The organism is Streptomyces sp. NPDC001594 (assembly GCF_042893675.1).
Taxonomy (GTDB): domain Bacteria; phylum Actinomycetota; class Actinomycetes; order Streptomycetales; family Streptomycetaceae; genus Streptomyces.
Genome location: NZ_JBIAVB010000012.1, coordinates 1 through 115,343 on the forward strand (window position 1 = coordinate 1; position 115,343 = coordinate 115,343).

A 115,343-nucleotide genomic window follows, 5' to 3' on the forward strand; every position below is an offset into this window, starting at 1 on the left:
CCCCTCCGCCTCCAAGGCCCCAACCCCGGCAGCGAGCCGGGCCAGCCGGTGAACGTCAGCCTGCCCGGCCAGGTCTCCTTCGACGACGGCGCCCGTGTCACCTACTGGATCCCAGCCTCCGGCCTCGCCCTGCGCTTCATCATGTCCTCCTGACCGGGGGGTCGTTCAGCCCCGGGACCGGACGTCGTCGAGGACGGCGCCGGGGGCCGCGAGCACCCGGGTGTCCGTCCAGCCGGTGCCGCGTGCGGTGGTCAGTGCCCAGTCCCGGTGTCCGCTCCAGGCAAAGCCCCAGGTCGGCAACCTGGGGCTTGGGTGTGTTCCTGGCCGGCCGGCGGTCAGGCGTGCTTGTCCGCGGGGTGGCGGGTGGGCTGGACCGACCAGGCCGGGGGTTCGTCATTGCCCGAGTCCTCGTCGCGTTCCGCGTCGGCGAACGTTGCGTGGATCTTGTTCGGGGCGTGGTGGACCGGGGCGTAGACGGCGTAGAGCTGCATTGGCTCATCGCCGATGTTGGTGACGTTGTGCCACGTGCCGGCGGGCACGAAGACCGCCCAGCCGTCCTCGACCTCCTGGTCGAAGTCGAGGCGGTCCTTCGCGCTGCCCATCTGCACGCGGCCGCGGCCCGCGTCGAGCCGGAGGAACTGGTCGGTCTCCGGGTGTGCCTCCAGGCCGATGTCCTCGCCCACCGGGATCGACATGAGGGTCAGCTGGAGGTACTTCCCGGACCAGGCCACCGAGCGGTAGTCGGTGTTCTCCAGCGTCGCCCGCTCGAGGTCGAAGCTCTGAGGGTCGGGCCCGATGTCCTTGATGGTCATGCTGCTCTCCTGGTCGACGGAGGTGGTACGCGTTCGGGCGCACGTGTTGCGCCGGGCCAACCCTTCCAGACTCAGCGGGGTGTTGTGGCCCGACGCCAGTGACATTCGAGCGCGTCCCGCCGCGGCAGCCGCGCCGTGTCCTTGAGGCTTCCCATCCACGCGAACAGGTCATCCGCATGACCCGTACGGGCGGGTGGCCGAGCTGTCGGGCCGCCGCGGCGGAACGCCGACCTGGGGCGTCCCGGTTTTCCGGCAGTTCCCGGCGTCTTCCTGACGCCGGTCGGGAACCGGCCATCCGGCGGCGCCTCATTGTGGGGCGGCGAAATCCGTCCGTAGCCTGATGTCGCATCGCGAGCCCCTTCAGTCATGCCCTGCACGACCCGAATGCGTCGGCGCCAAGGCTCAACGTTCAAGGGGATTACCACATGAGCATGTCCAGCGTACGTGCGCTGCTGTCGCTCTACCGGATCATCTACGCATCAGGCATCATCGGCGGTTTCCTCATCTCCCTTGCGGGACTGTGGTTCGGTATCACCACCGGGTATTGGGTGGTGCTGGTCGCCGCGGGAATCGCCCTCAGCGCCCTGTTCGTTTCCCTGCGGCGGCGCGTGAGGGAATTGCGCGCATGCCGGCACCTTCCGGGCCCGAAGCCCTCGTTCCTCCTCGGGAACATGGGCGACCTGCTGGCCCACGGGCACGGCGGGCGGCACCGAGCGCTGCACGAGCTCCACCAGACGTACGGTCCGGTGGTCCGGCTCCATCTGGCGTGGGGCACCCGGCCTCTGGTGTCGCTGTCGTACGTCTCGCCCCACCTGCACCGCAAGGAGCTGGACTCGCTCCGCAAGGCCGACGGGACCGTGCTGTCGCGGAGCCTCATGGGGGTGCCGGGCGGGGACCTGCACCGGAGCCACCGGCAGGTGCTGTCACCGGCCCTGACCAGCCGCGCGGTCGCGGACCGTTCGCGGGTGCTGCAAGAGGTCTCCGGCCGGTACGTGGACCGGTGGCGGCGGGGCGACGGGTCCCACGAGGCCCTGCAGTCCGACCTGCGCGACTGGAGCGTGCACTGTCTCAGCGCGTTCCTGTTCGGCGACGACTGGGAGGAGCCTGCCGACTGGCACGGCTACCACCGTGCGCTCGCCGCCATCGAGGAGGAAGTGAGTTTCCGGGCTTTCCACCCGTTCTTCGTCCGGTGGATCTTCCCCAGGCGGCTGCTGCGCGTCAGGGCGGCGTACCAGGAAGTCGCCGCGGTCCTCGGCGGGGTGCTGCGACGGCGCGAACGGCGTGCCGCCGCCGGCTGCCCGGTGCACCGCGAGCCGGTCGACCTGCTCGACCGGGTGGCACGGGCGCCGTGGTCGAGGAAGGACCGCGTCGAGGAGCTGATGTCCCTCGTCCTCGGCGGCGCCGACCCGATGTCCTACGTGGTTTCCCAGGCTCTCGTCATGTTGTCCCTGGACCAGGAGGTGCAGGAACGGGCGCGGAAGGCGGCCGAGGAGACCGAGGAGACCGGCGGCCACGGTGCCGACACCGGTATCGCCCAGAGTCCCGATCCGTACATCAGGGACATCGTGCACGAGACGCTCCGGCTTTTCCCTCCCGTCCCGTTCAGCGCCAAACTCACAGAACACCAAGCCGTCGAGGAGGGCGGGATGGCCATCCCGCCCCGCACGGTCATCATGTGGATGAAGAACGAGGTCGGCAGGAATCCGGAAATCTTCCGGGAGGCGGACCGCTTCAACCCGGACAGGTTCTCCGCGCACGGCAAGGAGAACGAGACCGTGTCGAATTTTCTGCCCTTCGGCGCCGGTCCGCGCCATTGCGTGGGAAACCGCCTCGCCGAGCAGCAGTGCGCCACCCTGCTCGCCCAAATCCTGAAGAATTTCCACATTGTTCCCCGCACTGACGTCGAAGTGGAGTTCCATTCGACGATCTCCGTGGTTCCGTCGGCGGTGCCGGTCAGGCTGGTCGCCCGATGAACCACCACGCGCACACAGGAGGAGACATGTCCGGGCCCGGTGCACGTCCCGTGCCGATCGCGCTGCGCAGCGGCGAAGGTGAGGCGCTGTGGTTCCTCGACTTCCTGGCATCCCTCAAGGGATCGGCCGCGGAGCTGAACGGGGCGTCGACGGTCGTGGAGTTCCTCGGCCGGCGCGGCTCCGGCTCCCCGCTGCACGTGCACCGGAAGGAGGACGAGTGGTGGTACGTCCTCGACGGTGAGATGACCTTCTGGGTGGCCGGCCGGGCGTACCCCGCGGCTCCGGGCTCCTTCGTCTACGGTCCGCGCGACCAGCCCCACACCTTCCAGGTCACCTCTCCCGAAGCGCGCTTCCTGCACGTCACCGAGCCGGGCGGCTTCGACGGCTTCCTGCGCTCGCTCGCCCGCCCGGCGCCCGCCCTGGAACTGCCGCCGCACGACGTGGCCCTCCCCGACCTGGACCACGTGCGCGCCATCGCGGCCGAGTTCGGCATCGAGGTGCTCGGGCCGCCCGGCATCCCGGCCGCCGGCCCCGGCACCAGCCCTGCCCGTCCGAAGGAGACCCCGTGAGCGCCCCCACCGCGGCCTCGCCGCTCGCAGACCCCGCCATCGTGCCCGACCCCTACCCCGTCTACGCCGACCTGGCGCTCCGCGAGCCGGTCCACTGGTGCGAGGGCCTGAGCGCCTGGGCGGTGCTGAAACACGCGGACTGCGCCGCCGCGCTCAAGGACCCCCGGCTGAAGGCCGAGCGGATGGAGGAGGTGCTGGAGGCCAAGTTCCCGGGGCAGCCACTGCCGCCCGAGAGCATCTACCACCGCTTCACGAAGAACACCATGATGTACACGGACGCCGCACGCCACGACGCCCTGCGCAGGTCCACCCAGGCGGGTTTCACCGGGGCCGCGCACGAGCACTACAGCCGGGTCATCGAGCGCGTCGCCGCCGACCTCGTCGCCTCGATCCCCCGGCGGGCGAAGGAGTTGGACGCCGCCGCGCTCGCCGGCGAGCTCCCGGTCCGTTCCTCCGTACATGCCTTCGGCGTGCCGGAGGAGGACCTGGACTTCGTCATTCCGTGTGTGGACACGCTCATGACGTACTGGTCCGGCCCCCAGGACCAGCCGGTGGAACTCGACCGCCTCCTGGCACTCCTGACGGACCTGCACACCTACGCGCTGGAACTGCTGGAGGGGAAGCGGGGCAAAGTCCTCCCGGGCACCGTCATCGCCCGCCTCGCGGCCGCGCAGGACGGCCTCACCGAGACCACCCCGGAACAGACGGTGCACCAGCTCGTGCTGCTGTTCATCGCGCTGTTCGCGCCCACCACGCCCGGTTCCGTCAGCAGCGGCATGCTCGCCTTCGCACGCCACCCGCACCAGATCGAGCGCTTCCTGGCGGATCCGGCCTGCGTCGACAACACCGCCAACGAGGTGGTCCGCTTCAACGCGTCGAACCAGTTCACCTGGCGCGTCGCGACGACGGACCTCGAGATCGCCGACACGAGGATCCGGCAAGGGCAGGGCGTCGCGCTGTTCCTGGGTGCGGCCAATCGCGACCCGGACGTCTTCGAGCGTCCCGACGTCTTCGACCTCGATCGGCCCAACAGCGGCAAGCACCTCTCCTACGGTCTCGGCATGCACTCGTGCCTGGGGCGGCAGATCGCCCATCTGCAGATCAAGTGGTTCTTCACGGCCCTGCTGACCCGTTTCCCGGGCATCCGGCCGGCGGGCGAGCCCGTCTGGAACCCGAACCTTGAATTCCGTTCCCTGCGGTCGCTTCCGCTCCGGCTGCACTGACGCCCTCACCAGCCGGCGCACCCACGCGACCGGCCCTCACCCGGCCCGGCACCCACGCCCACCTGCGAGGAAACCGTGACCTCCCCCGCCGTCCCGTCCCCGACGCCTTCCCCCCGCACCGCCGCCCCCGGAGCGTACGACGGCGCGGTCGCCGACCGTGACGAGGCAGCGGAGTTCCTCCGCCAGTACCACGCGGAACACCCGGACCAGCCCGTCCCGCTGGTCCGGCGGCTCGACCAGGTCCGGGCCGCCATCGACGACGCGGGCACCTACCGCCTCACCCGGGACGAACTCGTCTTCGGTGCCCGCGTCGCATGGCGCAACTCCCGGCGCTGCATCGGCCGCCTGTACTGGAACAGCCTGCACGTACTGGACCGCCGGGAGGCGACCTCTCCGGAGGAGATCCACCGACAGCTGTGCGCGCACCTGCACCAGGCGACCAATGGCGGCCGCCTCCGCCCCGTGATCTCCGTCTTCGCGCCTGACATACCCGGCCGGCCCGGCCCCCGGCTCTGGAACGAGCAGCTCATCCGGTACGCGGGCCACCGTCGCGCCGACGGCACCGTGCTGGGCGACCCCCGCAACGCCGACCTCACCGAGGCCGTACGCCACCTCGGCTGGCAGGGCACCGGTGGACCCGACGGGCCGTTCGACGTCCTGCCCCTCGTCATCGAGACCGCCGACGACAAACCCCAGCTCTTCGAGCTGCCACGCGACCTGGTCCTGGAAGTCCCCCTCACCCACCCGGAGTTCCCCGCGATCGCCGAGCTGGGGCTGCGCTGGCACGCCGTCCCGGCGATCTCCACCATGCGCCTGCGGATCGGGGGCATCGACCACCCCCTCGCGCCCTTCAACGGCTGGTACATGGGAACGGAGATCGGCGCCCGCAACCTCGTCGACGAGGCCCGCTACGACCTCCTGCCCACCGTCGCCGCGTGCCTCGGCCTGGACACCGGCAGCGAACGCACGCTGTGGCGCGACCGCGCGCTGGTCGAGCTGAACATTGCCGTCCTGCACTCGTTCCACGCCGCCGGCGTCCGGATCAGCGACCACCACACCGAGTCCCGCCGCTTCCTCGCACACATCGCCCGGGAGGAACGCCAAGGGCGCAGCGTCCCCGCCGACTGGAGCTGGATCGTCCCCCCGGTGTCCGGCGGCGTCACCCCCGTCTTCCACCGCTACTACGACGACGCCGACCAGCGACCCAATTTCTACGCCGCCGACTAGGCACGGGCTCCCCACGTCCTGATGGCTGGGGCCGGGATAGACTTCATGGACAGGTGTCCAGTTATTCTGGACACCTGTCCATGAAGAGGAAAGAGGTGGGTTGCGCCGATGGAGACGACCGCGACCGTGCTGGTGGGCCTCGTGGCCGCGCTGCACGCGTACATCCTGGTGCTGGAGATGTTCCTGTGGGAGCGCCCGCCCGGCCGGAAGCTGTCCGGCTTCGACGCGGAGCTCGCCCGCGCGACCGCCCCCCTCGCGGCGAACCAGGGCCTCTACAACGGCTTCCTGGCGGCCGGTCTGGTCTGGAGCCTGCTCGCCGGGGACCCCACCGCTTTCCAGGCACGGGTCTTCTTCCTCGGCTGCGTGGTGGTCGCCGGGATCTACGGCGGGCTCACCGCCAACCGGCGCATCCTGATCGCGCAGGCCCTGCCCGGAGCGCTGGCGCTCGGCGCCGTCCTGCTGGCCGGGTGACGGGCGTGCCGGAGGATCCCCGCACCGAGCGGACCCGCAACAGCCTGCGGCAGGCCCTGCTGGAGGAGTGCGCGGACCGCCCGCTGGAGAAGGTCGCCGTCTCGGCTCTGGTCCGCCGGGCCGGGGTCGGGCGGGCCACGTTCTACCTCCACTACGCCGACCTGGAGGCGCTCGCGGTCGACACCTGCGCCGAGATCGTCCGCGAGGCGGTGGACGCCCTGCACGCCTGGCGCGGCGTCCCCGACCCCGCGCACCCGCCGTCCGCCCTGCTCGACTTCTTCGAACGCCTCCCCCGGCACGCCGGGCTCTACCGGGAGCTGCTCCGCCCGGGCGGCGGCGGACCGCTCGGCCACGCCCTCCACCGGGACCTGCGCGAGCGGAGCCGGGCCGAACGGGCCCTGGCCGGCGCGCCTGAACCCGATCTGGTCGCTTCGGCCGTGGCCTCCGCCTTCGCCGGCGTGCTGGCCGACTGGCTGCACGGCCTGATCGAGGCCACCCCCGCCGAGGTCGCGGGCCGCGTCTGGCGCCTGCTCATCGGCCTGCACCGCACCCCGATGTCCTGAGCCGCCCCGGTCACCGCCGGCGTCGTCGGCTCCACGCCCGACTTGCAGGTTGTCCGTACAACATGGATCCCCGTTCATGTCCACCCTGGCGTCCGCGCCGCCGCTCTGGCTGCGCGACAACTGTCCCTGTACCGGTTGCCGGGACCCGCGCGGCGGCCGGAAGCTGTTCCAGATCACCGACCTGCCCGCCGGGCTCACCGTGGACGCGGTCCTCGACGCCCTGACAGCGGACGGCGCGCCCGCGCGGGAGGCCGTATCCCGAGGCCTGGCTCGACCACCACCTCCCCGGCGCCCGGCCGCCGGCCGGGATGGTGCGCAGCCAGTCGCGGTGCGCGGCGACCACCCGCCGGACGGGGTGCGCCGGTTCGGGGTACTCGGCGGCGGCTTCGGCCGCCCGGCGGCCCGGCGCACCACCGCGTCGCGGGCCTCGGCGTACGCCACAACGAGGGCAAGGTGGCGCGGGTGACGCCCACCGCGAGGCCCAGCTCGTCACCGGACGCTTCACCCGCCCCGAGGAGGTCGCGGACCTCGTCGTGTTCCTCGCCTCCGACCGGGCCGGCAACACCACGGGATCCGACCACGTCATCGACGGCGGCCTCATCACGCCCCTCTGAAACGGCCCCCCTCCAACGTCGAACCCCGGCACGGTATCGCCCTCGTTCACCTTGGTCCCGATACTCCGAGGCGGCGGCAGCCACGTGAGGCCGGGTTCACGGTGAAGACCGCTGAACACCGCACCGACGATGTCGCCGGAGCGGCCCTGCACGCCGACGGCTACGACTACGACACCTTCGCCTCCGACCCCGACCAGGTCCTGACCGCCCACGACCTGCGCGACGCCGTCCTGGTCGGCTCCTCGATGGGCACGGCGAAGTCACGCCGAGTGGCTCACCCGGACCGCCGCCGCCACCTACGCCCCTTCGCCCTGATGCCCGAAGACATGCGCAGCGAAGAAGTCCTGCCCGTCGGCCGCAGCGGCCCGGCCCACCACGCCCTCGAAGGCGACCTCGCCGTACAACTGCGCAACGTCGAACGACAGTCCCCGTCATCTCCGGGACACGGACCGGCCCGTCACCGGCCGGGGCCCCTCGGGCCCGGCGGTGCGGACGAGGTTGCCCGTCTTCCCCCGGTGCTCGTGTACGACGCGGATCGCCATAGCACCCCTCACCGGCCGCCGAGGCCGCGCCTTCTCGATCTCGTCGAACAGTACGACCGAGTACGGCTTGCGGCGCACGGCCTCGGTGAGCCGGCCGCCCTCCTCGTAGCCGACGGTGTGCCGCTCCTGGTATTCGCTCATGTCGAGGCGGACCATGTTCTCCTCGGAGTCGAACAGGGCCGGGGCGAGGGTCTTGGCCAGCTCGGTCCTGCCGACGCCGGTGGGACCGAGGAAGACGAACGAGCCCATGGGACGGCGGGGGTCGCGGATGCCGGAGGGGGCGCGGATGATGGCGTCGGCCACCAACTTGACGGCTTCGTCCTGGCCTATGACGCGCTCGCGCAGGATCTCGTCGAGGCGCAGCAGCTTCTCCCGTTCGCCCTCCTGGAGCCGGGTGACGGGGATGGTTTACCGTCGAAGCGCCGCCCGACTGAGCCGAACAGATGCGTCCCGCGACCGAGCCTCATCAGCCCCGTGACCACGCGCAGCGGAGGGACGGGCAGCCCGTCACACCTCGACGGCACCGACCCGGCCACCCTCGACGCGGGGGGCCTGCTCGCGCTGGTCGGCCTCGCGGACCACGCCGAACAGCGCCCCAGCGAACTCTCCGGCGGCCGGCAGCAGCGCGGCGCGGTGGCCCGCGCCCTGGCCAACGGACCCGACCTGATCCAGATCGCCGTCCGCGTGGTGGAACTGCGCGACCGCCGGCCGACGGGACCGCGCCGGACGCTACGCGGGCGGCTGTGAGGGGGCGGTGGCTTCCGTGAGGGCCTCGGCGAAGGCGGAGGCCTGGGCCGAGGGCCTCAGGCGGTGGCGGATCAGGCCCAGTTCGGAGTCGGGCAGGCCCTCCACGGGGATGAAGGTGAGGGAGTCGCGGCGGCCGTGGTACTCGGCCGTCGAGCGGCACAGCAGCATGGCGCCGCGGTTGGCCGCGGTCAGGCTCAGCCCTTCCTGGAGGGTGTTGACGCCCGGCCCGGCCGGCACGGTCAGGCCGCCCGGGGTCATGCCCGGCGCCTGGGCGCTGCGCCAGTAGTCCGGGGCGCCCCCGCCGATGCCGATGAGCCGGCAGTCGGCGAGTTCCTCGGCGGACAGCGACTCCCGGGCGGCGAACGGGTGCCGCACCGACACGGCGAGGGTCTGCGGCTGCCGCGAGAAGACCGGCCCGAGGACCAGGTCGTCCTCGGCCACCGGCAGCAGGACCACCGCGCAGTCCACCTCCTGGCGGCGCAGCGGCCCGAAGGGGTCGGAGAGCGGGATCTCCACGATGTCGATGGCGCATTCGGGGTAGAGGTCGCCGAAGCGGGCGATGGCCCGGCTGAGGTAGTCGTCGACCGTTCCCTGGAAGCCGATGCGCAGGACCCCGCCCATCCCGCGGGCGGCGGCCCGCGCGTCGTCGACGGTGGCGCGCAGGGCGTCGTACGCGGGGCGCAGGCCGGCGAGGAAGCTCTCGCCGAGCGGGGTCAGTGCCACCCGGCGGCTGGTGCGTTCGACGAGCGGGGCGCCGATGCGGTGTTCCAGCGACCTGAGCAACTGGCTCACCCGGCTCTGCGAGACGTACAGCCGTTCCCCGGCCCGGCCGAAGTGCAACTCCTGGGCCAGGACCAGGAAGGCCTCCAGTTCCCGTATCTCCACACCGCTCATGCTGTTCCCTCCATGATGTCCCTTTCTACACGGCTTGTGCACGGCCGGACCCGGCCCTGCCGTGGTTCATCAAGTAGCCCAGCTCATCGAAGGATGAGGGATCGGCCGTTGTTCCCGCAGGTCGGGGCGGGTTGGCTGAGGGCATGGCACAGACTGAGGAAATTGCGGAGACCACAGGGGGGCCCGAACGGTCCGCGGCACGCGGCTGGATGGGCGTCGCGGCGGTCGCGAGCGCGACGTTCACCGTGGTGACGTCGGAGATGCTGCCGGTGGGCCTGCTGACGCCCATCGGCGACGCGCTGGAGGTGACCGAGGGCACCGCCGGCCTGACCCTGACCATCACCGGGCTGGTGGGTGCGGTGTCGGCACCGCTGCTGACACCGCTGCTGGGACGGTTCGACCGGCGGACCGTGCTGTGCGCGCTGATGGCGGTGCTGACCGCGGGGAACCTGCTCGCCGCCTGGTCACCGCACTTCGCGGTGATGGTGGCCGCCCGCGTGCTCGTCGGCGTCGGCATGGGCGGGGTCTGGGCGATCGCGGCGGGGCTGGCGGTGCGGCTCGTGCCGCCGAAGTCGGTCGGGCCGGCGACCTCGCTCGTCTTCAGCGGGATCGCCGTGGCCTCGGTGCTCGGGGTGCCCGCGGGCACGTACATCGGTGAACTGGCCGACTGGCGGGCGGCGTTCGTCACCGTGGGCGTGCTGGCGCTGGTGGTGCTGGTCGCGCTGGCGGCCCTGCTGCCGAGACTCCCCGCCGAACAGGACATGCGTCTCGGCGGTGTGCTGCGGCTGTTCGGCAGCCCCCGGGTGCGCACGGGACTGGCCGTGGTGGCCCTGCTGGTCACCGGCCACTTCGCCGCCTACACGTACGTGCGGCCCGTCCTGGAGGAGGTCTCCGGGGCGAGTGCCGGGATGATCGGCACCCTGCTGCTGGTGTACGGACTCGCCGGCGTCGCGGGCAACTTCGCCTCCGGTGCGGGCGCCGGGCGTTCGCCGCGCGGCACCCTGCTGGTGATCAGCGCCGTGCTGGCGGCGACGGTCGCGCTGATGCCGCTGATCGGCGGCTCCGTGCTGAGCGCCGGAGTGCTGCTCGCGGTGTGGGGGCTGTCGTACGGCGGGGTGTCGGTCAGCACCCAGACCTGGCTGCTGGCCTCGGCGCCGCAGGCGCGGGAGGGCGTGTCCGCCCTGTTCGTCGGCGTCTTCAACGGGGCCATCGCCCTGGGCGCCCTGCTGGGCGGGCTGACCGCCGACGGGATCGACGTCACCGCCGTGATGTGGCTGGGCGGCGGCCTGGCGGCGGCCGCCCTCCTGGTGACCGCGCTCGGCAAGTCCCCCGACTCCGGCCGGCTTTGAGACCGGGCCCGGCGTCTTCCCCCGGGTCGCGCCGCCCCGTACCGGGGCCGGCGCGGCCGGACGCCGGGCTCACACCACCGGCCGGCCCCGCCCGGGGCCGGCCGGTCAGCCCCCGACGGAGGACAGGAACCCGTCGATCAGCGCGGCCCACTCGGCCGGGAGCTCCGCCGCGATGGCGTGACCGCAGTCGACGGTCGCGAGCCTGGCCCCCGGGATCCCCTCCGCGAGTTCGCGGGAGTGAATGGGAGTGATGAGGAGGTCGCCCGACGGGGAGACGACCAGGACGGGCACGTCGATCCGGGCCAGATCGGCCCGGACGTCGATCTCGTCGAAGAGCGCCAGCTGTGCGTCGGTACCCGGCGGCATGCCGGCGGCGAACAGCTCCAGCTGCTCCCCGACCTCTCCTTCGGAGCGGGCGTCGAGCCAGCGGGTGCCGCCGACGAGCAGCGAGAGGTAGGAGGCCAGGACCCGGCCGTCGCCGCCCGGCGCGCCGAGCGCCCGCCAGGTGTCGACCGCCAGCTTCAGACGTGCGTTGCGCCGGGCGAACCCGGCCGAGAGAACCAGCGCGGTAACGCGTTCGGGATGGCGTACGGCGGCCCGTACGGCCACCGTCGTCCCCATCGAGAATCCGGATATTGCAAAGGAATGCACGCCGGATTGCACAGCGCTTTCCACAATGTGGTCGGCCAGCATGTCGAGCGTCAGGGGAACGTCCGGTAGCGGGTTATCGCCGGAGCCAGGATAATCGGGCCCGACGACGGTCCGGCGGGCCGCGAGATTTTCTATGACGGGGCCGAAACTGTCCTCGATGTCACTGCCCGCACCGTGCGCGAGCAGCAGTCCAGGGCCGCTTCCCCGCACGAGGACGGATTTCCGGGAAGGAGGTGTGGAGGTCATGAGGGAGATGTTAGCGACCATCTACGGAAATCCTTGAACCAATATCGCGCGGATCACATATTCCCCGGCCGGGCTACTTGAACGGGTAGTCCGCGTCTACTCATACGAGTAGTGGTGGACCGGATTGCGGGAAACGTAGGCTCCTGAGCATCGGACGGCGAAAAACATCCGGCTGTCCGAATTAGCGAAGGAAGGCCGATGCCCGCTATACGCCAGCTCCCCCTGTCCGCCTATCAGCAGGACATCTGGGTCGCCGAGTCCACCGCGCCGGGTGACCCCCAGTTCAACGTGGTCCTGCACGAGCGGTTGGCCGGCGAGGCCGACGCGGACCGCTTGCGGGAGGCCCTCGAAGGGGCCCTGCGCTCCCACGACGCGTTCTCGCTGCGCTTCGACGAACACGAGGGCACCCCCTGCCAGTGGGTCGCCGCGGCCGACGGTGAGGAGGCGGCCGACCCCTGGGTCACGTACGTCGACCTGTCCGGCGAGGCCGATCCCGCGGCGGCCTGCGCCGCCTGGCGGGAGGACTCCCTCACCCGGCCCTTCACCCTGCGGCGTTCGCGACTGTTCACGGCCGCCATCCTGCGCGAGAGCGCCTCGGTCGCCCATGTGCACCTCAACGCCCACCACCTGATCGCCGACGCCTGGGCGCTCAACCGGGTCAGCCTCGACCTGTGGGAGCGCTACTCCGCCCTGACCGGCCGCGCGGCTCCCGTGGCGGCTCCCGTGGCGGCTGCCACGGCGGGCCGCCCGGTCGCCTCCCTCGTGGAGGCCGACGCCGCCTACCGGGGGTCCGCCGCCTTCGAGGAGGACCGGGCCTTCTTCCGCGAGACGCTGGCGGGCGTCCAGCCCGCCCTGTTCACCCGCGCCACCGTGGCACCCGTCGGCGGGCAGCGCCGGGCCCGGCACACCTTCACCGTCGACGCCGGTCTGGTCCGGCGCGTCCGGGACGCCGGCGGTTCCCCGTTCGCGTACCTGGCGGCCACCTTCGCCGCCTACTTCAGCCGCGTGCACCGCACGGAGGAGCTCGTCCTCGGCGTCCCGTTCCGCAACCGCCACACGGACGCCGAGCTCGACACGGTCGGCCAGCTCGCCAACAACCTGCCGCTGCGCGTGCCGGTCGGCCCGGAGACCACCCTGCCCGGGCTGGCGGCGGCCGTCCGGCGCGGTACGGACGCGCTGCGCGGCCACGAGCGGCTGTCCCTCGGGGACGTGCTGCGCGACCTCCCGGCCGCCGGTGCCGGCTCCCGCCGGCTGTTCGACATCACCCTGTCCTACCTGCGCCACCCCCGCCCCGCCCCGCTGCCGGGCACGGCGCTGGACTCCGTCGTCCTGGCACCCGTGCACCACCAGGACGCCCTGGCGGTGATGGTCCACGCCTTCGAGGACGACGCGGAGCTGCGGGTCGACCTCGACTACGCCGTGGACGTGTTCGACGAGGACCACCCCGTCACCGCCGTCGCGGGACACCTGCTGCGGCTGCTCGCCGCCGGGCTGGCCGAACCGGACCGGCCCGCGGTGACCCTGCCGGTCCTCGACGAGGCCGAGCACAAGGAGCTGACCCGGCTGTGGCAGGGGCCCGACACCCCCTACGCCCACGACCGGACCGTCCACTCCCTGATCGCCGAGCAGGCCGCCCGGACGCCCGGCCGCACCGCCGTCACCGCCGCCGACGGCACCCCGTCGCTGACGTACGCGGAGCTCGACGCCCGCTCCAACCAGGTGGCGCACGCCCTGCGCCGGCGGGGCGTGGGCGCCGGGGACCGGGTGGCCGTCCTCATGGACCGCTCCCCGCTGTTGATCGTCGCCCTGCTCGGCGTGCTCAAGTCCGGCGGCGCCTACGTCCCCGTCGACCCCGGCTACCCGGCCGAGCGGATCGCCTTCCTGCTCCAGGACAGCCGGGCCAAGGCCGTCCTCGCCGACGACGCCGGCCGGGCCGGGGACCTGTCGGTGCCGGTCCTCGCCACCTCGGAACTGCTGACCGGGCCGGACGGGCCGGTGGCGGAGCAGGCGGGCCCGCGCGACCTCGCCTACGTGATCTACACCTCGGGCTCCACCGGCCGCCCCAAGGGCGTGATGGTCGAGCACCACTCGGTGGTCAACCGGCTGGCCTGGATGCAGAACGCCTACCCGGTCGGCGAGCACGACGTCCTGCTCCAGAAGACCCCCATCTCCTTCGACGTCTCCGTCTGGGAGCTGTTCTGGTGGGCGATCGAGGGCGCCGGCCTGGCCCTGCTGCCCGTGGGCGGCCAGCGCGACCCGCGGGGCATCCTGCGCACCATCGCCGAACAGCGCGTCACCACCCTGCACTTCGTCCCCTCGATGCTCGGCCCGTTCCTGGACCTGCTGGAGGACGACCCTGGGCTGCGCGCCGAAGCCGGCTCCCTGCGCCGGGTGTTCTGCAGCGGCGAGGCCCTGCCCGCGGCGCGCGTGGAGCAGTTCAACCGGGTCTTCTCCGGCCGCGGCGCGGACGCGCCCCGCCTGGTCAACCTGTACGGCCCGACCGAGGCCACCGTCGACGTCTCCTTCTACGACTGCCCCGCCGGCGAGGGCCCGGTCCGCCGCGTCCCCATCGGCCGGCCCATCGACAACACCCGGCTGTACGTGCTCGACGCGCACGGCGGCCTCCAGCCCGCCGGGGTCCCCGGGGAGCTGTGCATCGGCGGCGTCGGCGTGGCCCGCGGCTATCTGGAGCGGCCCGAGCTGACGGCGGAGAAGTTCACCGAGGACCCCTTCGTCCCCGGCGGACGGCTCTACCGCACCGGCGACCTGGCCCGATGGCTGGCCGACGGCACGCTGGAGTACCTCGGCCGCATCGACGGCCAGGTCAAGATCCGCGGCAACCGGGTGGAGCTGGGCGAGGTCCAGAACCGGCTCGCCTCCGTGCCCGGCGTGCGCGACGCCGTGGTGGTCGACCACCAGTCGGGCGACCGCGGCCTCGTCCTGGTCGGCTACTACGTCGCCGACACCGAGCTCGGCGCAGCCCAGCTCCGCCAGGAACTGGCCGCCGTACTGCCCGAGTTCATGGTCCCGGCTCACTTCATCCGGATCGACGCCGTCCCCCTCACCCCGAACGGCAAGGCCGACCGCCGCGCCCTGCCCGCCCCCTCGGTGACCTCCGGCCGGGGGTACACGGCTCCGCGCGACGCCACCGAGGAGACCCTCGCCGCGATCTGGGCCGAGGTGCTCGGGGCCGACCGGGTCGGCGTCCACGACGACTACTTCGCGCTCGGCGGGGATTCCATCACCATGCTGCGCATCCGCTCCCGGGCGGAGCGGGCCGGCATCGTGTTCTCCCTCACGGACCTGGTGCAGCAGCCGACCGTCGCCCAGCTGGCGGCCCTCGCCACCGGGGACGCCGCCCCCGCTCCCGAGGCCGTGCTCCCCCCGTTCGCGCTGGTCTCCGGCGTGGACCGGGCCCGCCTGGAGGGCCGGGCCGACGCGTACCCGCTGACCCGCCTCCAGCTCGGGCTGCTCTACCACAGCCGGGCCGAGGGGGACTCGGCCGTCTACCGCGACGTCTTCCAGTACAGCGTGACGGCCGCGTGGGACGAGGAGGGCTTCCGGCGGGCGTTCGAGCGGCTGGTCGAGCGCCACCCCGTGCTGCGCTCCTCCTTCGACCTGGGCTCGTTCTCCGAACCGCTGCAGATCGTGGACCACCGCGTGACCGGCGGGTTCGACGTCGTCGACCTGCGCGCCCGGGAGGAGGCCGAGGCACTGGCCGGGATCGGCGCGCACATCGAGGAACGGCGCCACCACCGCTACGTGTTCGAGCGGGCGCCGCTGTACCACCTGCGCGCCCACGTCCGCCCGGACACCCTCGAACTGGTGCTGAGTTTCCACCACGCCATCCTCGACGGCGGCAGCGTCGCCACCCTGGTCGCCGAGCTGCTCCAGGACTACCTGCACGGCCTGGGCCACCCCGTCGAACCCGTAGCGGAAACGGTCCTGCCGTCCGCCGCGCACCATGTGCGGGCCGAGCGCGAGGCCCTGGAGTCGGAACGGGCCCGGGCCTTCTGGCGGGAGCGGCTGCGCGACGCGCCGCTGCTGCGGCTGGAGCCGTTCCGCGGCCACGAGGCGCCCGGCCCGGACACGCAGATCACCCGGATCGTGGACCTGCCGGCCGGCCTCACCTCGCAGGTGAACCTGTTCGCCCGGGAGCGTGCCCTGCCCGTGAAGTCGGTGCTGTTCGCGGCGCACTGCCTGACCCTGGGGCTGTTCTCCGGCTCCGACGACATCACCACCGGCCTGGTCACCCACGGGCGGCCCGAGCTGGAGGGCGGCGACCGGATCGCCGGCCTCTTCCTCAACACGATGCCCGTACGGCTGGGCATCGCCGCCGACAGCTGGGCGGACGTGGTCCGCGCCGCGTTCCGGCAGGAGCAGCAGAGCCACGCCCACCGCCGGTACCCGCTGAGCGCGATCCAGGAGGACCGGGGCGCCACCGTCCTGGAGACCGCCTTCAACTACATCCACTTCCGCCAGCTGGCCACGGTGTTCGAACTGCCCGGGGTCCGGCTGCTGGACTTCCGCACCTGGGAGGAGACCAACTTCCAGCTGCTCGTCAACGCCATGACGGACCCGGTGGACGGCTCCGTGCGGCTGCGGCTGGACCACCACGGGCTGACGTTCACCCCGGCCCAGGCCGACCTGTACGCCGAGCGGTTCACCGCGATCCTGGACCGCCTCGTCCACCACCCCGACGAGACACCGGACTTCGGCTTCCTGGCCCCCGCGGCGGAACCCGCCCCGGAAGGGCGGACGGGGACCGCCGCCGCGCCGCCGGACGTCGTACGGGCCGTGGCCGCGCAGGCCGCACGGACCCCCGGGGCCACGGCGCTGGTCTTCGGCGACCGCCGCTGGAGCTATGCCGAACTGGACCGGGCCGCCGACCGGGTGGCCCGCGAACTGCTCGCGCTGGGCTCCCGGACCGGTGACCGGATCGCCATCGCCATGGACCGCTCCCCGGAGACCGTCGCCGTGATCCTCGGGGTGATGAAGGCCGGCGCCGCGACCGTGCCGCTGGACGTGAGCTATCCGGTGGACCGGCTGACCTCGATGATCAAGCAGGCCCGGCCGTTCCGGGTCGTCACCGGCGCCGCGCACCGCTCGGTCGTGGACGTCCCTGGGCTGGTCCTGCCCGCCGAGGACCTGTTCGGCGACGAGGAAGGGCGGCCCCACCTGCCGCGCATCCCCGCGGAGGTGACCGAGGACATCACACCCGACTCGATCGCCTACGTCCTGTTCACGTCCGGTTCCACCGGAGCGCCCAAGGGCGTGGCGATGCCGCACCGTTCGCTGGCCCAGCTGGTCGCCTGGCAGAACTCCGTCCCCAGCGGTGTGGCCGGCGGGGTCACCGCGCAGTACGCGCCGCTGAGCTTCGACGTGTCGTTCCAGGAGATCTTCTCCACCCTCGCGGGCGGCGGGACCCTGCTGCTGCTCTCCGAGGAGGAGCGCCGCGACATGCCCGCCCTGCTGCGGCTGCTCGACCGGGCGGGGGTCGAGCGCCTGTACCTGCCGTACGTCGCGCTCCAGCAGCTCGCCGAAGCCTCCGACGCGCTCGGCCTGGTCCCGCGCTCCCTGCGGGCCCTGCTCTCCTCCGGCGAACAGCTGCGCGTCACCGACGAGATCCGGCGGCTGTGCGCGGCCCTGCCGGGGGTGCTGCTGGAGAACCAGTACGGGCCGACCGAGTCGCACGTGGTGACCACGTACACGATGACGGGCGATCCGGCCGCGTTCCCGGCGCTGCCGCCGATCGGGCGGGCCATCACGGGTTCGCGGGTGCACGTCCTGGACTCCCGGATGCGTCCGGTCCCGGCCGGGGTGCGCGGCGAGCTGTACCTGGCGGGCGCCTGCCTGGCGGAGGGGTACGTCGGCCGCCAGGACCTGACCGACGAGCGGTTCGTCCCGCACCCCTCCCCCGCGGCCGCGGCGGCGGGGGAGCTCCTGTACCGCACCGGCGACCTCGGCTTCGTCCTGCCGGACGGGAACGTGGTGTGCCTGGGCCGCGCGGACGCGCAGGTCAAGGTGCGCGGCTACCGGGTGGAGCCGGCCGAGGTGGAGCTGGCCATCACCCGCTTCGCCGCGGGCCACCCGGGGATCTCGGAGGCCGCCGTCGTGGCCCGCCGCCGGGAGGGCAACGACTCCTTCCTCGCGGCCTTCCTGACCGGCGACCCGGACGGGGCGGACCTCGCGCTGCTGCGCAAGCAGCTGCGGACGGTGCTGCCCGAGTACATGATGCCCTCGCACTTCGAGTGGGTGGCGGCCCTGCCGCTGACCCCGAGCGGCAAGCGGGACGACGCCGCCCTGCGGGCGGCCCCGCTGTCCGCCGCGGGCGGTGGGGACACGGCGGCCGCGCCGCGCGACGCGTACGAGCAGACCCTGGTGGAGCTCGTGGGCGACCTGCTCCAGCTGACCGGGCTGGGGGTGCACGACAACATCTTCGACCTCGGGGCGACCTCGCTCACCGCGATGCGCCTGGTGGTCCAGATCGAGCAGCGCTACGGGATCAGCGTCCCGCTGTCCGAGTTCGTCTCGGCGCCCACCGTGGCCGAGCTGGCGGGGCGGCTGCGTGCGGGCGGGGCGACGACGGCCTTCGATCCGCTGGTGCCGATCCGCCCGGCCGGGTCCAAGCGCCCGGTGTTCTTCGTCCACCCCATGGGCGGCAACGTGCTCTGCTACCTCCGCTTCGCCAAGTACCTGGAGGAGGACCGGCCGTTCTACGCCCTCCAGGCCGCGGGCGGCGATCCGGGCACCGAGCCGCTGCGCAGCGTGGAGGAGATCGCGGCGAGCTACATCGAGGCCATGCGCCGGGTGCAGCCGAGCGGTCCCTACGTCATCGGCGGCTGGTCCTTCGGCGGGTTCGTGGCCTTCGAGATGGCCCGGCAGCTGCGGGCCGCCGGGGAGGAGATCGCCCGGCTCGTCCTGCTGGACACCACCGCCCTCAACCCCGGCCGGCGGCTGACCACGGGCGACGAGGCCCTGCTGGGCTGGTTCTTCTGGGAGCTGCTGTGGCTGCGCCGCGGCGGGGACTCGCCACTGGAGCTGATCCCGGCCGAACTGACCACACTGGACGAGAAGTTCGACTTCATCGCCCGGCTGGCCATCGACGAGGGCGTCCTGCCCGCGGGAAGCGGCGGGGCCGTCGTGCGGCGCCTGTTCCACGTGTACGAGGCCAACTGGAAGGCGGCGTTCGCCTACCGGCCAGAGGTCGTCGACCAGGACATGGTCCTCATCCACGCGTCCGAGCCGCTGCCGGACGTACTCAACTCCATGCACACGGCGATCGAGAGCATGCACGCCGACCCCAGCAACGGCTGGCGGGAGCGCACCAGCGGCAGGCTCGACGTCGTGGACGTACCCGGCGACCACCTCACGATCATGGAGGAGCCGCACGTGGCCCACATGGTCCGGGTCGTCACCGAACTGATCGGACAGTGAGATGACGAAGCAGACAGACCGCAGGAAGGCCCTGGTCCTCGGGGCGGGCATCGGAGGCCTCACCGCCGCGATCGCCCTGCGCGAGGCGGGCCTGGACGTGGAGGTCCACGAGCGGGCGGGCGAGCTGCGGGCCGCGGGCTCGGGGCTGTCCGTCATGAGCAACGCCGTGGGGGCGCTGAACTCGCTGGGCGTCGGCATCGACTTGGAGAAGCGCGGGGAGGCCCTGCGCTCCTACCAGGTGAAGACGGCCACGGGCCGGCTGATCCGGGAGTTCCCGTTCCCGGAGATCATCGGCCGACTGGGCGTGCCGAGCGTCCTCATCACCCGGGCCGACCTCCAGCAGTCGCTGCTGGAGGCCGCCGAGGGCATCCCGATCCGGCTGGGTGCGGCCGCGACCGGCTTCGAGACCGACGGAGTGCCGGGCGGCGGGGTGCGGCTGTCCTTCGACGACGGCAGCACCGCCGAGGGGGACGTGCTGATCGGCGCCGACGGCTTCCACTCGGTCGTGCGCAGGCAGCTGGTGGGCCCGGAGGACTCGCAGGACAGCGGCTACGTCTGCTGGCTCGCGGTCGTACCGTTCTCGCACCCCCGGTTCACGCCGGGCTCGGTCACCCACTTCTGGGGCAGCGGCAAGCGCTTCGGCCTCGTGGACATGGGCGGCGGGCGGCTGTACTGGTGGGGGACGAAGAACATGCCCGCCGAGCTCTCGCGGGACTGGAAGGGCGGCAAGGCGGAGATCCTGCACTGCTACGAGGGCTGGGCCGACGAGGTGCGCCAGGCCGTCATCGCCACCCCCGAGGAGTCGATCATCGCGGTGCCCTCGCGGGACCGCGCCTTCCTGGAGCGGTGGGGCCGGGGCCCGGTGACCCTGCTGGGCGACGCCGCGCACCCGATGCTGACCAGCCTCGGCCAGGGCTCGGGCATGGCCATCGAGGACGCCGTGGTCCTCGGCCGGGCGCTGCGCGGTGCGAGCGACCTGCCGCGGGCCCTGCGCCGGTACGAGGACGAGCGGCGCGAGCGGACCCGCGGCATGGTCGCCGCCTCGCGCGGCATCAGCACCTTCGAGCAGTCCGAGGACCCCATCCGGCGGCCGGTGCGGGACGCCTACTTCCGGTTCATGCCGGAACGCCGGCTCACCCGCACGCTGGAGGGCGCCCTCACCTTCCCGGCGGTGGCCGGATGACCGCCCCCGGTTCTCCGGGCTCCCCCGGCTCCGCCGGCTCCCCGAGGAGGAAGTTCGTGCCGTCCGTCCCGCAGCGCCCCGCCCTGTCCCCGCGCGGCCGGTCCGTCCTGGTCACCGGGGCCTCCTCCGGGCTGGGCCGGGTCTGCGCGCTCCAGCTCGCCGACGCGGGCTTCCGGGTCTTCGCCGGGGTCCGCAGGGAGGCCGACGGGGCCGCCCTCGCCGAGGCCGCCGGCGGCTCGGGCCGGATCGTGCCGGTGGCGGTGGACGTGACCGACGAGAAGTCGGTGGCCGTGGCGGCCGAACGGGTCACGGCCGAGGTCGGCGAGGCGGGTCTGTGGGGGCTCGTGAACAACGCCGGGATCTGCGTGTCGGCGCCGCTGGAGTGCGTCTCGCCGGACCGGCTGCGCGCGCAGCTGGACACCAACGTGGTGGGGCAGCTGGCCGTCACCCAGGCGTTCCTGCCGCTGCTGCGGCGCACCCGCGGCCGGGTGGTCAACGTGACCTCGGGCCTGGGCAGTGTGGCGATCCCCTTCCTCGGGGCGTACGCGGCGGCCCAGTTCGCCAAGGAGGCCCTGACCGACGTCCTGCGCCGCGAGCTGGCCCCGCAGGGGGTGGACGTCGCCCTGGTGCAGCCGGGGGCCATCATGACGCCGATCTGGGGCAAGGTCTCCGACGTGGCGCGGGCCTCGATGGACGGAGTTCCGGAAGCGGTGGCCGAGTTGTACCGGGTCCCCTTCGGCCGTTTCCTGCACCAGAACGAGAAGCAGGCGCGGGAGAGCACCACCCGGCCGGAGGACTTCGCGCGGACGGTGCGGGTGGCCCTCACGGCCCGGCGTCCCCGGACCCGCTACCGGGTCGGGCCGGACGCCCGCAGGGTGAGCGTGCTCGCCCGGGTGCTGCCCGACGCGGCGCTCGACCGGTACCTGCGGCCGATCACCGAGTAGAACCCGCCAGTCGGTACGCCCGCCGGGGAGGGCCGAGCGACGCTATCGAGCCATCGCACGGCCGATAGCAGTGAGTTGTAGCGCAATATGGCCATCATCACGTTTTGTTCTCCCCTCCTCGGCGGGCGGCCCAAAGGGCCTCGTCCGGCCGGTGGTTCAGGTTCCGCCAGAGCCCCGACCCCACACCGGACGCGTCAATTCCGCCCCTGGGCCGTGTGAACGGCCCGTCAAATCCCACCGTGACCAGACTCCGACGTGGGTCCGAAAGTGCCGATTTACCGTGATCGTCAGGAGTTTCCACCCACGGTTCGTCCTAGGACCGCCCCCCCACCCGTTCGACAAGGATGTGGACCATGGCGCACACCCTGCCGCCGCCCGTTCCCGGAACCCACGCCGAACCGGCCCGTCCCGCCCCCCGCCACGCCGACACCCTGGAGCGGGCCCGCCAGACCCTCCGCACCCGCGCGCACTGGTCCCCGTACTCCGAGGACCCGGAGGACCCGCGCTCCTACGGCCCGGGCGCGCGGGAGGCCGGCGAGGCCGCGTTCCGCGCCCTCCTCGGCCGGGAGTTCGCCCTCGGCCAGCCCGGCCGCGACGGTACCGTCGGCCCCGCCCCGGAGACGGGCGGCGAACGCTCCCCGTACGGGGGCCCGCTGGAAGTCTCCTACCCCCACTGCGACCCCGACGTCCTGCTGCCCGCCATGCAGGCCGCCCTGCCGGCCTGGCGCGACGCCGGCCCCCGGACCCGGGCGGAGGTGTGCGCCGAGATCCTGCACCGCATCAACGCCCGCAGCTCCGAGTTCGCCCACGCGGCCGTGCACACCAGCGGCCACAACTTCCTGATGGCGTTCCACGCCGGGGCGGTGCACGCCCAGGACCGCGGTCTGGAGGCGGTGGCCCGCGCCCTGGAGGAGCAGACCCGGATGCCCGCCTCCGCGCTCTGGCGCAAGCCGATGGGCGACGGCCGGACCCTGAGCATCGCCAAGACCTTCAAGGCGGTGCCCCGCGGCATCTCGCTGGTCGTCGCCAACAGCGTCTTCCCCGCCTGGAACGGCTACCCGGCGCTCTTCGCCTCCCTGGCCACCGGCAACCCCGTCCTGGTCAAACCGCACCCGGCGGCCGTCCTGCCGCTGGCACTCACCGTCCGCATCGCCCGCGAGGTGCTCACCGAGGCCGGTTTCCCGGCCGACCTGGTCTGCCTGGCCGCCGAACACCCCGGCGAGGGACTGGCCCGGCGGCTGGCCGTCCGGCCGGAGGTGCGCCTCGTCGACTACGCGGGCACCACCGCCTTCGGGACCTGGCTGGAGGACAACGCGCGGCAGGCACGCGTGTTCACCTCCGTGTCCGCGGTCAACAGCGTGCTCGTCGAGTCGACGGGCGACTACCGCGACATGCTCGCCAACCTCGCCTTCTCCGTCTCCCTCTACAGCGGGCAGCTGTGCACCAGCCCGCAGAACCTGCTGATCCCCCGGGAGGGGATCGGCACCGACGAGGGGCACCGCTCCTTCGCCGAGGTCGTCGCCGACCTGGGCGGCGCCCTCGCCGAACTGCTGGACGACGATGCGCGGGCGTGCGGGATCCTGGGCGCGCTGCTCGGGCCCGCGGTCCGGGACCGGGTCGAGCGGGTCGCCGCCGGAGCGGCCGGGCCCGTGGCCGTGCCCTCCCGCGCGGTGCGCGACCCCCGCCACCCGGAGGCGGTCGTCCGGACCCCGGCCGTGGTGACCCTCGACGCGGGCCGGGAGGCCGACCGGGCCGTCCTGCTGTCCGAGTGGCTGGGCCCGGTGGTCTTCGCGGTGGCGGTGGACTCCGCCGCGGCCGGGGTGGAGCTCGTCGCCCGCACCACCCGCGAGTGCGGCGCGCTCTCCGTCGGCCTCTACTCCACCTCGCCGCAGGTGGAGGCGGCGATGGAACGGGCCTGCGCCGAGGCCGGGGTGATGCTCTCGGCCAACCTGATGGGCGACTGGTACATCTCCCAGTCGGCCGTCTACTCCGATCTGCACGGCACGGGGATGAACCCGTCGGGGAACGCGGTGTACTGCGACCCCGAGTTCGTGACCGCGCGCTTCCACACCGTCGGTGTGCGCCGCTACGGCGGTTCGATATGAACGGCACCCTCACCGGCCTGCCGCTGCGCGGCCGCGAGCGGGAGATGCGGACCGTCCGCGAGCTCCTGGAGTACGGCCGCCGCGCCGGGCGCGCCCTGCTGACGGTCGAGGGGATGCCGGGCATCGGCAAGACCCGGCTGCTGCGGGAGGCCGCCGCCCTCGCCGAGGGGCTGGGCTACGTCCGCCACCACCCCGACCCGTGGACGGACCGCCCGCCGGGGCGCCGCGGCGGCGCCGCGGCCGGGCACGCCCGGGGCCGGCCGGGCCGCTGCCCCGTCGCGACGAGGCCCGTCCTCGTCCTCGTCGACGACGCCCGGCCCGCCCCCGACACCCCGCCGCGCGGGCCCCACGCCCCCCGCGAGCACGGCGGCGACGAGCGGCCCGTCGTCTGGCTGGTCTCCCACCGGCCCGGCACGGGCCCCGTCCTGCCGCCCGGGCCCACGGGGCGCAGCGAGCGGCTGTCCCTCGGCCCGCTCAGCCCGTCCCACGCCCTGGACCTGGCCCGCGACCTGCTGGGCGTCGAACCGTCGCCCGACCTGGTCCGGCTGCTGGACCAGGCCCGCGGACACCCGCGGCTGCTGCTCGAACTGCTCGCCGGGCTCCGGGAGGAGGGCTCCCTCGCCACCGTGGACGGGGAGGCCCGGCTGCTGACCACCCGGCTGCCCGCCCGGCTGTCCCTGCGGGCGAGGGCCACCATGGAGCGGTTCTCCCCCGAGTGCCGCCAGCTGCTGCGCGTCGCGGCCGTCCTGGGGTGCGAGGTCGTCTACGAGGACGTGGCCCTGCTGCTGCGCACCTCGGTCTCGGCCCTGCTCCCGGCCCTGGAGGAGGTCGCGGCCACCGGTGTCGTGCGCCACGAGGGGGACCGGGCCGTCTTCGCCGGGCCGCTGCTGCGCCGGCTCGTCGCCGAGTCCGTGCCCGAGTCGCTGCGGCTGTCCCTGCAGCGGGAGGCCGCGGCCCTACGGACCACGACGGGGCTCCCGCCGGCGCCGCCCGCCGGACCCGAACTGAGCCGGCAGCAGCGGGAGCTGGTGGGGCTGGTGCGCGAGGGCCTCACCAACCAGCAGATCGCCCGGCGCCTGGCGCTGTCCCCGCACACCGTCAACTACCACCTGCGCAAGCTGTTCAAGGCGTACGGGGTGAGCTCGCGGATCGACCTGCTGACGGCGGCGGAGCACCTGGACCCCACCGGCAGGGCGGCCCGCGCCCGCCAGAACTGACCCCGCGCGCATCACCCCCCGCACACCCGTACACCCGTACCGACCGTGGAGAGCCGTACCCGTGACCGATCCCGACCTCCTCCTCACCGGCACCTGGCCCCGCCCCGGTACCCCGCCGCCGGCCCGGCGCACCGCCTGGCTCCGCGACGCCCTGGCCGCCGAACCCGACGACGGCCGCGCACCGCAGCTGCTGGAGGAGGTGCGCTGCGACGTGCTCGTCGTGGGCGGCGGCTTCACCGGCCTGTGGACCGCCCTGGAGATCCTGCGGCGGGCCCCCGGCACGGACGTCGTGCTGATCGAGGCCGACGTGTGCGGAGCGGGCGCCAGCGGCGCCAACGCCGGCTATCTGATGCCGATGTGGGCACGGTTCAGCAGCCTGGTCGCCATCGGCGGCCACGAGGAGGCACGCCGCATCGGCGAGGCCTCCGCGCGGGCCGTCGACGAGATCCTCGACTTCGCCGGCACCCACGGCATCGACATCGAGCACCGGCGCGGCCCCTGGATGTGGGCCGCCTCCTCCCCCGCCCAGCGGGGGGCCTGGCGGCAGACCCTGGAGGACCTGCGGCGGGCCGGCGTCGAGCCGCTGCACGAGGTCTCCGCGGCGGAGTCGCGCCGCACCGTCGGCACCCGCAGCCACTTCGGCGGCGTCATCGACCCGGGCTGCGCCACCCTGCAGCCCGCCAAGCTGACCCGTGGGATGCGCCGCGTCGCACTGGACGAGGGCGTCCGCATCCACGAACGCACCCCGCTGACCGCCCTGCGCAACGCGCCCGGCGGCGCCACCACCGCGCACACGCCGTACGGCCGGGTGTACGCGGACCGGGTCGTCCTGGCCGTCAACGCCTGGGCCGCACGGCTGGAGGACCTCGGCCGCCGCATGGTGACCGTGGCCAGCGACACCGTCCTGACCCGGCCCGTCCCGGAGCGGCTCGCGGCGCTCGGCTGGGACGGCGGGACCTCGGTCTGCGACGCGCGGCGGCGGCTGAACTACTACCGCACGACCCCGGACGGCAGGCTGGTCTTCGGCAAGGGCGGCTCCGGCGTGGCCTACGGCCACGCGGGACCCGACACCCTGTGGGGCGACGCCCTGCGACCCGCCGAGCTCCACGCGCAGCTGGGCCGGCTCTTCCCGGAACTCGCCGACGCCCCGGTGGACATGGCCTGGACCGCGCCGGTCGAGTACTCGACCACCTCGCTGCCGTTCGCCGGCTGGCTGAAGACCGTCCCCGGCGTCTGCTACGCCACCGGCTACTCCGGGGACGGTGTGGGCCCGTCCCGGCTGATGGCCAAGGTGCTGGCCTCGCTCGTCCTGGGCACGAAGGACGAATGGTCCGGCTCCGCCTTCACCCGCCCGCCGGGCGGCTGGCTCCCCCCGGAACCGGTCCGCTACCCGGGAGCCCGGCTGGTCATCCCCGCCCTGCGGGCGGTGGAACACCGCGAGGACCACGGCCGTCCCGTCCCGTCCCTGGTCAGGCGCCTCGCCTCGCTGGACCCCTCCAGCTTCCGCCGCTGACCGCGCCTTGCGCGCCTGCCTGCCCAGGTGTGTTGTCCCGGGACGTCGGTGACACGCGTGCTGGGTTCTTGAAATGGGCGAGGGCCTCCGGGTTCGGTGTGGATTGCGACATCTGCACCTAGCCGAGGAGGCCCTCGTCCCCCACCGTAACGCCCCGCTGACCGAGACCGGGCGACTTCGCCTGGCCCGCTGTGTCGTCGACGACGGCCGGCCCCTTCGCCGGGCAGCGGAACGCTTCCAGGTCAGCCACACCACCGCCGCCCGCTGGGCCACCCGCTACCGGCGGCTCGGCATCGCCGGAATGAGTGACCGCTCCAGCCCAGCCCCACCACCAGCCCCGGCGAACGCCTGCCGAGGTCGAGACGGAAGTGCTCCGCCTCCGGCGCGAACGATTCCGGCGCGCGCCTCGCGGGTGCGGTGCTCAGTCGTGATGGGCGAGTTTGGCCGCCGCCGACTTGGACGCGGACTACGCGGCGGACCGCCGGGGCAGCGCGGTGATGGCGTTGATCCTCCTGGAGACGGCAGCCCTGTCCGAGGTACCGCTGCACGTCGCCCTCCCCCACGAGCAGCCGTTCGCCCGGCTGTGCCGTGACTACCTCGCCGACCCCGACCTGGCGGTGACCAACACCGACTGGGCCCGCGCCGCCGCCATGAGCGAGCGCATGTTCACACGGCGGTTCCGGGGCCTGACGGGGACCAGTCCTGCGGCCTGGCGCTCCCGGGCCCGGCTGCTCGCTTCGATCCCACTGCTGCGCCACCGGACCGTGACCGAGGTCGCGACGGTGCTCGGCTACGCCTCCCCGGCAGCCTTCTCGTACGCGTTCACCCGCGCCTTCGACGTGCCGCCCTCCTCCATGAGGCGCCGCTGACCGGCAGCCACGGCCCGCGCGGAGGCCCTGCGGGAGCGGCCGCCCGCTGACATCCGGCCCCGCCCCGCAAACGTCAGCGCTGCTCCCAGCGAGCCGGCAGGTGCTCCTCCCGTACGAGCCCGAGCCGCAGCGCGAGCCCCACGATCTCCTCCCGCTTGCCGTTCCGGCGCTCGCTCCTGCCGGGTTCGCGCAGGCCCGGGGCACCGATGCGCAGCTTCTCCTCGGCGAGGTAGTCGATGTGCGAGCTGATCGCACGCGCGGTCAGCGTGCCGCAAGTGGGGTGCCCCCTGAGCCGCTCGACGGTCTGGGGAGTCGTGGGGACCGCCACACGGGACTGGTCGCGCAGGCGCGGGGCGACGCGGATCTCCCCGGCGAGCCGGGAGATCGCATGCCGAGCGGAACGGAGTAGCAGACGGTGCGGCCGGCACAGGGGCATCGGAGTGGTATCCGTCCCTCCGGCCGCGGCCGCCGATGGCCTGCCACGGCCCCGCCAGGGTGGGGGAGGGCGCGTGTCCGGCGGTCACGCCGCCGCCTGCCCGTCCTTTCCCCCTTTCACTTGGCGAAATCCACACTCCACGATCCGCCCTGCGCACTCAGAGAGCGGGACTGCCCGATACGACGGGGACGACCGCTCGGTCGCCGAAGGCCGTCCACGGCTGCCATCCGCCACTCGGCCGGTCCTGGACGCGGGTGCGGATCCGGCCCTCGGCAGTGACGGCGAAGACGTGCGTCCGCCCGGTGGTATCGAGCGCGGCGGCCGGGGTGGCGGCAAGCCTGGTGCCGGGCTCGCCGAACTCCCCACCGGAATACCAGCTTCCGCCGGAGGTGGTCTGCCAGCGGTGGCCGAGCCGGGCGCCACCGGGCGTCAAGGAGAAGGCCTCCAGGCGGCCGTCGGCGTTGACGGCGAACGCCGGGGCGGCGGCGCTCCAACCGAACAGGGGCAGCCAGTCGTCCCAGCCGCCGTTCGCCGCGAACTGCCGCCGGGCGAAGGTTCCCACGCCCGACGGTCCGATCGCGGCGACGGTGAGCCGGCCGCTGCCGTCCCGGGCCACCCGCGGTGCGGCGCCCGCCGCGGTGCCGAAGCGGTGCCATGCGGCGGTCCAGGCACCGCCCGGGGTCTCCTGCCACCGGTGGAAGATCCCGGCGCCGCCGGGCGAGAGGGCGAACACCTCCAGGCGGCCGTCCGCGTTGGCCGCGACCACCGGGGGCGCGCCCGCCGCCCCGCCGAAGCCGGGCTCCCACGGGTCCCAGGCCGGGGATCCGGGTGACCGCTGCCGTCGCCGGGCGACGGAGGCGCCGCCGGGGCTCAGGGCGAACACCTCCAGCCTGCCGTCGGCGTTACGGGCGACGGCAGGGGCGGCGCCGGCCGGGCCTGCGAACTCCTCCCAGTCGTACCAGCCTCCGTCCGGCCGCTGCACCCGGTGGTGCAGGCCGGCTCCGCCCGGGGCGAGCGAGAACACCTCGAGCCTGCCGCCGGCGCCCTGGCCGAGGGTGGGAACGGCCCCGGCCGGCCCTCCGAAGGGCTCCCACTCCGACCAGGCGTCGGTGTCCGGGGCGAGCTGGACGCGCCGCAGCATCGAGCGGTCGGAGGCGTCGAGCGCGAACACCGTGAGGCGGCCGCCGACGTCGAGGCCGGCCACCGGATTGTCCGCGCTCTGCCACGGCGGCGGCGTGTCCCGCCACTCCAGGGGCGCCACATGCAGCCCGTTCCGGAACCAGCCCGCAGCGCTGGCGTACCAGGTGTCCCCGTCCGCGAAGACCTCGACGGCGTGGCCGGACACATGGCCCGCGTAGCCGTCGAGGCCGAAGCGGTAGGGGTCCCGGGACGCCAGCACGTCCGTGCCCTCGTAGCCGCCCCTCGGTCCCGTGAACAGGTAGTACCAGCCGTCCCGTTCGACTACGTACGGCGACTCGGTGACCGAGACGGTCGTGTCCGTGGTCGCGTCGGTGAACGCGACGCCCGGCTCGCTCCAGTGCAGCAGATCGGCGGACCGCCGGAAGGCGACGACGTGGTGGCCGCCCGCGCCGGAGAGCTCCGTGTAGTACATGACCCATTCGTCGCCGACCCGCAGCACCATGGGGTCGCGCGCCGCGAGTCCGCGGAAGAGCGGGCCGGACGGCTCGCGCGTCCAGTTGAACAGGTCGGGCGAGGTGGCAAGGTTGATCGCGGCGCCGCCCGTGCCGCCCGCTCCGCCCGCGGCGTAGAACATCCAGAACCTGCCACCCGCGGCGACGACGTGGGGCGCCCACAGGTGTTCCTCGCCGAAGTAGGAGGGGTCGACGGTGAGCGCGTCGGCGTGGGTGGTCCACGGACCGTTCGGGCTCGGCGCGGAGGCGTGGACGAAGGAGGTCTCCCCCGTGCTGTCCGGGGATTCGCCGCGCGGAGCGCTGTTCCCGACGATGCTGAACAGGTGCCAGCGGCCCTGGGCCTTGATCAGGGTGTGGTCGTTGAGGTAGCGCGGGCCCGCGGGGGTGGACGGGTCGTAGACGTACGCGAAGGGGCCGGTGCCGACCCACCGGGCGGGCGGTACGACATCGGCGGCGCGGTAGGCGCCGGCCGGGGCCGCGGCCGCGGTCCGGCCGGTGTCCAGGAACGGGAGTGCGCCCGCCCCGGCGGCGCCCCGCAGGAGGGTGCGTCTGCTGATCGCGGGCATGAGTCCCTCCGGGGAGGCCGCGCGGCCGGCCGTGCCCGAACGGGGGGACGGCCGACCATGGGGCGCGCGTGTGGCGGTCGGAGACCGGTCAGCCCTGGGTGGGGCCGGCGGTGGTGTTGAGCCAGGTCCATTCGGACCAGGTGGAGAAGCCGGTCTGCCATTTGTGGAAGGTGCCGGTGTGGTTGGTGCCGAAGACTTCCATCCGGCCGTCGGCGTTGGTGACCGCCGTGACCTCGGTGCCGCCGCCGCCGAAGGCGTTCCAGTCGCCGTACGCCCCGTTGACGGCGCGCTGCCAGGTGTGCATGGCCGTACTGCCGTTCATGGCGAAGACCTCGACCCGGCCGTCCGGTGTGCGTTCGCTGCTGAGTTGCGCGTCGGCGGGACCGCCGGTGCCTTCCCAGCCCGACCAACTGGCCTCGTTGGTCTGGTACTTGTGGAACACCCCGTTCGGCCCGGAGGCGAACACCTCCAGGCGGCCGTCGGCATTGTGGTCGACGGTGAGGTCGTGGCCGCCGCCTCCGAAGGTCTCCCACGGGGACCAGCCGCCGCTGGGGGCCGTCTGGTAGGCGTGCTGGAAGGTGTCGGCGCCCAGGGCGAACACCTCCAGGCGGCCGTCGGGCGACTTCTCCATCTCCACCCGGCTGTCGGCGGGGCCGCCGCCGGTGGCCTCCCACTCCGACCATCCGCCGTTGGGAGCGAGTTGGTACCGGTGGAAGAGGCCGACGGGTCCGGAGGCGTAGACCTCGATGCGGCCGTCGGCGTTGACCCCGGCCGCCGTGTCGCGGCCGCCACCGCCGAAGGTCTCCCAGTTGGACCAGCCACCGGAGGGGGACAGCTGCCAGCGGTGCTGGAAGGTGCTGCCCGACAGGGCGAACACCTCCAGACGGCCGTCCGCGTTGGGCGCGATCGCCAGTTCGGCGTTGCCCGGCCCGTCGAGCGGTTCCCAGGCCGACCAGTTGCCGTTCACTTCCTGCTGCCAGGCGTGGTGCACCCCGTCGGCGCCGGCGACGAACACCTCGAGCCGTCCGTCCGCCGACCGCGCCGACACCACGCGTCCCGACTCCGCCGGATACACCGGCGGCTTGGGCCGCGGCCCGCTGCCCGGGGTGCAGGGCAGGACGACACCGCGCTCCGCCAGGTAGACCTCGGGGTCGATGCCATAGGAGGTGGACCGGTCCCCCCAGATCCGCAGGTGGAGGTGGGAGCCGTCGACGTTGGTGCCCTCCGCGCCCATCAGGGCGATCTGCTGGCCTGCCACGACGTGGTCGCCCACGGAGACGTCGCGGCGGGACATGTGCCCGTACTCGGAGATCCGCCCGTCGGGGTGCAGCACGCGGATCCACTGGCCGTAGTCGCCGGTGTATCCGGAGATGGTCACTTCGCCGTCGCCGACGGCGTAGATCGGTGTCCCGACGTCGTTGGCGATGTCGACGCCGTTGTGGCCGCCGTGGAAGTGCTGGGACACCCAGCCGGTGGTCGGGCAGGCCGCGGTGAGCTCGGCGGGCCGGGCCTCGGCCGAACCCGTGGCGGCCGGCACCGACAGCGCCGAAAGGAGTACGGCAGTCGCCGCCAGGACGCGGATCAAGGGGCCACTCACGCCTTGCGCAGCCGGTCGATGATGCCGTTGATGTCGTCCTGCAGCAGATCCCGGCGGACATAGTGACCGCCGCCCACCTCGTGCTGCTCGTAGGGGATGCCCGCGCGGTCGAGGTTCCACTTGAACTCCCGCTGGGTGGCCAGCACCAGGGTTTCGTTGGCGTAACCCTGGATGTCCTCGGGGCTGGTGCCGGCGACCAGGAAGACCCGCTTGTTCCGGTAGCTCTCGATGCGCTCGCACGGGTTGTCCGCGCTGACCCGGGCCTGGTCCCAGAAGGGCACGCCGTAGATGCTGCCGCCGTTCAGTTCCACCGCGGCGGAGGAGGCGTTGGCCCAGTGGGTCACCAGGTCACCGTTGCCCCCGCGCAGGTTGGCCGGGCCGGAGTGGGCGCTGACCGAGGCGAAGTGGCCGTAGTACTTGGCCGCGTACTTCAGGGCGCCGAAGCCGCCCATGGAGAACCCGGAGACGGCGCGGCCGTCGTATTCGGCGTAGGTGCGGAAGTTCGCGTCGATCCAGGGGATCAGCTGACCGATGTGGAAGTACTCCCAGTTCCGGGCACCGATGTTGGAGCTCACCGGGTTGGAGTACCAGCCGGCTCGCCCGCCGTCGGGCATCACGACGATGAGGTCCTTCCAGGCGGTCAGACCCCGGATGTCGTGGAACCGGTCGAAGGTGATGAAGTCCTCCAGGCCACCGTGGAGCAGGTAGAGGACGGGGTAGCGGCGCCCGCTGGTGTGGTAGCCGTCGGGGAGCAGCACGTTGACGGCCGGGGTCCAGCCGCCGATGGCGGCCGTCTGGAACCGGTAGTACCACATCCGGGGATCCTGCTCGCCGCGTTCCGTGATGTGCAGGCCGGGAATGTCACCGACGGCGGAAGCGGTCGGCGCGGCGGCGAGGACTCCCGCGCCTCCCAGGGCCATCGCGGCCGTGAGGCCACCGGCGGTCTTCAGGATGTTCCTGCGGCTGGGGTGCTGCGCGCTCAATGGGTCCTCCTGGTCGGGATCCTGACGATGCGTGTGGAAGGTAGCAACGGCGCCCGGGCCGGGAGACCCCGGAAGCTTCCGGACTGACAGGGGCGGGCGCGTCGGCTAGGGAGTGTCGGGAACTGTCGGAGCCGGCGTCATCGGGATTTCATCGCTCCTCCCTAGCGTGGCCGCGGTCAGACGAAGACCCGGACCACAGGGGAAGGACGGCTCGATGGTGCGGAGGAGAGTCAGAGCGAGGCTGCCGGTGGTGGCCACGGCCGCGGTGGCGGCGGTGATGAGCACGCTGGCGGCCACCGGGGCGCCGGCTCCGGGACAGGCGCCCGACAAGCCGACCATCCGTTACACCGAGTACGGGATCCCGCACATCATCGCTTCCGACTGGGCGGGACTGGGCACGGGCTACGGATACGCCGCGGCCAAGGACAACATCTGCACCTTGGCCGACACCTATCTGATGGTCAACGCCCAGCGGTCCCGCTATCTGGGGCCGGACGGCAGGGCGAGCCCCGGCGAGCACCAGAACACCACGACGAACCTCAACAGCGACATCCACTTCCAACGGATGAACGACAACCGGGTGGTGGAGCGGCTGATCGACCTGCCCGCGCCCAACGGGCCGGAGCCGGAGGTCAAGGAGGCCATTCGCGGCTACGTCCAGGGGTACAACCGGTACCTGGCCGAGACGGGCGTGGACCACATCACCGATCCGGCATGCCGCGGCAAGGCGTGGGTGCGGCCGATCACGGAGCTGGACGTCTACCGGCACGCGCACGCCGAGATCATCATGGGCACCGCCGACGTGCTGCTCGACGGCCAGGTGAACGCGGCTCCCCCGGGTGCTTCGGCCGCCGATCCGGGGGCCGCCCCGCCGGCCTCCTCGGCCGCGGAGACGGCGTCGAAGATCCGTGACGCGATGGCGGTCAGCCGTCAGCAGAGCATGGGCAGCAACGCGCTGGCGGTCGGCTCTCAGGGCGTGTCCGGGGGCACGAGCATGCTGCTCGCGAATCCGCACTTCCCCTGGCAGGGCAAGAACCGGATGTGGCAGAGCCAGCTGACGATCCCGGGCAGGATCAACGTCTCCGGGGCCAGCCTGCTCGGCTTCCCCGCGGTGAACATCGGGCACAACGACGATGTCGCCTGGAGCCACACCGTCGCCACGGTGGCCCCCTTCGGACTGTTCGACGTACAGGTCGATCCGCTGCGCCCGACCAACTACCTGGTCGACGGCGCCTGGGAGACGATGACCTCACAGCAGGTCGGTGTCGACGTGCTGAACGCGGACGGTTCCATCGGCAGGGTCAACAGGACCTTGTGGGCGACCCGTTACGGCCCGATCACCACACAGGTGCTGACCGTGCCGTTGCCCTGGGTGGTCAGCGCGCACGCGGTGCGCGACGTGAACATGGACAACTTGCGGGCGCTGAACACCTGGTTCCGCCTCGACCAGGCCAAGGACGTCGACGAGGTGGTGAACACCCTGGAGACCACGCAGGGCGTCCCCTTCTTCAACACCGTCGCCTCCGACCGCAAGGGCAACGCCCTGTACGCGGACATCCAGGCCACCCCGAACATCACCGACGAGCACGCCCAGTCCTGCCTGACCCTGACCGGCCAGGCGCTGTTCAACCAGGTGCTGCGGCTGCCGAACGTGCCGCCGGTCTCCATCTTCGACGGCAAACGCAGCGCGTGCGACTGGCCCGCCGATCCGAACGCGGTCGCACCGGGGCTGCTGGACCCGCACCGGCAGCCGCGGCTGATCCGCAAGGACTTCGTCGGCAACGCCAACGACAGCGCCTGGCTGGCCAACCCCGAGCAACCGCTGTCCTTCCCCCGCGTGATGGGCGACACGGCGGCGCCCCGGTCGCTGCGCACCCAGGAGTTGATCCTGACCGCGCAGAAGCGGATCAACGGAACCGACGGCCTGCCCGGCCGGGGGTTCACACCGGAGAACATGCGGCAGCTGCTGTTCGCCGACAACAGCCGGGCCGCGGATCTGGCCCTCGACGCCACCGTGGCGATGTGCCGGGCCCAGCCCTTCGGGCTCATCCTGGTGGACGGCCAGCTGGTCAACGTGAGCGAGGCCTGCCCGATCCTGGCCGGGTGGAAGAGCCATGACTTCACGGCGGACAGCCGGGGCTCCTGGCTGTTCGAGAACTACTGGTACGCCCTGCTCGGCGGCCAGTCGGTGGAGAAGCTGCCGTGGCGGACCCCCTTCGACCCCGACGACCCGGTGCACACCCCCAACTCGCTGGACTCCGGCAGCTCCGCCGTCCGCGACGCGTTCGGCCGGACGGTCATCGCCTTCCGCAGCGCGGGGATTCCGCTGAACGCGGCGTTGTCGGACGTACAGAAGGTCACGCGCAACGGCGAGCAGATCCCGATCCACGGGGCGGTCCACGAGCTGGGCGTGCTGAACGTCGTCACCCCCGGCTCGGTCGACGGCAAGATGGACATCACCTTCGGTTCCAGCTTCGTCCAGCAGGTGCGGTTCACCGCCGACGGACCGCCGCAGGCCTCTTCCGTGCTGGCCTACTCCCAGTCGGCCAACCCGAATTCACCGCACTACGCCGATCAGACCAAGTTGTTCTCGGCCGGCCAGTGGGTGACCGAGCGGTTCACCGAGGAGCAGATCGCTGCCTCGCCGGCCTTGGAGGTCAAGGTCCTGAACTGAGACCGGTCTCCCGATCGGTCTCGCACCCGTACGACGACGGAACTCACGAGGGAGCACGCTGTGACGAGGACATCGAGTCGGTGGCGAATGGTGGTGGCCCTGATGGCCGCCGTGGTGGGAATGACGCTGCCGGCGGGTACGGCACAGGCCGCCGAAGGCACCGAGCCACCGAGGATGACGGACGGGTTCGGCCTGACCCAGGTCGACACGACGGTGGGCGGTCCCACCACCTTCTACATCACCGTGACCACACCTGAGGTCTCGGGCAAGCACCACATCAAGATCATCCTGCCGAGCGGTTACTACGACGACCCGGCCAGGCGCTACCCGGTGCTGTACTTCCTGCACGGTTCGCCCGACGACCCGATCCAGCAGAACTACCCGGCGCTGACCACCTCGAACGAGATGATCACCGTCATCCCGGACGGGGGTGCCCGGGGCTGGTACGCCAACTGGCTCGACCAGAGGACCGCGGCCGGTGCCCAGAACTGGGAGAACTTCCACCTCAAGCAGGTGATCCCGTTCATCGACGCGAACCTGCGGACCATTGCCGCCAAGAAGGCCAGGGCCGTCGCCGGTGTCTCCATGGGCGGGTTCGGGGCCCTGCACTACGCCCAGGTCCGCCCCGACCTGTTCGGCCAGACCGCGTCCCTGTCGGGTGACATCGACCTGTCGGTCCGGTCCATGGACCTGCGGATGGCCGTCGTCGCCTCCCTCGTCGGCTACTCCCCCGGCGTGGACAGTGACGCCGCGTTCGGCTCGCCCTACCCGGTGTTCAACGCCGACTGGAGGTTCAACGAGGTGGACCCGGCGGCCCACATGGACAAGCTCGCGGGAGTCGGGGTCTCCATCTACGTCGGCAACGGACGCGGAGACGTCACCGACCTGGAGTTCTGGGTGGAGAGCGCGTCCAAGCACGTCAAGGACAGCATGGACGCCCTGCGCATGCCCTACTACTACGTCGACTACGGCGACGGCGGCGGCTGGGGCACCAACTGCAACGGCGGCCACAACGCCTGGTGCTGGGAAGCGGACCTCCAGGACCTGGTTCCCCGGCTGGAACGGTCCTTCTCCTCCTGACGGGATGACCGGGCCGCCCCGCTCCGGCGGCGGCCCGCTCCGGCTGCGGCCCGGTCATCCCAGCGGCGTGGTGATGCCGAGGCCCGCTTCGTCCCCGCGCAGGACCGACCGACGCGTCCGCTGCAGCAGCCGGCCCGGCGGAACGCCGAGTTCCTCGGCCAGCCGGCGGCGGGCCCGGTCGAACACGGTCAGCGCGTCGGCCCGTCGGCCGCTGCGGTACAGCGCCCGCATCAGCATCGCGGCCACCGGCTCGTGCAGGGGGTGCGCCGCGGACAGGGCGAACAGTTCGGCGACCGCTTCGGAGTGCTGCCCCAGCCGTAGCTGCCACTCCAGCTTCCGCTGCGCGATGGCGATCCGGCGCTCGTTGAGCCGCCACCGCTCCAGCTCGGCGAGCGGCCCGGGCAGGCCGGCCAGGGGCTCCCCGCGGAACAGGTCCAGCGCCTGCGAACACAGGCGGACCGCCTCCGCCGGTTCTCCGGCCCGGTCGGCCGTCGCGATGTCGGTGACCAGCTTCTCCATACGGGACACGTCCACGTCGACCAGGCCGGGGACCAGTCGGTAGCCGCACCGGTCGTGCTCGATCACCGCGTCGGGGCGGCCGTCCCCGGTGCGCAGGGTCTTGCGCAGCCGGTAGATGTACACCGGCACCACGTTCGTGCCCGGCGAGTCGGTCCCCCACACTCCGTCGAGCAGTTCCTGCCGACCGACCGTGCGGCCCGCGCACAGCGCGAGCGCCGCCAGTACGGCTTGCTGGCGCAGGTGCCCGAGTTTCAACGGCCGCCCGTCCTGCCATGCCTGCAGCGGTCCGAGCAGGGAGATCTGCATCGCCGGTCCGGCATCCCGGCGGGCGGGGGCCCGCGACGCCGGGTTCGCCGCCTGCGTACGGGGGCCGCTGCCGGGGACGACCAGGCCGCTGTCGAAGGCGTGGACGATGGCGGCGGCCCGGTCGCGCAGCCCGAGTTTCACGAGGACCCGCGCGAGGTGTCCGGCGACGGCGTCCTCGGAAAGGGCGAGAACGGCAGCTATCTCGTCGTCCCGCAGGCCGCAGCCGACCGCGTGGAGCACCTTGCGCTCCTGGTGCCCGAGCGCAGTGGTGATCGGTCGGCAGGTGGTGGCGGTCGTCGGCATCGCTGCTCCCCCGGGCTCCGGGCTGATCGGTTCGGTCGGTCGGTTCCGCAGGTCTGGCGGAAGCCGTCGACAAAGTAGGGGGAGAGCGCCTGACAAGGCATCCGCAACGATCCGGAGTGACAGACGCGAAGCCCCGGGATCCCTGGACACGGCGCCGCCCGGCGGCCTAGGACGGTTGGCCCATCTTTCCTGCCAGCCAAGGGAGTTGCCGATTCCATTGGCATTTCATCGGTGCGCCCTACTGTCGGCCGCCGACGACGGGAGAGTTCCGGTGACGACTTCAAGATCATGGTGCGGCAGAGTGCTCCTGCTGCTGATAGCAGGCGCGGCCGCCATCGCCGCGACCGCGCCCACTGCCGCGATGGCGGCCGTCTCGTCCGACCGCGGCGGCCCGATCACCCGTAGCGAGGTGATCTGGCGGGCCCAGCACTGGATGGACCAGCATCCCCCGTACAACCAGAAGGGGTCCGCAACCGATGCCGGCGGCGATTTCCGCTACCGCACCGACTGTTCCGGTTACGTCTCCATGGCGTGGCATCTGAACGCGAACCCGAATACCCAAGGGCTGGACGGCCATTCGCACGAGATCGCGCGCGACGAGTTGCGCGCAGGGGACATTCTCAATTCCTTCTACGACCACACCCTGATCTTCCACAAGTGGGAGGACGATCACGGCGGCTTCTCCTCCTACAGCTTCGGCGGGGGTTCCAGCGACGTAGAGCCTCCGGGGCCCAGGGTCGCCTCGGGGCGGTCCGCGGACGGTCGGCTGGAGGCCTTCGCCGCCGGAGCCGACGGCGTGTACCACTCCTGGCAGACCGCGGTGAACGGCGCCTGGTCGCAATGGCGGTTCGAAGGCGGCCCCCGCAACGCACAACTCTCCGTAGCGGCCAACGCCGACGGAGTCTTCCACCGCTGGCAGACCAGCCTTTCCGCCTGGTCGGGCTGGGAGGGGATGAGCGGTCCGGTCAACTTCGAGCTGGCGTCGGACCGTTCGGTGGACGGACGGGTCGAGGTGTTCGCGGTCAACGGCAGTACCGCCGGCCACAACGCCGACGGGCGCATCGAAGTCTTCGCGACCAGCAGCGCCGGTGTCCACCACAAGTGGCAGACCGGTTTCTCCGCCTGGTCCGAATGGGGGTGGGTGGGCACTTCCGCAGGGCCGGGCATCGCGTGAACTCCGCACATCTCACTTCACGGCAGAAGGGCAGACAATGCCGATAACTGATTTACGCCGCGTGTGCACCAGACTGGCCTTCGTGGCCGGCACCTGGGCGTTGGCCGTCGGGATGACCGCCTCGGTCGCCGTAGCCGCACAGTCGCCCGTTCCGGTTCCGGTTCCGGTTCCGGGCAAGGATCACACCGGGGTCTCCCGGTATTTCAGCGGCCCGCAGGGCTTCGCCATTCCGACCGTGCCGTGTGATCCGGCCGGTCCGTCGGCCGCCGACGGCAACATGGCCGACCAGCTCAACCCGCAGTTGCACGCGAAGATGGCCGGGTACATGGACGCCTACAAGGTGTCCTGCGCGCGGATGGTCACGCAGGCGGTCAAGGACCGGGGCCTCAACCAGAGGGCCGCGGCCATCGCGATCGCCACGATCATCGTGGAGTCCAGCGTCAACAACTATGCCCAGGCCGTCGACTACACCAGCCTCGGACTGTTCCAGCAGCAGGACTGGTGGGGCACCCGTGAGGAGCGACTGAACCCGGCCCACGCCACCAACGCCTTCTTCGACGAGGTGGAACGGATGTATCCGGGCGGCTCGTGGAACAACGAGGCGATCGGCGAGGTGTGCTGGCACGTCCAGCGACCGCGCGAGGACCTGCGCGGCCTCTACGCCATCGAGGCGGACGACGCGGTGATCATCGCCAATGCGCTGTGGTCCGGTACGAGCAGCACCGGCCCCAAGCACCCCTACGGCGCCGGCCGTGTGGTGTCCGGGCGGTCCGCAGACGGTCGGCTGGAGGCCTTCGCCGCCGGAGCCGACGGCGTGTACCACTCCTGGCAGACCGCGGTGAACGGCGCCTGGTCGCAGTGGCGGCTCGAAGGCGGACCCCGCAACGCACAGCTATCCGTAGCGGCCAATGCCGACGGACGGCTCGAGGTCTTCGCCCTCTCCGACACCACCTTCGACCACATGTGGCAGACCGGGGTGAACGGCTCGTGGTCCACCTGGGCCAACTTCGGCGGCGGCGGATACCGACTCGCCACCGGCAACAACGCCGACGGCCGCATCGAAGTCTTCGCCTCCAACACCGACGGTGTCTTCCACCGCTGGCAGACCGCACCCAGCGGCAACTGGGCCAACTGGGAAGGCACCGGCGGCGGTCCGGCCACCTCACGCCTCGCCCTCGAGACCGCACCCGACGGCCGACTCGAAGTCTTCGCCCTCTCCGACACCACCTTCCAGCACCTCTACCAGACCGGAGTCAACGGCGGCTGGTCCGCCTGGGAGAACTTCGGCGGCGGCGGACACGACCTCACGGCCGGCTACAACCAGGACGGAAGGCTGGAGGTGTTCGCCTCCAACTCCACCGGTGTGTTCCACCGTTGGCAGACCAGCCCGACCTCGTGGTCGGAATGGGCGGGCATGGGAGGGATCTCCAACGCCGAGCTGACCCACTCGCGGTCGGCCGACGGCCGCATCGAGGTGTTCGCGATCAACGCCACCGCCGCGAGCCACGCCTGGCAGACCCGCCCGAACGCGCCGTACTCGGAGTGGGAGACCTTCGGCGGCGGCGGCACCGAGATCGCCGCGGGCAACGACGCCGACGGGCGCATCGAGGTGTTCGCGACCAGCAGCGCCGGTGTCTACCACAAGTGGCAGACGGGCTTCGCCACTTGGTCGGACTGGGCCTGGCTGAACAACTCCGGACCGGCGATCAACTAGGGCTTGTCCGGCCGATCATGTTCGGAGCCGGATGGTGAGGGCTGAGGCCGTTGGCCGTCCGCCGCGTGAGCCATTGCGTAAGCGGGCGGCCTGGCTGTCGGTGGGGAGGACGAGCTCCTCGGCGGTGCCGAATCCCACGACGCGCCGCACCGCCGCTGCCAGGCCTGGCCCTGCGTCCCTCAGGTGGCCGCGGACGGTGAAGTAGACGGCCTCGCACGGGGGGTCGTGGGCGTCGTGGACCTGGTGAGCGGCCAGGGTCGTGGGTTCCTCCGGGTGCAGGAGGGAACTGCGCTTGGCCGAGGCCCACCACTGGACCGGTCGACGCCGATGGTGCGGCCTCCGTGGTCAAGGTAGACACGGACACGCTCCCCGTCTGGCCTGACTGGCCGGGAGGGATACACCGATGAACCGGCGCAGCACCAGAAGGACTTCGGTGAAGTGGTCGTCCATGTGCGTGCTCTCCCCGTCCTCGTCAAACCGCCGGTGCTGGTGGTCACAGTTCGTTGACCCAGTCGGGGCAGAGGGTCTGGCCCACGCAGTACGCAAGTCTCACCGCCCGGTGACACTCTGCGTCGCAGCGGCAGGCTGCGGACCCGATGCGCGAAGAACGGCTGGTACCTGACCAAGCACACCCTGCCGGCAACTCCGCGTCCGGGGAGCACGTCGGCGGCCGACCCCCTGCCGGGACGAGTGGATCGCCTGCGGGCCGCTGGTGCCCGACGACGGCGCGACCCGGCCGGGCACGGCGGCGCTGATCCGGGCGCCCGATCCGCGGACCGGGCGCCGCCCTGACCCCGGACGGGCCCGCCGATGTCAAGGTGCGTCCCTGGCAGTTCGGGGGGCGTGCGTCATGAGTCGGAGGGGGCGGCGGGCGGGGTGGGGGCACGGCCCGCATCCTGAGACCCAGACCCAGACCCAGACCCAGACCCCGACCTCCCCGACGGCACTCCGCGCAGGAGGGGAAGGCAGGCCAGCAGCAGCAGGCCTGCCAGGGCCCAGGGGGCGCCGAGCGTGGTGTGCTGGGCCAGTGCTCCGCCCGCCGACGCGCCGATCGGCATGGCCCCCCAGGCGGCCAGGCGGTAGCCGCTGGTGACGCGGCCCAGCATGTGCGGTGGCGCGAGGCGTTGGCGGAGCGAGACGGTGCACACGTTCCACAGCACCACTCCGGCGCTGTTGAGGGCCAGCATCAGGGCGACCAGCGGCCACCACGGCAGCAGGGCGACCACCAGGTAGCTGAGCGCCGACACGGAGACCGAGACCTTCAGGCTCCGCCCGGACCCCAGCCACCGCACGGCCCTCGCCGCCCCGCTCGCTCCGGCGAGGCTGCCGACGGCGGCCGCGACGAGCATCAGGCTATAGCCGTAGGCCGGCAGCCCGAGTTCCCGTTCCACGTACACGACGAGCACCGCGTAGACCGCCTGCTGCCCCACCCCCAGAACCGCCACCACCACCATGAGCCGGCGCAGGACCTGGTCCCGCCCCAGGAACCGCAGTCCGGCCCAGGTGCCGCGCAGCAGACTCCGCAGGCCCCGCTCGTCGCCCCCCGCCCCCTCGTGCGCGGCCCGCGACGGCAGGCCCATGAGTAGCAACGCCGACGCCAGGAATGTCACGCCGTCCAGGAGGAACGGCAAGGGGTGCCACACCGCCCACAGCGCGGCCCCGACCGGCGGGCCCAGGAACCCCGTTCCGGTGATCTGCGCGGCGATGACCCGGGCGTTCGTCCGCTCCAGTTCGTGGTCCGCGGCCAGCATGGGAACGACGGCCTGCGCGGCGCAGTCGAAGAACACCTCGGCCACCCCCGAGGCGAACGCCAGCAGCACCAGCGCCGTCACCGACGTCCGCCCCGCCGCCACGACGGAGAACAACACGAGCAGCATCACGCAGCGCGCCAGATCCGCGCCGACCATGGGCCGACGTCCCGGCATGCGGTCCACCAGGGTACCGATGACGGGTGCGAGCAACCAGGCCGCCCGGCCCGCGGCAGCGACCAAGGACACCCAGAACACATCGCCGGTGGTCCAGGCCGCCAGCAGGGGAAGCGCGGCGAACCGCGCGCCGTCACCCACCGCACTGAGCGCGTTGGCGGTGACGAGCCGGCGCAAGGCCGGAGTTCGGGACCCGTCGGCCCGAGGAGAGGGTGGACCGGCGAATGTCATGGGCAGCGGATTCCTTCGTCGGCGGGAGGTCGCGGCGCGCACACGAATACACCCGAAGGAACGGACGTGCCACAACCTGAAGCAGGCACACTTCCATCTCCGCCTGCCCCGTCCCTGGCGAACCATTCATGCCGCCCGGCAGAGTTTCTGAACTACTTTTGTGTGCCGCCGGATTGTTCCGAGTCGACACCTGGGGCGGTTGACGCGCCTCCCCCTCCCGTGGCAGGGTCGATGAGTCGATGGAACGTCAGTTGCGATTGAGACGTCCACGACTTTGCCGACAGTCTCGTTGACCCGTGCCGTCCGCCGCGCCCCTCGAATGACGCAATGAGTTCGCATTGCGCAATGAGCGCCGGACGTTCTTCGACAGGGACCGCTGTATGCAAGAGCCTGCACTCGCGATTCTCGCCCGCCATCCCGTCTTCGCCGAATCGGCGGGAATCCTCAGCCGATTATACGAAACCTACGATTTCCTTCTCGACTGCATCGCGCCCCATGAGTGGCCGACCGGCCCGGGCCAACGCCGGATCCTTCCGGAAACCGCACTGGAACCCACCGTTCGGCACAGACTCGACCAGGCGTTGCGCAGTATCCGCAACCCACCCGCCTGCAAAGCGGAGTTGACCGCGCTCGCGGACAGAAGACATGTCGACTCGACGCTCGCCGCCGAGGAGGAACGCGTCGGCCTCCGGCAGGCCGTCGAACTGCCCGGCCACCGGGTGCACCTCCTGATGGACCCCGCCCTGCCAGCCCCCGGTCACCAAGAGGTCCAGGCGCTCTTCCGCCGGCACCTCAGCGCGGGCGAGACCGCCGACACCCTGGCCGGCTGCACCGCGGAGCAGGCCGGGACCGTCCGAGCGGCCGTGGAGCTGATGCTCGCCACCGCCCCGGACCTGTGCACCGGTTTGCTGCGACACGGCCGCTACATCGTCGCGGTCGACGGCCCCGACGCCTTCGACAGCGCGTCCACCCGGGAGATCCCCGGAGCGGCGTTCGTCGCCGTCCGCTGCATGCGCACCCCCGAACGACTGGCCGAGGCACTGGTCCACGAGTTGGTGCACCTGCGCCTCTACGACCTGCAGGCCACCAGGTCGGTCTTCGCACCGGCCTACGACACGGCCACGGCACCCACCGTGGCGCCCGAGTGGCACAGGGACTCCCCGGTCCCGCGATGGCCCGTGGACCGCGCCCTCGCCGCCGCCCATGTCTACGTCCACCTCCGCGCCTGGTTCGAGCAGCGCGCCCTCGACTCCGGCGGGCCGGACCTGTGGCAGTCCGCCGAGACGGCCGCGTTCCGGGCCACCAGCCTCCTCGACAAGGTCGCCCGGCACGCCGAGGACTGCCTCGGCCCGGCAGGAAGGGGCTTCCTCCGGTGGCTGACGGAGGTCCACCAGAGCCGGACCGGCCCGCGCCCCCGCGAACGGGCGGCGCCATGACCGTCAGGACGCCCCGCCGCGGGCGAGCCGCTTCCACGCCCACCCCTGAGGACGGAGACCCATGGAACTCGTACTCAACGAGCCCCTCAAGAGCTGGCTCCAGGTCACGCAGTCGTGCAACCTGAAATGCCGCCAGTGCTACGGCGACTGCGAAGACCGGCCCCGCGACACGGAGATGCGCCGGTCGGAGTACGCCGCGCTCATCCGGGAAATGGCCGAGTCCGGGGTCATCGAGGTCTTCGTGGAGGGGGGCGAACCCCTCAACCGCCCGGACGCCCTCGACCTCCTCGCCGAGCTGACCCCGCACGTGATGACCCGCCTGCGTACCAACGCGACCCTGCTGACCCCCGACACGGCGACCCGGCTGAAGGAGATCAGGATCGGCGAGGTCTACGTGGACGTCCTCGGAGCCACCGCGGCCACCCACGACTGGCACGTCCGGGTCCCCGGCAGCTTCGACCGGACCGTCCAGGGGCTGAAGAGCGCCCAAGCGGCCGGACTCCCCGTCTCGCTGTTGATCATCATGACGCGGCGCAACGTGCACGAACTCCAGGCCGTACTGGAGCTCGCCGCCGAGCTCGACGTGCCCCGCGTCGGGGTGCTGCGCCTCTACCCCCTGGGCCGGGCCCGCACCCAGTGGAAGGACCTGGCGCTGCGGCTGCCCGAACAGATGGCCGCCCTCGATGCGCTGCGCGTGCCCGACAACGTCCACCTGATGACCTCCTGGCACCCCAAGGACGGCAACTGCTGCTGGCAGAACGCCGGAGTGGACGCCACCGGCCGCTCCGTCGGCTGCGCCTACCTGAGGGACTACACCGACTACGGCAACGTCCGCGAAGTCAGCTGGCTGGACACCTGGAACGACCCCACCTACGTGCGCAACCGCGCCGGCCACGTCGACGGAGGCTGTGACTCCTGCGAGGAAACACAGGGTTCGTCCGGCGGATGCAGGTCGACAGCCTTCGCCTTCACCGGCCGCTGGGACGCACCCGACCCGTTCTGCACCACGACCAACGGAGGCATCGATGTCTCTCAGCTCCCCGGCGACCTCGACGAACGGCGCGTCCGCCCCGCCGTACCGGCAACGAGCCGACTGCTATGAGCAGAGTCCTTCCGCGAGGTTCCGCCCCATCCCGGAGTGGAACTGCATGCTCGCCTACACCCCGCACAAGCCCGCCATCCACTACCTGAACCCCGTGGCATGGGTGGTCGCCGAGCTGTGCGACGGATCCTCCGGTCCGCAGATCTACGCCTCGTTCAAGGAACTCAACAAGGGCCGGATCGGTGAACCGGAACTCCAGGAGGCGTTCGAGTCGGCGATGGGCCAACTCCTCGAAGGGGAGCTGGTCTCCACCGCGTAGCCGACCCGTCGCTCCTCGGGAAGGGAGGTGAAGTGATGACGAAGAAGAAGACGGACCTCGAACAGCTCATGGCGGCGGCCGGCGCGACCGGCGAGGGCCCCGCGGTCGAGGTGGTGCAGCCGGAAGTGCGTACCGGTTCGCAGTACGCCCTGCTGCCGTCGATGAAGGCCAAGCGCCCGGACGTGTCCGACGCGACGCCGGAGACGGAGGCGGACGAACAGCACTGACCCGGGAAGGACCCGTGTCGGTTCGACCGGCACCCGGACGGCGGTCCGGGTGCCGGTCCCATCCGGAGGAGCGAGGGGGAAGAAGATGGGCACCAAGACCGTACTGGTCAATCCGCCCCTGTGGAACGCCTACGCCCCGCACCTGGCGGTGCCGCTGCTCCTGGGCGATCTACGGGCCCGCGGGTACGAGGCCACCGGCTACGACCTGAGCATCGAGTGCATCGACTGGATGCTCTCCGCCCCGGCGCTGGAGGAACTGGCGCAGAAGGCGGCCGCGCGCACGGCGGTCGGCCTGGAGGACGAGTGGGCGCGCCTGAGGGCCCTCCTGGCCGCCCCGGCCGCGATCCGCGGCATCCAGGAAGCCAAGGAACGTCTGAGGTCCCTGGACACACTGCACGACCCGGCCGCCTTTCCATGGGCCCGCCGCACCCTGCGTGACGCGCTGTGGCTGATCTCCGGGGCCTTTCCCGGCTGCACCTTCGACCTGGTCTCGAACACCTCCACGTACTCGGCCGAGTCGACGGTCCAGGTACTCGCGGCCGGCGGCGACCCCGACGGCAACCCGTACCGCTGGGCGTTCGACCGCATGCTCGACCGGGACCTCTTCCTCGACCCCTCCCTCGGGGTCGTCGGCGTGAGCATGTCCGCGGACACCCAGCTGATCGCCGGGGTGACCTTCCTCGGCATGCTCCGGGAGATGCGCCCCGACGTCCATGTGGTCCTCGGCGGCAACTACGCCACCCGGCTGGTAGACCGCTGGCAGCAGCGCCATCCCCTGTTCGACTACGTCGACACGGTGGTGACCGGGGAGGGCGAAGGGGCACTGGCCGCCGTGATCGACGGACTCGACGCGGGCGAGCGCGCCGGAACCGACTTCCGCGAGAAGATCCCGGGGGCCGTATGGGACGACAACGGCATCCTGCTGCGCACCCCCCGGCAGAGCGTCGACATCTCTGCGGCGACGAAGCCCGCCTACGACGCCCTCCCCCTGGAGAAGTACCTCGCCCCCGGCCCGATCCTGCCGGTCTTCGCTTCGCGCAGCTGCCCCTGGGAGTGCGCCTTCTGCTCGATCCCGTTTGCGAGCAACTCCTTCCGCCAGCGCTCCGCCGCCGCCGTGGCGGAGGAAGTGCGCCAACTGCGGGCGGACCACGGATCGGCGTACTTCATGTTCGTGGACGAGATCATGAGCCTGCGGACGCTGCGCAGCGTCGGCGAGGCGCTGTCGGCGACGTCCGCCGACGTGTACTGGTACGGCGAGACCCGGTTCGCCGGGGGCCTGGACGGCGAACTCGCCGGCCTGCTCCACGCCTCCGGCTGCCGCCGGATGAACTTCGGCCTGGAGTCGGCGAACCAGCGGGTCCTGGACCTGATGCGCAAGGGCACGCGGATCGAGGACGCGTGCGAGAACATCATGGCGATGCTGGAAGCCGGAGTGCCGATCCACCTGTTCGTGATCCACGGCTTCCCCGGCGAGACCCAGGAGGAGGCCGCGCGCACGGTCGCGTTCGCGGAGGCCGTACGGCGCCTGTCCGTGGACCGGTACGGCGTCGCCCACACCACCTGGGGCGGATCCCCCTTCGTCCTGGACGTGCACTCGCCCGTCGGCACGCAGCCCGAAGCCTTCGGCGTGCACATCGAACCCCCGGCGCCGCTGGACGACCTGAGCCTGAGCCGGAACTACCGCACCGACGCCGGGCTGTCCCAGCAGGACAGTCTGCGGGTCGCCGAGGACGCCGCGGGGTCGGCCGGTGACACCACCGTCTGGTTCCGCGCGGCCGGCGACCCCATGGCGCGGGAGATCGAGGAGTTCACCTTCCTGCGCGCCTGCGTCGGGGCACCGCAACCCAGGGCGGCTGCCGTCCCGCTGTTCGACTGGCCGCCGCCCGAGCCGGACGCCCGGCTCGCCCTCGCCTCCGGGGTGACGTTCACCCGGGTTCCCTGGCCGCCGACGGAGGCGGACGCCGAACCGGCGATGGCGCTGTACCACCCGGCCGAGGACAGGTTCCTCCAGCTCAACTGGACGGGGCACACGGACCTGCGGCAGCTGGACGGTCTGTCCTGGCGCGATCTGGAAGCGTGGCTGACCGACCGGGAGTGCCACTACCTCGGCTCCGGTCCCGGCGCCACGGCCGCCCTGCTGCTCAGGCACGGCTTCCTGGTGCCCTCGCGGCGGCAGGCCCGCCCGCCGGCCGCACGGCTGCGCGCCGAGATCGGCACCGGGACGGAGAATCGCGACGGAACCCGGTACGTGTCCAACCCCGTCACGGGCGTGACGATCCGCCTCCGGGGCGCGGCCGTGGAGACGTGGCAGGGTTGGCAGAACGGCGTGGCACCCGCATCGACGGACGACCCCGTCACCAGTGCGCTCGTCCGCTACGGATTCCTGTACCGCGAACCGGTCGGCTCCGGGCGGGCGCGGCCGAGGTACCTCACCCAAGGACAGGCGGTGTAAGGCAGTGAAACAGTTCCCGACATCCGGCGTGGCCGCGCCGATCGTGCGCCCCATGCGGCCGGAGGACGAACCCGACGTGGCCCGCGTGCTGGCAGCCTGCGACGACTATCTCCTCGCGGCCACCGGCTCTCCCGCCCTGCCCGCGGACGTACAGAGCCTGTACTACTCCCTGCCGGACGGCGCCGACTTCGAACAGAAACACCTGTTGGTGGTGTGCGACGGAGCGACGGTGGTGGGTGTGGTCGATGCCGTCGCCCGTCACCCCGACCGGCTCGGCTGCTCGGTGGGCCTGTTCCTCCTCGAGCCGAAGGCGCGCCGCACGGGAATCGGCACGCGGGTGGCCCGGCACCTGCTGCGGGAGGCCGCGACGCGTGGCATGCGGTACGTGACCGCCACCTGCCCGCAGAGCTGGGCGCCCGGCCGGGCCTTCCTGGTGAAGATGGGCTTCGAGGTGAGCGCACCGGCACAGGACGCGGGACCGACGGTCGGCAACCGGCTCCGGTTCCCCGCGGAGGAAGGCCTGTGCACCGCCGTACGGAAACTGGACGGGGCGTCCGCGGACGACGGGCACACGGACGACGGGCACACGGACCGGGGCGCACCGTGACCGCGGTGGCAGGCCTCCTCGACGCGAGCCCCCAGGGCGTCGAACAGGACATCAAGGAGGCGTACGCGCTGGTCCGCGCCTACGACGACGCCACCACGCTCGCGCAGGGCGGTGATCCGCACGCCGAGTTCGCGGCGCTGCGCCGACAGGGTGCCGTGCACCGGTCGACGCTCGAACGGGTGCTGACCGGAACCGACGGCGCCGAGGGGACGACGACCCCGGCCTGGCACGTCGTGTCGTTCACCGCGGCCGAGCAGGTGATCCGCGACGAGGACACCTACTCGTCGGCGGCCTACGACGACAGCATGGGCCGCGTGATCGGCAGGTCCTTCCTCCAGATGGACCATCAGGAACACAGGACCTGGAGGAACGTCCTGCAGGGCGGCTTCAACCGGCAGACGGTCCTCGCTCACCGCCAGGACGTCCGCTTGGCCGTGGCGTCCAGGCTCTCCTCCGTCACTGCCCGGGGCGGCGGTGACCTGGTCGCGAAGGTGGCCTTCCCGGTGGCCCTGACGACCATCGCGCGTTTGGCGGGCCTGCCGCGCGGAACACGCATCGGCACTCTGTACACCTGGGCGGTGGGGCTGCGCGAGGATCCGGACGGGCAGGTCACCTCCGCGGTACGGGAGTTGCTCGGCACGCCCTCGGCCTGGACACCGGGCAGCCTCGTCGACCTCCTCCTGCGCGCGAAGAACCCGGTCATCGGAACGGGGCCACAACTCCTGCCCGCGCTGCGGTTGCTGCTGTCCACCGGCACCGAGCCACCGTTCCGTTCCCTCGCCACGCTGATGTACGCGGCTCTCACGGCCCCCTCCGTGCCGGCCCTGCTGCGCACCGACCTGTCCCTGGCTCCCGCCGTCTTCCAGGAGTGCTGGCGTTGGGAGCCCCCGCTGACCTGGGTGTTTCGCCGCTGCACCACCGGGACGGAGCTGGCCGGGCAGAGGATCAGCCGTGGCGAACTGGTCTGTGTCAACCTCGCGTCGGCCAATCGGGACGACACCCGGTGGCGCCACGCGCACCTCTTCGACGTCCGCCGCGAGCAGCTGCCGAGCCTGGCCATGGGGACGGGCCCCCACACCTGCCTCGGGCGGCACCTCGCCGCCGTGGAAGCGCAGGAACTGCTGTCGGAACTGCACGACGTGGTAGGTTCCGCCTGGCCGACGGGGTGGACCCTGCACACCGACGGCCCGGCCGGACGCGGCTTCCGCTCACCCGGCCGACTCGGCGTCCGGCTCCGCGACACCTGACGGCGGCGCCCCGCTCGGCCCGGGCCGCGTCAGCCCCCGCGGACCGGCGGAGCGGCGGCCTGGTCGACCAGGGAAGCTGAGGGCCGCTCCAGGCCGGGGCCGGCCAGGCGCCCGGCCGTTGGGTGCTCGTCTGCTCGCTGGGCAGGCCCGAACAGGTGGCGTCGTTCGGGAGCCGAGCCCACATCGGCCGGCCCGGCTGGACCGCGGCGGTCGTCGCGACCGTGGCCGAAGGGGTCGGGACGGCGGTGGCCCCGCTGCTCGCCGGCGAGCCGGCCGAGCGCGACGTGGCCGCCGACCAGGTCAAGGCCTTGGCCGCCGCCCTGGCCGAGCTGCCCTCCGATGAGGCCTTCGGCTAGCGAAGGTGGATTCGGGGCCGGTCAACGCCCCGCAGGCGCGCTCGGTGGGTGGCATGGCTGGGATGCACACCTGTCGGGCGGGAAGTGTGGGGACGGGCACCATGGGACGTTGACCTGGGCGTTCCTATGGTGTGGCGACACGGAAACGTCCCCGCCCCCGTCCGGAAGTGGTACTCATGGCCGCCTCTGCCACACCGTCAGCCCGCCCCGGGAACATCAGAAGAGTCGTCGCCGCCAGTCTCGTCGGGACCACCGTCGAGTGGTACGACTTCTTCCTCTACGGATCCGCCGCCGCCCTCGTGTTCAACACCCTGTTCTTCCCGGCCAGCGACCCCCTCGTCGGGACGCTGCTGGCGTTCCTCACCTATGCCGTCGGGTTCGCCGCGCGGCCGCTCGGCGGGGTGGTGTTCGGGCACTTCGGGGACCGGATCGGGCGGAAGCGGCTGTTGGTGGTGAGTCTGCTGATGATGGGCGGGGCCACCTTCGCCATCGGGCTGCTGCCCACGCACGCGAGCGTCGGCGCCGCCGCGCCCGTGCTGCTGACCCTGCTGCGGCTGGTGCAGGGGTTCGCGCTGGGCGGGGAGTGGGGCGGGGCCGTGCTGCTGGTCGCCGAGCACGGGGGCGACCGGCACCGGGGGTTCTGGGCCTCGTGGCCGCAGGCCGGGGCGCCCGGCGGGAACCTGCTCGCCACCGGGGTGCTGGCGCTGCTGGCGGCCGTGCAGTCGGACGAGGCGTTCCTCGCCTGGGGATGGCGGGTTCCGTTCCTGCTGTCCGGGGTGCTGGTGGTCGTCGGGCTGTGGATCCGGATCTCGGTGTCGGAGTCGCCGGCGTTCCTGGAGGCGCGGGCGCGGGCGGAGGCCGAGGAGGCGGCGGGGCTCCGGCAGCGGCCGCCGGTGCTGGAGGTGTTCCGGGTGCACTGGCGGGAGGTCGTGACGGCGATCGGGGTGCGGCTCGGGGAGAACGTCTCGTACTACGTGCTCACCGCCTTCCTGCTCGTGTACGTCACGGTGCACCTGCACCTGCCCAAGTCGGACGCCCTCAACGCCGTGCTGATCGGCTCGGCCGTGCACTTCGTGACGATCCCGCTGTGGGGCGCGCTGTCGGACCGGATCGGGCGGCGGGCGGTGACGCTGGTGGGGTCGGCCGGAATGGCCGTGTGGGCGTTCGCGTTCTTCGCGCTGCTCGACTCGCGGTCGTTCGCGGTGATCGCCGTCGCCGTCACGGCGGGGCTGCTGCTGCACGGGGCGATGTACGGGCCGCAGGCGGCGTTCATCTCGGAGATGTTCGACACCCGGGTGCGGTACTCGGGCGCGTCGATGGGCTCCCAGCTGGCCTCCCTGATCGGTGGGGCGCTCGCGCCGATCGTCGCCGTCGAGCTGCTCAAGGACTACGGCTCGTCCGTGCCGGTGTCCGTGTACCTGTGCGCGACGGCGCTGGTCACCACGGTGGCCGCGGTCGCCGCCCGGGAGACCCGGGGCCGCAGTCTCACGGGGGCGGCGAAGGCCGCGCCGGTGGCCACGGCCGCCACCCCGAGCGGGCGTTGAGCGGGCGGCCCGTATGCTCGGCGGCGTGATCGACGCGGGGCTGCGGGAACTGCTCGGGCTGCTGGCCCAGGGCGCGCCGGCCGAGGAGTTCTCCCGGCCGGCCGCGTCCGCGCGCGCGGCGGGGGCCGCCGCGGCCGAGGTGGCCGCCCTGGAGGAGGCCGCCGGGGTGGCCCTGGAGGTCCACCGCACGCTGGCCCAGCACCGCACGCGCGAGGCGGAGCTGACCGCGCTGTTCGACACGGCGGGCGACCTCGCGGCGCTGCGGGACCTGGACTCGGTGCTGCGGGCCATCACCCACCGGGCCAAGCAGCTGCTGCACACCGACGTCACGTACCTGTCGCTGAACGACGAGGCCGCCGGGGACACGTTCATGCGGGTCACCGACGGTTCGGTGTCGGCGGCGTTCCAGCAGCTGCGGCTCGGCATGGGCGAGGGACTGGGCGGGCTGGTCGCGCAGACCGCCCGCCCGTACGCCACCGGGGACTACCAGCGCGACCCCCGCTTCCGGCACACCGGGCCCATCGACAGCGCGGTCGGCGAGGAGGACCTGCACGCCATCCTGGGGGTGCCGCTGCGGCTGGGCGCCCGGGTGATCGGGGTGCTGTTCGCCGCCGACCGCAGCCCGCGCGAGTTCGGCCCGCGCGAGGTGGCGCTGCTGTCCTCGCTGGCCGACCACGCGGCCATCGCGATCGACGGGGCCCGGCTGCTGGAGGAGACCCGGCGGGCGCTGGCCGAACTGGGCGTGGCCTCCCGCACCATCCAGGAGAACAGCGACGCGATGCGCCGGGCGGAGGAGGCGCACGACCGGCTGACGGGCCTGGTGCTGCGCGGCGGGGACCTGGGCGAGGTGGCGGCGGCCATCGGCGCGCTGCTGGACGGGGGGACGCTCGTGCACGACGCCGAGGGCGTGGAGCTGGCCCGTTCGCGGACCCGTGCCGGGGCGCCGCCCGCCCGGGCCGTGACGGCGTCCCGGAGCAGCGGGCGGGCCGTCGCGGCGGAGGGAAGCTGGGTGTGCGCGGTCCTGGCCGGCCCCGAGCTGCTGGGCAGCGTCACCCTGACCGGGCGGCCCGGTCTGGACGAGGCCGGGCGGCGGCTGTTCGAGCGGGCGGCCATGGTCACGGCCCTGCTGCTGCTCCTGCGGCGGTCGGTCGCGCAGACCGAGGACCGGATCCGCGGGGAGCTGCTCGGTGATCTGCTGGGCCCGTCCGGGGATCCGGCGGGGCTGGCCGAGCGGGCCCGGCGGCTGGGCGTCGATCTGGCCCGCCCGCACGCCCTGTTCGTGCTGCACAGCGACACCGCCCCGCGCCCGCGCCTGCTCGCGGCCGCCGCGCACCAGGCCCGGGAACGGCGGGGGCTGGCGGGGGTCCACCACGACCACGCGGTGCTGCTGGCGCCCTCGGGGGACACGGGTGCGGACGCCGCCGGGCTGGCGGCGGCGCTGGGGCGGTCCGTGGGCGCCCCGGTGACGGTCGGCGCGGCGCGGGCCGAGGGCGGTCCGGCGGCCCTGCCCGGCGCGCACGCGGAGGCCCTGCGCTGTCTGACGACCCTGTGCGCCCTGGGCCGGGCCGGGGACGGCAGTACCCTCGCCGAACTCGGGTTCCTCGGCGTCCTGTTGGGCGACCGGCCGGACCTGTCCGGGTACGTCCGGGCGGCGCTGGGGCCCGTGCTGGACTACGACGCCCGGCGCGGCAGCGACCTACTGCACACGCTGCGGGTCTACTTCGCGTCGGGCATGAGCCAGGCCCGCGCGAAGGAGGCGCTGCACGTGCACGTGAACACCGTGGTGCAGCGCCTGGAGCGGATAGGCAGCCTCCTGGGTCCGGACTGGCAGTCCCCCGACCGGGCCCTGGAGCTCCAGCTCGCCCTGCGGCTGCACCAGGTGTCCGTACCGCGGAGTCCCCCCGCGAGCCCTTGAAGGCCTTTGCTTCATCGCGGGATCGCCCTCGCGGTGTCGGCCAGGGCCGTGGTGACCACCAGCGGGGGCCGTTCCCGTTCGGCGGTCCAGGGGCGGCTGCGGACCAGCTCCGGGTCGGCTTCGGCCCGCGCCTCGTCGAACGTCGGCCGTTCCTGGAGGACGTCGCGGAACCCGGCCCGCTCCAGCAGCACGGGGATCCGGGCGACGGGCCAGGCGTGGTTGCGCACCTCCTGCCAGGTGCCGTCCGTGCGCCGCAGCCCCACGCTCAGCTCCTGGCCCGGCGCGCGGGCCGGGCCGGGGCCGCCGATGCGCAGGGAGGCGTACTCCGTCCCGCCGCAGTCCGGGTCGGTGGACAGCAGGACGAACGGGCCTCCGGGGCGCAGCAGTCGGCGGACCTCCAGGAAGACCGACACGACGGTCTCCTCGTCGGGCAGCGAGGCGAGCACGTGGCTGCACATCACCGCGTCCGCGCAGCCGTCGGCGAGGCCGGCCGTCCGGCCGCCCTCGACCAGGTGGAACTCCGCGACGGCGGTGCCCGGGGCGCGGGCCAGCGCCAGCATCTCGGGTGAGGTGTCCACCCCGATCACCCGTGCCCCCAGCAGCCGGGCAGCCCGGTCGGCCACCTTGCCGGGCCCGCAGCCGTAGTCGACGATGACGGCGCCGGCGCCGATGCCGCGGCGGGCCAGGGCCCGGAAGACGAAGGGGTAGCCGAGCAGCCAGTCCGTGGCCGCCTCCACGGCGGCGAAGGCCCGGGCGCCCTCGGTCCCGGACCAGGTGGTCCCCTCCGCGGGCTCGGCCGCCGCTTGCGAGTCCCGCTTCCCGTCATCGCTCACGTCTCCACTATCGGCCCGCCACGGGCGTACGGCTACGGAACCACCGGCCGCCGGGGTGCCGTGGCCGGGGCGCCGGGCGCCGGGGCCGGGCGGAGGGCGGGGGCGGCCAGGGCGGCGAAGGCGCAGCAGGCCACGGGCAGCAGCAGGGCCGGGCCGAGCGGGACGAGGCGGGTGAGCGGGCCGATGACGGCGGGGCCGGCCAGCATGCCGAGGTAGCCGAGGCCCGCGACGCGGGAGACGTTGGCTCCGGCGGCGCCGGGGTCGGCGTGCCCGGCGGCGCTGAACAGCTGCGGGACGCAGCCGGACAGGCCCGCCCCGAACAGGGTCCAGCCCGCCAGGGCCACCGGCACGGCGGGCGCGGCGACGGCCAGGGCGAGCCCGGCCCCCGCGAGCGCGGCTCCGCGACGCAGGACGGCGACGGGGCCGGTCCGGGCGGCGAGGCGGTCGGTGAGGAGCCGGCCGGCGGTCATGGCGGTGGCGAAGGCCCCGTAGGCGAGCGCGGCGGTGGCGGCCGGGGCGCCGAAGGAGTCCCTCAGGTGGAGCGCGCTCCAGTCGTTGGCGACGCCCTCGCAGAGCATCAGCAGGAAGGCCAGGGCGGCGAGCATGCGGATGCGCGGCGCGCTCCGGCGGCCGGTCCGGCCGGCCTGGGGCGGGGCCGCCGCGGCCGCGGGTTCCTTCGGCAGGAGGGCGGGCGTGAGGAGGAGGGCGAGGAGGGTCCCGCCGAGGGCGGTGGCGCCCAGGGTGGCGGCTGGGGTCCGGCCTGCGCCGAGCGCGAGGGCGCCGGCCAGGGCGGCGAGCACTCCGCCGAGGGAGAACACGGCGTGGAAGGCGGACATGACGGGGCGGCCGTAGCGGCGTTCGACCTGGACGGCGTGGGTGTTCATGGCGACGTCCAGGCAGCCGTTGCCGAAGCCGAGCAGCACCAGGGCACCGCCCAGGGCCCAGGCGTCGGCGGCCAGCCCGGGCAGCACCACGGCGGCGCTGCACAGCCCCGCACCGGCGGGGACGGCACGGCGGGCGCCGAAGCGGTCGGTGAGCGGCCCGGCGATCCGCATCCCGGCGAAGGCGCCGGCTCCCAGGAGCAGCAGGAGCCAGCCGAGCAGGGCGTGCCCGACGCCGGTGCGCTGCTCCACCGCCGGGATGTGCACGATCCACATGCCCATGACGAATCCGTTGAGGGCGAAGCAGGCGGTGGTGGCCGCCCGCGCCCTCCTGAGTGCGGTCGTGGCTGTGGTGGTGGGTGCGGCCGCCGGTGCGGCCTTCTCCGTCTCCATACGATCGAACATAACAAACAGTTTCGATGTTCGAAACTTGCATTCCGAACACGTGGAATGTTCAATCGGGGTATGAGTGCTGACCGCCTGAGGCAGATCACCGACGCCGTGCGCGCCAGTGGCAGCCGTAGCGTCGCCGAGCTCGCGGAGCTCACCGGCGCCTCCGATATGACGATCCGCCGCGACCTGGAGGCCCTGTCCGAGCAGGGGGTGCTGGAGCGCTACCGGGGCGGGGCACGCAGTCTGCTGCTGCGCGGCGAGGAGACCCCGTTCCCGCTGCGGGCCCGGGACGGGCTGGAGGTCAAGCGGCGCCTGGCCGCCGAGGTCGCGGCGCTGCTGGCGGACGGGGAGTCGGTGGTGCTGGACAGCGGGACCACCTGCCTGGAGGTGGCCCGGGCCCTGCACCACCGGCGGCTGACGGTCATGCCCCTGTCGCTGCACGCCGCCAACGCCCTGGCGGACGCGCCCCGCCTGACGCTGCTGCTGCCCGGCGGGGCGCCGCGCCGCGGGGAACTCGCGCTGACCGGGCCGCTGACCGAGGCTTCGCTCGCCGCCCTGCGCTTCGACACCGCGGTCATCGGCTGCTGCGGCCTGACGGCGGCCGACGGGCTGACCGCCTACGACCTGGCCGACGCCGCCGTCAAGCGCGCGGCGATCGCCTCGGCCCGCCGGGTCGTGGCCGTCACCGAGTCGGCGAAACTCTCGCGCACCGCCCTCGCGCACGTCCTGCCCGCCTCGGCGCTGCACGCCGTGGTCACCGACGCGCAGGCCCCGCAGGACGCCACCGACGCGCTGGCCGCGGCCGGCGTCACCGTACGGAAGGTATGACCGCATGACCGGGACCGAGACCACCGAGACCGCCGAGAGCGAGACCGCCGCGACCGAGGCCGGGACCCCCCAGACCCTGCTCTTCGACATGTTCGGGGTCATCGCCCGGGTGCAGTCCCCGGAGGGCCGGGCCCGGCTCGTCGCGGCGGCCGGGGCCGGGGTGTCCGAGGCGGAGTTCTGGGAGGCGTACTGGTCGCTGCGGCCGCCCTACGACAGCGGCCGGGTGAACGGGCCCGGCTACTGGCGGTCGGTCGCCGATGCCCTGGGCACCCGCTTCGACGCGCAGCGCACGGTCGCGCTCGTCGCGGCCGACGTCGCGAGCTGGAGCGCGGTGGACGAGGAGATGGTGGCCCTGATCGGGGAACTCGCGGCGTCCGGGCGGACGGTCGCCCTGCTGTCGAACATCCCGGAGGAGCTGGCCGCCCACTACGAGCACCACCACCCCTGGCTGGCGCACTTCCGGGTGCGCGGCCTGTCCTGCCGCATCGGGCACGCCAAGCCCGAGGCGGCGGCGTACGAGTGGTGCCTGCGGAGGCTCGGTGTACCAGGCGACGGCGTGCTGTTCGTCGACGACCGCGAGGAGAACGTCCGCGCGGCCCGCGCCCTCGGCATGCGCGGCCACGTCTTCACCTCGGCGCGGGCCCTGCGCACGGCGCTCGGCCTGTCCTGAGGCGCCGGGCACCGCGCACGGTGCGTGCGTCAGGCGGGGTCCGGGGCGGCGGCGAGGAGTTCGGGGCCGTTGTTGCGGACGCTGTTGACCGCGGTGGTGACCGGGCGGGCCTCCAGCCGGCCGGCGGCCGGGGTGGTGAGGAGGGCGCGCAGGGCGGACGGGTCCTCGTGGGCGGGGTCCAGCCATGCGTCGTAGTCGGCCGGGGCGAGCGCCAGGGGCATGCGGGGGTGGACACGGCCGGCGGCGTCGGTGGCCTCGGTGGTGATGACGGTGCAGGTGGACCACCAGGCGGCCGGGTCGTCGGGGTCCGCGACGCCGGGGTCGCGCCAGAACTCGTACAGGCCCGCCATCGCCATCAGCGAGCCGTCCTGCGGGCTGATGAAGTACGGCTGCTTGTAGGCCTTGGCGGTGGCGGTCGCCGGGACGGCCTCCCACTCGTAGAAGCCGTCGGCGGGCAGCAGGCAGCGGCGTTTGGCGAAGGCGCGGCGGTAGGCGGGCTTCTGGTCGACGGTCTCGACCCGGGCGTTGATCATCCGGGCGCCGCCGTCCGGGCTCTTGGACCAGGACGGCACCAGCCCCCAGCGCAGGGCCCGCAACTGCCGCTCCAGGAGCCCGGTCTCCCGGTCCGCACGCTCCAGCACGGCCCACACCGGGTCGGTGGGGGCCACGTTCCAGCTGGGCGGCAGGACCAGGTCGGGGGCGGGCGGGGCGGTGCCGAAGAGGCCCGTCAGGTCCTCGGGGCTTCGGGTGGAGACGTAACGGCCGCACATGCCCCCAGCCTCCCACGCGTGCCCGGCCCGGGCGCGGTGCCGGTCTCAGGCCGGGCCGTCCTTGAGGGGGCGGCCGAACTGTTCGTCCAGGACGGACAGGCGGCGCCAGTACTCGTCCTCGTCGATCTCGCCGGAGGCGAAGCGCCGGCCCAGGACGGCGATCGGCGAATGTCCGGCGGGCACGCTCTCGCGGGGCGCCTGCCACGGTGAGCGGCGGCCGCCGCGCCAGGCGGTGCGGCGCAGCACGGTGACGACGGTGACCACGACGGCCGCCCAGAGCAGGGGGGCCAGCAGGATCCACGGGCCGGGCCCGTCGTAGGCGAGGGTGGTGAGGGGGGTGAGGGTGTTCATGGCGTTCGGCTCCTCGGGGCTCGTGGTGGCTCGTCTTCCTCCGAGACTGGCCCCGGGAGCACGTCCGGGGCGTCCTACGGCCGGCTGCACCGCGCGTACTTCCCGCGCGGTAGCGGTCAGCCGAGCCAGCCCGGGCGGACCAGGCCCGACTCGTAGGCCAGGACCACCAGCTGGGCCCGGTCACGGGCGCCGAGCTTGACCATCGTGCGGCTGACGTGCGTCTTCGCGGTGAGCGGGCTGACCACCAGGCGGCGGGCGATCTCCTCGTTGGACAGGCCCATGCCGACCAGGGCCATCACCTCCCGCTCACGGGCGGTGAGCCGCTCCAGCCCCTCGGCGGAGGCCGGTTCGCGGGACCGGGCGGCGAACTCGGAGATCAGGCGGCGGGTGACGCCCGGGGAGAGCAGTGCGTCACCGGCGACCACCGCCCGCACCGCGCGCAGGAGCTCCGCCGGCTCGGTGTCCTTGACCAGGAAGCCGGAGGCGCCGGCGCGGATCGCCTCGAACACGTACTCGTCGAGCTCGAAGGTGGTCAGCATGACCACCCGGACGTCCGCGAGCGTGCCGTCGGCGGTGATGGCGCGGGTGGCGGCGAGCCCGTCGAGGTCCGGCATGCGGATGTCCATCAGGACGACGTCGGGGCGCAGTTCCCGGGCCAGCCGGACGGCCTCCCGGCCGTCGGCCGCCTCGCCGGTCACCGCGATGTCGGGCTGGGCGTCGAGCAGGGCCCGGAACCCGGCCCGTACGAGCAGCTGGTCGTCGGCGAGCAGGACGCGGATCACGGGGCCTCCCGGTCGGGGTCCGGGCCGAGGTCGGGGGCGGCCTCCAGCGGGAGGGTCGCCCGTATGCGGAAGCCGCCGTCGGCCCGCGGGCCGGCCTCGACGGTCCCGCCGAGGGAGGCGGCCCGCTCCCGCATCCCGGCGAGGCCGTTGCCGCTGCCGCCGGCGGGGCTGCCGGTGGCCGGGCCGTCGTCGTCCACCCGCAGTTCGAGGGCGTCGGGCCGCCAGGCGAGGCGGATGCGGGCGGTGCGGGATCCGGAGTGGCGCACGACGTTGGTCAGTGCCTCCTGGAGGATGCGGAAGGCCGCCAGGTCCGCTCCGGGCGGCAGGGGCCGGGCCCTGCCCACCGTCTCGGTGGCGACGGTGAGCCCCGTGGCGGCGGCCTGCCCGACGAGCTCCGGGAGGCGGTCGAGGCCCGGGGCCGGGGCGCGGGGGGCGGCGCCGGGGGCGCGGAGGGCGTCGAGGACCTGGCGTACCTCGCCGAGCGCCTCCTTGCCGGCGGCCTTGATGGTGGTCAGCGCGGTACGGGCCTGCTCGGGGTCGGTGTCGAGCAGGGCCAGTCCGACTCCGGCCTGGACGTTGATCACCGAGATGCTGTGGGCGAGCACGTCATGCAGCTCGCGGGCGATCCGCAGCCGTTCCTCGTCGGCCCGGCGGCCCGCGGCGGCCGCCCGCTCGGCCCGCTCCCGCGCCCACTGCTCGCGGCGCAGCCGGACCAGCTCGAAGACGGCGAACATCGCCAGCACCCAGGCCGTGACGCCCAGCTCCTGTCCCCAGGGGCCCGGCCCGTCCCCCGCGGGCGGGAGCCAGGGGTAGAGCCAGTGCGCGATGAGGAGGTGTCCGGCCCAGAGCAGGCCCGCGGCGCCCCAGGCGGCCCGGCGGTGTCCGGCGACGACGGCCGCGAAGCAGGCCACGGCCACGGCGGCGAAGACCGGGCCGTAGGGGAAACCGGCGGCGAGGTACACCAGGGTGACGGCGCTGACCCCGTAGGCGACGGCGACCGGGTACCGGTGCCGTACCACCAGCAGGGCGGGGCCGGCCAGGAGCAGGATCCGGGCGAAGGCGTCCAGCGGTACCCGGCCGGTGTGCGCCTGGGCCGCCCACCCCGAGCCGGCCTGGGCGAGGACCGCGACGAGCAGCGCGGACCGCCAGGCCGGGCCCCGCCCGGTCCGCCGCACCCACTGCCGCCACGGGGGTCCCGGGCGTACGCTCCGCGTTTCCATACGATCACGCTAGACCGGCCCCGCCTTCACCCGCGTCACCCGGGCGTAGCGTTCCCGGCGTACTCCCCAGGTAGTACGCCGGTGTACGCCGCCCCGTCCGTCCCGCTGTCCGGATCCCCTCCGGATGCGCCCCGCCCGGGCCGGATCCACGGTGGAGGGATGGAGCACGCGCCGATCGTCGTACACCGCGTCTCGCCGTCGGGCGGCCGCCGGGTGAGCCTGCGCACCGGGGGGCGCGAATCGGTCCTGGGCGTCGCGCACTCGGACGCCGACGTCATCGAGTTCCTGCGCCGCGCCGAGGTGCCCGACCCCGACGAGGTGGTCCTCGGCGGCGGGGTCCCGCTGATCGAATGGCAGGGCGACGCACCGCACGTGTACGAGGCCGAAACGGCCCCCGCCGACCTCCCCTGACCCCGGCCGCCCGACGCCGCGCGTCCCTCCCCCGACCCGCCGGCGACCGTCACCTTCCGGCCATACTTGACACGCGCATGACATCAGTCGCGACTTCTCAAGACCCCTGTGGCACGCTCCCTGCGCACTCGGTACCGCCCTCGCACCACACCCCCACAAGGACGTGTCACGGAGGAGCGACATGATGCACCGCGCGAAACTCGCCATAGCGGCCCTGGCCCTCGCGGCCACCGCGGCCAGTGTCACCAGCGCCGCAGCCCTCGGCCCCACCGCCGACCAGAAGGCCGACGGCGTGATCGTGGTCTCGGGCAACACCTGCACCTGGACCAACGCCCGCACCAGCGCCAATCCCCCCACCGCCCTCACCGTCGACCGCACCAGCATCAACAAGCCCGGCGGCAACCTCGCCTGCGACGGCGGGATCACCGCCTCCCTCAACAACAACCCGGCCTTCACGTTCGACGACGCGACCGCCACCGCCCGCACGGACCTGATCGACATCACCGGGAGCCAGAGCTTCATCTCCTGCCGCTACAAGGCCACGAACATCGTGTGGGACCGCGACGGGACCACCCGCAAGTACGTCAACCGCGCCTTCACCGCCACCAAGGCCTCGGGCAGCTTCCTGTGCCCGGGCTCCGTCACGACGGCGGCCGGCGGCGCCTCCATGCTCTTCCACTGACCACCCGGCCGGGGGCCTCGGCCCGTGCGGCGGCGCCCCCGGCCGTCACCCACAGCCCTCACACACGGCCCCACCGGCCCCGATGGCCCCCGCCGGGTCGCCGGGCCCGAGGCGGGGCCTCAGCATGGAAGGAGCTCCGTCCGGGTGAGGAGGCCGGTGATGGCCGATGCGCAGCCCGCTCCGCCGGCCGATGGCCCCGGGGACGAGCCCCCCGCGCTCGCACCCGGGCCCGGCCCCGGACCCGTCGCACCCCCGCCGACCCCGGCTCCGGCTCCGACTCCGGCTCCGCAGCCGGGATCCCCGCCGGCCGGGTCCCCCTCGGCGGGCGGGCTCCTCGACGTCCTCGGGGTGGCCGCCGTGGTACTGGACGACGAGGGCCGGATCCGGCTGTGGAGCCCGCAGGCCGCCGCCCTGTTCGGCTACCCCGCCGAAGAGGCCCTGGGCCGGTACGCGGCGAGCCTGCTGGTGGCGGAGGACAACCGCGAGGAGGTCCTCGGCCTGTTCGCCCAGGTGATGGCGGGCCAGGGCGCCTGGGCGGGGTCGTTCCCCGTGCGCCACCGCGACGGCCACACCGTCCTCGTCGAGTTCCGCAACATGCGGCTCCAGGCCGACCACGGCGGGATGTTCGCCCTCGGCCTCGCCTCGGAACAGGCCACCCTGCGCCGGGTCGAACGCGATCTCGCCCTCTCCCTCCGGATGGTCGACCAGTCCCCCATCGGCCTGGCCGTCCTCGACACCGACCTGCGGTACGTCCTGGTCAACCCGGCCCTGGAGCGCATCAACGGGGTCCCCTCCGAGCGGCACCTCGGGCAGCGGATCGCCGACATACTCCCCTTCCTGGACGCTCCGGCCGTCGAGGCCAGGATGCGCGAGGTCATGGAGACCGGCGTGCCGGTGCTCGACAGCTTCACCACCGGCACGATCTCCGACGACGAGGGCGAACGCGCCTGGCTGGTGTCCATCTACCGGCTGGAGGACCAGTCCGCCCGGGTGATCGGCGTCGCCGTGTCGGTGGTGGACGTGACCGAACAGCACCGGGTCTCGGTCTCCGCGGCCCACGCACGGCGCCGCCTGTCGCTGATCGCCGACGCCTCGGTGCGCATCGGCACCACCCTCGACCTGGACATCACCGCCCGGGAACTCGCCGACGTCGCCGTGCCGGAGATCGCCGACATCGCCGCCGTCGACGTCCTCGACACCGTCCTCACGGGCGGCCGTCCCGGCGACGGCCCCGACGAGCGGGCCGTGCGGTTCCGGGCGCTCGCGGTCAAGGCCGGCTACCGCACCCCCGCCGAGGACGCCGCCGACCCCGTCGGGGACGTCGCCCTGTACCGCACCGACCGGCTGGTGGCGCGCTGCGCCCGCACCGCCCGGCCCGTCCTCGTCCCGCACGTCACCCCGGAAGACCTGCCGCGCATCGCCCGCGACGAGGAGGCAGCCCGGCTGCTGGACGAGGCGGGGGTGCACTCGTACCTCGCCGTCCCGCTGATCGCCCGCAGCCAGGTCCTGGGCACCCTCGACCTCAAGCGCGCCCGCAACCCCGTCCCCTTCGGCCAGGACGACGTGCTCCTCGCCGCCGAGCTGGCCGCCCACGCCGCCGTGTCCATCGACAACGCCCGCTGGTACCAGCGCCAGCGCCACGCCGCCCTCGCCCTCCAGCGCCACCTGCTGCCGCAGCACCCGCCGGACGCCCCCGGCCTGGACATCGCCTACCGGTACCAGCCGGCCGGGGCCGCCGACGAGATCGGCGGCGACTGGTTCGACGTCATCCCGCTCACCGGCGACCGGACGGCGCTGGTCGTCGGCGACGTGATGGGCAGCGGCATCAACGCCGCCGCGACGATGGGGCAGCTGCGCGCCACCGCCCGGGCGCTGGGCCGCCTGGGCCTCGACCCCGCGACGGTCCTCACCCACCTCGACGCGGCCACCGCCGACCTCGGCGAGGCCATGGCCACCTGCGTCTACGCCGTCTACGACCCGCACACGCGGCTCTGCCACATCGCCACGGCCGGCCACCTGCCGCCGGTGCACCTGCGCCACGGGCGCCAGCCGAGGCTGGTCCAGCTGACCACCGCCGTGCCGCTGGGGGTCGGCGGCGTCCCCTTCCACACCACCGCGTTCACCCTGGACGAGGGCGACGAGCTGGTCCTGTACACCGACGGGCTGGTCGAGACCCGCGACCAGGACATCGACACCCGGCTGCTGATCCTGACCGACCTGCTGGCGGGCCCCCACCGGCCGATCGAGGAGACCTGCGACCTGCTGCTGTCGGCCCTGCGCCGCCCCGACACGCACGACGACGTCGCCCTCCTCATCGCCCGCGCCCACGCCTGAGGCCCGGGCCCGTGTCACGGGTGCGCGGGCCGGGAGCGGATCCTGGCGGTGAGCACGGCGACGTCGTCCTCGGCGTGGCGCGCGTCGAGGCCCGCCACCAGCGCGTCCACGGCCTCCGCCGCGCTCGCGCCGGCCGGCAGCCGCAGGGCCGTCAGCCGGGCCAGGGAGTCCTCGATGTCCTCGCCGCGCCGCTCCACGAGCCCGTCGGTGTAGAGGACCAGGGTGTCCTCGCCGGTGAAGGGGTGGGCCGCGGACTCGTACCCGCCCAGGCCCGTGCCGAGCGGCGGCCCGACCGGCACGTCCAGCAGCCGGCCGGTGCCGTCGGCGGCGAACACCGCGGGCGGCAGGTGGCCGGCGCAGGCGAAGAGGGCGGTGCCGCGCGCCGGGTCGACGCGGGCGAGCAGACAGGTGGCGGGACGGCGGGCCGCGTCCCCCGCGACCAGGGCGTCGAGCTGGCGCAGCACGCGGTGCGGGGCGAGTTCGGTGGAGGCCACCTCGCGCAGGGTGGAGCGGTAGGCGTTCATGTCCACGGCGGCGTCCAGGCCGTGGCCCATCACGTCGCCGACGACCAGCAGGGTCCGGCCGAAGTGCAGCCGGACCGCCTCGAACCAGTCGCCCCCGACCAGGGCGCTCGGTCCGACGGGCAGGTAGCGGCCGGCGATCAGCAGGTTGGGGTGGGGGCGGCCGGGGCCGGCGACGAGGGCCCGCTGGAGGTCGAGCGCGACGCGTTCGGTGGCGGCGAGGCGGCGGGCGTGGCGGACCTGCACGGCCGCGACCCGCGCCGCGAAGTGCAGGGCGGCGGCCTCGCGGTCGGTGAAGGCGGAGCCGGTGCGCACCGCGAGGAGGGTCCCGTACGAGGTCCCGTGCCGGGTCAGCGCCACGGACAGGCCGTGCACCGGGGAGGCCCCGGGGCGCAGGGTCCAGCTGCGCAGCGGGTGGCCCTCGTCGACCGCGCGGACGGCGGCCCGGCCGACGGGCACCGGAGCGGGGGCGCGGAGCAGGCCGACGGCTCCGGCCGCGGCGACCCGCTCGGTGCGGCCCTCGACGGCCAGGTCGACGGCGGCCGCGTCGGCCAGGGTGCGGAGGACGAACGCGGCGAGTTCCCGGCAGGTGGTGGTCTCGTCGTCGCCGGTGCCGATGGCCTCCAGGGTCTCGGCCGGCGACGGCGCCCGGTGCGGGTCCCCGTGGGGGGTCCGGCCGCTGGGGTGCCCGTCGCGATCCGACACGTGTCCTCCGTTCCCGCGCCCGGCCGGCGGCCCGGTGCGGGCCGTCGGCCGGTCCATTCCACCAGGCCCGGCGCGGTCGGCGGGGCAGCGCGCCGGTCGGTCACCTCGGCGGGGTCAGGTGCTCCCGGAGGAAGGTGTGCACGAGGGCCTCGTTGAAGGCGGTCTGCTGGTGGTCGGTGGCTCCGGCGTGGCCGCCGCCGAGGTGCTCGTGGAAGAGGACGGGGTGTCCGAGTTCCCGCAGCCGGGCGGCCATCTTGCGGGCGTGTCCGGGGTGGACCCGGTCGTCGCGGGTGGAGGTGAGCAGCAGCAGGGGCGGGTACGGGGGGCCTTCGGCGCTGATCCGGTGGTAGGGGGAGATGGCTTCGAGGTGGGGCCGGTCCGCCGGGTCGTCGGGGTCGCCGTATTCGGCGGTCCAGCTGGCTCCGGCGAGGAGCTTGTGGAAGCGGAGCATGTCGAGGAGCGGGACGTGGGCGACGACGGCGCCGAACAGGCCGGGTTCGCGGGTGAGCATGGCGCCCATCAGGAGGCCGCCGTTGCTGCCGCCCTCGATGCCGAGCTGGGCGGGGGTGGTGATGCCGCGGGCGGTGAGGTCGCGGGCGACGGCGGCGAAGTCCTCGTAGGCGCGGACCCGGTTGGCGCCGAGGGCGGCCTGGTGCCAGGCGGGCCCGTACTCGCGGCCGCCGCGGATGCCGGCGACGACGTACGTGCCGCCGCGGGCGAGCCAGGCCCGGCCGGTGACGGCGCTGTAGGAGGGGACCATGGAGATCTCGAAGCCGCCGTACCCGTAGAGCAGGGCGGGTCCGGGGCCGGGGCGGTCCTCGGGGCCGATGACGAAGTAGGGCACGCGGGTGCCGTCGGGCGAGGCGGCGAAGTACTGGCTGACGGTGAGCCCGGCCGTGTCGAAGAGGGCGGGGGCCTGCTTGAGGATCTCCAGGCCGGCGGTCCCGGCCACGCCCCGGTAGAGGGTGGAGGGCTGGAGGTGGCCGGTGACGTCGAGGAAGTACTCGTCGCTCTCGTCCGGGTCGGTGCAGGTCACCGAGGCCGTCGACAGGGGCGGTACGCCGGTCAGCGGGGCACGGGTCCAGCCGTCCGGGGCGGGGGTGAGGAGCTCCAGGCGGGAGGAGACGTCGGCGCGGGTGCGCAGGATGAGGTGGTTGCGGGTCCAGCTGTAGCCGGCGAGGGCGGTGCGCTCGTCCGGGGTGAACAGGACCTGTGGGGTGCGGTCCCCGGCCCGGTAGGCGTCGAAGCCGAAGGCGAGGAGGCTGCCGGCGGGGTGTCCGAGCCAGGGTGAGCGGGGGTTGACGAGGAGCCACTCGCGGTGGACGCCGGTGACGGCGTCGTCCGGTACGTCGATCTTCTCCGGCGGGGCGGCGGGGTCCTCGGGGAGGAGGAACAGCTCCTGGTTCCAGAAGTCGATGCTGCGGGCGGCGAAGTCCCGTTCGAAACCGGGGGTGTGGTCGCGCCAGCCGGAGGCGGAGAGGTCGGTGGGGCGGCCCTGGTAGACGAGTTCGGCCTCGTGCAGGGGGGTGCCGCGGCGCCAGCGGCGGACCTGGAGGGGGTAGCCGGAGGGGGACAGGGTGCCGGGGCCGAAGTCGGTGCCGATCCAGAGGTGGTCTGGGTCGATCCAGCCGACGCGGGTCTTGGCCTCGGCGACGGTGAAGCCGTCCTCGACGAACTCCAGCGTCTCCAGGTCGAACTCGCGGACCACGCAGGCGTCGGCGCCGTCGCGGGACAGCATCACGAGGGCGTGGCGGTGCCCGGGGGCCAGGACGCTGCTGCCGGCCCAGGCCCACTGCTCGCCCTCGGCCGCGGCGAGCGCGTCCAGGTCGAGGACGGTCTCCCACCGGGGGTGCTCGGTGCGGTACTCCTCCAGGGTGGTGCGGCGCCAGATGCCGCGCAGCCGGTCGGCGTCCTGCCAGAAGTTGTAGAGGTGGGGGCCGCGCCGGACGGTGTACGGGATCCGGCCGTCGTCGTCGAGGACCTCGCGCACCTCGCGTTCCGTCTCCTTGAACGCGGGGGCGCCGGTCAGCGCGGCGACGGTCTCCGCGTTGCGCTCCCGCACCCAGGCGAGGGCGGCCTCGCCGGTCACGTCCTCCAGCCAGAGGTAGGGGTCGTCTTCGTGGTCGGCAGGGGGGCGCGGGGCTTCATCGTTCATTCCGCCGATTGTGCCGGACGCGGGCGGGGAGGACGGCTCGCGTTCAGGGGTTCGGGTTCGCTGGTGGGCCCGGGGCCGTCGCCCGGGCCGTCCGGCCGCGCGCGCCTACGGGTGGTGGAGGGCCTCCAGGCGGGCCAGGTCGTCCTCGGTCAGGCGCAGGGCGCCGGCGGCGACGTTGGATTCGAGGTGGGCGGGGTTGCCGGTGCCGGGGATGGCCAGCATGTGGGGTCCCCGGTGCAGGGTCCAGGCGAGGCGGACCTGTGCGGTGCTCGCCCCGTGGGCCCGGGCGACGGCCGCCAGTTCCTCGCTCTCGGCGGTGGCGGCGGGGCCGGCGCCGTGTTCGCGGCCGGCGGCGGCTATCGAGTAGAAGGGCACGAAGGCGATGCCCTGCTCGCCGCAGAACCGGACGAACGCGTCGTACTCGGGGCGCACGCCGATGCCGTACATGTTCTGCACGCACACCACGGGGGCGACGGTCCGGGCCTCGGCGAGTTGCTCGGGGGTGACGTTGGAGACGCCGAGGTGGCGGATGAGGCCGGCTTCGCGGAGTTCGGCGAGGGCGCCGAAGCGTTCGGCGACGGAGTCGGTGCCGAGGACGCGGAGGTTGACCAGGTCGAGGTGGTCGCGGCCGAGCTGGCGGAGGTTCTCCTCGACCTGGCCGCGCAGCTCGCGCGGGGTACGGGCGTGCTCGTCCCACTCCCCCCAGGGGGCGCGGCGCGGGCCGACCTTGGTGGCGATGACCAGGTCGTCCGGGTAGGGGCCGCCGAGCGCGCTCTTGATCAGCTCGTTGGCGGAGCGGAGGGGGGAGAAGTAGAAGGCGGCGGTGTCGATGTGGTTCACGCCGAGCTCGACGGCGCGGCGCAGCACGGCGATGGCCCGGGCGCGGTCACTGGGCACGGAGTCGGCCTGCAGGGCGGGGCCGTCCTGGGGCACGCGCATCGCCCCGAAGCCGAGGCGGTTGACCGGCATGTCCCCCAGGGTCCAGGTGCCCGAGGCGGCTGCGGTGATCGTTTCAGTGTTCATCCGGGGATGATCTCCCGCCCGGCGGGCTCCGCACCAGGGGTTTCGCGATTGCCCTGGCCGGGCGGGGTGGGGTCGGGGTCAGGGGGTGAAGGTCCAGTGTTGGGGCGGTAGGGCGTCGCAGGGGGCTCGGGTGACGGCGGTGGCGTGGGAGGTCAGGCATTGGGCGGCGTTGCGCAGGCTGCCGTCCGGGCCGGTCTGCCAGGTCTGGGCGGGGGTGCCCGCGCAGGGTTGGACGGTGATGCGGGCGGGGTCGGCGGCGTCGAGGCAGACGCCGTTCAGGCCCGTGAGGCGGCCGTCGTTCTGGAGGGTCCACCGCTGGTTGGGGCCGCCGTGGCAGGAGTAGAGGGTGGGCACGGTGCCGGGGGCGGTGGCGCTGTGGGGGAGGTCCAGGCAGGACGCGGAGGCGGCGTTGACGAGGGTGGCGTCGGAGGGGAGGGGGGTGGGGCGGCCGGTGAGGGTGAGTTCCGCGGCGCTGGTCCAGGGGCCTCTGTCGCCGGCCTCCGTGAGGGCGCGTAGTCGGAGGTAGCGGCCGGTTCGGGGGGCGAAGGTGAGGGATTTCGCGGTCGCGGAGTCGGCGAAGGTGCCGGTGGCGGCCGGGGTGCCCCAGTCGGTGGTGGTGTCGGAGACGTAGACCTCGTAGCCGCCGATCCGGCCGTTGACCCCGCCGTCCTGGCGCGGGAGGTAGCCGAGGCCGTCGACGGTGTAGCGGGCGCCGAGGTCGATCCGGATCTCGTGCGGCAGGGGGGCCGGCTTGTTGGCGGACCAGGCGGTGTGCCAGATGGTCGCGGGGTCGCCGTCGAAGGCGTTGGTGGCGGCGCCGTTCTCGGCCGCCGTCTCCTGGCTGTCGGCCGAGAGCAGGGTCCAGGCGGAGGAGGGGAGGGGGAACGAGGTGGCCGGGATCGGGTCGGCGGTGGGGACGCTGGTGCCGGTGGCCTTGACGGTGAAGGCGGTCGTGCGCGTTCCGGTCTTGGTCCAGAGGATGCCGCCCCGGTCGGCCGGGTCGAAGAACCAGCCGGTGGTGGCCGCGTCGTAGGCGGCCTTGCTCGCCAGACGGGTCAGGGGGGCGCCGTCCAGGGTGAGGGCGGTGGGCGCGGAGGCCACGTGGAGGGTGAACTCGTAGCCGCGGGAGGCGGGCCGGCCGGTGTAGCTGCCCGTGGGGGCGCCGACGGAGACGCTGACCGTGCCGGAGCCGCTCGCCGGGGCGGTGACGTCGACGCGCTGGCGGGCGTAGGCGCCGGAGGCGTAGGCGCGGGTGCGGCCGTCGTCCTCGTAGAGGTCGAAGGAGCTCGTGCCGCGGGGGTGGATGTCGTAGGTGAGGGTGGAGACGGGCTTCTCGCCGCCGTAGTTCATCTGCGGCCACATCGGGACGACGGCTCCGCCCTTGACGAAGAGGGGCAGGGTGTCGAGGGGGGCCTGGTAGCCGTTGAACCAGCCGGGGCCCGCGTACGTCTTGCCCGTCCAGTAGTCCGTCCAGGTCCCGGCGGGCAGGTAGATGCCGTCGCGGACGGAGGTGTCCGAGACGACGGGGGCGACGAGGAAGGAGTCCCCGGCCATGAACTGGCCGCTGGTGAGGTTGCCGCGGGCCACCGGGTCGTCGGGGTACTCCAGGACCATGGCGCGGGTGCTGGGGACTCCGGTGTCGTGGGCGACGCGGCTCATCGTGTAGAGGTAGGGCATCAGCCGCATCTTGAGCTGGAGGTACTTGCGGTTGACGGAGAGGTACGGCTCCGTGAAGCGCCAGGGCTGTTTGTCCTGGTAGCCGGCCGAGGGGTTGGTCGCGCCCCAGCCGGACATGGTCATGAAGGCGGGGGTGAAGGCCTTCCACTGGAGGTCGCGGACGTACGTCTTGGGGCTGCCGCCGAAGATGCCGTCGACGTCGCCGGAGGCGTAGTTGATGCCGGACAGTCCGGCTCCGGCGATGGCGGGGACGTGCCAGCGCATGTCGTCCCAGGTGCCGTAGGTGTCCCCGGTCCAGACGACGGCGTTGCGCTGGGTGCCGGCCCAGCCGTCGACGGTCCAGACGTAGCGGCGGGCGTCGGAGTTCTTCTCGATGCCGTCGACGGCCTGCTGGACGCCCTGGAAGGCGGTCTTGTAGCCGCCGCCGATCCAGGCCACGTCGGTCTTGACCCCGCGCGTGCCGGCCGTGCCCACCTCGTCGGCGATGGAGCCGAGGCCGGTGGAGGTCCACAGGCCGGTCTGGAAGCCCTTGGCCTTCAAGGCGTCGACCGTGGACTTCAGGGGCGCGGTGTAGCCGCAGCCGTAGCCGTCGTTGGGCAGGAACCAACCCGAGGGCATGTCGGCGGCCCGGGCGTCGGCGGCGTAGCCGACCACGTCGGGGGTGGTCTGGTGGCGGAGCCTGTTGTGGTCGCCCTGGTAGGCGGGGTTGGAGGCGTTGAAGCAGTCGGCGTTGCCGAGTTCGAAGCCCCACATCGGCGCCATGAAGGGTTTGCCGCTGACGTCGGTGTAGGCGTCGAGGACGGACTTGAGGGAGTCGCCGGTGAAGTACCAGGCGTCGAAGCGGTTCTCGTCGTGGGTGAGGGTGGTGGGCGAGTTGAAGGCGTACGAGCCGGGGGCCCAGGTGTTGCGCATGACGCCGTAGTCGTGGGTGGACATGTAGAAGGGGGCCGGGCTGGCGTTGTTCCCTTCGCGCCACTTGTTGTCGACGGCCACGGGGACGGTCTTGTCGCGCAGCGCCCATTCGCCCAGGCGCAGGCCGGTGCCGTAGAACTGCTCGTCGGCGGCGCGGGCGAGGGTCTGGACGGTCTTGCCGCCGCCCCACTTGGTGGGCTGGGTCTCCTGCCAGACGGGTGTGGAGTCGTCGGCGCGGTAGACGGAGAACAGCAGAGGGGACTTGTTGACGTGGATGGAGAGGGAGCCGGTGGTGATCCGGTAGAACGTGCCCGCGTCGGTGTAACTCGCGGCCACCGGGCCGAAGTCGGTGGTGGGGGCGAGGTCGGAGCCGGCCGGGTCGTCGGTGAAGGAGCCGTCCGGGGACAGCCAGAGCCGGAAGATGTCGGCGCGGGCTACGGACACCCGGGCCTTGGCGCCGCTGGTGGTGCTCACGGTGAAGGTGCCGCCCGACTGGGACAGGGCGGTGACCGAGCCGGCGGTGGAGGACGGGGCGGCGGGTGCGGCCGCCGCGCGGGCGGTGGCCGGGCCGGCCGCCGAGAGGCCCGCGACGGCCAGGGCCCCGGCGAGCAGGGCCGCGAGCCGGCGGCGGGCCCGGGGGCGGGGGTGCGGCTGGCGGGGGTGCGGGGGGTGGGCGTCGCGGGTGCGGGGGTGGCCGTGCCTCGTGGTCGGTCTCGTCGTGCTCGACGGAGGGGTCTGACTCATGGGGCAGCTCCTCGTGCGGTCCGGATGGCGGACTACCGCTTTGGCATGCACCCGGAAAGATAGCGACCCCGGCGGAGTTGGTGAAGGAACTTGCTCGAAGTGGCGCGTGACCGCGCACTTTCGAGCAGCGGGTGGGTGTCCGTACCCTGGCCGGGAAACGGCGTTTGGACGGTTCCCGGCCAGGGCACGGGGCGGCTGGGTAGAAGTCCTCGCGCAGTACCTGGTGTTCGGCGCCCTCGGTGCGGTCGAAGGTGAAGTCGAAGTGCCGGTCGGGCAGGAAGTCCAGGGTGAGGTCCTGGGTGATCGTGAGGTAGGGGACCTTGTCCTGAAGTCCCCGTCCGGCCAGGGTCCGCTTGGCGGCTATGCGGATGGCCGGGGAGATGTCGATGCCGTAGTAGTGGCCCGGGGCGAGGCCGGGTCGTGGTCCGGCGCGTGGTACGGATCGTTCACGCCGTGTCCTCTCTCGACGTTCCGGGCGCGGGCCGTCCAGTCGGCGAGGGCGGTGCGCGGGGGCGAGTCCGGCGCCGTCTCGGGGTGGGAGAGCGAGCGCCGGACGAAGGTGCCCGCGCCGGGGCGGGGTTCGACGAGGCCCTCGCGTTCGAGTTCCCGGTACGCCTTGAGCACGGTGTCGGGGTTGATCGCGGTGGCCGCGACCACCCCACGGGCCCGTCGGCAGCCGGTCCCCCACCGGGGGTGGTGGGAGGCGGCGGATATGACCGAACGGTCACAGCCCGTCGGGCACGGAACGCGGGGGCCGGGTCGAACATCTAGGTGATCAGCGGGCCGGAGACGGCCATGCCGACATGACGGCGAGACCGGCACGGCCGGGTGTGAACAGCAAGGTGGACGTGGATGAAGGCGGAAACGGTGTCGGGCGGCGACGGAACCCTTGCCCTGGCCGGGCGGGAACGGGGCGGGGCGGACCCGGGCCCGGAGCGGGATGCCGACCCCGCCGCGGAAGGCGCGCCGTCCCCTGCCGCACCCGAGGACACGGACTCCGCCGCGCAGGAGACGGAGCCTCAGGCAGACGACACCTCCGCCGTGACGGCGCGGAAGCCGGCCGGCGCCGACGCGCCGGACACCGGGCGGGAGCCTGCCGGAACGCAGACGGCGCCGGGTGACGGTGCCGAGGGCGAGGGCGAGCCGGCTGACGCCGCCGCCGCACGGGAGGGCGCGGGACCGGGGGCCGATGACGGCCTTGCCCCGGGTGGGCCGGAGCAGACCGACGACGCCGCCGCCGCACGGGAGGGCGCGGGACCGGGGGCCGATGACGGCCTTGCCCCGGGTGGGCCGGAGCAGACCGACGGCGATGCCCAGGTCGGGCGGAAGCCCGCTGGTACGGAGACCGCACCGGCCGGCGACGAGCGCGAGCCGGCCGAGGGCACCGCGCCGTCGGCCGAGGCCCAGGACGCCGACACCGACACCGCGGCCGAGGCGGAGCTCGACGGCGAAGCCGCCGACCGGGAGGGCACCGCCCCGGAGCTGCCGACCCCGGGAGGGGAGGAGCCCCGCCGCGTCCCGGACGCCGCCGCCTCCGAACCCCCGGCCGGGGACGGTGCCCGTGCCGAGAAGGCGTCCCGTCCCGCGCAGGACGAGGCCCCCGGCCGGAAGCCGGCGGCCGAACCCCGGGACGCCGACCGCGCCGAGCCGGCGGCAGGTGCCGACACCCCGGGCGGACCCGGACCCGCGGAACGGCCTACGGCCGACGGCGCGGGCCCCGACGCCGCTGCCGGAGAGCGGGGGGCCCGTACCGCGAACGACACGGAGCCGGAGGGGAGCGAACAGCGGGGCTCCGGGGCCGGCGGCCCCGGCCCGCAGGCGGACGAGGACCCCGCGGCGCCCGCCGGCGGTTCGGCGCCCGTGCGCCGTCCCGCATGGGCGAAGCGGGACGAGCACCCGGACGGCACCGCACCGGCCCCTCGCCCCTCGTGGGCCAAGGGCGACGACGGGCGTCCCGAAGACGGACAGCGGGACCCCCGCCGCCCCGCCGGGGCCGAAGGCGGCCCGGCCTCCACCGAGCGGCAGCGCAAGAGCGAGGGCGAGGGTGAGGGCGAGTCCCGGGACCGCCCGACGGGAGAAGGGGGCGAGCCCCCCGAGCGGCGGAAGGACACGGCAGGCGGCCGGGCGGCCAAGACGCACGTCGGCCCCGTGCCGGCGCGGCCGCACGTCCCCGAGCGCACCAGCGAGTTCGCCGCACCCGCGGCCCGCCCGTCCGCCCCGGTGCTGGAGCCCACCCGGGAGACCCCCCGCCCGGCCCTCGACCTGCTCGCCGAGCTCACCAACACCCCTCCCCCACCGGAGACCCCGAGCCGTACCCTCACGCGCCGCGTCAAGGTGTGGACCCCGATCGTCCTGCTGCTCGGGGCTGCCGTCGCGGGCGGCCAGATGCTCCGCCCGCTCCCGGCGCCGCAGCTCGTCGCCGCGCAGGACTCGGTCACCCTGGACGGCACGCTGTCCCTCCCCTGGCCGGCCAAGGGGCAGGGGGCCGTCCGCTTCCCCGGGTCCGGTGAGATCGCCACGTTCGGCGAGCAGAAGCCCATGCCGACGGCCAGCATGGGGAAGGTGATGACGGCGTACGTCATCCTCAGGGACCACCCGCTGCGCAAGGGCGAAGCCGGTCCCCTCGTCGAGGTCGACGCGAAGGCGGTCGCCGACGGCCACGCCCAGGACGAGTCGACCGTCTCCACCCTCACCGTCGGGCAGAAGCTCGGCGAGCTCGACCTGCTCAAGATGCTGATGCTTCCGTCCGCCAACAACGTGGCCCGCCTGCTGGCACGTTGGGACGGCGGTGAGGAGGCCTTCATCGCGAAGATGAACGCGGCGGCCCGGGACCTCGGGATGCGCGACACCACGTACACGGACCCCAGCGGTCTGCAGTCCAGCACCGTCAGCACGGCCGTCGACCAGCTCAAGCTCGCCGAGGCGGTGATGCGGGACGAGGCCTTCCGCTCGATCGTCGAACTGCCCAGCGCCAAGATCCAGGGGCTGCCCGAGGCAATCAAGAACAGCAATACGCTCGTGACCGCGGACGGGCACGTCAAGGGAATCAAGACGGGGTCCAGCACCCCGGCCGGCGGCACCCTGATGTGGGCCGCGGAGAAGCAGGTCGGCGACGAGACCCCGTTGATCCTCGGCACGCTGATGGACCAGCACGCGCCCCCTCCGGACGTCAATGCCTACGACAGCCTCCAGCTGGTGCTGAAGAACAGCGGCAAGCTCGTCGAGGCCGTCCGCAAGGCCCTCGCCTCGACCCCCGTGATCCACAAGGGGCAGACGGTCGGCTACGTCTCCGACGGACTCGGCGGCCGGACCCCGCTCGTGGCCGCGAAGGACCTCTCGGTGATCGGCGTGCCGGGCCAGAAGCTGCGGCTCACGCTGGGCACGGCGGCCGGCAAGTCCGTGCCGCACGAGGCCAGGGAGGGCACCGAGGTGGCGCTGCTGACGGTCGGCGACGGCCTGGGCGCGAAGACCGTCCCGGTCGCGGTGGGCGAGCGGCTGGCGGAGCCCTCGTTCGGCACCCGGGTGACCCGGCTCTCCTGACGCCCCGTCGCCCTGCCGCCGGACCCCCGGCCCGGCGGATCGTGACGCCGCCTACGGGGTGGCGATGACCAGCAGGGTCCGGGCCGGGGCGGTGCTTCCTGCCAGGCCGCAGCGGTGGGGGACGTCGCCGCGGTGATGGGCGCTCTGGCCGGCCCGGAGGGTCAGGGGGTCCTCGCCGCGGACCTCCAGGACGATCTCGCCCTCCAGCACGTAGAGGAAGTCCTCGCCCGGGTGCTCGAACCACCCCCGTTCGCCCTGCCCGGGCTCGAAGTGGTGCTCGTACGCCTCCATCAGCCCGCTGCGGCCGCCCGGGATGAGGACCCGCGCCACCTGGCCGGCGGTCTCGGAGACGCGGATGACCTGGGGGTCGCTCTGATGGCTGATCACGCCCGGGCGCTCCGGGGGCCGCAGGAAGGTGCCGGGGGCCACGTCCAGGGCCTCGGCGATGCGGTAGATCGAGCTGAGGCTCGGGGTGGTCAGGCCGCGTTCCAGCTGGCTGAGGAAGGGCTGCGAGAGTCCTGAGCGGGTGGCCAGTGCGGCCATGGAGACGCGGCGTGCCGTGCGGCAGTCGCGGATCGCCTGGCCGACCTCGATCGCTTCGGGCGTGGGTTCGGTTCGGGGTCGGGACACGCTGGCGAACGTACCCCATCGGTTCCGGGGCCCCGGGTGGCGGCCGGAGGTTTCGTACTCCTGCAACAACCCGTTCATAAGCGTGGTCAATTATTGACCTCACTTATGGACGACCCCCCGAGGAGTACGACCGTGCACGCCACCCCCTCCCCCGCCGGCCGGGCCGGCCCCGCCCTGGCCGCGGCCTGCGCCGTGCTCGCGCTCTGGTCGCTGGCGGCCTGGTCCGGTGCGGTGGCTCCGGGGCTGCTGCCCGGCCCGGCCGCCACCGCGGCGGCGCTGGCCGACGGCGTCCGCAGCGGGGTCCTCTTCTCCGACCTCGGCGCGAGCCTCGCCCGCGCCGGCCAGGGTTTCGCGCTGGGCGCGGTGGCCGGCGGTGCGCTCGGGTTCGCCACCGGGTACCTGCCGAGGCTGTCGGCGGCCGTCACCCCGGTGGTCTCGTTCCTGCGCCCGATCCCCGCCATCGCCCTCGTGCCCCTGGCCACGGCCTGGTTCGGGATCGGCGAGAGCGCCAAACGGCTGCTGATCGCGTACGCCGTCGCCCTCGCGGTCTGGCTCTACGTCCACGACGGGGTCTCCCGCGTGCCGGTCTCGCACCTGCGGGCCGCCCGCACGCTCGGGGCGCCGCTGCACCGCCGGTTCACCGAAGTGCTGCTGCCCGCCGCCGCCCCCGCGCTGCTGGCGGCGCTGCGCTACGGGGCCTCGGTCGCCCTGCTGGCCCTGGTCGCCGCCGAACTGGGCGGCGCGGACAGCGGACTGGCGTACCGGCTCCAGGTGGACGGCCAGTTCCTGCGGGTGGACCGGATGTTCGCGGGGCTGATCGTCCTCGGCCTGCTCGGAGTGGCGGCCGACCTCGTACTGGCCGCCGTCGGACGCCGCTTCGTGCACTGGAGCGCGTCATGAGCCGGGAAGTGCGGCTGGAGGGGCTGTCGGTGGGGTACGGGTCCGGCGCGCCCGTACTGGAGCCGACGGACCTGGTGTTCCCGGCGGGCTCGTTCACCGCTCTGCTGGGGCCCAGCGGCTGTGGGAAGTCCACGGTGCTGGGGGCGGTGGCCGGCTTCGTCCGGCCGACGGCGGGGCGGGTGACGGCCGGTTCGGTACCGGTGCGGGAGCCGGGGCCCGAGCGGGGCGTGGTCTTCCAGCACTACGCGCTCTTCCCGTGGCGCACGGCCCTCGGCAACGTCGAGTTCGCGCTGAAGCGGCTCGGGCTGTCGCGGGCGGAGCGCCGCGAGAGGGCGCTGGCCGCGCTGGAGGAGGTCGGCCTCGCGGACGGGGCGCGCAAGTACCCGGCCCAGCTGTCGGGCGGCATGCAGCAGCGCGTCGCGCTGGCCCGCGCGCTGGCCGCGGAGCCGGAAGTCCTGCTGATGGACGAGCCGTTCGGGGCGCTGGACGCCCTGACGCGGGGCCGGATGCAGGAGCTGCTGCGGGAGCTGTGGCGGCGCAGGGGCACGACGGTGCTGTTCGTGACGCACGACATCGACGAGGCCCTGGCCCTGGCCGGGCGGGTGGTGGTGCTCGGCGGCTCGCCGGGGCGCGTCCTGGCCGACCACCCGGTCCCGCCGGGGCCCGCGGACCCGTCCCTGCGGACCCTGATCGCCGGACACCTGGGCACGGAGTGACCCCGCCACGGCCGGCCGCCGTCCCGTCCTCCCGGACCGGACTGCCGGGCTGCCGGGCTGCCGGGCTGCGCAAGGCGGCCCGGACCGTTCCCCCGCCACGCCCTGACCACACACCCCGGGCCACGCCCGGCCCAAGCGCACCGGCCGTACCCCGTTCCGGCCGGACGCCCCCACCCGCCGAATTCCTCTTCCCCACCCCCGAAAGGACCCCGTCCCATGCCCCGACCCCGACCCCGCGCGGCCGCCGCCGTGCTGCTCGCCGCCGTCCTGTCCCTGTTCGCCACCGCCTGCGGAAGCGGCGGCGCCGACGGCGGCGCGGGCTCCGGCGGGCGTCACCGCGTCACCATCGCCGGGAGCGACCAGCTCGGCGGGGCGCCCGTGTACCTCGCGCAGGAGCGGGGGCTGTGGGCCGCCGACGGGGTGGACGCCACCCTGACCACCCTGCCGACCGGGCGTGACGCGCTGAACGCCGTACTCGGCGGGCAGGCCGGGTTCGGGGTGGTCGGCGACCTCCCCGCCGTGACGGCGGCGCTCGGCGGGCGGGACGTTCGGATCGTCGCCGAGCTGTCCCGGTTCGCGGACTGGCGGCTGCTGACCCGTACCGACCACGGGGTCACCGGATTCGCCGCGCTCAAGGGGCACAAGGTCGGGGTCCCGCAGGGCACCAACGTCGAGTACGCGCTGAGCCGGATGCTCGCCTCCGCCCAGCTGACGGCCGCCGACGTCACGGTGGTCAACCTGGCCCCGAACCAGGTGCCCGCCGCCCTCGCCCGCGGTGACGTCGACGCCGGGGTGACCTTCCCCGGCTTCTACGAGGCCGCCCGCACCGCCCTCGGCGAGCGCTACGCCGAACTCCCCTTCACCGGCTACACCGCCCGCACCCTGCTCGTCGCCGGTCCCGGCGCGGACGACGCCGCGGCCACCGCCGTCCTGCGCACGGTGGTGCGCGCGCGGCAGGCCGGCGAGGCCGACCCGGCCGGCGCCCGGAAGGCGGTCGTGGCGCAGGCCAAGGGAGCGCTCCAGCCCGGCTACGTCGAGGCCTTCCAGCCCCGTTACGCGTACGGCCCGAGCCTGAGCCCCGAACTCCTGGCGCAGCTGGCCGACGAGGCCGCCTGGGCCAAGGCCGCCCAGGCGCTCGCGGGCCCCGCCGACCCGCAGTCCCTCCGTACGCGGCTGCGTCCCGCCCCGCTCCGGGCCGCGGACCCCGCCGCCGTCACCCTCACCGACTGACCCCGACCGACCGACCCCGACTCACCCCGACCGACCGGCCCCGACCGGCCGGCACCCTCGAAGGCAGAAGGAAACGCCATGACCGTCGACCAGAACACCCTCCGCCGCCGCGGCACCGGCCTGCGCGCCCACGATCCCGGGCGCAGCTACGGCGGCTACACCCTCTACACCCCGATCGCCGGCGACGGCCGGATCCACCTCGTCGACATCGAGGGCAAGTCCGCCCACACCTGGAACTCCCCACACCCGCCCGGCCGCCAGGCCCAGCTGCTCCCGAACGGGAACCTCTTCTACGCGGCCAAGGACACCTCGAGCCCGACCCTCTTCCCCATCTGGGACGTCTACCACGGCGGCATCCTCCAGGAGCTGGCACCCGACTCGACGGTGCTGCGCGAGGTCCGCCACCCCTTCCACCACCACGACGCGTCGGTCCTGCGCAACGGGAACCTGCTGATCACCACCGTCGAGCCGCTCGACCCGGCCGACGCGGCCCGCATCCGCGGCGGCATCCCCGGCTCGGAGGCGCCGGGCGGGGTGGTCTACGGGGACGTGGTGTACGAGCTGACCTGGGAGGGCGAGACCGTCTGGCGCTGGGCGGCGATCGACCACCTCGACCCCGAGGAGGTGCCGCTGAACCGGCACTTCGCCCGCGAGCACTGGCCGATGGCCAACACCGTCAACGAACTGGCCGACGGCGGGATCGTGGTGGGCTTCCGCAGCGCCTCGACGACCGTGGCCGTGGACCGCGCCGACGGCTCTGTCCGCTGGAGCATCGGCCCCGACGTGCTGGCGCAGCAGCACCATCCGCACGAGCTGCCGGGCGGGAACATCCTCGTGTTCGACAACGGGACGTATCGGGACACGACGTCGGTGCCGTACTCGCGGGTACTGGAGCTGGATCCGGCCACGGGTGAGCAGGTGTGGTCGTACGAGGACAACCCGCCGCAGAACTTCTACAGCCCGTACATGTCCAGCGCGCAGCGGCTGCCGAACGGGAACACGTTCATCGCCGAGGGCTCCTTCGGCCGGCTCTTCGAGGTGACCCCGGAAGGGGATGTGGTCTGGGAGTTCGTCGTCCCGGAGTTCGGCTCCTTCAGCGAGGGGACGGGCCTGGAGTCCTCGCGCGGTGCGCAGAACTCGGTGTTCCGCGCCTACCGTTACGCCGCCGAGCAGCTGCCCTGGCTCTGACGGCCCCGGGCGCGCGGCGAGGCGTTCCACCGGCGGGATCCGGCCACCCGGGTCCCGCCGGGCGGCCGTCCGCGGCCCCGAGGGGGGCACCGGCGGCCGGGCGGGGGTGGCCGGAAGCAGACCAGGCCGGATGAACGGGACCTTACGGGCTGGTAACTTGCGCGAGTCGATCAAGGCCGGAGCGCGGATCCCTCCCGGTACCGCGCCTTCCGGTCCGAGCCACCCCCCTTACCTAGGAACCACATTGGCACGCACCGTCCGCACGACGGCCCTCTCGCTCGCGCTCCCCTTCGCCCTGCTCCCCGCCGTCCCGGCCTTCGCCGACTCCTCCCCCACCCCGCACCTGGACTCCGTCGAGCAGGCCGTGCGCCAGTCCTCGCCCGGCCTTGAGGGCTCGGTCTGGGAGCGCACCTCGGGCAACCGCCTCGGCGCCTCCGCTCCCGGCGGCTCCGACTGGCTGCTCCAGACGCCCGGTTGCTGGGGCGACGCCTCCTGCTCCGACCGTCCGGGGTCGCGCCGGCTGCTGGACAAGATGCGCGAGGACATCGGCAGGGCGAAGCAGAGCGTGGACATATCCACGCTGGCGCCCTTCCCCAACGGGGCCTTCCAGGACGCGATCGTGGCGGGGCTGAAGGAGTCGGTGCGGCAGGGCAACCGCCTCCAGGTGCGCGTCCTGGTCGGCGCCGCGCCGGTCTACCACGCCAACGTGATCCCGTCCTCCTACCGTGACGAGCTGATCGGCAAGCTGGGTCCGGCGGCCGCGGACGTCACCCTCAACGTGGCGTCGATGACGACCTCGAAGACCGGGTTCTCCTGGAACCACTCCAAGCTGGTCGTGGTCGACGGCGGAGCCGTCATCACCGGCGGCATCAACAGCTGGAAGGACGACTACCTCGACACCGCGCACCCGGTGAACGACGTGGACCTGGCGCTGTCGGGCCCGGCCGCGGGCTCCGCCGGCCGCTACCTCGACACCCTGTGGGACTGGACCTGCCGCAACAAGAGCAGCTGGTCCACGGTCTGGTTCGCGTCCTCGAACGACGCCGGCTGCATGCCCACCCTCCCCCGGCCCGCCGCTCCGGCCGGCGGCGGCGACGTCCCGGCCCTGGCGGTGGGCGGCCTGGGGGTGGGCATCCGCGACCGGGACCCGGTCTCGGGGTTCAACCCGGTCCTGCCCACCGCCTCCGACACCAAGTGCGGCATCGGGGTGCACGACTACACCAACGCCGACCGGGACTACGACACGGTCAACCCGGAGGAGAGCGCCCTGCGCGCGCTCGTCGCCAGCGCCAAGAGCCACGTGGAGATCTCCCAGCAGGACCTCCACGCGACCTGCCCGCCGCTGCCCCGCTACGACGTCCGCCTCTACGACACCCTGGCCGCGAAGCTGGCCGCCGGGGTCAAGGTGCGCATCGTCGTCAGCGACCCGGCCAACCGCGGGGCGGTCGGCAGCGGCGGCTACTCGCAGATCAAGTCCCTCGCCGAGGTGGGCGACGCGCTGCGCGGCAGGCTGACCGCGCTGACCGGGGACGAGCGCACGTCGAAGGCGGCGATGTGCCAGAACCTGCAGCTCGCGTCGTTCCGGGCCTCGGACAAGGCGACGTGGGCGGACGGCAAGCCGTACGCCCAGCACCACAAGCTGGTTTCCGTGGACGACGCGGCCTTCTACATCGGTTCGAAGAACCTGTACCCGTCCTGGCTCCAGGACTTCGGCTACGTGGTCGAGAGCCCGGCGGCCGCGCGGCAGGTGGCGGACTCGCTGCTGGCGCCGCAGTGGAAGTACTCACAGGCGACCGCGACGTACGACTACGCGCGCGGCCTCTGCGGGAACTGACGGGCCGGGAGCCCGGGTCAGCGCCTGCGCTGGCCCGGGGTGGCCGCCGTGAGCAGCAGCGCCTCGGAGACCAGGCGCGCTCCCCGGGAGAGCCGGCCGAGCTGTTCGAGCTCGATGGCGTACATCCGGATGGTGTTCTCGATGACCGACTCGGCGACGCCCATGGTCGGCAGCTCGGCCCGGCTGGTGTGCAGGGCCACGCGGACCGCGCGCATCTCGTGCTGGAGCTGGAGCTGTACGTGCCGGGCGAGCAGGGCGTGGTGACGGGTCAATGTCAGGTAGCTGCCGTAGCGGGCCGGGAGGAGGTCGCGCAGCCAGCGCGTGGCGCTGCGCTCCCAGTCGTGCGTGCCGGGGGCCTTGACCTGGAGGGGCCAGTCCGGGCTGCGCGTGAGGGTGGCCGTCTGGGGCATTCTCGTCACTTCCGAGGGGTGTGGACTCTGATCGAGAGACTGCAGAAGGGGGGCGGCCTCGGCCCAGGGGTTGACCGAGGCCGCCAGGGGCGCTCCTCCGGGGGATCCGTAAGCCCTGACCCGACACCCGGTTCCGCCGTGAGGAGGTTCGGCGTACTGGGTGCCTGTTCGAGGCGGGCGCGGGGAACGTCCGCCTTGGCGTCGATGGGATCCGGAGCGCCTGCGTCAGTAAACATATATACCGTCGAGTAAGCAAGGGTATGAAAAATTTCATGCATACCCGAGGTGTGAATATCCCTGGTTCACAGGCGGTGAAATCCACCCCTACAGGAAGAAACCGTGCTGGTCGGCGGCCTGCTCGTACTGTTCGAGCCGGGCCTGGGTCCGCTCGGGGTCGGCGTCGGCCATGGCCTGGAGCAGGGCCGCGGAGAGCATGCCGGGGGCCGCGTAGGAGTCGAAGACCAGGCGTGAGCCGGTGCCGGAGGTCAGCACCACGTCGGCCTCCTCGACCAGCGGGCCCACCGTGGGGTCCGTGATCAGGACCACGCGCAGGCCGGTGCTGCGGGCCGCCCGCAGCGCGGCCAGGGTCTCGTTGGCGTGCCGGGGCATGGCAAAGGCCAGCACCCAGCTGCCGCCCGCCGCCCGCGACTGGAGCAGGGCGTCGTAGGCCACGCTGCCGCCCCGGGTCACCAGGCGCACGTCGGGGTGGATGCGGCGGGCCGCGTAGGCGAAGTACTCGGCGAGGGAGACGGAGATCCGCAGGCCCAGGACGGTCAGCGGGACGGAGCGGGCCAGGTCGCGGCCGATGCCGAGCACCCGGTTGGTGTCGGCGAGCAGGCGCCGGACGCTCTCCAGGTTCTCGATCTCGGCGTCGACGGCGGCCTGGAGCTCGTTGTGGCGGATCTGCTCGCGGGTGTCGGCGGTGCCTCCTGCCACGGCGCTCAGCGCCATCGGCTGGAGCACCTCGCGCAGGGCCGGATAGCCGCTGAAGCCCAGGGAGGCGGCGAACCGGGTCACGGAGGGCTGGCTGACCCCGACCCGCTCGGCGAGTTCGGTGATGGACAGGAACGCCGCCTCGGTGAGGTGGTCGATCAGGTACTGGGCGATCCGCCGCTGGCCCGGGGAGAGGCGGCGGCCGTCGAACAGCGCGAGGAGCCGGTCGGCCGCCGGCTTCTCCCGCTCCGGGGGCGGGCTCTGGCCGGGCGTGATCGCGGCCGCCTGCGCGCGTGCCTGCTGCCCCGATGACACCGGCGGCCTCCTTCTCACGTCACTCTCCCCCCAACATAGCCCACGCTCCGTGGCCGGATGATCGTCCGGCAGGGCCCGGGGCACCCCGCGGGTGCGCCGCACCGGTACGCGGTACCGGTGCGGCGCCGGTTCAGCCCTGGGGCCGGGTGGGACGGCCCGAACCCCTGGTCAGGGTGTAGCCGTAGATGCCCGCGAGGGCGCCGAGCACCCCGCCGGCGGCGGTCCACAGCCAGCGGTCGGACCACCAGCCGCCCGACCAGCCGCCCTCCGGGGCCCGCGCCTCGCGCTGCGCCTCCGAGGCGCCCGCGATGCCCGGGACCAGCGGCGCGCCCAGGGCGGAGTCCACCATCTGCGCCCCGCCGGTGTCCTTCGCCTCGGCCTCGACCTGGGCCTTCACGGGCAGGCCGTGGTCGTCCTCGGGCACGCCGACGACCGTCAGGCGGACGTAGTAGCTGCCCGGCAGCGGGTCGTCCGACCAGGGCTCGGCCCCGGAGCGGACCGTGCGCAGGGTGCAGGAGAGCTCCGCGGTGGCGGCCTCCTTGGCCACCGCCACGTGCTGGTTGCCGTAGGTGCAGGGCTGGCGGCGGCGCAGGCCGTCGTACAGGTCGAGCTGCCAGGTCTGGGCGCCGTGCCGGGACGCGGACTCGGGCAGCGTCACGGTGGCCCGTACGGTGAGCCGCTGGCCGCTGTCGGCGGGCACCGCCCAGTACAGGTAGTCGCCGGTGGACGCCGCGGCGGTGGCCTTCTGGCCGGGCCGGAAGAGGGCCGCGGTGCGGAAGCCCGTGCCCGCCTCGGTCGGGGCGCCGCCGTCCTTGCCGGTGCTCCCGCCCGCGCTGGGCGTGGGGGTCGGGGCGGCACTGGCGGCGGCCGCCGGGGCCAGCAGGGCCGCGCCCGCGAGGAGGGCGGCGGCCAGGGTGCGTACGGTACGCATCAGTTGGTCCTCCAGACGGAGATGCGCCAGCGCGAGATCCAGCCCCAGACCAGGCCGGCGAGCAGGCCGGTGAGGACCAGCAGGCCGAGCAGCCACCAGCCGCGGCCGAGGCCGAAGGAGGCGATGTCGGAGCCGCCGTCGGGCCCGTCGACCAGGTCGACGGTCAGCTCGACGGGCATGCCGGGGGCGGTCTTGACGGCCGGCCCGGCGGAGAAGGAGTTGCTGACCTGGAGGCAGACGGTCTCGGGCTTGTCCTCCTCGTCCCCGTCCGCTCCGGCCTTCGGGTAGCGCAGACCGGTGGAGATCACGTCGGTGCGGCCGTCGCCGGCCTCGGAACCGCGGACGATCTCCCGGCCGTGGGCGGTGGTCGCGCGCAGCAGGATCCCGTAGTCGTTGTTGACGGCCCGGTCGGCGCCGATGCTCACCGAGGCGCGCAGTTCCTGGCCGGGGCGGACGTCGACCTTGTACCAGCGGTGCTCGCCGAAGGTCTCGCGGTCGCTGTAGAGGCCCGCCTTCAGCGCCGGGGCGTTCTCGCAGCTCTTGGCGCCCTCGGTGGCCACCGGGGTGGCGACGGGGTCGGCGGCCCGGGTGACGAGCTGTCTGACCCTGCCGGAGAGTTCGGCGGTGTGCGCGACGGAGGTGTAGGTGCCTCCGGTGGCCTCGGCGATGCAGGTCAGCTGGGAGCGGGTCTTGGCGTCGGGGACGAGGCCGAGGGTGTCCACGACCAGGTGGATGCCCTTGGCGGCGATCTCGCGGGCCACTTCGCAGGGGTCGAGCGGGGCGCAGGTGTCCTCGCCGTCGGTGATGAGCACGATCCGGCGGGTGGCGTTGCCCCCGTCCAGGTCCTGGGCGGCGGCCTGGAGGGCCGGGCCGATGGGGGTCCAGCCGGTCGGGGCGAGGGTGGCGACGGCGGTCTTGGCCTCGGTGCGGTTGACCGTGCCGACGGGGTAGAGCTGCTTGGTGTCCTTGCAGCCGAGCGCCCGGTCCTCGCCCGGGTAGGTGGCCCCCAGGGTCCTTATGCCCAGGCGGACTTCGTCGGGTACCGCGTCGAGGACCTCGTTGAAGGCCTGCTTGGCAGCGGCCATGCGGGACTGGCCGTCGATGTCGTTGGCGCGCATGGAGCCGCTGGCGTCGAGCACGAGCTCGACCTTGGGCGGCTCCTTGGCCGGCCCGTCGGCAGCGGCGGCGGTCTGCGGGAGGAGTCCCGCGCTCAAGGCGACGAACAGGCCGAAGGCCCCGGCCGCCAGCCGTTTTCTTGTGATCATCGCCGGATCGTATTGAGGATCCGGGCGGGAGGCCAAACCGTGTTCCGGCGGGCGGTCTTCGCCGCCGCCGGGCGCCCCCGCGCGGGTGCGGGGCGCGGCGGCGGCCGCCGCTACCAGCGCACGGGAAGGTTCCTGACGCCGTGCATCAGGCTGCCCGGGAGCCAGGCGAGGGGTCCGGCGGAGGGGTCGAGGGCCAGGTCCGGGAAGCGTTCCAGCAGGCCGCGCAGGGCGATGGCGCCCTCCATGCGGGCGAGGGGCGCGCCGATGCAGAAGTGCAGTCCGTGTCCGAAGGCGAGGTGGCCGCCGGTGGGGCGGCGGATGTCGAACACGTCGGGCTCGGGGAAGCGTTCGGGGTCGCGGCCCGCCCCGGCCAGGGAGACCAGGACGACCTGGCCGGGCGGGATGGGCGTGCCGCCGATCTCCACCTCCTTGGCGGTGTAGCGGTAGGTGGCGTTCTGCACGGGGCCGTCGTAGCGGAGCATCTCTTCGACGGCCCCGCCCAGGAGTCCGTCGTAGTCGGCGCGGAGGGCGGCCAGTTGGTCGGGGTGGGCGAGGAGGGCCCGTACGCCGTTGGAGATCAGGTTGACGGTGGTCTCGTGGCCGGCGACCAGCAGCAGGTAGGCCATGCCGATGAGTTCGTCCGGGGAGAGGGAGTCGCCGCCCTCGTCGCGGGTCCGGATCAGGGCGCTGAGCAGGTCCTCGCCGCCGTCTTCGGCCTTGGCCTCGACCAGGTCGGCGAGGTAGGCGCTCAGGTGCTGGTGGGCCTCGTTGCCCGTGGTGCCGGGTTCGGGGGCGACGACGTCGGTGGACCAGCGGTGGAAGCTCTCGCGGTCGAGGTCGGGGACGCCGAGGAGCTCGCAGATCACCGTCATGGGCAGCGGGAAGGCCAGGTCCCGGACCAGGTCGGCGGTGCGGCCGGGGCGGGCGGCCATCGCGTCGAGGAGGCCGTCGGTGACCCCCTGGACGCGCGGGCGCATCGCCTCCACCCGGCGGGAGGTGAACTCGCGGGCCACCAGGCGGCGCAGCCGGGTGTGGCGGGGCGGGTCGGACTCCAGCATGTTGGTGTTGGCGGCGGTGGGCTCGATGTCGGGGAACAGGTCGGTGGTGCGCCAGTCCTTGAGGAGGTCGGGGTGGGTCAGGGCCTGGCGGGCCTCTTCGTAGCCGACGACCAGCCAGTACGGCTCGTTCGAGCGGCCGGCCGAGTCGGTGACCCGGTGCACCGGGCCGGCCGCGCGCAGCGCCGCGTAGAAGGAGTGGGGGTCGGAGTCGAAGTCCGGGGCGGCGAAACTGATGTCCACGACAGGCATCGCTCCACAGTACGGGCCGAACTCCCGCTGGGGACGGGCGGATTCGGCCACCGCCGGGTCGGGTGGCCGGTCCGCCCGCCATCAGGCGGCGAGCCCCTGCGGGAGGGGTCCGGTGTGGACGACGCCCAGGTGCTGGGTGGCGCGGGTGAGGGCGACGTAGAGGTCGCTCGGAGGGAACCGGGCGGGTTCGGCCACGATCACCGTGTCGAATTCCAGGCCCTTGGCCTGGCGCGGGTCGAGGAGGACCACGGGCCGCGTGAGGTCGGGCTCCTCCCCCGCCCGTACGCCGGGCAGGGCCGCGGCCAGCTCCGGGTGCAGGGGGCGCGGGGCGATGACCGCGAGCCGCCCCTCGGCGGGGGCGCTCTCGCGCACGGCCGCGGCGACGGCCGCCGCGAGGTCTCCGGTCGCGCGCACCCAGGGCCGTGCGCCGGTGGAGCGCACCGAGCGGGGCGGTTCGAAGCCGGGGTGGTGGTGGCGCAGCACGGCCGCGGCGACCTCCATGATCTCTGCGGGGGTGCGGTAGTTGACGCCGAGCCGGACGCGCTCGAAGCGGTCGCCCACGTACGGGTCGAGGATGCGCTTCCAGGAGCCGCAGCCCGCCTCGTCCCCGGTCTGCGCCGGGTCGCCGACGAGGGTCATGGAGCGGGTGGGGCAGCGGCGCATCAGCAGCCGCCAGGCCATCTCGGACAGTTCCTGCGCCTCGTCGACGATGACGTGCCCGAAGGCCCAGGTCCGGTCGGCGGCGGCGCGTTCGGCGGTGGTGCGGTGGTCGGCCTCCTCGTGCCGTTCGGCCATCCGCTCGGCGTCGATGACGTCGTGGGCGGCGAGGTACTCCTTCTCCATGTCCTCGAACTCGTAGGACTCCGAGCCCAGGGAGAGGTCGAGGACGCCCTGGGCGTAGGCGACGCGCTCCAGCCGGTCGCGCTCGGCGGCGGCCCGTTCGGCGGTGTCGTCGACGCCGAGGAGTTCGGCGGCCTCGTCGAGGAGCGGGACGTCGGCGGGGGTCCAGTCCTCCGCCGCGCCGGACGGTCGCCTGATCAGCGCGGCGTCCTCGGCGGACAGGTGGGTGGGGTCGGCGAGGAAGTCGGACACCAGCTGCCGGGGCGTCAGGTGGGGCCAGAGGGTGTCGATGGCGGCGTGTACGTGGGCGCTGGTGGCGATCTCCTTGCCGAGCTGGGCGACGTCGTCGGGGCCGAGGAGGTTGGGGCCGCCGTAGGGGTCGGCGCCGAGCCGGTCGGCGAGCTGTTCGGTGAGGGCGTCGATGACGGCGAAGGCGAAGTAGGGGCGGGCCAGGTTGTGGGGCAGGCCGGTGCCTCGGGCCCGGTCGCGGGCGGCGTGGGCCATGGTGCGGTCCAGCAGCAGGGTGCCGTAGTCGTCGTGGTCGATCTCCAGGGCGGGCTCGGGGACGAGGTCGTTGTCCTCGCCGCTGCCCGCGGGGACGCCCTCGGGCAGGGTCTGCCGGTCGGCGACGACCCGGGCGAGGACCTCGGCCATGGCGGCGCGGCCCTTGACCTGGGCGGCTCCGGGACGGTCGGCGGCGGTGGCGTGGACCCCGGGGAACAGGTCGCCGGGGGCGGCGAGGAGCACTCCGGTCTCGCCGAGGGAGGGCAGGACCTCCCCGATGTAGCCGAGGAAGGCGGGGTTGGGGCCGACGATGAGCACCCCGCGCTTGCCGAGGAGCTCGCGCTGGGCGTAGAGGAGGTAGGCGGCGCGGTGCAGGGCGACGGCGGTCTTGCCGGTGCCGGGGCCGCCTTCGACGACCAGGACGCCCTGGTGGGGGGAGCGGATGACGCGGTCCTGCTCGGCCTGGATGGTCTGCACGATGTCGTGCATGCGGCCGGTGCGGGCGGCGTCGAGCGCGGCGAGGAGCACGGCGTCGGCGTCGGCGCCCTCGTAGCCGGTGCGCTCGGTGTCGGTGAGGTCGAGGATCTCGTCGTGGAGGGCGGTGACCTCCCTGCCCCGGGTGGTGATGTGGCGCCGGCGGCGCAGGCCCATGGGGACGTGGCCGGTCGCGAGGTAGAAGGGGCGGGCGACGTCGGCGCGCCAGTCGAGGACGAGCGGGGTGCGTTCGCTGTCGTCCCGTCTGATTCCGATCCGGCCGATGTGGTGGTCGCGGCCGTCGGAGAACTCGAGGCGGCCGAAACAAAGGCCGTGCTCGGCGGCGTTCAGGGCGGAAAGCAGTCCGGACTGCTCGGCGACCATCACATCACGTTCGAGGCGTGCCTGGAATCCGTTGCCGCTCTCGGCGAGGGCGCCCTGGACGGCGCGTCCGGCCTTGTCCCGCAGGTCTTCGAGGCGCGCGTAGAGCATGTCGATGAATTGCTGCTCGCTGTGGAATTCCATGTTTGACAATTTCGCTCCCTGCGCGATACGATGTGCCTGCAAAGCTTCGTCACGCCTACTTCCAAGTCTAGGCGTGAATCACCGAATATACGCAGACGCGCGCCCCGGACGTCAATTCGTCCGGGGCGTTTTCCGTATGTCCGCAGGTGCGTCCGCAGGCCTCCCCCGGGCCGGGGCCGGGGGAGGCGGGAGGGGGTCAGCGCAGGTCGAAGCTGACCGAGGAGGCCTTGTCGTTCATTCCGTCGCCGACGTAGGCGTTGTAGCCGTAGTAGGTCTGGTGGGCGCCGCGGAAGTCGTTGTGCTCCCACAGGGTGATCGGACAGGTGATGCCCTGCGCCGAGCTCACGGTGTCGTTCCACCACTTGGACAGGTCGTTGAACTCGGGTAGCGCCAGTTGCAGCCGACGCTCCCGCGGAAGGTGAACTCGCTGCCGCCCGAGTTCGAGTCGCTCCAGATCTTGCCGAGGTCCTTGTACTCGGCCTGGGCGCCCAGTTCGGCGGCCTGGGCCTTGGTGGCGAAGCAGCCGCCCTCGCCGGTGTCGACGACCAGCGTGCAGAACTTCGGGGCCTCGGGGGCGGGCTGCGGGCTCGCGGCGGAGGCCGGGGTGGCGGCCGCGGCCGGCACGAGGGCCGTGGCGGCGAGGGCGAGGGAGGACCGGACCATGCGCATGACTGCTCCTCATATCGGTGGATACGAAAGTGCGTACGGCGCCGTGCGCCCAGGGGGCCCGGTCCCGGATGGCGGGATCACGGCGGGCGGCGGAGGCCCGGCCCCGGGGTGCGGGCGGGCGCCGGGAAGCGACGGGTGGTGCGGCGGGGGCGCACGTGGCCGAAGCCGCCCGCCCGTGCCGTACCCGGCCCCGCGCGGCCGAATGTTCCGATACGGGTGAACGGCGTCGGCCCTGACACTCGTACGAGGCAGGAGGTTCGCGTCATATGAGGGGATATGTCGTAGATCTTCTAGCATGGCGATCCTCCCGCGCCCTGCCGTCCCGGGCGTCGCACACCGAGGAGCGCGTCGTATGCCCCCCACAGCCCGCCGGTCCGCCGCCCCCTCCGCCGCCCTGTCGGCCGCGCTGGCCGCCGCCCTGGCCGCGAGCGCGTTCCTCTCCGCGCCGCCCGCCTCGGCCCACGACGCCGGCCCCGGATCCGAGGCCGGCGTCGGCCACGGCCACGGCCACGAGCAGGCCGACGCCGCCGCCGAAGCCGAAGCGGCCCTCATCGGCGCCGACCACGCCCGGGCCCACGCGGAACGGCGCGACGCCGCCGCCGGGGCCGCCGAGTACCCGCAGGCCACCCGCACCGCCGGCCTGGCCGCGCTGACGAAGTCCCAGGCCGCGGCCAACAAGGCCTTCTCCGCCGCCCGGGACGGCCGGTTCGCGGAGTTCTTCCCCTCCCCCGACTTCGGCGTCCACCTCGCCCAGCTCCCCACCGGCAAGGTGCTGCTCTTCTCCTTCGAACGGGTCGAGGTCAACCCCACCAAGGAGACCGGCCCCACCGACCGCATCGGCCGGACCAACGCGGGCCGCGCCTTCCTGTGGGACCCGTCCCGGGGCACGGGGGCGCGGGCCTTCAGGGAGGTCCGGCCGCCCACCGTGCTGATGCCGGACGGCACCTACGTCCCGCGCCCCGCGCCGTTCTTCTGCGCCGGACACGCCTTCCTGCCCAACGGGATGCTAGCGGTCTTCGGGGGCAACGCGGGCGGCAAGGGCGGCAGCGGGGCGAAGCTCTCCTTCGTGTTCGACCCCTGGACCGAGACCTGGTTCCGCAACCGGGACATGTCCGTGGGCCGCTGGTACCCCTCGGTGGTCACCGGCGCCGACGGCCGCCAGACCGTCATGTCGGGCCAGTCCGAGCGCGGCACCGGAACCCCCACCCCGGTGGTGGAGCGGTTCCCGGCGAAGGGGCTGCCGGTGCCGTGGCGGACGTACGACATCCCGGCGGGCATGGCAGTGGAGCGGTTCCGGGCGGACGCGCCCTTCCGCAACGACTACCCGCACCTGTTCTCGCTGCGCGACGGCATGATCTACGGGCTGGGCCGCGACGCCGACCAGCAGTGGCTGTTCGACCCGGTGAAGGAGACCCGGACCGGCCTGCCCCGGCGCCCCGCGGACTTCCGGGGCTACGGGTCGGCCGTGCCGCTCCCCGCGGGCCTGCGCGGCCCGGACTCGGTCCTCGTCCTGGGCGGCGACCCGCAGGACCCGAACACCTACAAGCTGTCGGGCCGGCGCTGGACCACCGAGGAGCCCCGGGCCTTCGGCCGCACCCAGGACGACACCCTGATCCTGCCGGACGCCACACTGCTCACCGTCAACGGAGCCCTGAGCACCCGCGACTACGGCCACGGCCCCTTCAACCCGCAGGCCGACCTCAAGTACCGGCACACGGAACTGCGCGACGCCCGCGGCCACTGGCGGCTCGGCCCGGCCCAGCGGCTGCCGCGCGGCTACCACTCCAACGCCCTGGTGATGCCGGACGGGCGGGTGATGGTGACCGGTGACGAGCTCCAGCAGATCGCCAACGACCCCGACATCCGGGACGCGATGGACGGCAGCATCGAGATCTACGAGCCCGCCTACCTCCACCAGGGCGGCGCCCGCCCGGCCCTGGACCGGGTCCCCCGGGGCGAACTCGCGCACGACGCCCTCTTCGAGGTCCGCAGCCGGACCGCCTCCACCGTCCGCCGGGCCGTCCTGCTGGCGCCGACGACGGTCACCCACGCCGTCAACACCAGCCAGCGGCACCTGGAGCTCGCCGTCACCGCCGTCCGGGGCGAGACCCTGACCCTGCGCGCCCCGCGCACCGCGGCCGACGCCCCGCCCGGGTACTACATGCTCTTCCTGCTGGACGGGCGCGGGGTGCCGAGCACCGCCCGCTGGGTGAAGCTGGGCCACCGCTAGAGGGCCGCGCGGCCGCGTCGCCCGGACGGCTGTGGACAACCCCCGTCCGGCGCGACACGCCCACGTTCGGCCCCGTAGCGTCGTCAGCGTCGGGCCCGGCCCTGATCCGCCGGAGGCCCCAGGGGGACAGCTCCTGCCGAGAGGCCGTCACGATGCGAAGCGAAGACGCGATATCCAGCCTGCTCCGGGTCCACCGGGGCACCGCCTGCCCCGAGGAACTGGCCGCGATCACGGTCGTGGTCGCCTGCCTCGCGGGCCGGACCGGCCGGCCGCCGGCCTCCCCGGGGCACGCCGTGAAGCACCGCCGCCCGCAGCCGCGGCCCGGGGGCCACGGCTGCTGGGCGGGGTGCTGGGCCTGCCGCTGAGCGGAACGCCCTCAGGCGCGCCGCAGGACCCGGGTCAGCGCGTCCAGCAGCTCCCCGCGCGGATCGGCGCAGGCGCCCTCCGCGCGCCAGGCGACGAACCCGTCCGGGCGGACGAGGACGGCTCCGTCGGCGGCCAGTTCGTGCAGCTCCGCCCAGTCGGCGCCGTCCGGCTGGACCAGGTCGGCCTCCGGCGCGGAGCCGACCGTGTAGGCGTCCAGGCGTGCGCCGAGCTCCCGCGCGACCTGGCCGGCGGCCTCCTGCCAGGGCGTGCCCGGGCTGCTGAGCAGGACGAAGGAGGTCTCGTACAGGTCGAGCAGGGAGATCCGCTGCCCGGCCCGCGTCAGCCACATGTGCGGGGCGCGGGTGCCGACGTCGCCCTTGAGGCGCATGGTCTCGGGGATGATCGGCCGGTCCGGGTCGCCGCCGACGACGGCCCCCTCGGGGTAGCAGTAGCCCATGGCGGTGGTGAGGACGCCGCTGCCGGGGCCGCCGCCCATGGTGGGGGGCGGTACGTATCCGGGGTGGCTGTGCTCGGCCGAACGGGCGGAGGCGCGTTCGCTGGTCGCGAGGGCGACGGGGAGCCGCTCGTCCTCGTAGGTGTGCAGCAGGCCGGGTCCGGCGGAACCGTTCAGCACGGCGGCGATCTTCCAGGCGAGGTTGTGCGCGTCCTGGATGCCGGTGTTGGAGCCGAAGGCCCCGGTCGGGGACATCTCGTGCGCGGCGTCGCCGACCACGAAGACCCGGCCGACGGAGTACTGCTGCGCGACGCGTTCGGCGGCGTGCCAGGGGGCCTTGCCGCCGATCTCCACGTCCAGGTCGGGCACCCCGATGGCGCCCCGGATCTGGGCGATGCAGCGCTCCTCGGTGAAGTCCTCCAGGGTCTCGCCCGTCTCCGGGTGCCAGGGGGCGTGGAAGACCCACTGGGTCTCGTTGTCCACCGGCAGGAGCGCGCCGTCGGCGCCCGGGCGCATCAGGTAGCAGACGATGAAGCGCAGGTCGCCCAGGAGACCGGCGAGGCGTTCGGAGCGGAAGACGATGCTGACGTTGTGGAACAGCTCGCCGCTGCCGGCCTGGCGGATGCCCAGGGCCTCGCGGACGGGGCTGCGCGGTCCGTCGGCGGCGATCAGGTAGTCGGCGCGGACGGTGACGTGCTCGCCGGTCTCCCGGTCCTTGACGAGGGCGCTGACCCCGTCGGCGTCCTGGTCGAAGCTCATCAGCTCGGTGGAGAAGCGCACGTCGGCACCCTGGGCGCGGCTCTGCGCGGCCAGGACCGGTTCGATGTTGTTCTGGCTGCACAGGCACCAGCCGGTGGGGCTGAAGCGGGCGAGCGCCCCGGTGGGGTCGACGGCCTTGATGAGCCACTTGTGCTCGCCGCCGATGAGCGCCTGTGTCTGCAGGATCCCCTGGTTGGCCTCCAGGGCGGAGGCCTCCTTGCGGATGGCGGGTTCGACCCCGGCCGTGCGGAACAGCTCCATCGTGCGGGCGTTGATCCCGCGTCCGCGCGGGTGGACGGAGGTTCCGGCGTGCTTCTCGACCACCATGTGCCTGATGCCGTGGCGGCTCAGGAACAGCGAGGTGGAGAGGCCCACGAGGGAACCGCCCACGACGAGGACCGGTACGCGGACATCGGCATGCTCTTCCATCGGCTGCGGGCTCCTGTTTCGTGTGGGGGGAGTGCAAGGGCCAGTCGACGGCTTATGCCCCCGATCAGCCTTCTTGTCCGGGCGAGTCGCGTCTTGTCACCCGCTTGATCCGGAGATGTCGCGATCCTTACCCGGGCGGATGACGATGAGCGACAGCGGCGGCCCCGCGTGCGCGCCGGCGTCCGTGCCCCCACGAAGGAGTGAGCAGATGACAACCACCCTGTCCGAACGGGTGTCGCAGTCCGCGTTCGACGGCTCCATGCTCCGGGTCGTCCTGCTGATGGACCTCCACGAGGGCGCCCAGCAGCGGTTCTTCGAGGCCTACGACCGCCTCAGGCACGACATCGCCTCGGTGCCCGGGCATCTGGGCGACCAGCTCTGCCAGTCCTTCGAGAACCCCTCGCAGTGGCTGATCACCAGTGAGTGGGAGAGCGCGCCGCAGTACCTCGCCTGGGTCAACAGCGAGGAGCACGCCGAGCAGGTCAAGCCGCTGGGCGCCTGCGCCCGCTCGATGCGCCCGCTGAAGTTCACGGTGCTGCGCGAGACCGGCCGGCGCTACGAAGCCCCGCAGGCGGGGTTCGGCGGGCGGCTGCAGGACGGGCCGCGGCTCGGCGAGGGGATCGTGCGGCACGCGCTGACGTTCACGGTCAAGCCGGGCAGCGAGCAGAAGGTCGCCGACCTGCTGTCCTCGTACTCCTCCCCGGCCGCCCGCGTCGACGAGCACACCCGGCTGCTGCGCACCTCCCTGTTCATGCACGGCAACCGGGTGGTGCGGGCGGTGGAGGTGCAGGGCGACCTGACGGCCGCGCTGCGGCACGTCTCGGAGCAGCCCGAGGTGCGGGCCGTGGAACAGGCCATCAACCCGTACCTGGAGCAGGACCGGGACCTGACCGACCCGGAGTCCGCCCGGATGTTCTTCATGCGCGCGGCCCTCCCGGCCGTCCACCACGTCGCCGCGCACGGCCCGCAGCCGGACCGGATCACCCGGCACGCGCTGTTCTACCCGGCCAAGCCGGGCTGCGGCCCGATGGTCGCCCGGTTCCTCGCCCGCCAGGACGAGGCGGCGGCGAAGATCCCCACCAGTCCGGTGCTGAGCAGCAGCATCTTCCAGCGGGACGACGTCGTGGTCCGGCTGCTCGACGTGAGCGGGCCGGCCGACGGCCGTTTCGCGGGTGGCTTCGGCCTGGACGGCCCGCGCGGCGCGGCGGTGCTGGACCGGATGCTGGCCGGCGCTCCGCACGCCCCGTACCCCATGGACCTGATCACCGACCGCCGGGCCCCGGCGCAGGCCTGACCCGGACGGGCGGGCCCACCCCCCGCGGGTGCCCGCCCCGGCCCCGAACCACCCACCCCCACCGGCAGCCCGTGAGAGGGCTCCCGTCCGCCAGGAGGAAGTCCGCCGTGACCCAACATCACCCGCGCATCGTCGACCTCAGCGAGACCCAGCCCAACCGCAGGCGCGGAGGCGATCTGCGCGCCGTCCTCACCCCGACCTCGGTGGGCTCGACCAGCGGATTCATGGGGCTGGCGGTGATGGCCCCGGGCGAGTCGATCGCGGAGCACTACCATCCGTACTCCGAGGAGTTCGTGTACGTGGTCGCCGGCACGCTGGAGGTCGACCTCGACGGGGAGACCCACCCGCTGCGCACCGACCAGGGGCTGCTGGTCCCGCTGAACATGCGCCACCGGTTCCGCAACGTCGGCTCCACCGAGGCGCGGATGGTCTTCCACCTCGGTCCCCTCGCCCCGGATCCGAAGCTCGGGCACGTGGACACCGAGGAGGCGCCGAACCCGGACGCCACCGCCTGGGCGGAGCGGCCGCCGGAGCGCACGGGAGCGGTCTCGTGAGCCGCCGGCGGGTGGCCGTCACGGGGGTGGGGGTGGTCGCCCCCGGCGGTATCGGCGCCCCCGCCTTCTGGGACCTGCTGTCCAACGGGCGTACGGCGACCAGGGGCATCACCCTCTTCGACCCGGACGGCTTCCGCTCCCGGATAGCCGCCGAGGTCGACTTCGACCCCTCCGAGCACGGTTTCACCGAGGACGAGGCGGCGCGGGCGGACCGGTACATCCAGTTCGCCCTGGTCGCGGCCCGCGAGGCGGTGGCCGACTCCGGCCTGGAGCTGGACGGCGAGAGCGCCTGGCGCACCGGCGTGTCCCTGGGCACGGCGGTCGGCGGCACCACCCGGCTGGAGCACGACTACGTGGACGTCAGCCAGCGGGGCGCGTGGTGGGACGTGGACCACCGCCTCTCCTCCCCCTTCCTGCACCGGGCCTTCACCCCCGCCACCCTCGCCTCGGCGGTGGCGGAGCAGACCGGGGCGCGCGGTCCGGTCCAGACCGTCTCCACCGGCTGCACCTCGGGGCTCGACGCCGTCGGGTACGCGGTGCACTCCATCCAGGAGGGCCGGATGGACGTCTGCATCGCGGGCGCCTCCGACTCCCCGGTCTCCCCCATCACCGTGGCCTGCTTCGACGCCATCAAGGCGACCTCGGCGAACAACGACGACCCGGCGCACGCCTCGCGGCCCTTCGACGCCGACCGGGACGGGTTCGTCCTCGGCGAGGGCGGGGCCGTGCTGGTCCTGGAGGAGCTGGAGCGGGCGCGGGCCCGCGGCGCCCGGATCTACTGCGAGATCGGCGGGTACGCCACCTTCGGCAACGCCCACCACATGACGGGGCTGACGGCCGAGGGCCTGGAGATGGCCCGGGCGATCGAGACGGCGCTGGCCCAGGCCCGGGTCGACGCCCGGGAGATCGACTACGTCAACGCGCACGGCTCCGGCACCAAGCAGAACGACCGCCACGAGACGGCGGCCGTGAAACGGGTGCTCGGGGACCACGCCTACAAGACGCCTATGACCTCCATCAAGTCCATGGTGGGGCACTCGCTCGGCGCCATCGGGGCGATCGAACTCGCGGCCTGCGTCCTGGCGATGACCCATCACGTGGTCCCGCCGACCGCGAACTACGAGACGCCCGACCCGGAATGCGATCTGGACTACGTGCCGCGCACCGCGCGGGAGCACACCCTGCGCAACGTGCTGTCGGTGGGGAGCGGCTTCGGCGGCTTCCAGTCCGCCGTGGTCCTGACCCAGCCCAAGGAGGTACGCGCGTGAAGAGCCGTACTGCCGGTCCCGTGGCGGCCGTCACCGGTATCGGAGTGGTCGCGCCCAACGGGATCGGCGCGGAGGCCTTCTGGAAGGCCACCCAGTCCGGGGACAGCGTCCTGGACCGGGTGACCCGGCAGGGCTGCGAGCACCTTCCGGTGCGGGTGGCGGGCGAGGTGCGGGGCTTCGACCCGGGCTCGCTGGTCGAGGAGCGGTTCCTGGTCCAGACGGACCGCTTCAGCCACTACGCGCTGGCCGCGGCCGACCTCGCGCTGGAGCACGCCCGGATGGGCCGTGCCGACTACGAGGACGACCCGTACGCCGTGGGCGTGGTGACGGCGGCCGGGTCGGGCGGCGGCGAGTTCGGGCAGCGCGAGCTCCAGCGGCTGTGGGGGCAGGGCCCCCGCTACGTCGGCCCGTACCAGTCGATCGCCTGGTTCTACGCGGCCAGCACCGGCCAGATCTCCATCCGGCGCGGGTTCAAGGGCCCGTGCGGGGTGGTCTGCGGTGACGAGGCGGGCGGCCTGGACGCCTTCGCGCACGCCGTGCGGGCGCTGCGGCAGGGCAGCCGGGCGATGCTGGTCGGCGCGACGGAGGCCCCCCTGGCCCCCTACTCGGTGGTCTGCCAGGTGGGGTACGAGGGGCTGAGCACCGCGGACGACCCGGAGCGCGCCTACCGGCCCTTCACGGCGAAGGCCTGCGGGTTCGTCCCGGCCGAGGGCGGCGCCATGTTCACCGTCGAGGACGCGGCCGCGGCCGCGCGGCGGGGTGCGCCGGTCCGGGCCCTGGTGGCCGGGCACTGCGCCACGTTCACCCCGCCGGGCCGGCCGGGCGACTCCGAGGGGCTGGCGCACGCCGTCCGCGGCGCGCTGCGGGAGGCGGGCTGCGCGCCGGAGGAGGTGGACGTGGTCTTCGCGGACGCCCTGGGCACGCCCGAGGCGGACGCGGCCGAGGCCGCGGCGCTGCGGTCGGCGCTGGGGGCGCACGGGTCGAAGGTGCCGGTGACGGCGCCCAAGACCGGAACCGGACGGGCGTACTGCGCGGCCGGGACCCTGGACGCGGCCGCCGCGGTCCTGGCGCTGGAGCACGGTGTCGTGCCGCCCACGCCGAACGTCTTCGACGTCTGCCACGACCTCGACGTGGTCACCGGCAGCGCCCGCGTCGCCCCCGTGCGGACCGCGCTCGTCCTGAGCCGCGGCCGGATGGGGTCCAACGCGGCACTCGTGCTGCGCAAGGGGCCGTGAGGCCGGAGCGCAGTGATCCGTACGCGGTTCGTCAGGGCCGTGCGGGCGACCGGCCGGCCGCCCGGAAGCAGGAGAGAGAAGGCACGATGTCCGACCGACTGACCATGGAAGAGCTGGCGGCGCTCATGAAGAGCGCCGGCATCACCGTCGACCCCGCCGAGCTGACGAGCCGTCCGGACTCGCGGTTCGACGACTACGGCCTGGATTCGCTGGGCCTGCTCGGGATCGTGGGCGAGCTGGAGAACCGGCGCGGCCGGGCGCTGCCCACGGACGCCGACCGCTGCAAGAGCCCGCGCGAGTTCGTCGACCTCGTCAACAACAGCCTCATGACAGGAGCCTGAGATGCCCGGCCACACCGACAACGAGATCACCGTCAAAGCGCCCGTCGACGTCGTCTGGGACGTCACGAACGACCTGCCGAACTGGCCCGAGCTGTTCAGCGAGTACGCCTCCGTCGAGATCCTGGAGCAGGCGGGGAACACCACCCGGTTCCGCCTGGCCATGCACCCCGACGAGAACGGGATCGTGTGGAGCTGGGTCTCGGAGCGGACGGTGGACCGCGCGGGCCTCACGGTGAAGGCGCGCCGGGTGGAGACCGGCCCGTTCGCGCACATGAACATCCACTGGGAGTACGGCGAGGTGCCGGGCGGCACCCGGATGCGGTGGGTCCAGGACTTCGCGATGAAGCCGGACGCGCCGCTCGACGACGCGGGGATGACCGACCGCATCAACCACAACTCCAAGATCCAGATGGAGCTGATCCGGGACAAGATCGAGCGGGCGCACCGGGCGAAGGCCGCGTCCCCCGCGGGCCGCGGTTGAGCCCCCTCCCCTCCCCCGTCCCACCCGAAAGGCGACCCCGATGCACCAAGCCCTCATCGTGGCCCGGATGGCGCCCGGTTCCGCGCCCGACATCGCCGGCCTGTTCGCCGCCTCGGACGCCGGCGAGCTGCCGCACCTGGTCGGGGTCCGGCGGCGCAGCCTCTTCCAGTTCGGGGAGGTGTACATGCACCTGGTGGAGTGCGACACCGATCCCGGTCCGGCCATCGCGAAGGTCGTCGGGCACCCGGAGTTCCGTGACCTGAGCGACCGGCTCCAGGCGTACGTCAGCCCGCACGACCCGGAGACCTGGCGCGGCCCCCAGGACGCCATGGCCCACCGGTTCTACCTCTGGGAGCGGGACGCCGCGCGGTAGTCCGTAGGGGTGCCCAAGCCTGCGCCGCTCCGCCGGGCGGCCTGGGCACCCACGGCCTGTGACGGGGGGAATTCGGCAGGTAGTTTTTGAATGAATACCTGACTGAATTGCCGTCAACAAGGTTCCGCCTCTTATCTCGATTTGATAACAACCTCCCTTTATTGGCCTGGACCTTTATCACGCGACGCGCGTAACTCCCCTGATTTCAAAGCAACTTGACAGTTCATCAAATCGGGCTCGAAGGTAACGGATAGATTTCCCGGGCCCGGCTCCCGTTTGTCCGAATTCTCCACGGCGCCCATCTGGCACGCTTCTGCGCACCCACTCCCCTGACCAGGACTTGAGGTGCGCATGACAGCACGACCCAAGGGCCGGCGCCGCCGGGCCGACCAGCGCCGCACACCGCGCAAGTTGATACTCCTGACCGCCGCGGCCGCGTCGGCGGCGCTGCTCGCGGGCGGTCTGGCGTACTCCCGACTCGCCCCCGACGCCGGGGCGAGCACCCCCGCACTGGCCGGAGCCCCGGCCGCAGCCGCGGAGCCGGCCGCCGCACCGGCCCGCGACCAGGAGCCGGCCCCCCTCGCGAAGAAGCCCGCGAACGAGGACGCCAAGGGCATGGTCTACGACGGCCTCGACACCGCCCCCAAGGGCGACCGCTGCGCCGGCGTCTACCGCACCGAGGCCGGCCTGTGCACCCACGGCCCCGACGCCCCGCCCAAGGACGTCGACATCAAGGCCGACGTCGAACCCGTGGTCAAGGCCAAGGCAGCGGCGGCCGATCCGGCCTCCCCCGCCTCCGCCGACCCGGCCGCCACGGACGGCGGCGGGCGTCCTCAGGACGCGCCCGCCGCCGACGCCCGCAGCCTGGCGCCGAGCGCCAAGGCCCCGGCCGCGCCGTCCGGCGGCCAGACCGTCGCCACCGGCCCGGCCGGACAGACGGTCCCGTGCGACGGCGACGGCAGCACCGGCAACCGCGTCCAGGTCGTCTACGCGCACGGCCCCGGCCGCGACCGCTACGCCGAGTACGCGGCCTCGTTCCGCAAGTGGGCGGTGGACGCCGACCTCATCTACGCGGCCAGCGCCAAGGAGACCGGCGGCATCCGCCACATCCGCTACGTGACGGCCGCCGACTGCACCCCGTCGGTGCTGGACATCGAGCTCCCGGACTCCGCCCTCGCCGAGTTCAGCGCCACCAACAACGCGCTGGCCGGCAAGGGGCTCAACCGCCGCGACCGCAAGTACATGATCTTCGCGGACACCCAGGTCTACTGCGGCATCGGCACCTTCAACGGGGACGAGCGCCACGGCCAGGACAACCTGAGCAACTTCGGCCCCTCCTACGGCCGTACCGACTCGGGCTGCTGGGGCGGCCACACCGCCGCACACGAACTCGGCCACAACCTGGGCGCGGTCAACAACAGCGCGCCCAACACCAGCCGCGGCGCGCACTGCACGGACGAATACGACGTCATGTGCTACTCGGACACGCCCTACTACCCGCAGATGCGCTACGTCTGCAACAACCAGGCGAAGGAGAACATCCTCGACTGCAACCACGACGACTACTTCCACACCAACCCGCAGCCGGGCAGCTACCTCGCCACGCACTGGAACATCGCCGACAACCAGTTCCTGATGCGGACGGAGGGCGGGGGCGGCACCGACCCGAACCCCGGCCCCTCCCCGAAGCCGACGCCCACCCCGTCGCCCACCAAGAAGCCCTCGGGGGCGCCGACGGTGACGGCCGGCCAGATCCAGGCGGACTCGGTGGTGCTGAGCTGGCCCAAGGCCGACGGCGCCGTCTGGTACCAGGTGCTGCTCAACGACAAGCACCTGACCTGGGTCCAGTCCACCTCCCTGCGCGTCTACAACCTCCGCCCCGGCACCGCGTACACGGCGGCCGTCTCGGTCCGCGACGCCTCCGGCCGTGACAGCGGCCCCGGCAAGGCCGCCTCCTTCCGCACCGCCGACTCCGGCGGCGGCGCCACGACCACCCCCGGCACCCGCTACGTGCTCGGCAACGGCAGCAGCGGCATGGCCGCCGAGCTGTGGGGCGGCCGCACCGCCGACGGGACGGTCCTGGTCGGCGGCCGGTCCAACGGCTACGCGCAGCAGCAGTGGTACTTCGACGACGCCGGCGAGGGCCTGGTGCGGATCCGCTCCGCGGTCTCCGGCAAGTGCCTGCAGCCCGGCGGCGCCCCGGCCGCGGGGATGTGGATCGCGCAGCAGCCCTGCTCCGGCGGCTCGGCAGCCCAGCGGTGGAAGGTCTCCTCGCGCGACGGCGCGGTGACCGTGTCCGACCCGAGCGGCGGCTTCGCCCTCGCGGTGAGCAACCGGCCCTACTACGGGGACTGGCTGCTCGAACTCCAGCGCGCGGACGGCCGTCCGGCGCAGGTCTGGACGGCCCGCAAGGCCGCCTGACCCCGACGACCGGCGGGCGGCCCTACTCCCCTAGGGCCGCCCGCCCCCGTGTACCCCCTCCCGCACTCCACCTCATCTGGAGCACCGTGAGCACTGCGAGCACCGCCCCGGCCCGTATCCGGCGCGCCGCCCTGCCGCCCCTGACCGCGCCCGCCCTCACCGCGCTGGCCCTGACCGCCGTCGCCGTCGTCGTCACGGCCGGGCCCGCCCAGGCGCACGGCGACACCCTGAACGTGGTGATCACCGGCCAGGCGGCCGGACACGTCACCGCCGACGTCACCTGGGAGAACGACGGGGACGCCGTCGAGGAGGCCGTGGCCGCCACCGTGAACGCCGTCAGCGCCGACGGCACCCGTACCGAGGGCCCCTGGAAGCTGGTGCGCGATCCCGGCCGCGCGGCGGGCTGGACCACCGCCGAGACGCTCCCGGCCGGGACCTGGACGGTCACCGTCGAGGCGGGCTTCCCCTCCCTGGGCCGTGCCCGCAAGGAGGTCGGCGTCCCGGTGACCGACCCGGCGCCGTCGACGGCCTCCCCCGCCCCGTCCTCCCCCGCCCCGGCCGTCCCCGCCCCGGCCCCGTCCGCCGCCTCCGCCCCTCCCCCGTCCACGGCATCGGCGGACCCGGCCCCGGGCGGCACGAACACCGGCTGGTGGACGACGGCCGGCGTGGCCGCGATCGCCCTGCTGGGCGCGGCCGCCGGGATCCTCCTGCGCCGCGCCCGCCGCCGCTGACCGAACTCCGGCGGAGTGTCGCCCCGCCCGGCCGGGCGGGGCCTTGCATGGTGGTTCCCGGCAGAGGATCGCTACGACCAAGGCTGGGGACGGCACATGAAGGCCACGGAGGTACTCGCGGACGGCTTCGGGCGGATCCGGGAGGTGGTCCACGAAACGGTCACAGGACTCACGGCCGAACGGCTCAACGCCCGCCCCGACCCGGAGGCCAACTCGATCGCCTGGCTCGTGTGGCACCTGACCCGGATCCAGGACGACCACGTGGCCGACGCCGCCGGCCAGGAACAGGTCTGGCGCTCCGCGGGCTGGGCCGGCCGCTTCGACCTGCCGCTGCCCGTCGCCGACCACGGCTACGGGCACACGGCCGAGCAGGCCGGCAGCGTCCGCGTCGACTCGCCCGAGCTGCTGCTGGGCTACTACGACGCGGTGCACGAGGCCTCCCTGCGCTACGTGCGCGGGCTGGCCGCCGCCGACCTGGAGCGGATCGTCGACGAGCGCTGGGACCCCCCGGTCACCCTGGGGGTCCGGCTGGTCAGCGTCCTGGCCGACGACCTCCAGCACGCGGGCCAGGCCGCGTACGTGCGGGGGCTGCTGGAGCGGGGCTGACCGAATGGTCCTCCATATTGCGGAAGATGTTTTCCGCCATGCGGTAGGTTGTCGATCTCCGGTGCGGCCAGCGCCCGCACCGCAGACCGACAGCTGGAGGAGAGAAGAAGATGAGCGAGAGTCGCGTCGCCCTGGTCACCGGTTCGTCCTCGGGGATCGGGGCCGCCGTCGCCGAGCGGCTGGCCGCCGAGGGGATACGCGTGGTCGTCAACTCCGCGCGCAGCCCTGAGGCCGGCAGAGCGCTCGCTGCGCGCCTCCCGGACGCCGTGTACGTGCAGGGGGACGTCTCCGACGCCGAGGACGCCCGGCGGATCGTGCGGGCCGCGATGGACGCCTACGGGCGGCTGGACGTCCTGGTCAACAACGCGGGCGTGACCCGCTTCATCCCGCTCGGCGACCTGGAGGCCGCGGACGCGGCCGCGTGGCGGGAGATCTTCGACGTCAATGTCATCGGGGCCTGGCAGATGATCACCGCGGCCGCCCCGCACCTGAAGGCGTCCGGAGCGGGGTCCGTCGTCAACATCTCCTCCGTGTCCGCGACCCGGGCGCTGGGGAGTTCGGTCCCGTACGCCGTCAGCAAGGCCGCCGTCAACCACATGACCCGGCTGCTCGCCTCGCAGCTGGGCCCGGCGGTCCGCGTGAACGCCGTGGCGCCCGGGCTGATCGACACGCCCTGGTACGAGGGGGTGGAGGAGGTGTGGGAGAGCTCCCGCGAGTGGATCACGGAGAACACCCCGCTGCGCCGGGTGGGTACGCCCCAGGACGTGGCGGAGGCGACGCTGTACCTGGTGAACGCCGCCTACACGACGGGGGACGTGCTCACGGTCGACGGCGGCCGGCACGTCGTCTGAGCGCGGCCGCCGCTCAGTGGGACGGGGTGCGGGCGACCGCGCTCGCGTGGCCGGCGTCCACGTCCAGGTCCAGGGTGCGGGCGGCCGCGGGATCGCGCAGGGCCTCATCGGCCTCGCAACGGCCCACACCCGCCCGGCAGCTGACGCGGTAGCGGGTGGCCGAGGGCAGGACGAGCTCCAGACGGCCGGCGCCGAGGCGGGCGGCGACGCGGTCCGGCGGGGCCGCGAAGGCCAGCCTCGCCGCGCCGGACCCGGCGCGGACGTCGGCCTGCGGGACGGCGAGGCCGGAGGCGTCCAGGGTGCCCGCGCCGACGCGGGCCCGCAGGGGGCCGCGCAGATCGGCGAGGACCAGGGCACCCGAGCCCATGTCGGCGTCGACGGTGCCCGCGAGGCCGCTGACGGTGACCCGGCCGGAGCCTCCCGAGACCCTGACCGGGATCCCGGCGGGGACGGTCACCGCGAGACGGACGGAGCAGCCGGTGCCGCCGGACACCCCGAGGTCCTCCCCGGGGCAGTGCGCGCTCAGCTTGAGGGTGTCGCCGAGCCAGCTCTCCTCGACGGACGGCTCCTTGAAGGTCCAGCGCAGGTCGGCCCGGTAGCCGACCTCCTGGTCGCCGCGCGGGGTGACGGTCACGTCCGCCCCGCCGCCGTCGACCTCCAGCGCGGTCACGGCCCGCCCCGCGCTGCCCCCGGTGGCGACGGTGCTCCGGGCTCCGACGTCCGCCCGCACCTGCCAGCCGGCCGCCGCCAGCACGAGGACGGCGCTCAGTGCCGCGGCCGTGTACCAGGCGAGGCGCCGGCCGCGCGGGGCAGCGCCGGCCGGGTCCGCGGGGCCGCTCACGCGGCGCCGTCCAGGAACCGCAGGACCGCGAGGACGCGCCGGTGGGCCTCGGCGGTCGGGGGCAGGTCGAGCTTGGCGAAGATGTTGTTGATGTGCTTGGCCACCGCGCTCTCGCTGACGACGAGCCCCTCCGCGATGCCCGCGTTGGAGCGGCCCTCGGCCATCAGGGCGAGGACCTCGCGCTCGCGCGGGGTGAGGCGTTCGAGGGGGTCCGGGCCGCCGCGGCGGAGCAGCAGCTGGGAGACGACCTGCGGGTCGAGGGCGGTGCCGCCGGCCGCGACGCGGCGCAGGGCGTCGATGAACTCCTCGACGTCGGCGACGCGCTGCTTGAGCAGGTAGCCGATGCCGGATCCGTTCTGGGAGGACAGCAGGTCGGCGGCGTAGCGCTCCTCCACGTACTGGGAGAGCAGCAGCACGGCCGTGCCCGGGCTCTGACTGCGGATCATCAGGGCGGCCCGGACGCCCTCGTCGGTGAATCCGGGGGGCATCCGGACGTCGACCAGGGCGAGGTCGGGCCGGTGCTCATCGACGGCGGCGAGCAGCCCTTCGGCGTCGCCGGTCTCGGCGGCCACCTCGAATCCGGCCATTTCGAGGACTTTGACAAGACCTATGCGCAGGAGGACGGAGTCCTCGGCGATCACAGCCCGCACGGCAGCTCCACGGTGACGACGGTCGGGCCCCCTTGGGGGCTGTTGATCAGGATGGTTCCGTCGACCGACCCTACGCGTTTGCGCAGGCCGGTCAGACCGGTGCCGCCGGCCGGGTCGGCGCCGCCGACCCCGTCGTCGGTGACGACGACGCGCAGCAGGTCGCCGCGGCGGCCGCCCGGGACCCGGGCGACGGTGACCGAACAGCGGCGGGCGCGGGCGTGCTTGGCGACGTTGGCGAGGGCCTCGGAGACGACGAAGTAGGCGACGGCCTCGACGGACGGGTCCGGCCGTTCGGCGAGGTCCACGGTGAGTTCGACGGGCAGCGGGGCGCGGGCGGCGATGCCGGAGAGCGCGGCGTCGAGGCCGCGGTCCTCCAGGACGGCGGGGTGCAGGCCCCGGACCAGGTTGCCGAGTTCCTCGATGGCCTCCTTCGCCTCGCGGTGGGCCTCGTCGATGACGGCCTTGGCCTCGGGCGGGAGGCCGGTGAGGGTGGCGCGGGCGATGCCGAGGTTCATGGCGAGGGAGACGAGGCGCTGTTGGGCGCCGTCGTGGAGGTCGCGTTCGATGCGGCGGCGTTCGATGTCGGCGGCGTCCAGCACCCCGGCGCGGCTCTCGGCGAGGTCCTCGACGCGCCGTTCGAGCTCGCGGGCCCGGTTGGGGCCGAGGAGGGAGGCCGCGGCGAGGGCGTCGAGCCGGGTCAGGGCCGCGGCCATCCAGGGTGCGGCGAGCAGCGCGAGGACGCCGCCCGCGGTGAGGAGGTCGTACTGGCGGGTCCAGCCGAAGTCGGGGAGTTCGCCGTCGGAGGGGAGTAGCCAGACCCAGCCGTAGGCGGAGGCGCAGGCCAGGCCGCCGGCCCAGGTGAGCACGAGGCAGGCGGCGCCGAGAGCGGCGAGCGGGCTGACGACGAGGTGGTAGACGTACTGGCGCCGGGTGGCGTCGGAGCGCAGCCGTTCGGCCAGTCCGCGTACGGTCCGCCAGGGGTGGGTGTGGACCACGGGCGGCACGTCGAGTCCGAGCAGCACCCGGAAGCGGCTGCGCTGGAGCCTGGTCAGCAGCGGGGCGAGCGCCAGGCAGAGCAGGAGCGGGAGGGCGGTGCCGCCGGGGGCGGCCACGGTCAGCAGGAGGAGCCCGGTGGCGACCGGGAGTGCGGGCGGGATCGCCGCGACGCCGAAGACCGTGTTGCGCCAGGCCCAGGCCGACCACGGGGTGTGCCCCGCGATCCAGGTGTACGAACGCTTCAGGGCGCCCCGAGTTGCCATAGCCGTACGGTAATCGCACAGGTCAGGGTGGCCGCCACCCCCCTGGTGCCCGGTGGGGGGTGTAGCTGGCACCACCCCCGGTTCGGACGGTGGGGCTACTGATCGTGAGGCCGTCGGCGGACACAGTGGTGGGGTGCCCGGCGGACGGACCGCCGGCCCGGAAGGAGACCCGCAGCCATGGCCCTCGCCGCACCGCAGTTCCAGGTCCGCCCTCCCGCCGCCGCCCTGCGCATGCCGGCCGGCCGGCTGCGGGCCGGGTGGGCGGGCCGGGGGCTGCCCCGCCTCGCGACGGTGTTCACGGGGTGCGGGATGGCGCTGCTGCCGTGGATGGCGGTGCTGGCGACGACGATGCCGCGGACGGCCGAGGTGTCCCACTGGTCCACCGCCTGGATAGGCCTCGACGCGATGCTCGCGGCCGGGCTGACGGGGACGGGGCTGCTGCTGCGCGCCGGCGATCCGCGGGCGGCTCCGGTGGCGGCGGCGACGGCGGCGCTGCTGGCGATGGACGCCTGGTTCGACGTCACCACCTCGCTGGGGACCGGCGAGCAGGGTCTGGCGCTGCTACTGGCGGCCGGGGCGGAGCTGCCGCTGGCGGTGGCCTGCGCGGTGGTGGCCGCGCGGCGCACCGCCTGAGCGGAGCGGGCGGAAGCGTTACTCGATGACGAGCTCGACGGGGATGTTGCCGCGGGTGGCCTTGGAGTACGGGCACACCTCGTGCGCCTGCTTGACGAGCAGGGCGCCGGTCTCGCCCTCCAGGGACTCGGGCAGTTCGATGCGCAGGGTCACGGCGAGGCCGAAGCCGCTCGCGTCCTGGCCGATGGACGTCTCGGCGGTGACGGAGATGTCGCCGGTGTCCACCTTGGCCTGACGGCCGACGAGGCCCAGCGCGCTGGCGAAGCAGGCGGCGTACCCGGCGGCGAAGAGCTGCTCGGGGTTGGTGCCCTGGCCGTTGCCGCCGAGCGCCGGGGGCATGGCGAGCGCGAGGTCGATCTGACCGTCGGAGCTGACGGCGCGGCCCTCGCGGCCGTTGGCGGTGGCGACGGCGGTGTACAGCGCGTCCATCGGGAGGTCCTTTCAGAGGGGCGGGGCGGCCGGTGGCCGACCCTCGACCACAAATAGAGCACACAATTCAGTTGTGCACAACTCAATCGCTCGCAAGGAGGCTCGGGTAGACTGGGGCCCATGACGGAGCAGCCCATGACCGAACCCGGCGACACCCTCCGCGACCAGGACTTCCTCCGCCTCGACGGGCAGATCTGCTTCGCGCTGGGCGCCGCGAACCGCGCGTTCGGCGGGCTCTACCGGGTCATCCTCAAGGACCTGGAGCTGACCTACCCCCAGTACCTGGTGATGCTGGTGCTCTGGGAGCACGGGACGATGCCGGTCAAGCAGCTGGGGCAGCACCTGCGGCTCGATTCGGGCACGCTCTCCCCCCTGCTCAAGCGCCTGGAGGCGGCCGGACTGGTCCGCCGCGAGCGCAGCACCGAGGACGAGCGCTCCGTGCACGCGGTGCTCACCACACAGGGCGCGGCCCTGCGGGAGCGCGCCGTGGAGGTGCCGCGCCGGATCGCGCGGGCCACCGGGTTCGAGCTGGCCGAGATCCGCGAGCTGCAGGAACGGCTGGGCCGGCTGACGGCCGCCCTCGACGCGGCCGTGGACTCCGTCGCCCAGGACTGACCGGCGCCCGGGCCGGCCCCGCGCGCCCTCAGACCTCCGGCCGGCGCGGGCGCCCTCGCAGGCCTCCGACCGGCCCCGCGCGCCCTCTCAGGCCTCCGACCGCCCCGGGGCGCCCTCTCAGGCCTCCGGCCGGCGCTCCATCGCCGGGCGCAGGCGCTCCAGCAGGGCGTAGAGGGTCGCGCCCTCCGCCTCGTCCAGGGTGTCCAGCGCCCCGTGCGTGGCCTGCATCTCCTCGCGCACCCGCCGCATGGTCTCGCGGCCCTCGTCGGTCGCCACGACGTTCTTGACCCGGCGGTCCCTGGGCTCGGGCTCCCGCCGCACCAGCCCGCGCGCCTCCAGCCGGTCCACGATCCCGGTGACGTTCGAGGCGTCACAGGCGAGCAGGGAGGCGAGGCCGCGCATGGGCACCGGTCCGTCCAGCTGGGCCAGGACCTTGGCCTGGGTGGAGGTCAGCCCGTACCGGGCGGCCGCGGCGGCGAAGTCCCGCCACTGGGCGGTGCCGATGGCGGCGAGCAGTTCCAGCAGTTCCAGCTTGGCGGGGCGGTGCGTCGCGGTGGTGCTCATGGCTCGGACCCTACTCGAGGATCGTTGACATTATCAACCTTTTACTTGACCACCTTAAGTATCTCTGGCTACCTTCGGGAGAAGTACTTGATGACATGAAACATCTGCGTCCTCAAACAACCCGACGCAGGACTCCGAAGCACTGAGAAGGTCCCCGCAGCCATGAGCTCCGCCGCATCCGCCCCCGCAGAAGGCAGGAACGGGAACGAGACGGTCATCGTCTTCGCCCTGAGCCTCGCCGCCATGGTCGTGTCGATGATGCAGACCCTGCCCGTACCGATCCTGGGCCTGATCCGCAACGACCTCGGCACCTCCACCGCCAACGTCAGCTGGGTGACCACCGCCACCCTGCTGTCCGCCGCCGTCTTCACCCCGCTGCTCGGCCGCTTCGGCGACCAGCACGGCAAGAAGCCCACCCTGGTGGCCGTCCTCGGCGTGATGGTCGCGGGCTCCGTGGTCGCGGCGCTCGCGAGCTCGCTGCCGCTGCTGATCCTGGGCCGCGTGCTCCAGGGCTCCGCCACCGCGATCTTCCCGCTGGCCCTCTCCGTCCTGCGCGAGGAGGTCCGCCCGCAGAAGCTGCCCGGCGCGATGGCGCTGGTCAGCGGCACCCTCGCGTTCGGCAGCGGCCTGGCGCTGGTCGCCACTGGCCTGCTCACCTCCGGTGAGGGCGCCGACTACCGCAACGCCTTCTGGATGGCCACCGGCTTCGCCACGCTGGCCCTGCTCGCCGTGGTCTTCCTGGTCCCGGCGACCCGTCACAAGACCGGCGGCCGCACCGACTTCCTCGGCGCGCTGACCCTCGGCATCGCCCTGCTGCTGCTCCTGCTGCCCATCTCCCAGGGCCACGAGTGGGGCTGGTCCTCCGCCCGCACCCTGGGCAGCTTCGCCGGCGCCGCCGTCATGACCGCCGTCTGGGTCCTGGTCGAGCGCAAGGTCGCCGAGCCGCTCGTCGACATGAAGATGTTCGTCCACCGCCCGGTGCTGATGGCCAACCTGGCCGGCATCCTCGTCGGGTTCGGCATGTTCGCGAACTTCCTCGGCGTCTCCTACCTGGTCCAGATGCCGCAGAAGCTCACCGGCTACGGCTTCGACGCCTCCATCCTGCGCGCCTCGGTCCAGTTCCTGCTCCCCGGCGCCATCGTCTCCCTGCTCGCCTCCCCCGTCGGCGGCCAGCTGGTGCGCCACCGCGGGCCGCGCCTGGCCCTCGCCCTCGCCGCCGCGCTCGGCGCCGTCGGCTTCGGGTGGCTGGCTCTCGACCACGGCCACACCGCCTCCGTCATCGGCGCGGGCGTCGTCGTCGGCGCGGCCGTCAGCTTCGGCTACGCGGCCATGCCCGCCGTGATCATGTCGAGCGTCCCGCACCACCAGAGCGGCATCGCCAACGGCATCAACTCCATCTCCCGCTCCACCGGCAGCGCGATCGGCAGCGCCATCGTCACCACGATCCTGGCGTCCAAGACGATCGAGCACCTCCCCAAGGGAGTTCCGCCGCTGCCCGCCGAGTCCGGGTTCACCCTCACCTTCTGGATCGGCGCCGCCGCGTTCGCCCTGGTAGCCGTCATCAGCTGGCTGGGACTGCGCTCCGGCCACGGCCCGCGCGTCGTCGGAGCGAGTGCCTCGAACACCGCCCCGCAGAAGGCCGCGGAGACCGCTTCCGCCCGCTGATCCCCGTACGCCCCACCCACTGCCCCCGGTCCCCCGCGGACCGGGGGCAGTGGTGTGCCCGAGCCCGCGACGGACCCGTGCGCGGGCTCGCGCCCACCCGCGGCGAGGCGTTGTCAGTGGGGCTCGCTAGTCTCCCGACATACCGCAGCCCGGCAGGCGTTGGAGCCTTGCTCCGTGCTGCGCAAGACGGTTTTCAGACAGGCGGAGGGGCACGGCTGATGGCTTGGCTGGCGTTGCAGGACGAGGGGTACGAGGTCTCCCTCGTGGAGGGGCGGGTCGCCGTACGGCGTCCCACGGGACGGCAGTTGAAGACGCTGCCCAAGGCCCTGCGGGACCATCCCGAGGTGGACCGGTTGCGCCGCCTCGCCGAGTGGCTCGACCGCCACGAGGCCGCCTGCGCGGCCCGGGTCGACGGCTGGATGGTCTCCTCGCTGCCGGTCCCGACCGCCCTGCTGGCCCGGGTCTGGCGCGACGAGGCCTGGCGCGGCGCCCTGCGCGACCTGGCCGTCGTCGGCGACGACGACCCCGACGAGGTGGGCTTCCTGCGCGACGCCACCGACGCGGGCGAGCTCAAGGTGGTCAACCTCGACGGCGAAACCGTACGCCTCTCCCCGCGCACGGTGACCCTGCCGCACCCGGTGCTGCTGCCCGACCTGGACGACGTCCGGGAGTTCGCGGCCGACCTGGACATCACCCAGCGCGTGGAGCAGATCCACCGGGCGACCTGGACCAGGCCCGAGGACGTGAAGGCCTCCGCCACCGAGGTACGGGACTACGCGGGCGGGAAGTTCCCCTCCCGGTTCAGCCTCGCGGCCCGCGCCACGGGCCTCGGCTACCGGGTCTCCGGCGGATACGCCACCAGCCGGGTCCGGGACGGCGGGCGGACGGTGGAGGCCGCCGTGTGGATCGGCGAGCCCTACTGGGAGGACGAGTCGGAGACCGGCGCCCTGAGCTGGCACGACGAGGAGGGCCGGGCCGTACGGCTCGGCGAGGTCGGACCGGTGGCCTGGTCCGAGGGGATGCGGATGGCCGCGGCGCTGTACGCCGGGCGCAAGATCGAGGAGGGCGGGAACGCATGAGCACCGAGACCACCGACGCACAGGCCGGGACGGACCCGGACGCCGCCACCCGTACCGCGAGCGCCGAACTCCTCGCCGCCGGCGCGGTCCTGCCCGGGGACACCTCGGACGCGGGCCCCGGCGCCGTGCCGCTGACCGCCCGGACGTACCGTCACCCGGCGCTCGGGGACGAGCGGGTCGTCGTCCGGCTGGCCGCTGCCGAACTGGGCGCCGCCGAGGACCTCGCCGCGGGCTTCCTGGGCCTGGTGCCGGACGGCGAGCCCGCCGTCGTCGGCCTCGGCCGCCGGCAGGCGCTCGGCTTCCCCGAGTGGGTCCTCGTGCACCACCCCGGGGACGGGCACCACGCGCTCGCCCTGGTCCCGGAGCTGGACCGGCTGGCCCGACAGGCGAAGACCAAGCCCAAGGCCGCCCTCGACGCCTGCACCGAGATCTGCGAACGGCTCGCCGCCTCCCTGCCCCACTTCCTGCCCGTCTTCCAGGAGCAGGCCGCCCGCGTCTTCCTCGCCGTCGAGAACACCACGTACGCCGCCCAGCTGTTCGGCCGGGCCCGCGCCGCCGAGGCCCGCTACGGCCTGGCCGTGGACGAGGACCGCCTCGACGCCGTGTTCCTCGAGTTCGCCCTGGCCGGCGCCCTTCCGGTGAAGGTGCTCACCGGCTACGGCAAGGAGCTCGCCCAGCGGGTCTCCCCCGCCGAGGCCCTCACCCGCTTCCGCCGCCTGTGCGTCCGCCGCACCGCGGGCGGCCTCCCGCCGTCCGCGCAGGCCACGACCGAGCTGCGGCGCCTGGCCCGCGCGGCCGGGCTGAGCGGGAACCTGCCCGAGCAGGAGTACCTCGCCGAACTGCTGCCCCTGCCCGCCACCCTGCGCGCGGCGGCCGGCTGGTGGAAGTCCCACCGCGCCGCGCTCATCGCGCTGGCCAAGCGGGTGCCCTCCGTACGCGGCACCCTGCTCGGGATGGTGCCGGGCGGCAGCGGCGAGGCGGGCGAGCTGTCCGCCCTGTGGCTGGAGGTGCTGGAGGAGTCCGGGGCCACCGCCGGACTGGCCGACGCCTCCCTGCCCGACGCGGAGCGCTCCCCCGACGGCACCGCGGGCTGGCTGGAGCGCTTCCACACCGCCCGCTACGGCGGCTGGGGCCGTCCGCCCGCCCTCCCGGCCCTCCTCGACCTCGTGGCCCGCTGCGCCGGGCCGCTGCGGGAGGAACTCGCCCGGCCGGGACGGGAACAGGGGCTGCGCCTGGGCCTGCAGGACGTCAACCTGCTCGACCTGCTGCTCTCCCTGGGCCTGCCCGTGGCGGATCCGGGGGACGACGCGCGGACCGTCCTCGGCCTGGAGGAGTGGAACAGCTCGCCCGACCCCCGCGACCTGGCGGCCCTGTGCGCCGACGAACGGCTGCGCCCCGCCTTCTTCCGCACCCTCGACCGGTTCAACGGCCACATGTCGAACGGCCGTGAGACCGTGCGGCGGCTGGCCGTGACGGCGGGCAGCAGCCCGCTGATCGCCGAGTGGGTCCGCCGGGTGGCCGCCGAGTCCACGGCGACGGCCCTGCCCGACCTGCCCGAGGCGATCCGGCGGCTGACCTGGCTGCCCTCCGAGGCTCTGGCGCTGGCCCCGGCCGAGGTGGCCGCGGCCGCCGCCGCCGACCTCGACGAGGTCCTCGCGCGCACCCTGCGCGGCGGCATGTTCGAGGAACTGGTCTGGCCCGCCTGGGAGGAGGCCGTCCGCGCGCTGACGCCCGGCCGCGGCCGGGGCACTCTCACCGTGATGGACGCCTGGCCGTACGTCATCGTCGCCAACTCCACCCAGGTGCGGGTCATCGACGCGGACTCCACCGTCGTCACCCACGATCTGCGGGTCCCCCCGAGCAGCGGCCGCCAGCTCGGCTTCCACTACACCGACGGCGACCTGCTCGTCTTCTGGGCCTCCTACAACGGCCCCGTCGAGGGCTACTGGCTGAGCGCCCCCGACGACGTGCTCACCCTCGACTCCTCCGCCACCTACTGGTCGATGCGCTCCGGGCACGTCTCCCTGCCCCTGCCCGGCGGCGGCCGCACCACCGGCGCCGGCGTGCTGCGCCGCGGCGACAGCCTGGTCCCGGCCGAGCGGCCCGTCATCAGCGACGGGACCTCCCACTGGACGTGGGACCCCGACCGCGACTCCGGCGGTCCGGGCTGGACCGAGTACGACCCGGCCACCGGGGCCACGGGCCGACGTTCGATGCCGGGCTTCCTCGCCGACGCCCTCGCCGGGCACCCCGGCGGCAGCACCCTGCCCGACGCCATCGGACAGAACTGGCTGCGTCCCGCGCCCGCCGTCGAGGGCTCGGTGCTCGGCGCGCCCGCGGACGGGCTGCTGGGCTGGCGCGCCGTGCGCGTGCCCGGGCAGGGCTGGCACGGCTCCGACCCGGCCGGCGGCCGGGTATCCGTCCCCGAGGGCTCCGCCAGGCCCGACGCCGCGGTCCGGCTGCCCGGTGACGAGCGGCCCCGCGCCGTCACCAGCGACTGGCGCGCCCTGGCCCTGACCGACCCCGAGGGGGCCGTCACCGCCCGGACCACCTGCCCGCACCACGGCGCCCCGCACGCCGCCGGCGACGCGGAACTCCCGCCGCTCGCCTACTGGTACTGCCTGCGCCCCCGCGACCCCGAGGGATCGGCGGCACTGCGCGCGCTGGACGCCCCGGCCGCCGGAGCGCTGCTGAAGGCCGCCGCCGAGGCGGAGCGGCGTGAGGACCTGCCCGCGCTGGTCCGCGAGGCCCTGCCCGCGCTCGGCTCGCCCGTGCTCATCGGCGGGGTGGTCGACGTGCTCCGCGCCGCGCTGGTCCAGCGCAAGGCCCTGGCCAGGGTCGCGGAGTCCCTCGCCGGGCGCCGGGCGGCCCACCCGAAGCCGGCCGTGGAACGCGGTCCCGCCGACCAGCTGCTCGACGCCTCCCTGCACGGGCTGACCGGCAACCCCTACCACCGCTACTACGGCGGGAACACGGACGCCACGTCCGCCTTCCTGCGGGCGCTCGGCACGGCCGCCGCCGACACCGCCGCCGAGCCGGTCCCCGGCCGGCTGCACGTGGACGTGCCGCCGCTCGCGCAGTCCTCGTTCCCCTGGGCCGGACTGTTCCTTGAAGCGCCCGCCGCGGCCGCCTACCGTGCGGTCGCCACCGGCACCACCGGCGAGCAGCGGGAGGCGCTGTGCCGGGTGCTGGCCCAGGTGGACGCCCTGGGCCTGGCCTCGGCCGAGACCTCCGCCGCGAGCTGGCGGCGGCTGACGGTGCGGATCGACACCGCCCACCTGCTCGGCGCCGACGGCCGGGAGCGCGGCCGCGGCGGCCGGCACCGGGCGGTCGTGCCGCTGGGCGGCGGGGCGCTGCTCGCCCTGAACGAGCAGACCGAGGAGTACCCCCGGGGCCGGCAGTTCGACGCCTTCCTGCACGACCCGGCCGGCACCTTCGCCGTGCCCGCGCCCTACACCCCGGCCGCGGCGGCGGTGCCGGTCGGCGACCCCGGGCGGGGGGCGGGCTGGCTGACGGCCTTCCTCAAGGAGGCCGCCGAGCGCGGTCCGGCGCCCTGGTTCCCGGCGGCGGCCGAGGAGTTCGGCCGGCTGACCGGCGTGTCGGCCGCCATGGCCGCCCTGGTCGTCGCGGGACTGCCGTACCTGGAGACGTACGAGCG

The 115,343-nt window shown here is 73.6% G+C and carries 92 protein-coding genes and 6 pseudogenes (1 of these 98 running past the window's edge); 61 read left to right on the plus strand and 37 right to left on the minus strand.

The genetic code is table 11. The annotated features are described in order from the left end of the window. Positions 1-335 precede the first annotated feature (335 nt). Positions 336-812, minus strand: coding sequence for a cupin domain-containing protein (locus ACFY0O_RS23350; RefSeq protein WP_388949485.1), 477 nt, complete (start codon positions 810-812; stop codon positions 336-338). A gap of 431 nt (positions 813-1,243) precedes the next feature. Between ACFY0O_RS23350 and ACFY0O_RS23355 the strand changes: the two genes are divergently transcribed. The 8 genes and pseudogenes from ACFY0O_RS23355 to ACFY0O_RS23390 form a co-directional block, all read left to right on the plus strand. After that, on the plus strand, positions 1,244-2,785 hold the full coding sequence (locus ACFY0O_RS23355) for a cytochrome P450 (RefSeq protein ID WP_388949486.1): 1,542 nt from the start codon (positions 1,244-1,246) through the stop codon (positions 2,783-2,785). A gap of 26 nt (positions 2,786-2,811) precedes the next feature. Beyond that, positions 2,812-3,354 carry a quercetin 2,3-dioxygenase gene (locus ACFY0O_RS23360; protein ID WP_388949489.1) on the plus strand — a complete coding sequence of 181 codons (543 nt, stop codon included), beginning with the start codon at positions 2,812-2,814 and terminating at the stop codon, positions 3,352-3,354. After that, complete coding sequence (gene txtE, locus ACFY0O_RS23365) at positions 3,351-4,577, plus strand: 4-nitrotryptophan synthase (RefSeq protein WP_388949492.1); 1,227 nt, start codon at positions 3,351-3,353, stop codon at positions 4,575-4,577. Before ACFY0O_RS23360 ends, txtE begins: the two co-directional genes overlap by 4 nt. Positions 4,578-4,652: 75 nt before the next feature. After that, positions 4,653-5,804 carry a nitric oxide synthase oxygenase gene (locus ACFY0O_RS23370; RefSeq protein ID WP_388949495.1) on the plus strand — a complete coding sequence of 384 codons (1,152 nt, stop codon included), beginning with the start codon at positions 4,653-4,655 and terminating at the stop codon, positions 5,802-5,804. Between the two features lie 108 nt (positions 5,805-5,912). Beyond that, positions 5,913-6,275 carry a DUF1304 domain-containing protein gene (locus ACFY0O_RS23375; RefSeq protein ID WP_388949498.1) on the plus strand — a complete coding sequence of 121 codons (363 nt, stop codon included), beginning with the start codon at positions 5,913-5,915 and terminating at the stop codon, positions 6,273-6,275. Positions 6,276-6,280: 5 nt separating this feature from the next. Continuing rightward, positions 6,281-6,838, plus strand: coding sequence for a TetR/AcrR family transcriptional regulator (locus ACFY0O_RS23380; protein WP_388949501.1), 558 nt, complete (start codon positions 6,281-6,283; stop codon positions 6,836-6,838). Positions 6,839-6,914: 76 nt separating this feature from the next. Next, entirely contained in the window at positions 6,915-7,304 is a 390-nt protein-coding gene (locus ACFY0O_RS23385) for a hypothetical protein (RefSeq protein WP_388950064.1), read from the plus strand. A 10-nt stretch (positions 7,305-7,314) separates the two neighbouring features. After that, positions 7,315-7,452, plus strand: a pseudogene (locus ACFY0O_RS23390) (SDR family oxidoreductase); the annotation flags it as partial. A gap of 569 nt (positions 7,453-8,021) precedes the next feature. Here ACFY0O_RS23390 and ACFY0O_RS23395 read toward each other — a convergent pair. Further along, positions 8,022-8,399: pseudogene (locus ACFY0O_RS23395) on the minus strand (AAA family ATPase); the annotation flags it as partial. Positions 8,400-8,468: 69 nt separating this feature from the next. On the opposite strand from ACFY0O_RS23395, the gene ACFY0O_RS23400 reads away from it, so the two are divergent. After that, positions 8,469-8,741, plus strand: a complete 273-nt coding sequence (locus ACFY0O_RS23400) for a hypothetical protein (protein WP_388949505.1) — start codon at positions 8,469-8,471, stop codon at positions 8,739-8,741. On the opposite strand, the gene ACFY0O_RS23405 is transcribed toward ACFY0O_RS23400, so the two are convergent. Next, complete coding sequence (locus ACFY0O_RS23405; protein WP_388949507.1) at positions 8,724-9,635, minus strand: LysR family transcriptional regulator; 912 nt, start codon at positions 9,633-9,635, stop codon at positions 8,724-8,726. The two genes, ACFY0O_RS23400 and ACFY0O_RS23405, sit on opposite strands and share 18 nt — an antisense overlap. Before the next feature lie 143 nt (positions 9,636-9,778). Here ACFY0O_RS23405 and ACFY0O_RS23410 point away from each other — a divergent pair, with 143 nt between their 5' ends. Then, the gene (locus ACFY0O_RS23410) at positions 9,779-10,984 is read left to right on the plus strand and encodes an MFS transporter (protein WP_388949510.1); all 1,206 of its coding nucleotides are present in this window, start codon (positions 9,779-9,781) and stop codon (positions 10,982-10,984) included. 105 nt (positions 10,985-11,089) lie between these two features. Here ACFY0O_RS23410 and ACFY0O_RS23415 read toward each other — a convergent pair whose 3' ends face one another. After that, positions 11,090-11,902 (minus strand): alpha/beta fold hydrolase, encoded by an 813-nt coding sequence (locus tag ACFY0O_RS23415; protein ID WP_388949514.1) that lies wholly within the window; start codon positions 11,900-11,902, stop codon positions 11,090-11,092. A 177-nt stretch (positions 11,903-12,079) separates the two neighbouring features. Between ACFY0O_RS23415 and ACFY0O_RS23420 the strand changes: the two genes are divergently transcribed. The 8 genes and pseudogenes from ACFY0O_RS23420 (at position 12,080) to ACFY0O_RS23455 (ending at position 27,149) form a co-directional block, all read left to right on the plus strand. After that, positions 12,080-19,318, plus strand: a complete 7,239-nt coding sequence (locus tag ACFY0O_RS23420) for an amino acid adenylation domain-containing protein (RefSeq protein WP_388949516.1) — start codon at positions 12,080-12,082, stop codon at positions 19,316-19,318. 1 nt (position 19,319) lies between these two features. Continuing rightward, positions 19,320-20,501, plus strand: a complete 1,182-nt coding sequence (locus tag ACFY0O_RS23425) for an FAD-dependent monooxygenase (RefSeq protein WP_388949518.1) — start codon at positions 19,320-19,322, stop codon at positions 20,499-20,501. A gap of 56 nt (positions 20,502-20,557) precedes the next feature. Beyond that, on the plus strand, positions 20,558-21,445 hold the full coding sequence (locus ACFY0O_RS23430) for an SDR family NAD(P)-dependent oxidoreductase (RefSeq protein WP_388949520.1): 888 nt from the start codon (positions 20,558-20,560) through the stop codon (positions 21,443-21,445). A 353-nt stretch (positions 21,446-21,798) separates the two neighbouring features. Next, complete coding sequence (paaN, locus tag ACFY0O_RS23435) at positions 21,799-23,550, plus strand: phenylacetic acid degradation protein PaaN (protein WP_388949522.1); 1,752 nt, start codon at positions 21,799-21,801, stop codon at positions 23,548-23,550. Further along, positions 23,547-24,767 (plus strand): LuxR C-terminal-related transcriptional regulator, encoded by a 1,221-nt coding sequence (locus ACFY0O_RS23440; RefSeq protein WP_388949524.1) that lies wholly within the window; start codon positions 23,547-23,549, stop codon positions 24,765-24,767. The genes paaN and ACFY0O_RS23440 overlap by 4 nt, the downstream gene beginning before the upstream one ends. A 61-nt stretch (positions 24,768-24,828) precedes the next feature. Further along, positions 24,829-26,280, plus strand: a complete 1,452-nt coding sequence (locus tag ACFY0O_RS23445; RefSeq protein WP_388949527.1) for an FAD-dependent oxidoreductase — start codon at positions 24,829-24,831, stop codon at positions 26,278-26,280. A gap of 112 nt (positions 26,281-26,392) precedes the next feature. Continuing rightward, a pseudogene (locus tag ACFY0O_RS23450) lies at positions 26,393-26,663 on the plus strand (leucine zipper domain-containing protein); the annotation flags it as partial. Between the two features lie 57 nt (positions 26,664-26,720). Further along, positions 26,721-27,149: a helix-turn-helix domain-containing protein gene (locus ACFY0O_RS23455; protein ID WP_388949530.1), complete on the plus strand. Its 429-nt coding sequence runs from the start codon at positions 26,721-26,723 to the stop codon at positions 27,147-27,149. Between the two features lie 73 nt (positions 27,150-27,222). On the opposite strand, the pseudogene ACFY0O_RS23460 reads toward ACFY0O_RS23455, so the two are convergent. The 4 genes and pseudogenes from ACFY0O_RS23460 to ACFY0O_RS23475 all read right to left on the minus strand — a co-directional run. Further along, a pseudogene (locus ACFY0O_RS23460) lies at positions 27,223-27,501 on the minus strand (serine/threonine protein kinase); the annotation flags it as partial. Positions 27,502-27,742: 241 nt separating this feature from the next. After that, positions 27,743-29,803 carry a family 43 glycosylhydrolase gene (locus ACFY0O_RS23465; protein ID WP_388949532.1) on the minus strand — a complete coding sequence of 687 codons (2,061 nt, stop codon included), beginning with the start codon at positions 29,801-29,803 and terminating at the stop codon, positions 27,743-27,745. Between the two features lie 88 nt (positions 29,804-29,891). Continuing rightward, positions 29,892-31,388, minus strand: coding sequence for a peptidoglycan DD-metalloendopeptidase family protein (locus ACFY0O_RS23470; RefSeq protein WP_388949535.1), 1,497 nt, complete (start codon positions 31,386-31,388; stop codon positions 29,892-29,894). 8 nt (positions 31,389-31,396) lie between these two features. Further along, a complete protein-coding gene (locus tag ACFY0O_RS23475; protein ID WP_388949537.1) occupies positions 31,397-32,383 on the minus strand; it encodes an alpha/beta hydrolase-fold protein in 987 nt (328 codons plus the stop codon). A 214-nt stretch (positions 32,384-32,597) separates the two neighbouring features. Between ACFY0O_RS23475 and ACFY0O_RS23480 the strand changes: the two genes are divergently transcribed. Together ACFY0O_RS23480 and ACFY0O_RS23485 are read left to right on the plus strand one after the other, a co-directional pair. After that, the gene (locus tag ACFY0O_RS23480) at positions 32,598-35,057 is read left to right on the plus strand and encodes a penicillin acylase family protein (RefSeq protein WP_388949540.1); all 2,460 of its coding nucleotides are present in this window, start codon (positions 32,598-32,600) and stop codon (positions 35,055-35,057) included. 60 nt (positions 35,058-35,117) lie between these two features. Then, positions 35,118-36,137 (plus strand): alpha/beta hydrolase, encoded by a 1,020-nt coding sequence (locus ACFY0O_RS23485; RefSeq protein WP_388949543.1) that lies wholly within the window; start codon positions 35,118-35,120, stop codon positions 36,135-36,137. A gap of 54 nt (positions 36,138-36,191) precedes the next feature. Here the strand turns inward: ACFY0O_RS23485 and ACFY0O_RS23490 are convergent, their stop codons facing one another. Further along, positions 36,192-37,265, minus strand: a complete 1,074-nt coding sequence (locus tag ACFY0O_RS23490; RefSeq protein ID WP_388949545.1) for a BTAD domain-containing putative transcriptional regulator — start codon at positions 37,263-37,265, stop codon at positions 36,192-36,194. 301 nt (positions 37,266-37,566) lie between these two features. Here ACFY0O_RS23490 and ACFY0O_RS23495 point away from each other — a divergent pair, with 301 nt between their 5' ends. Together ACFY0O_RS23495 and ACFY0O_RS23500 are read left to right on the plus strand one after the other, a co-directional pair. Further along, the gene (locus ACFY0O_RS23495) at positions 37,567-38,439 is read left to right on the plus strand and encodes a hypothetical protein (protein WP_388949546.1); all 873 of its coding nucleotides are present in this window, start codon (positions 37,567-37,569) and stop codon (positions 38,437-38,439) included. Positions 38,440-38,476: 37 nt separating this feature from the next. Beyond that, positions 38,477-40,153, plus strand: a complete 1,677-nt coding sequence (locus ACFY0O_RS23500) for a peptidase M23 (RefSeq protein ID WP_388949548.1) — start codon at positions 38,477-38,479, stop codon at positions 40,151-40,153. Positions 40,154-41,001: 848 nt separating this feature from the next. Here ACFY0O_RS23500 and ACFY0O_RS23505 read toward each other — a convergent pair. Next, complete coding sequence (locus ACFY0O_RS23505; RefSeq protein WP_388949550.1) at positions 41,002-42,255, minus strand: MFS transporter; 1,254 nt, start codon at positions 42,253-42,255, stop codon at positions 41,002-41,004. A gap of 674 nt (positions 42,256-42,929) precedes the next feature. Here ACFY0O_RS23505 and ACFY0O_RS23510 point away from each other — a divergent pair. The 10 genes from ACFY0O_RS23510 (at position 42,930) to ACFY0O_RS23555 (ending at position 53,454) form a co-directional block, all read left to right on the plus strand. Further along, positions 42,930-43,745, plus strand: coding sequence for an aKG-HExxH-type peptide beta-hydroxylase (locus ACFY0O_RS23510; protein ID WP_388949553.1), 816 nt, complete (start codon positions 42,930-42,932; stop codon positions 43,743-43,745). A gap of 61 nt (positions 43,746-43,806) precedes the next feature. Next, positions 43,807-44,847, plus strand: a complete 1,041-nt coding sequence (locus ACFY0O_RS23515; RefSeq protein ID WP_388949555.1) for a radical SAM/SPASM domain-containing protein — start codon at positions 43,807-43,809, stop codon at positions 44,845-44,847. 46 nt (positions 44,848-44,893) lie between these two features. Next, complete coding sequence (locus ACFY0O_RS23520; protein WP_359176999.1) at positions 44,894-45,106, plus strand: hypothetical protein; 213 nt, start codon at positions 44,894-44,896, stop codon at positions 45,104-45,106. 35 nt (positions 45,107-45,141) lie between these two features. Beyond that, complete coding sequence (locus tag ACFY0O_RS23525) at positions 45,142-45,333, plus strand: hypothetical protein (RefSeq protein ID WP_388949557.1); 192 nt, start codon at positions 45,142-45,144, stop codon at positions 45,331-45,333. 85 nt (positions 45,334-45,418) lie between these two features. Beyond that, positions 45,419-47,785, plus strand: a complete 2,367-nt coding sequence (locus tag ACFY0O_RS23530) for a B12-binding domain-containing radical SAM protein (protein WP_388949560.1) — start codon at positions 45,419-45,421, stop codon at positions 47,783-47,785. Between the two features lie 52 nt (positions 47,786-47,837). Beyond that, positions 47,838-48,392 (plus strand): GNAT family N-acetyltransferase, encoded by a 555-nt coding sequence (locus tag ACFY0O_RS23535; protein ID WP_388949563.1) that lies wholly within the window; start codon positions 47,838-47,840, stop codon positions 48,390-48,392. Further along, a complete protein-coding gene (locus ACFY0O_RS23540; RefSeq protein WP_388949566.1) occupies positions 48,389-49,639 on the plus strand; it encodes a cytochrome P450 in 1,251 nt (416 codons plus the stop codon). Before ACFY0O_RS23535 ends, ACFY0O_RS23540 begins: the two co-directional genes overlap by 4 nt. Before the next feature lie 155 nt (positions 49,640-49,794). Continuing rightward, positions 49,795-49,995 carry a hypothetical protein gene (locus ACFY0O_RS23545; RefSeq protein WP_388949568.1) on the plus strand — a complete coding sequence of 67 codons (201 nt, stop codon included), beginning with the start codon at positions 49,795-49,797 and terminating at the stop codon, positions 49,993-49,995. Positions 49,996-50,171: 176 nt separating this feature from the next. Further along, positions 50,172-51,539, plus strand: a complete 1,368-nt coding sequence (locus ACFY0O_RS23550) for an MFS transporter (protein WP_388949571.1) — start codon at positions 50,172-50,174, stop codon at positions 51,537-51,539. 13 nt (positions 51,540-51,552) lie between these two features. Continuing rightward, positions 51,553-53,454 (plus strand): helix-turn-helix domain-containing protein, encoded by a 1,902-nt coding sequence (locus tag ACFY0O_RS23555; RefSeq protein ID WP_388949574.1) that lies wholly within the window; start codon positions 51,553-51,555, stop codon positions 53,452-53,454. Between the two features lie 11 nt (positions 53,455-53,465). Here the strand turns inward: ACFY0O_RS23555 and ACFY0O_RS23560 are convergent, their stop codons facing one another. Next, positions 53,466-54,287 (minus strand): class I SAM-dependent methyltransferase, encoded by an 822-nt coding sequence (locus tag ACFY0O_RS23560; RefSeq protein ID WP_388949576.1) that lies wholly within the window; start codon positions 54,285-54,287, stop codon positions 53,466-53,468. A gap of 32 nt (positions 54,288-54,319) precedes the next feature. Next, positions 54,320-55,561: an MFS transporter gene (locus ACFY0O_RS23565; protein WP_388949578.1), complete on the minus strand. Its 1,242-nt coding sequence runs from the start codon at positions 55,559-55,561 to the stop codon at positions 54,320-54,322. Between the two features lie 72 nt (positions 55,562-55,633). On the opposite strand from ACFY0O_RS23565, the gene ACFY0O_RS23570 reads away from it, so the two are divergent. Continuing rightward, entirely contained in the window at positions 55,634-56,389 is a 756-nt protein-coding gene (locus tag ACFY0O_RS23570) for a DeoR/GlpR family DNA-binding transcription regulator (protein ID WP_388949581.1), read from the plus strand. A 4-nt stretch (positions 56,390-56,393) separates the two neighbouring features. Continuing rightward, positions 56,394-57,059, plus strand: coding sequence for an HAD family hydrolase (locus tag ACFY0O_RS23575; RefSeq protein WP_388949583.1), 666 nt, complete (start codon positions 56,394-56,396; stop codon positions 57,057-57,059). 29 nt (positions 57,060-57,088) lie between these two features. On the opposite strand, the gene ACFY0O_RS23580 is transcribed toward ACFY0O_RS23575, so the two are convergent. The 4 genes from ACFY0O_RS23580 to ACFY0O_RS23595 form a co-directional block, all read right to left on the minus strand. Then, positions 57,089-57,829, minus strand: coding sequence for an SOS response-associated peptidase (locus ACFY0O_RS23580; RefSeq protein WP_388949586.1), 741 nt, complete (start codon positions 57,827-57,829; stop codon positions 57,089-57,091). A 45-nt stretch (positions 57,830-57,874) separates the two neighbouring features. Next, on the minus strand, positions 57,875-58,180 hold the full coding sequence (locus ACFY0O_RS23585; protein WP_388949588.1) for an SHOCT domain-containing protein: 306 nt from the start codon (positions 58,178-58,180) through the stop codon (positions 57,875-57,877). A 116-nt stretch (positions 58,181-58,296) separates the two neighbouring features. Then, positions 58,297-58,962: a response regulator gene (locus ACFY0O_RS23590; protein WP_388949590.1), complete on the minus strand. Its 666-nt coding sequence runs from the start codon at positions 58,960-58,962 to the stop codon at positions 58,297-58,299. Continuing rightward, positions 58,959-60,182, minus strand: coding sequence for a sensor histidine kinase (locus ACFY0O_RS23595; protein WP_388949593.1), 1,224 nt, complete (start codon positions 60,180-60,182; stop codon positions 58,959-58,961). Before ACFY0O_RS23595 ends, ACFY0O_RS23590 begins: the two co-directional genes overlap by 4 nt. A 159-nt stretch (positions 60,183-60,341) precedes the next feature. Here ACFY0O_RS23595 and ACFY0O_RS23600 point away from each other — a divergent pair, with 159 nt between their 5' ends. From ACFY0O_RS23600 to ACFY0O_RS23610, 3 genes are all read left to right on the plus strand, one after another. Next, a complete protein-coding gene (locus ACFY0O_RS23600) occupies positions 60,342-60,593 on the plus strand; it encodes a hypothetical protein (protein ID WP_358892080.1) in 252 nt (83 codons plus the stop codon). Between the two features lie 181 nt (positions 60,594-60,774). After that, complete coding sequence (locus ACFY0O_RS23605) at positions 60,775-61,275, plus strand: hypothetical protein (RefSeq protein WP_388949596.1); 501 nt, start codon at positions 60,775-60,777, stop codon at positions 61,273-61,275. A gap of 159 nt (positions 61,276-61,434) precedes the next feature. Beyond that, the gene (locus ACFY0O_RS23610) at positions 61,435-63,609 is read left to right on the plus strand and encodes a SpoIIE family protein phosphatase (protein WP_388949599.1); all 2,175 of its coding nucleotides are present in this window, start codon (positions 61,435-61,437) and stop codon (positions 63,607-63,609) included. A gap of 14 nt (positions 63,610-63,623) precedes the next feature. On the opposite strand, the gene ACFY0O_RS23615 is transcribed toward ACFY0O_RS23610, so the two are convergent. The 6 genes and pseudogenes from ACFY0O_RS23615 to ACFY0O_RS23640 all read right to left on the minus strand — a co-directional run. Next, positions 63,624-64,835: a PP2C family protein-serine/threonine phosphatase gene (locus tag ACFY0O_RS23615; RefSeq protein WP_388949601.1), complete on the minus strand. Its 1,212-nt coding sequence runs from the start codon at positions 64,833-64,835 to the stop codon at positions 63,624-63,626. Between the two features lie 100 nt (positions 64,836-64,935). Beyond that, a complete protein-coding gene (locus tag ACFY0O_RS23620) occupies positions 64,936-66,990 on the minus strand; it encodes a prolyl oligopeptidase family protein (RefSeq protein WP_388949604.1) in 2,055 nt (684 codons plus the stop codon). 105 nt (positions 66,991-67,095) lie between these two features. Continuing rightward, entirely contained in the window at positions 67,096-68,013 is a 918-nt protein-coding gene (locus tag ACFY0O_RS23625) for an aldo/keto reductase (protein WP_388949606.1), read from the minus strand. A gap of 78 nt (positions 68,014-68,091) precedes the next feature. Continuing rightward, complete coding sequence (locus ACFY0O_RS23630) at positions 68,092-71,346, minus strand: TIM-barrel domain-containing protein (protein WP_388949608.1); 3,255 nt, start codon at positions 71,344-71,346, stop codon at positions 68,092-68,094. Positions 71,347-71,545: 199 nt separating this feature from the next. Then, a pseudogene (locus ACFY0O_RS23635) lies at positions 71,546-71,758 on the minus strand (methyltransferase); the annotation flags it as partial. Continuing rightward, a pseudogene (locus tag ACFY0O_RS23640) lies at positions 71,707-72,031 on the minus strand (GntR family transcriptional regulator); the annotation flags it as partial. The pseudogenes ACFY0O_RS23640 and ACFY0O_RS23635, both read right to left, overlap by 52 nt. 167 nt (positions 72,032-72,198) lie before the next feature. Here ACFY0O_RS23640 and ACFY0O_RS23645 point away from each other — a divergent pair. Next, positions 72,199-74,886: a serine hydrolase gene (locus tag ACFY0O_RS23645; protein ID WP_388949611.1), complete on the plus strand. Its 2,688-nt coding sequence runs from the start codon at positions 72,199-72,201 to the stop codon at positions 74,884-74,886. Positions 74,887-74,937: 51 nt separating this feature from the next. Here ACFY0O_RS23645 and ACFY0O_RS23650 read toward each other — a convergent pair whose 3' ends face one another. Next, positions 74,938-75,516, minus strand: coding sequence for an XRE family transcriptional regulator (locus ACFY0O_RS23650; RefSeq protein ID WP_358892091.1), 579 nt, complete (start codon positions 75,514-75,516; stop codon positions 74,938-74,940). Positions 75,517-75,648: 132 nt separating this feature from the next. Between ACFY0O_RS23650 and ACFY0O_RS23655 the strand changes: the two genes are divergently transcribed. The 5 genes from ACFY0O_RS23655 to ACFY0O_RS23675 all read left to right on the plus strand — a co-directional run bounded on the left by ACFY0O_RS23655 (position 75,649) and on the right by ACFY0O_RS23675 (position 81,384). Continuing rightward, complete coding sequence (locus ACFY0O_RS23655) at positions 75,649-76,416, plus strand: ABC transporter permease subunit (protein WP_358892092.1); 768 nt, start codon at positions 75,649-75,651, stop codon at positions 76,414-76,416. Beyond that, positions 76,413-77,132, plus strand: coding sequence for an ABC transporter ATP-binding protein (locus ACFY0O_RS23660; protein WP_388949614.1), 720 nt, complete (start codon positions 76,413-76,415; stop codon positions 77,130-77,132). Before ACFY0O_RS23655 ends, ACFY0O_RS23660 begins: the two co-directional genes overlap by 4 nt. A gap of 216 nt (positions 77,133-77,348) precedes the next feature. Continuing rightward, positions 77,349-78,362 carry an ABC transporter substrate-binding protein gene (locus ACFY0O_RS23665; protein ID WP_388949616.1) on the plus strand — a complete coding sequence of 338 codons (1,014 nt, stop codon included), beginning with the start codon at positions 77,349-77,351 and terminating at the stop codon, positions 78,360-78,362. A 78-nt stretch (positions 78,363-78,440) separates the two neighbouring features. Continuing rightward, positions 78,441-79,550: an aryl-sulfate sulfotransferase gene (locus tag ACFY0O_RS23670; protein WP_388949619.1), complete on the plus strand. Its 1,110-nt coding sequence runs from the start codon at positions 78,441-78,443 to the stop codon at positions 79,548-79,550. Between the two features lie 244 nt (positions 79,551-79,794). Next, positions 79,795-81,384, plus strand: a complete 1,590-nt coding sequence (locus ACFY0O_RS23675; RefSeq protein WP_388949622.1) for a phospholipase — start codon at positions 79,795-79,797, stop codon at positions 81,382-81,384. 17 nt (positions 81,385-81,401) lie between these two features. On the opposite strand, the gene ACFY0O_RS23680 is transcribed toward ACFY0O_RS23675, so the two are convergent. The 8 genes from ACFY0O_RS23680 to ACFY0O_RS23715 all read right to left on the minus strand — a co-directional run bounded on the left by ACFY0O_RS23680 (position 81,402) and on the right by ACFY0O_RS23715 (position 89,557). After that, the gene (locus tag ACFY0O_RS23680; RefSeq protein ID WP_358892097.1) at positions 81,402-81,794 is read right to left on the minus strand and encodes a hypothetical protein; all 393 of its coding nucleotides are present in this window, start codon (positions 81,792-81,794) and stop codon (positions 81,402-81,404) included. Positions 81,795-82,118: 324 nt separating this feature from the next. Continuing rightward, on the minus strand, positions 82,119-83,042 hold the full coding sequence (locus ACFY0O_RS23685; RefSeq protein ID WP_388949624.1) for a MurR/RpiR family transcriptional regulator: 924 nt from the start codon (positions 83,040-83,042) through the stop codon (positions 82,119-82,121). A gap of 130 nt (positions 83,043-83,172) precedes the next feature. Beyond that, entirely contained in the window at positions 83,173-83,973 is an 801-nt protein-coding gene (locus ACFY0O_RS23690; RefSeq protein WP_358892099.1) for a hypothetical protein, read from the minus strand. Further along, positions 83,973-85,238 carry a VWA domain-containing protein gene (locus ACFY0O_RS23695; protein WP_388949627.1) on the minus strand — a complete coding sequence of 422 codons (1,266 nt, stop codon included), beginning with the start codon at positions 85,236-85,238 and terminating at the stop codon, positions 83,973-83,975. The genes ACFY0O_RS23690 and ACFY0O_RS23695 overlap by 1 nt, the downstream gene beginning before the upstream one ends. 110 nt (positions 85,239-85,348) lie before the next feature. Then, positions 85,349-86,545, minus strand: coding sequence for a cytochrome P450 (locus tag ACFY0O_RS23700; RefSeq protein ID WP_388949630.1), 1,197 nt, complete (start codon positions 86,543-86,545; stop codon positions 85,349-85,351). Between the two features lie 81 nt (positions 86,546-86,626). Continuing rightward, positions 86,627-88,888 (minus strand): HelD family protein, encoded by a 2,262-nt coding sequence (locus ACFY0O_RS23705; RefSeq protein WP_388949633.1) that lies wholly within the window; start codon positions 88,886-88,888, stop codon positions 86,627-86,629. Between the two features lie 196 nt (positions 88,889-89,084). Continuing rightward, positions 89,085-89,234, minus strand: coding sequence for a peptidase inhibitor family I36 protein (locus tag ACFY0O_RS23710; RefSeq protein WP_388949635.1), 150 nt, complete (start codon positions 89,232-89,234; stop codon positions 89,085-89,087). After that, a complete protein-coding gene (locus ACFY0O_RS23715) occupies positions 89,231-89,557 on the minus strand; it encodes a hypothetical protein (RefSeq protein WP_388949636.1) in 327 nt (108 codons plus the stop codon). The genes ACFY0O_RS23710 and ACFY0O_RS23715 overlap by 4 nt, the downstream gene beginning before the upstream one ends. Positions 89,558-89,909: 352 nt before the next feature. Here ACFY0O_RS23715 and ACFY0O_RS23720 point away from each other — a divergent pair, with 352 nt between their 5' ends. Further along, positions 89,910-91,787, plus strand: coding sequence for a galactose oxidase-like domain-containing protein (locus tag ACFY0O_RS23720; RefSeq protein ID WP_388949638.1), 1,878 nt, complete (start codon positions 89,910-89,912; stop codon positions 91,785-91,787). 152 nt (positions 91,788-91,939) lie between these two features. Continuing rightward, the gene (locus ACFY0O_RS23725) at positions 91,940-92,152 is read left to right on the plus strand and encodes an acyl-CoA carboxylase subunit epsilon (protein WP_388949641.1); all 213 of its coding nucleotides are present in this window, start codon (positions 91,940-91,942) and stop codon (positions 92,150-92,152) included. Positions 92,153-92,163: 11 nt separating this feature from the next. Here ACFY0O_RS23725 and ACFY0O_RS23730 read toward each other — a convergent pair whose 3' ends face one another. Next, the gene (locus ACFY0O_RS23730) at positions 92,164-93,795 is read right to left on the minus strand and encodes an FAD-dependent oxidoreductase (RefSeq protein WP_388949643.1); all 1,632 of its coding nucleotides are present in this window, start codon (positions 93,793-93,795) and stop codon (positions 92,164-92,166) included. A gap of 208 nt (positions 93,796-94,003) precedes the next feature. Between ACFY0O_RS23730 and ACFY0O_RS23735 the strand changes: the two genes are divergently transcribed. The 11 genes from ACFY0O_RS23735 (at position 94,004) to ACFY0O_RS23785 (ending at position 103,950) form a co-directional block, all read left to right on the plus strand. Further along, complete coding sequence (locus ACFY0O_RS23735; protein WP_388949646.1) at positions 94,004-95,089, plus strand: SchA/CurD-like domain-containing protein; 1,086 nt, start codon at positions 94,004-94,006, stop codon at positions 95,087-95,089. 107 nt (positions 95,090-95,196) lie between these two features. Beyond that, the gene (locus tag ACFY0O_RS23740; RefSeq protein WP_358892108.1) at positions 95,197-95,643 is read left to right on the plus strand and encodes a cupin domain-containing protein; all 447 of its coding nucleotides are present in this window, start codon (positions 95,197-95,199) and stop codon (positions 95,641-95,643) included. Beyond that, complete coding sequence (locus ACFY0O_RS23745; protein WP_388949649.1) at positions 95,640-96,911, plus strand: beta-ketoacyl-[acyl-carrier-protein] synthase family protein; 1,272 nt, start codon at positions 95,640-95,642, stop codon at positions 96,909-96,911. The genes ACFY0O_RS23740 and ACFY0O_RS23745 overlap by 4 nt, the downstream gene beginning before the upstream one ends. Beyond that, on the plus strand, positions 96,908-98,146 hold the full coding sequence (locus ACFY0O_RS23750) for a beta-ketoacyl synthase N-terminal-like domain-containing protein (protein ID WP_388949653.1): 1,239 nt from the start codon (positions 96,908-96,910) through the stop codon (positions 98,144-98,146). Before ACFY0O_RS23745 ends, ACFY0O_RS23750 begins: the two co-directional genes overlap by 4 nt. 86 nt (positions 98,147-98,232) lie before the next feature. After that, on the plus strand, positions 98,233-98,487 hold the full coding sequence (locus ACFY0O_RS23755; protein ID WP_045951095.1) for an acyl carrier protein: 255 nt from the start codon (positions 98,233-98,235) through the stop codon (positions 98,485-98,487). Position 98,488: 1 nt separating this feature from the next. Further along, on the plus strand, positions 98,489-98,968 hold the full coding sequence (locus ACFY0O_RS23760; protein WP_388949656.1) for an SRPBCC family protein: 480 nt from the start codon (positions 98,489-98,491) through the stop codon (positions 98,966-98,968). A 40-nt stretch (positions 98,969-99,008) separates the two neighbouring features. Further along, a complete protein-coding gene (locus ACFY0O_RS23765; protein WP_358892112.1) occupies positions 99,009-99,341 on the plus strand; it encodes a TcmI family type II polyketide cyclase in 333 nt (110 codons plus the stop codon). 351 nt (positions 99,342-99,692) lie between these two features. Beyond that, the gene (locus ACFY0O_RS23770) at positions 99,693-101,762 is read left to right on the plus strand and encodes an RICIN domain-containing protein (protein WP_388949659.1); all 2,070 of its coding nucleotides are present in this window, start codon (positions 99,693-99,695) and stop codon (positions 101,760-101,762) included. 86 nt (positions 101,763-101,848) lie between these two features. Next, the gene (locus ACFY0O_RS23775) at positions 101,849-102,493 is read left to right on the plus strand and encodes a hypothetical protein (RefSeq protein ID WP_388949663.1); all 645 of its coding nucleotides are present in this window, start codon (positions 101,849-101,851) and stop codon (positions 102,491-102,493) included. A 96-nt stretch (positions 102,494-102,589) separates the two neighbouring features. Next, positions 102,590-103,099 (plus strand): DUF664 domain-containing protein, encoded by a 510-nt coding sequence (locus ACFY0O_RS23780; protein WP_388949665.1) that lies wholly within the window; start codon positions 102,590-102,592, stop codon positions 103,097-103,099. A gap of 110 nt (positions 103,100-103,209) precedes the next feature. Then, positions 103,210-103,950 carry an SDR family NAD(P)-dependent oxidoreductase gene (locus ACFY0O_RS23785; protein WP_388949668.1) on the plus strand — a complete coding sequence of 247 codons (741 nt, stop codon included), beginning with the start codon at positions 103,210-103,212 and terminating at the stop codon, positions 103,948-103,950. Between the two features lie 13 nt (positions 103,951-103,963). Here the strand turns inward: ACFY0O_RS23785 and ACFY0O_RS23790 are convergent, their stop codons facing one another. From ACFY0O_RS23790 to ACFY0O_RS23800, 3 genes are read right to left on the minus strand one after another with little or no spacing between them, the layout of a single operon-like run. Beyond that, the gene (locus tag ACFY0O_RS23790) at positions 103,964-104,791 is read right to left on the minus strand and encodes a hypothetical protein (RefSeq protein ID WP_388949671.1); all 828 of its coding nucleotides are present in this window, start codon (positions 104,789-104,791) and stop codon (positions 103,964-103,966) included. Next, positions 104,788-105,441 (minus strand): response regulator, encoded by a 654-nt coding sequence (locus ACFY0O_RS23795; protein ID WP_388949674.1) that lies wholly within the window; start codon positions 105,439-105,441, stop codon positions 104,788-104,790. The genes ACFY0O_RS23790 and ACFY0O_RS23795 overlap by 4 nt, the downstream gene beginning before the upstream one ends. Further along, the gene (locus ACFY0O_RS23800) at positions 105,429-106,700 is read right to left on the minus strand and encodes a histidine kinase (protein WP_388949677.1); all 1,272 of its coding nucleotides are present in this window, start codon (positions 106,698-106,700) and stop codon (positions 105,429-105,431) included. Before ACFY0O_RS23800 ends, ACFY0O_RS23795 begins: the two co-directional genes overlap by 13 nt. A gap of 177 nt (positions 106,701-106,877) precedes the next feature. Between ACFY0O_RS23800 and ACFY0O_RS23805 the strand changes: the two genes are divergently transcribed. Then, positions 106,878-107,333, plus strand: coding sequence for a hypothetical protein (locus ACFY0O_RS23805; protein ID WP_388949680.1), 456 nt, complete (start codon positions 106,878-106,880; stop codon positions 107,331-107,333). Positions 107,334-107,351: 18 nt separating this feature from the next. Here ACFY0O_RS23805 and ACFY0O_RS23810 read toward each other — a convergent pair whose 3' ends face one another. Then, complete coding sequence (locus tag ACFY0O_RS23810) at positions 107,352-107,762, minus strand: organic hydroperoxide resistance protein (RefSeq protein WP_042815907.1); 411 nt, start codon at positions 107,760-107,762, stop codon at positions 107,352-107,354. Positions 107,763-107,882: 120 nt separating this feature from the next. Between ACFY0O_RS23810 and ACFY0O_RS23815 the strand changes: the two genes are divergently transcribed. Further along, positions 107,883-108,377: a MarR family winged helix-turn-helix transcriptional regulator gene (locus ACFY0O_RS23815; RefSeq protein WP_388949684.1), complete on the plus strand. Its 495-nt coding sequence runs from the start codon at positions 107,883-107,885 to the stop codon at positions 108,375-108,377. A gap of 117 nt (positions 108,378-108,494) precedes the next feature. On the opposite strand, the gene ACFY0O_RS23820 is transcribed toward ACFY0O_RS23815, so the two are convergent. Then, complete coding sequence (locus ACFY0O_RS23820) at positions 108,495-108,941, minus strand: MarR family winged helix-turn-helix transcriptional regulator (protein WP_388949686.1); 447 nt, start codon at positions 108,939-108,941, stop codon at positions 108,495-108,497. 162 nt (positions 108,942-109,103) lie between these two features. Here ACFY0O_RS23820 and ACFY0O_RS23825 point away from each other — a divergent pair, with 162 nt between their 5' ends. The 3 genes from ACFY0O_RS23825 to ACFY0O_RS23835 form a co-directional block, all read left to right on the plus strand. Then, entirely contained in the window at positions 109,104-110,606 is a 1,503-nt protein-coding gene (locus ACFY0O_RS23825) for an MFS transporter (RefSeq protein WP_388949690.1), read from the plus strand. Between the two features lie 218 nt (positions 110,607-110,824). Next, on the plus strand, positions 110,825-111,685 hold the full coding sequence (locus ACFY0O_RS23830) for a DUF4132 domain-containing protein (protein WP_388949692.1): 861 nt from the start codon (positions 110,825-110,827) through the stop codon (positions 111,683-111,685). After that, positions 111,682-115,343: the 5' portion of a DNA-binding protein gene (locus ACFY0O_RS23835; protein WP_388949694.1), read on the plus strand. 1,309 nt of this gene lie beyond the right edge of the window; the window shows 3,662 of its 4,971 coding nt (coding positions 1-3,662); it begins with the start codon at positions 111,682-111,684; its stop codon lies beyond the right edge, outside the window. Before ACFY0O_RS23830 ends, ACFY0O_RS23835 begins: the two co-directional genes overlap by 4 nt.

Bases quoted from the DNA above. Each gene is read 5' to 3' on its own strand.
- ACFY0O_RS23350 (WP_388949485.1), bottom strand. From the start codon at position 812: ATGACCATCAAGGACATCGGGCCCGACCCTCAGAGCTTCGACCTCGAG.
- ACFY0O_RS23355 (WP_388949486.1), top strand. From the start codon at position 1,244: ATGTCCAGCGTACGTGCGCTGCTGTCGCTCTACCGGATCATCTACGCA.
- ACFY0O_RS23360 (WP_388949489.1), top strand. From the start codon at position 2,812: ATGTCCGGGCCCGGTGCACGTCCCGTGCCGATCGCGCTGCGCAGCGGC.
- ACFY0O_RS23375 (WP_388949498.1), top strand. From the start codon at position 5,913: ATGGAGACGACCGCGACCGTGCTGGTGGGCCTCGTGGCCGCGCTGCAC.
- ACFY0O_RS23385 (WP_388950064.1), top strand. From the start codon at position 6,915: ATGTCCACCCTGGCGTCCGCGCCGCCGCTCTGGCTGCGCGACAACTGT.
- ACFY0O_RS23405 (WP_388949507.1), bottom strand. From the start codon at position 9,635: ATGAGCGGTGTGGAGATACGGGAACTGGAGGCCTTCCTGGTCCTGGCC.
- ACFY0O_RS23410 (WP_388949510.1), top strand. From the start codon at position 9,779: ATGGCACAGACTGAGGAAATTGCGGAGACCACAGGGGGGCCCGAACGG.
- ACFY0O_RS23415 (WP_388949514.1), bottom strand. From the start codon at position 11,902: ATGGTCGCTAACATCTCCCTCATGACCTCCACACCTCCTTCCCGGAAA.
- ACFY0O_RS23420 (WP_388949516.1), top strand. From the start codon at position 12,080: ATGCCCGCTATACGCCAGCTCCCCCTGTCCGCCTATCAGCAGGACATC.
- ACFY0O_RS23425 (WP_388949518.1), top strand. From the start codon at position 19,320: ATGACGAAGCAGACAGACCGCAGGAAGGCCCTGGTCCTCGGGGCGGGC.
- paaN (WP_388949522.1), top strand. From the start codon at position 21,799: ATGGCGCACACCCTGCCGCCGCCCGTTCCCGGAACCCACGCCGAACCG.
- ACFY0O_RS23440 (WP_388949524.1), top strand. From the start codon at position 23,547: ATGAACGGCACCCTCACCGGCCTGCCGCTGCGCGGCCGCGAGCGGGAG.
- ACFY0O_RS23465 (WP_388949532.1), bottom strand. From the start codon at position 29,803: ATGCCCGCGATCAGCAGACGCACCCTCCTGCGGGGCGCCGCCGGGGCG.
- ACFY0O_RS23480 (WP_388949540.1), top strand. From the start codon at position 32,598: ATGGTGCGGAGGAGAGTCAGAGCGAGGCTGCCGGTGGTGGCCACGGCC.
- ACFY0O_RS23490 (WP_388949545.1), bottom strand. From the start codon at position 37,265: ATGCCGACGACCGCCACCACCTGCCGACCGATCACCACTGCGCTCGGG.
- ACFY0O_RS23500 (WP_388949548.1), top strand. From the start codon at position 38,477: ATGCCGATAACTGATTTACGCCGCGTGTGCACCAGACTGGCCTTCGTG.
- ACFY0O_RS23515 (WP_388949555.1), top strand. From the start codon at position 43,807: ATGGAACTCGTACTCAACGAGCCCCTCAAGAGCTGGCTCCAGGTCACG.
- ACFY0O_RS23520 (WP_359176999.1), top strand. From the start codon at position 44,894: ATGCTCGCCTACACCCCGCACAAGCCCGCCATCCACTACCTGAACCCC.
- ACFY0O_RS23525 (WP_388949557.1), top strand. From the start codon at position 45,142: ATGACGAAGAAGAAGACGGACCTCGAACAGCTCATGGCGGCGGCCGGC.
- ACFY0O_RS23530 (WP_388949560.1), top strand. From the start codon at position 45,419: ATGGGCACCAAGACCGTACTGGTCAATCCGCCCCTGTGGAACGCCTAC.
- ACFY0O_RS23535 (WP_388949563.1), top strand. From the start codon at position 47,838: ATGCGGCCGGAGGACGAACCCGACGTGGCCCGCGTGCTGGCAGCCTGC.
- ACFY0O_RS23550 (WP_388949571.1), top strand. From the start codon at position 50,172: ATGGCCGCCTCTGCCACACCGTCAGCCCGCCCCGGGAACATCAGAAGA.
- ACFY0O_RS23555 (WP_388949574.1), top strand. From the start codon at position 51,553: ATGCTCGGCGGCGTGATCGACGCGGGGCTGCGGGAACTGCTCGGGCTG.
- ACFY0O_RS23565 (WP_388949578.1), bottom strand. From the start codon at position 55,561: ATGGAGACGGAGAAGGCCGCACCGGCGGCCGCACCCACCACCACAGCC.
- ACFY0O_RS23570 (WP_388949581.1), top strand. From the start codon at position 55,634: ATGAGTGCTGACCGCCTGAGGCAGATCACCGACGCCGTGCGCGCCAGT.
- ACFY0O_RS23575 (WP_388949583.1), top strand. From the start codon at position 56,394: ATGACCGGGACCGAGACCACCGAGACCGCCGAGAGCGAGACCGCCGCG.
- ACFY0O_RS23580 (WP_388949586.1), bottom strand. From the start codon at position 57,829: ATGTGCGGCCGTTACGTCTCCACCCGAAGCCCCGAGGACCTGACGGGC.
- ACFY0O_RS23585 (WP_388949588.1), bottom strand. From the start codon at position 58,180: ATGAACACCCTCACCCCCCTCACCACCCTCGCCTACGACGGGCCCGGC.
- ACFY0O_RS23595 (WP_388949593.1), bottom strand. From the start codon at position 60,182: ATGGAAACGCGGAGCGTACGCCCGGGACCCCCGTGGCGGCAGTGGGTG.
- ACFY0O_RS23600 (WP_358892080.1), top strand. From the start codon at position 60,342: ATGGAGCACGCGCCGATCGTCGTACACCGCGTCTCGCCGTCGGGCGGC.
- ACFY0O_RS23605 (WP_388949596.1), top strand. From the start codon at position 60,775: ATGATGCACCGCGCGAAACTCGCCATAGCGGCCCTGGCCCTCGCGGCC.
- ACFY0O_RS23610 (WP_388949599.1), top strand. From the start codon at position 61,435: ATGGCCGATGCGCAGCCCGCTCCGCCGGCCGATGGCCCCGGGGACGAG.
- ACFY0O_RS23620 (WP_388949604.1), bottom strand. From the start codon at position 66,990: ATGAACGATGAAGCCCCGCGCCCCCCTGCCGACCACGAAGACGACCCC.
- ACFY0O_RS23625 (WP_388949606.1), bottom strand. From the start codon at position 68,013: ATGAACACTGAAACGATCACCGCAGCCGCCTCGGGCACCTGGACCCTG.
- ACFY0O_RS23630 (WP_388949608.1), bottom strand. From the start codon at position 71,346: ATGAGTCAGACCCCTCCGTCGAGCACGACGAGACCGACCACGAGGCAC.
- ACFY0O_RS23645 (WP_388949611.1), top strand. From the start codon at position 72,199: ATGAAGGCGGAAACGGTGTCGGGCGGCGACGGAACCCTTGCCCTGGCC.
- ACFY0O_RS23660 (WP_388949614.1), top strand. From the start codon at position 76,413: ATGAGCCGGGAAGTGCGGCTGGAGGGGCTGTCGGTGGGGTACGGGTCC.
- ACFY0O_RS23665 (WP_388949616.1), top strand. From the start codon at position 77,349: ATGCCCCGACCCCGACCCCGCGCGGCCGCCGCCGTGCTGCTCGCCGCC.
- ACFY0O_RS23670 (WP_388949619.1), top strand. From the start codon at position 78,441: ATGACCGTCGACCAGAACACCCTCCGCCGCCGCGGCACCGGCCTGCGC.
- ACFY0O_RS23680 (WP_358892097.1), bottom strand. From the start codon at position 81,794: ATGCCCCAGACGGCCACCCTCACGCGCAGCCCGGACTGGCCCCTCCAG.
- ACFY0O_RS23690 (WP_358892099.1), bottom strand. From the start codon at position 83,973: ATGCGTACCGTACGCACCCTGGCCGCCGCCCTCCTCGCGGGCGCGGCC.
- ACFY0O_RS23695 (WP_388949627.1), bottom strand. From the start codon at position 85,238: ATGATCACAAGAAAACGGCTGGCGGCCGGGGCCTTCGGCCTGTTCGTC.
- ACFY0O_RS23700 (WP_388949630.1), bottom strand. From the start codon at position 86,545: ATGCCTGTCGTGGACATCAGTTTCGCCGCCCCGGACTTCGACTCCGAC.
- ACFY0O_RS23705 (WP_388949633.1), bottom strand. From the start codon at position 88,888: ATGGAATTCCACAGCGAGCAGCAATTCATCGACATGCTCTACGCGCGC.
- ACFY0O_RS23715 (WP_388949636.1), bottom strand. From the start codon at position 89,557: ATGCGCATGGTCCGGTCCTCCCTCGCCCTCGCCGCCACGGCCCTCGTG.
- ACFY0O_RS23720 (WP_388949638.1), top strand. From the start codon at position 89,910: ATGCCCCCCACAGCCCGCCGGTCCGCCGCCCCCTCCGCCGCCCTGTCG.
- ACFY0O_RS23725 (WP_388949641.1), top strand. From the start codon at position 91,940: ATGCGAAGCGAAGACGCGATATCCAGCCTGCTCCGGGTCCACCGGGGC.
- ACFY0O_RS23730 (WP_388949643.1), bottom strand. From the start codon at position 93,795: ATGGAAGAGCATGCCGATGTCCGCGTACCGGTCCTCGTCGTGGGCGGT.
- ACFY0O_RS23735 (WP_388949646.1), top strand. From the start codon at position 94,004: ATGACAACCACCCTGTCCGAACGGGTGTCGCAGTCCGCGTTCGACGGC.
- ACFY0O_RS23755 (WP_045951095.1), top strand. From the start codon at position 98,233: ATGTCCGACCGACTGACCATGGAAGAGCTGGCGGCGCTCATGAAGAGC.
- ACFY0O_RS23760 (WP_388949656.1), top strand. From the start codon at position 98,489: ATGCCCGGCCACACCGACAACGAGATCACCGTCAAAGCGCCCGTCGAC.
- ACFY0O_RS23765 (WP_358892112.1), top strand. From the start codon at position 99,009: ATGCACCAAGCCCTCATCGTGGCCCGGATGGCGCCCGGTTCCGCGCCC.
- ACFY0O_RS23770 (WP_388949659.1), top strand. From the start codon at position 99,693: ATGACAGCACGACCCAAGGGCCGGCGCCGCCGGGCCGACCAGCGCCGC.
- ACFY0O_RS23780 (WP_388949665.1), top strand. From the start codon at position 102,590: ATGAAGGCCACGGAGGTACTCGCGGACGGCTTCGGGCGGATCCGGGAG.
- ACFY0O_RS23785 (WP_388949668.1), top strand. From the start codon at position 103,210: ATGAGCGAGAGTCGCGTCGCCCTGGTCACCGGTTCGTCCTCGGGGATC.
- ACFY0O_RS23800 (WP_388949677.1), bottom strand. From the start codon at position 106,700: ATGGCAACTCGGGGCGCCCTGAAGCGTTCGTACACCTGGATCGCGGGG.
- ACFY0O_RS23805 (WP_388949680.1), top strand. From the start codon at position 106,878: ATGGCCCTCGCCGCACCGCAGTTCCAGGTCCGCCCTCCCGCCGCCGCC.
- ACFY0O_RS23810 (WP_042815907.1), bottom strand. From the start codon at position 107,762: ATGGACGCGCTGTACACCGCCGTCGCCACCGCCAACGGCCGCGAGGGC.
- ACFY0O_RS23815 (WP_388949684.1), top strand. From the start codon at position 107,883: ATGACGGAGCAGCCCATGACCGAACCCGGCGACACCCTCCGCGACCAG.
- ACFY0O_RS23820 (WP_388949686.1), bottom strand. From the start codon at position 108,941: ATGAGCACCACCGCGACGCACCGCCCCGCCAAGCTGGAACTGCTGGAA.
- ACFY0O_RS23825 (WP_388949690.1), top strand. From the start codon at position 109,104: ATGAGCTCCGCCGCATCCGCCCCCGCAGAAGGCAGGAACGGGAACGAG.
- ACFY0O_RS23830 (WP_388949692.1), top strand. From the start codon at position 110,825: ATGGCTTGGCTGGCGTTGCAGGACGAGGGGTACGAGGTCTCCCTCGTG.